This is a genomic window from Planococcus sp. MSAK28401 (genome assembly GCF_018283455.1).
Lineage (GTDB): Bacteria > Bacillota > Bacilli > Bacillales_A > Planococcaceae > Planococcus > Planococcus alpniumensis.
This window is the reverse complement of the sequence record NZ_JAAMTH010000010.1, coordinates 1-84,722: the sequence shown is the minus strand read 5'-3', so window position 1 is coordinate 84,722 and position 84,722 is coordinate 1. Positions and strand designations below refer to the sequence as shown.

The window sequence follows — 84,722 nt, the reverse complement described above, 5'->3', positions numbered from 1 at the left end:
ACAGCGTAACCTCCTTTATAACGGGATTTTATGGCCCTTGGCAAAGCAACAACGACTACTAATGTGTTTACCATCCAATAAATAGCCGGATACCATGCAGCCCACAAATAGTACTTCATCACACCGTTGTGTCTAGAATCAATTACGAGCGAAATGAATAGTTGAATCATGCTGATAAATACAAGGAAAAAAGAAGTTAATGTCAACCAAAATAAGAGATCCTGGAAGGTATTAGCCGAAAAAATAAGAACTAATGTAATAAATAACCAACTAAAAGCCCAAATGGTACTGACACATTGTTCTAAAAAGATAAGCCACAGTCGTCTTTGTTTCCAGCTGAAAAGAATGCGCCAGTGGCGTAAGACGACTTCCTGTCCTCCTTGCGCCCAACGAATCCGTTGTTGCCAGATACCAGAAAGTGTTTCTGGTACAAGCATCCAACAAATTGCACGAGGTTCATAGCGAACATCCCAAAATCGTTTTTGCAATTTCCAGCTGACCGCAATATCCTCTGTAATCATATCGCGGTCCCACAATCCAACATCTACTAATGCTTTTTTACGAAATGTCACCACGACTCCCGATACCGTCATTACTTTTCCTAATAGTCTTTGTGTGCGCTTAATCGCGCCAATAATTGAAGCGTATTCAACCAATTGCATTCGGCTCAGCAGCGTATTTCGATTCCGAATGGATGGACTTCCTGTAACGGCGCCCACTCGTTCTCCACTTACAAAAAACTGATGAACCATATAGTAAGGGGCTGTATCTGCTAGGAGGGCATCTGCATCAACGCAGACTAAATACTCGGCTTTAGAAGCAAATAAGCCAACTTGTAAAGCATTTGCTTTCCCTTGGTTTTGTTCAAGTTGAATCACTCTTACTTCATCGTATTTTTTTGATAGTTCCTCTAAAAGGTAAGTGGTTTGATCGGTTGAACCATCATTTATTAAGATAATTTCCTTTTTGGGGTAAGATAGCCCAGTTAGGTTTTCTACGGTCTCCATGATCGTATCTTCTTCGTTATAACAAGGAACGAGGATACTGATCATCGGCCAATCAAATCCATCTATATCGATATCACTTTGTTTATTTTCTTTTGTTCTTAAAAACAGAATAGATCCTGCCATCCAAAAAAGTGCCATTAGAAATGGATACCAGAAAACAAAACTTGCAACCACACCATATGGTTCTGAAAAGAAATTCATTTCAATGTTCCTTCTTTCGTATGTTTCTATTTAAAATAAGCAGTTTCCAGCTTAATTTCCGAGATTTCTTTGCATCCAGAATTGTTGTTGGAAAAAAATAAGTGTATCCACTTTAGTAACTTCTTTATTGAAAGGTCACTATGTAGAAAGGAGGTTTTTATATTGCCGAACCGCATCAAAAAAGAGCTCTTCCATTTACCGAAGCACCTCCACGAAGAAGCCACTCGTTCTCGGTTGATCAGCGGTGTCATATTAGATACTTCGAGACGTCACGTTTCATTGATGTTCTTAATGCGCATAATTGATGAGATTCAATCAAGTGGTGGAGATTATCTTCAATTGCATTTCTCAGATGCAGAGGGATACCGGGTATTCTCTGAAATTCTAGGTCAGACTTCGACGAAAACGAATGATCAATACCTCACTAAAGGCGAAATTTTGGAACTCATCACTTACGCAAACGATAGAGATGTGATGATCATTCCGGATTTTGATGTTCCAAGCCATTCAAAAGGGTGGTTGAATCTGGTGAAAGAAAGGTTCGATAAAAAATTTTATAAATCGATTGTGTCAGACTTCGATGACAATCTAGTTGACTACTTTGATAATCCCAGTGCAGCAACACATGTCAAATACTTGATTGAGGAAATAGCCTCGTTGTTTAAGCAAGATAAATATAAAGGACAGCTCATATTCTCAATAGGCGGTGACGAAGTACCAGGAACAATTAGCTTTCAAGATGAATATATAAGGTTTATGAACATAGTTTCTAACTATGTCGAACAATGCGGTTACAAGCCGAGGATGTGGAACGATTCTTTAACTGAAGTCGGGTTGCATGCTTTAAATTCAAATGTAGAGATTGTCTATTGGCAAGAAAGCATGTTGCCCCCCGAGGTTTTCATTTCAAACAATAGAACACTTCACAATTCGAATTTTTATACTCTAGTTTACAGTCCAAGTAACGACAATATAAATACAGAAGCTATCACTGAACAAATTAACTACGTAAAGGCGTTTCATAACTCATCTGTATTTTGTTGCAAAGATAACCCTTACCGTGAAGTTAATACACTAGATGCCCTTAAAGGTACTGCATACACGTTCTGGACTGAGCGCGGAATTGAACTAACTGATGAAGAATTATTAGCTCAAATTTTGCCTTTAATAAAAAACTATTTGAACATAAGCCAAAACTAATCATGCCTTGAGATACGTCGAACTGAAGATTTTGTAGACGATGACAGTTGACTAAATGGTCTCGATATTGCCTATAGGAAGGGTAGCAACTGCAAATGGTTTACACTGCAAGAGTCGACTAATGATGTAGAATCAAAAACGCATCATTGGGCATAATATGAGTTCGAAGCTCTTGTTCTTTTTGGGGAATCTAAAAACTTAGCCATATAAATTTCATTGTGCAGTTTATTATTGGTTATTATTGAGTTTTTACGAATACCTTCTGGTTCATATCCATTTTTCTCAAAAAGCTTTTGAGCTGGAGTATTTTCGTCTGAAACAATCAACTCGAGACGAGTGATGGTATTTGTAGCAGCCCATTCTTCAGCTTTTTGAAGAAGGGAGGAAGCAATTCCTTTCCCTTGTGCATCAGCTTGAATCCCAAGAAGCAAAGCAGCACGGTGACTAGCTCGCTTGGCCTCATTTCCTACGACCATTAAATAACCGACGTGTTCCCCGTTTAAAATAGCAAGAAAGGCGATTGAATGACCGCTTTGATTCCACTCAATAATCTGCTTTTTCATTTTTTGTGTAGACAGTGCTCGTTCCTCTTTTCCATACAATAGAAAGTCCGATTCTCCTTCAATTTGCTTCTGCAACTCTGCTAGAAAGCGAGCGTCACTATGTTTAGCTTGGCGAATAAGCAAAATATCTTTCTTTTCATAATCATTATTTCCGCCGTTTTTATCCAGAAGATCCATTCTTTCAAAACTGACAAAACGATTTGGTTTAAATTCCTTGACTCTGTAGCCATGGTCGATCCAAGCATGAAAATACTTAGAGGGCGCTTTAGTCTTTTCCCACCAACTTTGATTTAAATAGGCACTGTTAGGTAGGTTCTGGCCAATGATCTTTTCAACTTCAGAAAGGTGTAGCGTCAGGAGTGGTTCTGTTGCCATGGAAAAATAGTTTGCTAAGGGAATATATTTTTTTTCAAGCGCTATAGTCATTGGTTTAAATTCCTTTCAATCTCAATCGTTTTTATTAGTTGAAGTACGGCGTTCGTTAACGCTTTTTGCTTCCACACTCGAAACGTTGTCTTATTTTTTTAGTCGGTTGTCCCTCAAACAAATAATCGTTGTCTTTTTCACATCGATGGAAATGCCTCCAGGCAACAAACGCTTCTTACGCCATGCTCCATTTTTTCAAACCTTCGACCACATAAATTCTGTGCAGGCTTTTTCTTTAAAATATCCTGTGTTGATTCTCCATTCCACTTTCTAAAATGCTTGTATTTCTATAGAAAACCTCCTGAATGATAGCGAAAGATAGAATCAATGGCTGAGGTATTTCTAGCTCGATCACTTCGACTTTGCATCATTTTAAATTTTTTTGTAAAAACTAACGGACGGCAGATCACTTTACCCGGGTTCTGGTGTTCGATCATGAAGGGAAAAGTTTCCAAAAGAGGATTCGTCTGAAGTAATGTCTTGTCGTTCTGTGGTGTTGGAACATTACGTTCGGTCCAATGAATGCAAAAGGAATTTATTATTGCATTACCGAAAGAAATATACCGCTGAAGCTCGAAATGCCTGCTTTCTTACATTTTCAATATCAGCAGAACAACGAACCTTTTACTTAAAAAGATCTCTTTTCAATAAAATATGAGTCTTAATACCCTTTATAAAGTGAGCGACACACAACTTATATACCCACTAATGCGAGTTATATTTATTTTTTTTGAAATTAAATACATATATATGAACTATATGTTTAAAGATAAAAATTAATTTTAATAAAGAAAGGTAAAAAGGGATCTTATTTATGGGATATTAAGGAATATTTAAGGCGGTTATATCGGTATTTTCTGAAATAAAGCATATTTGAGAAAAAATTGGGTGAGGAAATTTATTTTATCTCGAAGCCTAGAAATATCGATAAAATAGTTGGAGTTTCTATTTTTTATAAGAAGTATAGGGAGAATCTCAAGCGATTTAGCTTATTGCGCCTCAAAATCGCATTTATCTGAGGCAATGTTTACTTACAGCAAAACGTAGGTTGGGTTGGATGAATGGGAGGTTTCAAGTGACGGAGTAGCTGAATAAAAGGAAGTAACTAACAAGCAATTTTCTTCATATATTGCATGAGATTTTTAGGTAGTTTTGATAAAGCTTAAGATTCATATTGAATTAATCTAGATACAGTAGTAAGTAAGCAAAAAGTCTCTTTATGGAAAAAGTTTTTATGGGGTAAAAGGTACATTTCGAGGAATATTCTGTTATCATAAGTAAATATATGGAGAAATAACGTTTGTCAAAAAGCATTGTAGGGGGCTTATGTATGATTCAGCATCAAGCATCATTGTCAATCGATCGAGCGTTAATGAACGGAATACAAGAAATGGTATTTATCGTCCGGGTCGATGAGGATGGGCTTTTTTATGAATTTATCAATCAAGCCGCGATGGATAAGACGGACTTAACACCAGATTCACTTGGCAAAACCTTTATGGAAACGCAAGCGGCCGAGTTAGCCGAAATGATTCATTCCCAATATGTGAAGGTATTAACGAGTGGTGAATCGATCTCCTATGAAGACACTTATATAGATCCTCATAGAAAGCTTCGCTATTCCAAAACTCGCCTTACTCCTATGTTTAATGAAGAAGGGCGATGTACACATGTTGTGAGCATTGTGCAGGACATCACTGGAGAAGTCGAAGCCAAGCAAGTAAGCGTAGAAGCGTTAATGAATCTCGAAACCAGCCGTTCTTATTATCAATCGCTATTTGCACATCATGCAGATGCTATTTTTACGATAGATTTAAAGGGACGAATAACAGGGGCTAATCCAATGGGACTCGTTGTTGGGCAATTACCTGAAGACGAATTATATAAACGAAGAGTCTTAAACTTTATTGCTCCTCAAGATCAACGAGAAGCGCTGATAAATTTTCGACATGCAATTGGGGGCATATACAAAGATTTCCGCGTCAGTGTTCTCCAGAAAGAAAATAAGCAGTTAAGCGTCTTGGCGAAGTGTATTCCGATTAAGGTAAAAGACCAAACAACGGGATTTTATGTCATTTTAAAAGATATGCGCGAACTGGATCATTTGGTTGAATTGTATATGGAAAGTGAAAAGAACCTTCGAGTGATTGCGGAGAATTCTCATGACGTTATTATTTTAATTAATCGCCAGAATGAGAATTTGTATATTTCTCCTTCCGTAGAAACGCTTTACGGTATTAAACCTGAGGATTATACGATTCATGATGCGCTACTTAGAGTCCATATAGAAGATCAGGAGGCACTGAACACCTCAATAGATGAAGCCATACTCACAAAACAGATTTGTAAAAAACGCATCCGCATTAAGCACAAAAATGGTCACTGGATTTGGTCAGAATTACTCGCGAAGCCAGTTTTTGATGCATCCGAGTCTTACAGCCATATGGTAATTATCATTCGAGACATCGATTTGCAAAAAAAATATGAAGCCAAGTTAGAACTACTGGCCTTTCGTGACCCGTTGACTAACCTGCCTAATCGTCGCTACTTTCAGGAGTCACTTGAACAAGCATTGATTGATTTTCGCGTGAAAGAGAAGCATTTTGCCGTAATGCTGCTAGATGTAGACGAGTTCAAGCAAATAAATGATCAATGGGGACATGAGACAGGTGATGCCATCATACAGGAGTTTGGCAGACGTTTAGAAACAACTGTATTTGAAAGCGATGTCGTGGCGCGTTTAGGAGGAGATGAGTTTATTATTCTCTTAGCCAATATAGACTCCGTAAATTGTGCGTTGACTGTCATCGAGAAAATTAGAAATATAATGAAAAAAACATGGACAATTGAAGGGATGTCGCTGTCTGTATCGACTAGTATTGGTCTAGCTATGCCTCATCCTGAAGCTACAGTGTCCTCCATGTTGAAGGAAGCCGATCAAGCCATGTATAAAGAAAAAAGAGCAAGACAAGGCACCAACATAAATCATCGCTTTTAATTCCAGAAGTAGAAGCGCTACACGTGACTCATTTTCATACGAGGTGGACGTATCGGTATATATACGTAAGAGGACAACGAGCACAACGCTTATTTTGACCAGTTTACTTGTTTTGTAAAGTGGGTATTTAAATTTATTGAAGGACACAAACGAACTGTTTTCATAGACTTTTTTGAGGAAATTATCTCATAAATGCAGATAAAATATCATTAGACAGTCAGATCGTTGCTTGTCCCGTTTGTTTTTTACCGTATAGATGAAATCAACAACTATAAATGTTTATTCTTAATCGTATCTAATTGAATGACGTAAATAGGTGATGTGCTTTAGACTATGGCGCTACTAGCAACGCCGCAAGGAATCCCACGATTCTTTGCGGCGTTTTTTTCTAAGTAGCATAAATGGACGTTACAAAATGACAAAATAACTTTTTTAGTAGGAGGGATTGAGTGGTGACAGCATTGGAAAAGAAATATCGCTCGTTAGCTATGTACTTTTCAGAATCGACGAATCAAATCATTACATTAAAATTCACAGAGATCGAGAAAATTATGGGATATAGTCTCCCGAGCAGTGCATATTTGAATCACAGTTGGTGGAAAAAAGAGAAATCATATATAAGGCACTATCAGGCATGGGTCGCTGCAGGGTATGTGGTAAAGTATGTGAAGCCAAATCAATACATCGTTTTTGAAAGAGAAGATCCACTTTTCAAAAATGAGAGTGATAAAGATACTTTAATTATCCGTCCTGCTTTGCATGGAGATGCGCCTTCCCTTTCCAAATTATACAAAAAAGAGAATGCAAAATTAACGTTTTTTATCGAGGGGCAGGAACACCAGGAAACTTCAGAAAAAGGCTTCAGACAGCAAATTACTGCATGCAATCAAATAGGGCACTCGGTCATCTTGTTGGCTATTCTGAACGGTGAACATGTTGGATATATGAAAATTACAGGGAATGAATTGAAGCGAGCTGCTCATCGGGCAGTGGTTGAGCTTTTTATTCAAGACATCGAGTACGATTTAGACGTTTTTCTAGTCTTATGCGAAAATCAGAAGAATGGGCAGAAGAAAAAGGCATCAAACGTTTTGAACTTACGATGTTAGAAGAAAACGTGCAGGCGCGTATGCGTTTTGAACAAAGTGGATATGAAGTAGAGGGAATCCGGAAAAGCTCAGTTGTTCTTCTCAACAAACTGCACAACGAAGTCTATATGGGCAAGGTTTTAGCACCCAAGAAAGACAGCGCCTGATAAAACAGGAACATCCGCCTATAAAATGAAGGCGCATTTCATTCTTCATCATGTCGTTAAACGAAAGGGAGAGGAAAATAGATGGAAATTAAACGTAAGTATTCGGATGTCTCAAAAACTGCCACCTATTTTTTTACACGTTCAAAGCATATACATGAAGAAAATGGCATAGTATTCCTGACACTATTCGCGCGTTTAACAAGAGAGTTCGTCCATCAAGGAACCCCGTATAGTACGAAGAAAATAGAACCAATATGGGTAAATGTAGAAGAGCTGAAGCTAGAACATGCGACGGAAAAAATGAAGTTATTACCTAACTATGTTCAACATTATGAAGTGTCAAAAGAAATCTTCTTAACACTATACAAAGTATCGTTGGTTTGTCCTCATGAACTTTACTACGTGACACCTTTTAAGCCTATTCATAAGGTCCAAGCGACCTATCGTTTGTAGGCGAAATACCATTTCTGCGGCTTCAAGGTTGTGTTCGTTCGACGTTATCTAGTGACTCATTACCTGTATCGAAAAAGACTGCACCAGTTAAAGAAGAGTACGCAAACAATAAGGTAACCAAGATTGAGAAGAGCTATCTGTCAGGCTTTTGTTTGAGACCGTCAATAATTATGTGTAAATAAGTAAATCCTTTTCTTGTATGTATATCGATTAGGTTTGCTTGAACATCTCAGTCAGCTCTGCACGAGCTTGATCGAATCCGATATGGCAACGGGTGGAGAAGTTCTGGTTATAGATTTCGAACTGGGAAACCAGGAAGCGATCCAAGGAATCTTCGTTCGGAAATTGTTCCTTGCGCTTGCTGTATTTCTTTACGTTCTTGTTGAACGATTCGATCAGGTTCGTTGAATAGATGCTTCGCCAAATGGATTTTGGGAAGCTGTAGAAAGTGAAAATATAGGGATTCGCTTCCAACGATTTCGCCACTTTGGGATAGGCCGTTTTCCATTTATCGACAAAGGCTTTCAACGCTTTTTCACCCAGTTCTTGGTTCTCTGACCGGTAGACCGATTTGAAATCATCCAGAATCTCCTTGCGATCGGTAACGCGAACTTTGTGGCGGATCCCGCGCGACAGGTGAACGCAGCACGCCTGATATTGAGCATCGGGAAAGACCGCGAAGATGCGATCGGTGATGCCTTTCAAGCCGTCGGAGATAAACAAAAGCACCTCTTCGACACCGCGCTCTTTCAAGTCCAACAGGACTTCTTCCCAAACGAATGCGGATTCCGTAGGTGCCACTGTATAGGCCAACACTTCTTTTGAGCCGTCCTCTCGGATGCCAATCGTAATATAGACGGCTTCCTTCGAGACCGTGTCGCGCTTGAGGGCAATGTAAGTTGCATCCAGATAGACACACGCGTAACGCTGTTCTAACGGACGAGATTTAAACGCCTCGACCTGTTCGCTCATGACTTTCGTCATATTGGAAATGATTTGCGGCGTGTAATGATGGCCGTACATTTTCTCGATCAGGTCCGATATCTCGGACATGGTCACGCCTTTTTGGAACATATGAATAACGAAGGTTTCCAGCGTATCGTTTGAGCGCTTGTACGGAGCGACCGTCTGTTGGTCGAATTCGCCGTTCCGGTCCCGTGGCATCGAAAGCTCTAAATCCCCATACTCCGTACGGAGTGTCCGCGTGTAGACACCATTGCGTGAGTTGCCGGAATTAAACCCGATGCGGTCGTATTTTTCGTAATCCAGGAACGCTGTTAGTTCCGTTTGAAGAAGTGTATTCACCGCCGTCTCCAAATGTTTGCGAAAAACTTCGGAGATGTCTTCTTTTTTTACTAGAGCTTGCATAAGTTCTGTTGTAAACTGAGTCATAGGGAAGGCCTCTTTTCTGTGAATTGGTTGTGGTGACTTAATTCTACAAGAAAAGGTCTTCCTTTTTCTATTTATTCATTTACACAAGATATTTTACGCTCTCAGTAAATTCATGTTCTGACATAGAAAAAGCATTGGAGAAGGAATTCTTCTCCAATGCTTTTAATTTAGCGATCTAATATAGATTTCTTGAAACTTCTCTCAGTTATTTAAATCCATATGATTGTTCAATCGATTCGTGCGGTTTTTCTCCATTCTAGATAGGACTTGCTGATTATCTTTATTCGATAGATTCGTATAGAGGGAGGTTGTTTCGATGTTGCTGTGTCCTAATTGGTCTCGCAAGAGCACGATATTGCCGCCATTCCGAATAAAGTCCGCTGCAAAACTATGCCGAAGCTTGTGAGGACTCATGCCTTCCCCTTGTGCAAAGGCCGCTGTATATTTGTTCACCAGGTTTTCAATCGACCGACGAGAGAGAGGACGCGCAGCGCCACCATACAGAGTAACAAAAAGAAAAGGGACTTCATTGCTCGCTTTATAGCGATTTTCTCGAATGCTGAGATAAGATTTCAAGTGACCCATCGCTTGATCCATGACGCCGATCGTGTCTTCTTTAGCTCCCTTACGTTTAATGTCAATTAGCTGTTTCTTCAAATTGACTTTCTTCGTCAGAATCCGTGCAGTTTCTCCGAGGCGAATGCCACTACCGAGGAATAGGGAGAGGATGGCAAGGTCCCGTTCTTTGTCACGAGAAAATCGCTGTTTTGAAATGCCATTCGTTAAGGTTGTTTCATAGTCATGCTCGACAAAATGAAGAAATTCATGAATCTCCTGTTCATTCAAGATGACCGAGCTGATTTTTTGAGCCCGGCGACTTGCCGTTTCTTTTTTCGTATGCAGCACGATTTTGCTCATCACGTTCCGGTAGAAATAAGATTCTCCATCTTCAGTTTCGGTTTCCTTCGTCAAGTAGTTGAAAAGAGACTTCAGCGCATGAATAGATAAATTCACAACCGCATCGCCGCGTTTTTTTGTCGTATCTTTTTCGTAAGGGATGGTTTCCTCTCGTAAATACTCAATGTAGAGTTCCATATCTTGTTTTTTCATTTCTGCCAATAGTGTATAGGGAATCGAAGCCAGGTCAGAAGACGTCGCTAGACCTTCCCGCTGCAGCCATTGAAAGAAGTGTTGATAGCGATATAAGTACTGCAACAAAGTATCAGGGGAAAGTCCCGCCCGTTTTTTGGATCGAACGTATTCGACCACGTAAAAGGGCATGGTAGTGAGCTGTGTTTCAATGCGTTGGAGGACTTGAAGCTCTTCGGGTGTCATGGCCATATCATCTGTACCTCCTTTAGTATAAGAATATAACTTCGCAAAATGTAATTTAAGCGAACATATTGAAGTGAAAAGACTTGTTTCTAGAAAATCAGCGAGTTAATGAAAGACGCCTTATAAAATCGCTTTTAGGTAAATCGTTAAACTTTCTTCTACGCATTGAGTAATCAACTCAATGAAGGGTTGCGTATTACCCTGTACACTTGCTGTTTCGAGCACTTCGTAATAGGTTAAGCGCTGTGAATTTTCAGCTTTGACGATAGCTGGGGGATAGCCGTGGCTCATTAGAATCAAATTCATCAGCAGCCTAGCTGTTCGCCCATTGCCATCTGCAAATGGGTGAATATAGACGAATTTAAAGTGGAATAGCGCAGCCAACTCTACAGGATGGAGTCGGTCTTTTTCTTGGTTATACCAGTCGAAAAGCTCCTGCATTGCATTTTCTACCTGGAGAAAATGCGGTGGCTCATGCTGGCTACCGGAGATCCTCACATTGATCGAACGGTATCTCCCTGCATTTTCATCATCAATGTTCTTTAATATCAAATGGTGGATAGTTTTTAACGTTCGCTCATCCAACTCTGCTGTCTGAGTAACCTGGTCCTCAATATAGCTGATAGCTTCAGAGTGATTAATTACCTCAAAGTGTTCTTGCAATCGTTTACCACCAATGGTTAAGCCATCTTCCATGACTACTTTGGTTTCAATCAGCGATAACGTGTTCCCTTCGATAGCATTTGAGTTATAAGTCCATTCCACACGATAGACATCGCGTAAGTTCTTTACTGCAGCTACTGGAAGTGGTCTATGTTGGTCTAATTGACTTTTTAATTCATCCACTCGATTAAAGCTGGTCATCATATAACACCTGCTTTTTGTAAGATTTAGTTGATTTCATTATAACTTAGGGGACCTTTAAGAATATCTTTATTTTATCATATAACTTATTTGTTCGTTAAATTAATATTTTGCGAACATGTAAAATCAAAGAAAGGAAGCTAACTCATGCTGATGAGTTAACTCCCTCTTAGATATGCTTCCATCTAAATATACTTACTCTCGATAAAAATCAAGCAGTTGTAATTGCGTTTACTGCTAAAATGGCATCTGCAATTTGTTCCGGTGTAAGTTCCGGATTCATGTTATGCGATGTTTCTCCTGCCACGGTGGCCAGTTCTCCAATTTTAAGTAAATCTTCATAGGGCGCATTTTCTAAATGAAGATCTTTCAGAGTTGTTGGCAACTCAATTTCTTTAAAGAAGTCTGCATAACGTAAGATATCAGATTCTGCGTATCCTTCTAGTACTAACTGAGTCAAGACACCATAGGCTACTTTTTGGCCATGAGTCAACTTGTGGATTTCTCCTTCAAGTGCAGTAAAGCCATTATGGATAGCATGTGCTGACGCTAATCCGCCATTCTCGAATCCTAGTCCTGATAATAAGGTGTTCGCTTCGATAATTGCTTCGACTTGCGGTGTGACAAGCCCTTGTTTCGCAGCTCTGTATGCAGCAATACCTTGATCGAACAGCACTTCTTCAGCCTTTTCCGCAATAGCCTGTCCAGCAAGAGTTGCCTTCCCGCCAGCCATGGTATTTGAATTTCGTTTCAATGAAGCTCGGGTTTCAACAAACGTGGCCATCGCATCTCCCATACCTGAAGCCAAAAGAAACACCGGCGCATTGACGATTACTTTTGAGTCGACCAAAACCAAATCCGGATTTTTGGTATAGAATTTATATCCTTCAAATACTCCATCGTCAGAATAAATTACGGATAGCGCACTGGTTGGTGCATCTGTAGATGCAGTTGTAGGAGCAACCACGACAGCAATTCCAAGCGCATCCCCAACGGCTTTTGCCGTATCTATCGTTTTTCCACCGCCTAACCCGATGACAACATCAGCTTTTTTGTCTTTCCCTATCTTAGTCAGACGCTCAATTTCTGTATTGGAAGCTTCTCCGGTAAATTCTTCATAAATATAAGAAGTATTGGATGCTTGGAAGCTTTCCTCAACTGTACTTCCAGTTATTCCCCAAACCGTACTATCGGATAAAACAAAGGGCGTTACTCCAATTTTAGCAACTTCTTCACCAAGCAGACTTAGAACACCAGCACCTTGAATATATTTTTTTGGTGAAATAAAAATTTTCTTTTGCATTAATAATTGCTCCCTTCTCTTGAAAAAATCGTTTTTACTTTAAATAGTGACGTATTGGATTCTTTTCCTGCAACTTCTAAATTCCAGGTGTCTTCCAGTTAAACTTAACGCTTTCCACGACTTGTTGTCAACGAAGCCGGCTTTTGCCATTTTGATAAAATCTATCGAAAAGTATCTCTTATTCAACAAAACGCCGATTGTAAAATTAAGCTAGACAACTGAAAAAGCCATTCGTGGTACACTCTAAATGTATTTTCCGACCAAAGAAAAACATAGGAGTGATCACGAATGACCTACACCCATCTTACCACGGATGAACTGGTGATGATAGAAGCCTATTTCCACCTAAACACACCTGTGGCGTGGATTGCTGCGCGCCTGAATCGTTCCCGGCAGCCGATCTACAATGTCATCAATTTCTTGAAAGCAGGGCGTACAGCCCTGGACTTCTACACCCAATACAAGCAAAACAAGAAACGCTGCGGCCGACGAAAAATCGTCTTACCAAAGAAACAGGCGGCCTATATTCAAGAAAAGGTGGCTCAGGGCTGGACCCCAGATGTCATTGTCGGCCGTGCAGAAACGGCCATCGACTGTTCCGCACGCACGCTCTATCGCATGTTCAAAAATCGGGTCTTTGATGCAGCTACACTGCCGATGAAAGGAAAACGGAAACCCAATGGCCACCAAGAACGACGTGGAAAGCAGACGTTCAAACGGCACATCACCGAACGGGATGCTGATTATCCTTCTTTTCAAAAAGAGTTCGGGCATCTCGAAGGCGACACCATTGTGGGCGCCCGCCACAAAAGTGCCGTGATTACGCTGGTCGAACGGCTGACGAAAGTCATCATCGCCCTAAAGCCTAAAGGACGCAAGGCCTGCGACATTGAATCCGCACTGAACCACTGGTTTCAAGGGGTCCCGCGGAATCTGTTCAAGTCCATCACGTTTGATTGCGGAAAGGAATTCTCCAATTAAAAACCGTTGTGCAACCGGCACGACGTCTCCATTTACTTTGCGGATCCGGGTACCCCTTCTCAGCGCGCCTTGAATGAAAACTCTAATGGATTGCTTCGAAAAGATGGCCTGCCAAAAGAAATGGACTTCAACGAAGTGGATCAGCCGTTTATCACAACGGTCGCCGACAAGCGGAATAACATTCCACGAAAGTCATTGGATTACCAAACCCCTTTGGAAGCATTTATGAGTCAGCTGAATGGTATAGATCTGTCTAGCTTAAATTGACAAACGGAATAGTATAAAGAAAGAGATTGCTACACCTAAGATGACTCCTCTAGTAATTGAAATTCCCCCTTGTATTACATTCCTTTATTTAATTAATTTCCAAAAGTCACTATACGAATTTCTTCTTTTGTCTCTTATAAATAACTGGATGTGAAAGCCTTCTGTTACAAGTTATTTGCTCTTAATTGTTTTTTCTGAATTTGAAAGAAGGTGCATATATTATATTTTTAAAATACTTTAAATCTACAAATCTACAAATCTACAAGTAGATTTGTAGATAGTCTTACAAATAACTAAATATAGTGAATTCATTGTTGTATCATAGTTTTAATAATGTTAAATTTAATTTATCAGTTTTATTGATTAGTCTACAAATCTACATTTTGGTAAAACAATATTTTCTAAATTTAAGTATGGGAGGAAAAATGATGAACGATTCTTGCACAGTGGTTACATTCGGCAACTTCAAAGGTGGTACAGGGAAAACTACAAACAGCACTATGATTGCATATTGTTTAGCTAAAATGGGATATAAGGTTTTGCTAAGTGATCAAGATCCACAGGCAAATGCTACTAGTCTTTATCTACGGACCAAAACACATTTAGAAGATGAGATAACTAGTTTTGAAAAAACGTTAATGTCAGCAATACAAAGTGAAGATTTAAAAAGTATTATTACACCAATAAAAGAAAACTTATTTCTGCTTCCTAGTTTCAGCGACTTTGCATTGTATCCAAAGTTTTTAGAAAAAAAGTTTCCTTCTGAGGTTGATCGGGTACAATTCTTTTCATCATTGCTTCAACCGTTAAAGAAAGACTTTGATTTTATATTTATTGACGTCCCTCCTACTTTCTCTATAATTACTGATTCAGCATTATACGCTTCACAATATGTTGTCGTTGTTCTTCAAACACAAGAACGCAGTCTACAAGGCGCAGAAGCTTTTACACAATACCTTCAAACTCTAATAGATGATTATGATGCGGACTTAGATATTTTAGGCATCTTGCCAGTTTTATTAAAAAACCAAGCAGCCGTGGATACGTTAACCTTAGAAAATGCTAAAGAGATGTTTGGAGAGCACAACTTATTTAGAGGAATTGTAAAAAACATGGAAAGATTAAAACGTTTTGATATGACTGGAATTACTGAAGACGACATGCATGATCGGAATGTAATTTCAAATTATACAGTTATTGCAAACGAATTTTTGGAAAGGTTGCAAGCTGTCACAGATCCATCTGATTTTCCGCTCCCTAAGGAGGCGAATCTAGATGTCTGATTTGTTGAAACGAAAGCCAAAAAGAATTGAGAGAAGTCAAACGGTTGTTCCAAAAACCACATTCTCCTTAAAAGATCTTCCAGAACAGATTAAAGAAGAAGTCGTTGAAAAAAAGGTACCTAAAGTAAAATCTTCAACAGTTGAAAAAACAACTACGGTTCGAGTAAGCGTAGGAATGAAGAACAAGTTAAATGCTTTAGTTACTATGGGCATTGCAGATACGGTGGACCAATTAACTGATGTTCTATTTGACGAGTATGTAAATAATATTTTGTCAAAAGATGAAAAGAAGCAGCTGGAAATCATTTTAGATTTGTATAAAAGTAAAATGCATAACAAGTAGAGAGAAAATGTTACTTATTTTCTCTCTTTTTTAGTTGGATTCTATAGGGCCAGGAAAATCGTCTACAAGTAGATTTGTAGATTTGTAGATTTATCTACAAGTAGATTTGTAAATTTATATTAAATGAAAGAATAAAGAAAGTAGATTTGTAGATTCATCTACAAATCTACTTGTAGATTTAATAGTTTATTATCTAATCTACAAGTAGACTAATCTACAAATAGATTAGTCTACTTGTAGATTAGTTTATATTAAATTATTTTGAAGGCTAATATATAGGCGTTTAAAGAGAAATTTATGATTTTTATAATCTACAAATCTACAAATCTACAAGTAGATTTGTAGATTTTTCTCTTAAATTTTTAACTTTAAAATCTACAAATCTACAAGTAGATTTGTTAATTAGTAGATTAGTAGATTAGTAGACAGATAGATTAGTAGATTAGTAGATTAGTAGATTAGTAGATTAATCTACTAATCTACAGTAAAGAAATATGATGTAAATCCCTATTGTATAAGGGGTTTAGCTCTTCTATAATTTGGTACTAATTAAGTATTCTTATTTAGTTAGGAAGTAAGAAGGAGCTGGAAGAACAGTGAATACCACGAAAAACGTCGCTTTGAAGATTCTTCAAAATGGTATAGAGACATTTAAAATGATAGGTTCCTCTGCTGCACTTCCAGAACAAGTACTAGCTAAAAAAAGCTTTTTAACACGTAAAAGAGGAGCAATTGGTGTAGTACGCTCTAAAGAGGATCTCCAAACACCTGCAGGCGTCAAAGGTTATGTAGTGACATCTTTGGAGACCCTCTTAGAGGATATTCTTGGTCTTTCTCATTGGACTCCCAATGTATATAATTACTTAGGGTATTCCGATGATGAAAGAAAGCACCTAAAGGGACACGAAGAGCGGAATCTCCAACAAATTAACACCTTTGTTGTTGACATCGATACAAAAAAACAGCCGTACACCGAAATCCTCACTGCAGCCCTCGATCACAGCGTGGGTATCCCGACGATGATTCTGGAGACGCCGAAGGGCTTTCAGGTATATTTCGTGCTCGAGAAACCGCTCTTCATCAGCAATCAACACGACTACCGCGGCTTGAAAGTGGCCAAGCGGATTTCCGAAAACATCAAACGCAGCCTCGCCAAGGTCCTGCAGGGAGTAGATCTGTCCTGCAATGATTTTGGTTTTTTCCGTGTACCCAAACCAGACAATATCCGCTGGTTCTCAGAGGAGATGCTGTTTTCCCTGGGTTCCCTCATCGCTTGGTCCAAACGGCAAGACGACGACCAAGGGAGAGGGTTATTTGTCATAGAGACGAAACAACCTATGTTGGATCCGACACAATCTGAATGGTTCCAAGCCTTGATGGCTACGCGTCACGTAAAAGGCAGCTCCGGCCAGATTGGGCGTGACAACTTGATGTTCACCCTCGCGCTCGCTTGCTACAGCGCAGGGAAGGGGCTTCAGGAGACTTTGAACCTGCTGGATGAATACAACACAGCGCTATCGGTCCCGCTCCGGCACAGCGAGGTCCAGAAGATTGTGCGAAGTGCCTATAAAGGCAAATTCAAAGGGGCACACCAAACGTATATCCGCGAACTGTTGGACGAATGGCTCCCAGGACAAGACATCGCTATTTCCAATTATGTCGGGGGCTGGTGGAAGTTCAAGAAAGAGCGGAAGGATCGTGTACGCAGCCACTACACCGAATGGGAAGAAGACTTGCTGCTGTATATTCAAGCGGAAACCAGTGTGGCGCAGCCGATCAAGTGGACGACCCAAAAAGAGCTATGCGAAGCCGTCGGCATACCCCGCAGCACGTTTAACGAACTCATCCGCAACTCCAAGAAGGTGCTCATCAAACGAACAGGAAAAGGACGCAGCGCGCAGACCGGCTTAACCTCTGTCGCTGTGCTGCTTCAGTGTGCCCTGGCATTTAACCAAACACACCGAGCCACCTACTATAAAGCTGTTGCTCTGCTCCAAACGACTGTTGAAAACCGATTGGCCCTGCGTGAACTGGAAGACCAACTGGAGATGCTGACGCCGCAACCAAACGCGCTGTTAAATGGAAAAAAATTCAATTCTTCTTAATAGTCCAGTCTGCCAATACATATCTGTATACGTGGTCGTTTTTCAGGATTATCTTTTTTAGCTAGATGGATATATTTATTAGGAATGGGGCTTTCTGAAGTTGGGGAGTTTTGTTCGACCTGTTAAACTGAATGAAATGGAAGGTAGGTGTAGGCTATGTTGCAGGGATATGAAGAGTATCGGATTGAGAAGGGGATCTCTTCTGAGACCTTGGGAATTGAGCTGGAGTTGATCAAGACGTTTCTTCAGTTTGTGAATCAGCGGTATGACAAGTTGGTGGAGTCACATGAACTTAGACCTGCAGATGTTCGGGCTTTCTTGGATCAGGAGAAAGCTAAAGGCTTAAAGGCCAGTACGCTTCGGCGGAAACTATCGCATCTCCGCCAGTATTTCCATTACCTTTGGAAAATAGGCAAGCTGCCGGTGGATTTTATGCCGAAATTTGAATATGAGCTCGTATTGGAGAAGTCGAATGCGACGTTGGTGTATCAGGAGTTTGTGGATGAAAAGGAGCGGGTTCTTCAAGACTCAGGTTTGTCGTTGAATGCAAAATTGTATTTCTTGTTTGCGATGGCGGGTTTCCGCATGAAGGAGATCGAGCGTTTGCGTGTTCGGCATTTCCATGAGGTAGGGGATCGGACAGAGATGAACTTTGTCACTTCACAGGATGTGTTTTGGCAGCTGGATTTTGTGAATGAACTGGAAAGGTCTTTACTTGTTCAGGCCCAGGAGCGGGCGGTCTTTCGGGAGCATGATTACCTGATCTCTTCGAACAATAAATATGGTGCGGATTATGTTCGAAACAACATGAAAGAGATTTATCATCGCTTATCCGTGGTGTTGCCGAAACCATTCAAGACGGATGAGGTCCGGATGGCGTATATTTACCACCTCTACAAGGTCGAGGAGAAGCCGTTTGATGAAATGGTGGAGTTGTTAGGGGTAACGCCCGAATCGCTCACATCGACTTTAAAACTCGTTTTCGAGCGTTATAAAGGCCAGGGAGAACAGAAGGCTGGAAAAGCACAACCCATCGATTAAACCTGTAGCAAGCACTAGTGAAGTGCTTGCTTTTTATATAGACATCATCTCGTAAGGAACACGTCTCGCTTGATGGTAATCGACGCGGATCATGGCCATGAGAATGTTATCTGAGTATTGATGATTTAAGTAAACGAATTGTCTTAACACACCTTCTTGCTTGAAGCCTGTTTGGGCAAATAGGTGAATTCCCTGGGAGTTATGAGACAGGACTTCGACTTCTAAGCGGTTCAGTTTTAACTCTTTAAAGACGAAATCTTGTACGAGCGTCACCACTTCCGTGCCATAGCCCTTGTTTTGGTAGTTTTTATCATGCAGCGTAAGGCGAAATCGCGCTTTTTTACTTTCTAGATCGATCGCAAAGAGGGTTAAGTCCCTAATGAGTTGATTACTTTCGGTTACACAAATCGAAAAATCCTCACGTGTCACATCCTTCCTTAACTGTTTGTACCGTTTGGTCATTTCTTTCAGTGTGTAGGATTCTTTTGTATGTGTCAGATAACGCAGTTCTTCATCCTCATGTGCTTGATGAATCTGTGGCATATCGCCCTGGTGAATCTGTCGTAGATAGATCTTAGTTCCTTTTAACTCCATCATTATTGTCCTTTCTGTAGGAAAACCCGCTGTCAGTAACATCTAACAGCGGGCTTTATTATTCTTTTAGAGGGTGAGATAAGTTTTTTTCTTCTTAATTCGGCAGCATTCTTTCAGATCTGTCTCGGTGATCTTGTACTTTTGGAGAATGGATTGCATGGATTGTTTTCCCTCTCTTGAGGAAATGTCGTATAGGTAAGTATATAGCGGGTAAACCGTATTGCTATGAAACTGACCTTGGCGGAGATGCATGATGGTTGGGGTCAATTGGAGTCCTTCTTGATCAAAAAATTGGACAATCTCCTCAAGTAGGACTTCTCCATACTTCGTTAAGTAATTCGTTCGAAAGGTTTTCATAAAAGCAGCTGTATCTTTTTCCATTTCCAGTAATTCATCTTTTCCCATGGAAAAGAATTCAGTGAGGGCATCTTTAAACAGATAATTGCCTGCTTCATTGCCTAATTGATGTAACTCTTTTTCAATTTTAAGTAACCGTTCGGTAGGGGAAGGTTTTAGCCATTTGAATTCTTCGAATTCCTCTCGACTGGAAGAAAGCGGCATATCAAGTCCAAAAGCCTCCTGAAGCATGAGGCTGGCCTGGCGGCGTACTTCTCTTCTTTCTTTTGGGCTTATCCCTTTTTGTTTACTTGCTGAAATCATCTCAGCACTCTTGGTTAGAATATCAACGTCTTTTGAACTTAATGGCATCCTTTTCTCCCCTTATATGTTTAACTGTTTCTTTCTCATTTTTCATATCCATTCTATTTGCCTAATGTTGAATGAACATGCAGTGCCAAACAGATGGGCGAAAAAGGAAGAGAGAAATCATTAAAAATATATCACGTTTATTTCAGAACGTCACTTATAGTCTGTAGTCTTATAGTATGCAAGTGACTACGCTTTTTCTATGGACAACTTACAACTTCGACAGGCTTTTGGCCGTGTGATCAAACGTATTCGATTGGAAAAGGGAATTTCTCAGGAGCGGCTGGCTGAATTGGTGGAGCTGCACCGAACGTATATCAGTGACATTGAAAGAGGAGGCCGAAACGTATCGCTCGTAAACATCTACCGAATCGCGGAAGGGCTGGAGGTTCGAGTATTTGAAATTTTTCAGGAGTTGGAGAAAGAATTGACTAAATAGTTTTCTATAGTGCGTCAGTTCAAGCTTTTATTCACATTACATTACCTAATTTATTTTTGAAATACCTTGCCGACACCAACTATTTATGCTATTTTTTAACTAATCTATTATGAATGACCCAGCTAGAGAATCTATTTTCCGAAATGCAAACCGCGTATAAACAACAACATACACAGAGCAACAGGAGCACCCTGATCTGACCCAAGACTTTATCTTCTGACAAGATAAAGCTGGTTAAGATTGGGGTGCTTTTTTTGAGGTTTTTCATACATAGAGATCATAATCAAATGAGTGGGGGCGTTACACAGATGGTAGAAAAAACGACATTCAGTATAGAGGAGATGGAGGAAACGTTTTACAATGACCCTGTCTATGAAAAAATCAATTCGATGGGGTTAACATCAACATTACTCGAGACTCTTTCGCGATTTGAATCCATGGAATTGTCTAAAACGTATTCCACAAAAGAAGCAGCAACTTTTCTACATGCGAAAGAACATCGATTGATTAATACATTGAATAGAGAACTGCTATTTCCCTACTTTCAAGTGAAAAGAAAAGGGAGTGCAAATCGGTACGTATACGACTGGCAGGTTATTTGGCGGTTCAAGATGGTTTTTATCTTGATGGACGAAGGAGGGCTGAAGTTGGTAGATATTGAAGACCTTCTCCATTCTTTTGGTGTCATTAAGAAAGAAAGCGAGTCGGTTATCGGAAATTCAACTAACTCTTTGAAAGAAGGGCAAAAAGTTGAAGTGATTATTGTTTCTGAAACCCTTGATTCGCTGAAACAAGAAATTGCCATGGTCAAACGTTCTTTTCAGGAAGAGATTGAAGAGATCAAAAATTCGATAGTGGAGAAAGAAAGTGCTACAGTCGCTTCAGTGAAAGAAGTACTGATTCAAGAACATAAGCACCAATGTGATTTTTTAGAGAAACTGGAAAGTCAATTAAAAAAAGGATTCACAGTATCTAAAGGAAGGAGACATTTATTCAGTTGGGGGAGATGGAGGAAAGAGGATTCGGCTGAGAAAATGGTAGAAAATCTGTTTACTGAGATGAAAAATAATAAAAGTTTTATAAAAGAGAAAATTAAATCATTGGAAAACAAACAAAATGATTCTTTATTATATATTAATAGGCACCAACTGTTACAAAAACAAAGGGCAGAAATTAGGGAGACGGCGAAACAACCTAATTAAAATCGCTAAAGATTTTTCCATGATTCCCTTTTGTAAAAAGAGTTATTATGAAAAAAAGAATAGAATTAAACAAAATTCTAAATAATTTTGACACTCTTTTTTTATCTTGGGTCATAATCCATTATACAAATTAAATTTAACCTAAAGAGAGCACCTCTTCATTTCGCAGACTTGCGTAGTCTGTGATGGAGAGGTGTTCCCTTTTTTTGTTAGAGATAGTAAACGGGGGATCAAGATTGAGACATAAAAACACTACAGAATACATTCAGCTATATAAACCCTTTAGCAATTTCAATAGTTTGGAGGAATTCAATAACCATATAGAACAGTTTTTAGCTGTACATAAATCAGACTTCACGCAATCCGAATTCATCGCCTTTCGAAGATTGACGAAGTATTGCGCCAAAGCCTATGGAGTTGCGACAGCCTCAATTGGCACCATTCTAAGAGCCATTGAGAAAATGGACTGTGCAGGAGGCATTAGCAAAAGCACGTTTCATCGCATGAGACGCAAGGCGATCAAGAATGGCATTCTCAAAGTCATTGAACGGAAACAACGCGGAGGGAATAATTCAACAAATATTTGGATTTTTCAACAGTATGACGAAAAGAACGTGAAAATTGGCACCCCCGCTTCACCCGAGAAAAAGAGCAAATGTGAGACTGAAGCTAGAGCTATCAAGGGTGAGGGAATTAAAGGACAAAATAAACAATTGGCACCCTATAAAGCTAATAACCATATTAAAACTACTAATATTAATAAACGTAAAGCGAACCGTTCTTCAAACAGCATTTCAAAAAAACTAAGAAAATCTCAAAAACAAAATCAAATGTTCCAGAAGCCATGCGCGCTATCTTAGCTGCTTTTTTTGACGATGCCAAATACATCGGTGAATTTTGGCGAATGACACAATATTACGTACGCAAGATGAATCCTGTCATCACTGATGCGTCACTCCTCACGCTAGCGGTCTCTTCGTTTACATCGGTTAAACGGTACATGAAAGACGGAACGGCCAAGAAACCCATCGCTATCTACTGTTCTATCTTTCAAGCGAACCTACAAAAGTATATTGCTGAGAACGATGAGTCCGTTTGTCTAGCCGCTTCAGATGGAGCAGAGGACGTGAGTTTTGATGCGCTCAAGAAAAAGCTCGAAGCACGAATACAAGAAAATGATCAACAACTAAAGCTACAAGAAATGGGAATGAATACTTCCTGAAAGTTCGATAACAACTGGGAGATTTTGTGAAATAACGAGTAATACGTTAAGTGAGAACTTTTTCAAACGGTAACAGGTTTTCACTAGCTACCTTTGAAAAGTGAATAGACACAGCTGTTTCCTATAGTCGTTTTATGCGGCCAAAACTCTTTGGAAAAGAGACATATGTGTGGGAACACAAACCAACTAGGGGTGTGTAAGAGGCTGCGTAAGCGATATGTGTGGGGAAATGCAGTTAAACGCAAAGGAGGTAAGGGTCAAAGAAGAATATTAGCCGAGCACTTACTTAGTTTAAAAAGCTTTTAAGAAGTCGTTTTTATACTGCGGCGTTCCGTTTAGTTTACGAAATCAAATCAATCCACAAGATAGAGGAGTGAGAAGTTTATGGAGAAAAGTCGATTGAAAATCCAGACGAAAAATGAGGAGGTGATCTGGCTAAGGGCAGAAGAAGTTGAGATGTTAGAGCAGGTTTGGACCCACCGGACAATGCAGGCCAAGTCGATTCATGCCATCTATCAAGCCACTTCACATACACTGCGAAATTCAAACGCCATCAGCAATCGATTGACTCGATTAGTAGAGCTAGAGTTCTTAATTCGCTTTACCAAGGATGTCAGTGTGACGAGAGCCCGAGTGCCGCGATATTATTACCGGCTTGGGAAGAAAGGTCTTTGGCTATTGGCTGAACAGAAAAGACTGGTCTTAAATAATCGGACGCGTAAAGATTATCACTTATTTAAAAATAGTCCAATCCCCTCTAAACACACCGATGCAATGTCCATTTTAGCGAATCAAATATACTTGAGTTGCTGGAATGAAATACCTGGCCTGACGCATCGTAAAGGCGTTGCCGGCAAACTCATTTCTTCAACTAGGGATAAAAAGTTAATTCGGGAAAACGGAGTGGAACCTGACTGGATTTTTCAAGTGGATAACCGTCTTTTATGTATTGAACTGGATACAGGTTCTCAAGAGCATGTCGCTATCAGAAAGAAATTCGGTAGATATTACAGGCTTCAAAAGGTATTACAGAAAGAGGGGTATCAACTCGCCATCCTATTTGCTGTTCCAGATGACAGCATCGATGTGGTCCAAAAGAATAAACGGAAGGATCGGAGCGTTCGAGTCGAAGGACTTAATCAACTCTATGTAGACTATATAACGACTCCCGTTCCCTTTCTGCAAGGAAAAGTTGAATATCGAGAATTGAAAAAGGTTTATGCCCTTCCTACCCGAGAAGCTGTTTCATTCGCTCACCAACTACTGAAATTACCTGAATGGACAGATGATTTGTTGCTAAATGACCTCAAATCCATCAGTGAAACCCAAACCAAAGGAGAGGAACGATAAGTGAACCCCCAATTACAACCACATAAATTTCAACTAATGGGACGTCGAAGTATCACGATTAAAGTAAGTGAGTTCGTTATGCTGAAGCATTTTCTAGCCCATGGAATCATAAAAAGCAATATGGTACATGATTTGTATCGTCACTTTGCTCACCGGACCGTGAGTTCTTCTGTCATAAGTAACCGGTTGAGCAAAATGTTGGAGGCAGAAATACTGGGAAGGATTGAGGTTCCTTACACGTATAATGAAAAGGTTTTGTATCAATACTTTTATTTCGTAAAAGAGCGGGCCTTGACTCATCTTCATTCATTTAATCGGATTTCAGATGACGAGTTTCGGAGAGGTATGGACATTCAAGTGAATCCTCAGCTGCCAAATCCTAAAAGTCAGACGATGTCCCAGATGGTACATGATCTGTTTTTAGCGGTTGAGGAAGTGGATGAAATGGATCTTTTTTATACTCACTCCGAAGTGCATCCCATTTTCCAGAAAGATTACCGATATAAAGCGCCTTTAAGGAAGATGGAGCTTTGGCCAGAATGGATCTTAGAAACAGATTTAATGGTTGTCTGTCTAATTTCCGTTAATTCGAAGTTGTACAATCATTGGGGACTGGTTTTTCAAACCGACTTTGTTAAAATTGTCGAGGAAGTGAAGCAGCAAGGGAAGGAGTTTATCCTATTCTTTTCTGTCTATGATGGAAGTGATAAAGAAATCGTCTTGAGACAGGACAAGGCTGTATATAAAAGCCTTATAGATATGCTAGAAAAGTTACCCGCTCCCCGTACCTGGTTCCCTCATTTCGATGTATATGTACTGCCATTGAATCAAACGGTTCAGAAGTTGAATGCATTGTTTCATTTCGAAAATCTTATTGGGAAATCCCCTGACTCCATCCATTCTCTCCAGCATGTTTTTAAACACCTGAATTACAGTAAACTACGATATGATTTCTTAGGCGAACAGCAAGAGGACGACAAAGTCGTTATCCATGAACGTCATCAGTTTGAGATTGACGGAGAGAAACGATTGATTTGGATGTACTATGCGAATACGGGGTCCGCAGAAGCGTTCTTTCACATCAGGCAGCTGAACGACTATTTTTCTCATCAAAAAAGATTGAAGCTGCAAGAAGGGGTCGAAAAGCCTGATGAGTTGTGGATTATCTATGAGACGGAAGAAAAAGCAAAAAAAGAAGGGATTTTTTTGAAAAACTCAAGTGATGTATGGTTAACGAGCTTAGAAGCCTGGTGCGAAATCTCCCTTCATAATTATAGATTTCCTGCCATGTACCGTATGGCCGATTGGAGTTATTACCGTCGAAGAAGGACTATGTACTTGAAAGAGGAAATGGAGTGGAAAGAAGATTTTTCTCACTTGTATATGCCTGCAGTAGATTGGAAAGATGATTTCTTCTTTGAAGAAGAGTTTCTCAGTACACTGAGAAATCAGTTGAATCAAAAAAGTAACGAAGGTCTTCGGTGGATATGGAGACCCAGAATCCAAGAAAACGCTTTATTGGCAGATGCATTGGGTGAAATTCGCTTAGGAAACCATAGGCAGCTGATTTTTATTATCCAGGAATGTTCAGTCGAGGATGTAATTGAGCACACCCTAGAACTCATGAGGAATTGGAGCATAAATCCGAAGCGGTTCGATTTTTTAGGCGTTGATAGTGGTTCCACTACGAAAGAGCCGCTCCTCGTTCTTCGGTTAGAGAACTCGATAAAAGTTAACGAATTGCTAAACCGTATATCGTTCTACTCCTCGACAATGCCCTTATTGATTGATGCGCCGACAGAACTCCACTTTGATCCGATAGGGAATCCAACTATTCCTTTTCTTTACTGGTCACAAGGTGGAAAAATAGAAAAATGGAAAAAGGAGCAATTGGCAGATTTGATTCTGTATAAAATGGCTGTAAACGAGAAAAGCAAATAGAATCTGCCATCTTTATTTTTATACGCGACAGGAGTTTTTAAAGGGAGAATCAAGTAGGTTGTCGGGTATACTAAAGGTATAGAAGAACTTGGAGTAAAGGAGTGATGAAGAGGTGAGCCAAGAAGTGAAAGACATTAGGGAGCAACTAACCCGTGATCTAGAGAAAAGTCTGATTTACTTTGCCAATCGGCAGAATAAAATGCTCAGCGCTGCGGCGGCTACTGCCATCGCAAAGCGGGTGATGGAGAAGATAGATTTGGATAACGCTGCATTTCAGCATAAAGGCACTTCCTGGCTTGCGGGTCTCATCATTGATAATTTCCCCGTTCCCACGGCTGAAGTGAAGCCTTGATAGAATAGGAAAAGTTAGACTGAAAAACCGAAACGTCGATTGTTACTTTATGAATCGACGTTTCGGTTTTTAATTCGTTCTTTTGCCAATGAATAGAGTTCTGCCAGTCTGTCTTCATCTTTAACTTTAGCTAACAGAATCCAAATGTTTTTAGACACGTCGTCTGCTCGATCAGTATCCAACTGATATTTTTCAAGTACTAGTTTTCTGATTTCCTCTCTTGATAACGTAAGAGGTTTATTATTTTGCACAGTCTCGGTAAAAAAGTGTAAAACGTATTGAGCAGTTTTCTGTCTATAAGTAGTTCCTCGGGAACGCATTTCGCTTTCCTCTACTATCGCTAAATCCAGCGCCTTTTTTTCGTACTTCATCTGTAACCATCCTCCTCTAAAGACTTTAATCATTAAGCAAACGCTTGAATACGTGAGTCACGAATAAAACGCAGCGTATATAAGGACAGCTAGATACTTTTTGAAAATGGGAGCGGACTAGACTTATCTAGAATCATAGGTTGCTAATATCTCGGACATAAGTGGTGTTAAATTCTTTAATAGTAACGTTTTCCATCTGATCTTGAGTGCTTAGACCTTCTGCATAGTTAATAGCCTGTTCAAAACTCGTTTTGATTTCAGTGAACAATTGATTTCCATTCATTGATTTGATCTTCCACCCTTTCAAAAGCGGACAATGCTATAAAGCTTGTCCATTGATTATTACTTCTTCGTAACGTTCTGTAATTCTTCAAGGAGAATGGCTGCGCCTTTTGGACTCAGATGCAATCCTTTCGCGTATTCAAAGTTATCGTCTAAGATTTCTCCTGTAATCGCACACGTTTTCTCCGTCTTATATTTTCGCAAAATGATTCGGTCATCTTCCATAAAGATTTCCATCGGATCCCCAACAGAGACACCAAGTGCTCTTCTTAATTCAATAGGCGTGACGATGCGCCCTAATTGGTCTACTTTTCGTACGATTCCTGTACTTTTCATATTCTATCTCCTTTAACTCAAACTACCATTATTGTATCGAATTTAAACTAGGGATGGAAATAACTTCACAGCATAAAGAGGTTGGTTCTTTCTGCCTCAAGTGGTTCTATTTTTGTCCGAAGTGATTCTAAAATTGGCACAGGTAATTCTATTAGATGACTGTTTAAATAGGGTTAAGGTTTCGGCTAAATGGTAGTATGTTAGTTATAGCAAGAGATGATGGGAATAATCATTTACATCAGGTAAAGGGCCTTACACCGCATCTACAAAGCCGTTCGAGTAGGTTTGAGTGAGTAGCTAATGGATTATAGAATTCTCTCCAGGTTAAGTAAAAGTGCGTACCTAGTAGGATTCGGCCATAACAAGATACTACAGAGAGAAAGGAGTATGAAATGACCTCATTTGTTAGACAATTTAAGTCATTTTAGTTATAATACATATGACAGAAATCTATTTTTCCAAAACAATCGATAAACAGCAGCAAGTATTTCCTTTCATTGAGAAGCTGGCAAACAAGGATTCAGAACTTGGTATATTGATCTATCAAGGATTCGAGGATCTCAAAGAAGCGCCAGAAGCCATGTATCCACTGGGCGAAACAAAGCCTTATCGGGTAAAACGAACGTTTCGTGGTCGCGAGGTAGATATGGAGTTGGTCAAGCGTCTTTCAGAGCCGAGAATCTTTGAAATGAAGGCCGATGATGGGGCTGAATTTCATCGCTTTATTTACTTTCCGTATTATTACAAGGATGAGCCGTGTTATGTGTTTGTTTACGGATTTACGAAAGTCCATGGAAAACCTGACATGACGAACTTTTATATGGCAAGAGCCAAACAACTATATGAGTATGTAAGACGGACAAAGCGAGAAAAAGACTTTTTTGAGGGGTGAGAGTAGTGGCAACTTTAAATGACTTGAGAAACCGCCTGATGCAGAATGAGGAGATAAAAGAAGCGTTCGAAAGCGTCGAATATAACCGGAGTCGGAACATTTTCAAAAGACGGATGGAGCTAGGGCTTTCCCAAAGAGATCTTGCTGATAAAGCTAGCGTTACACAAAAAACGATCAGCCGGATTGAAGGTGGAGACCCAGGGATACGCCAAACCACGCTTATTAAGGTGTACACAGCATTGGATTTAAAAGAGGATGGTACTCCTCCTGCTAAAGAATATGTCGTACATCAGTAAGTATGAAATCCCTTATTAACCTCTTTTCCATAAACTATTTTTTTGGACCTTTAATCAAGTCGTAATTCAGATGATGACCGGCTTCTCGAATTTCTGGGTTTGTCTCGCTCTTTTTTTGTTGGAATACGATAAGGTATGATATGGAAAAAGGTATGAAGGGGATTAAATTATGCCACAGCATTTGGGTTTATATCTTCGAGAAAAATCCGGCGGATTAAAACTGACAAGAGAAAATTATATAAGAGTCAATAGTAAAAGCTCATTTGGTGATGATGTCATCTACCCTGAAAAATTTATAGAGTCTCATACAAAGAACTGCTTTGATAACTTTGACCTGAATATGGAGTATTATCGTTCATTGTCTAAACAAGAATTTAACGAAGAGCTTACGAGTTTCCTCAGTAAAACTAAAGTGTTTGAAGAATTTACCGACCTTTCTCTTTTAAAGGGTGTTTCTGGATACTACGTTATGGTCCTAGATGGATATTCCCAAGTGTATATCGGTATAAGTGGAGACATAACGAAACGTCTTCGAGTACATTGGAGTGCCCAAAAGCAATTCGACCGTTTACTATTCGGAGAAGTAGACAACTCCATTTTATCAATAGACAGTTTTAGGGCTTATGATACTACTAGATTATTTGCATATGTATGTGACGAATTTCAAAGTTACGAAAATGAGTTCATCAACCATTTTGATGCTAAGTATGTCTTGAACAGGACTGTCGGAGGAACCTTAAATGGTTTAACCGAAGCTATACTTCATGGCAAAACAAGAAAACTCCTGTAAGTAGTTTCTGACTTACAGGAGTTTTCTTGTGGGTTTATATCGTATCAGTTTCCAGAATTAAATACTTCTCTTTCTTTCTTAATTCACTAATATTTATGCTATGCAGCTTTCTTTCCCATCACTGTAAGTGATATTTTACAAATTATTAAAGAGTTATTTAGCATGTAAGATAGAAAACATCATCATGATCCTTATCACTATCAGTATTAGAGGATTGCCGTTACTTTCGTCATTTTAGCGTGTAAACTTTCGTTCGATGTCGCTTGCTTCATATGAATTTACATAATGAAATTCGCCTTCACCTCAACTCTGAAACTAAGGAAAAAAACAAAAAAAAGAGGAGCCGTAGCCACTCTTTTCTGAAACGGTTACTCTACAATCGCTATCCGATTTTAAAGCCGTTTTTTTGTATGCATTTATTCACTAATGGTTTTTATACCATATCTATTTTCTACAGTAAAAAAAACAAACATCGTTATGAGAATCACAAATGGAGTTCTACTATGCGATATTAAACCAAAGTAAGGCAATATTAAAGACAAGAGAACAATTATAGTCGCTACTATTCGAATGGTAATAAGGTTTTTAGGATGTCTTTTATCATGCAAAATATTACCCCTCCTTGGTATATCCTCCAATAATTGGATTCGTTTATTGAAGATCAATCTTTCCTGATTATATAATTGTTTAAGCTCGCATTCCAGTAAGCTATAACATTAATAGCCCCATTTGTAGTTGCTATTCTTAAATATACCCCTTAGTTATAAAAATAGAAGATTGTAGATATTAACGTCTTTTTGCTTCCAACGTGCATTTGATTTCACTAAGTTCATGTAAATGTAGAGCGATGTTTTAGAGAATCAAACAGCATACAGTTCTGTTATTTTTTCTTTGGATACGTTATCTGGAGTACTTAGATCAACAAAGTAAGGCAACTGCCATTCTTGTGTTTTCACTGCTTGCTTGCTGGTCGGAATATCCCAACTTGGATATACTCTTATTGCCATTTTCCCCTTTGTTAAGGTGGATTTAAGAATGTTTTGAGTGAGAAGAACTTCTTTTGGGAAAACAAATTGCCCAAACTCACTATCACTTTTAAACGTAGTTATAACTAATAAATCCGGGGCTTCCGCATAGGAATAGGGCTGATTATTGGTGTTTTCATCTTTCTCCCAAAATGCAACAAACTGTCCTGTTTTCGTAGGTGTAATGTTCGCCACTCTGAATCGAACTGTTGTAGAAGATAATTGAAATCTACCTGCACCATACTTAGCGTTTTGTTTTTCTTCTTGAACCGATTTTAAAATTAAATTAGTTGGTTTGTAGATTAATTCATTCACATAGCTCAATGCTCTATAAAAATCGTTCACTGTTCCACTCCTTAATTCGAAGGCTTTTTATAAGTGTACAACTTAATTATGGGAATAGAGGATTATCTATAAATATAGATTGAATGTAAGAAGAGGGACGGGGTAAGAAAGTAGTCTTGCATCTTTGCGCACTATAGTCGATGCTTTCAGATGAAATACATCAATTTATTCTTCTCTATTATAATCTTGTAATTCTTTTAAAAGAATTGCAGCGCCTGCAGAACTTAGTGAAATACTATTTGAATAGTTTAGGTCGGTTTCTTTATCTATCAGTGCCCCTGTGATTACACAAGATTCTTTATTTAGGTGCTTTTTCATTATAATCTTTTCGTTTTCAATAAAAATTTCTAATTCATCTCCGACCGAAATATTTAACGTTTTTCTTTGGGATATGGGGATCATGATATGGCCGAGGTGACTCACTTTTCTAGTGACTAGCGTGCTTTTCATAAGATAGCTCCTTTAGATAGTTGTTTTTAGAATATTGATTACATAAAATATTCCGAAGAAAAATCACTGGTTTCATGGAGTAGAGTGAAAAACTACCCTCTGAAAATAGTGTAAGTCTGACATTATATATCTCGCAATATATAACGTCGTTTGCCCACAATAGTCAACTGTCTACAAAGGACTTTTAGGAAAGTTAGGTAGATAAGCAAACCAGTCTCTAATTGTAATAAGGTAGATAGAAAATAGAAGTTGCGTCACATTCTACAACGTTTAGCTTTTTTTAATGAATATCTCAATCCTATTAATATACGAAGTAACCAGACGAAGTTAATAAGTTACTGAAATGAACGAATAAATTCTCATTATCACTGGTCTACTCGCAAGTTAACAGCAATATTTTACGGCGAAATATCGATAGTTATTAAAAAGAAGGGGATAGAAATATTTAACATACTGTTTTAAAAAAAGGTAGTATCTGATAAGCTATAAATTGTGCTAAAAAATAACTGGAGGTACAGTGTGAATAAGAATAATAAGTGGATTGGATTTAAGTTGTTTCTCGTATTTATATTGGTGAGTTCGTTATTCTTGCCTTCTTTGAATGTAGCGTTTGCTATGCCGAATGTCTTAGAAGAAGAAAATGAAGATCAATCCGGCGCAGTAAGAAACGCCGCAGAAGATTTGGAGTTCGATGATTCAATTATATCGAAAAAAGCTACTTATACCGGAAATACGGGTGAGTACTTTATCGATTTGACAGTAGAAGGAAAATCACGACAAGAGCTTGAAACTACTGACATTGTTATCGTTTATGATAACTCCAGTAGTATGAATACAAATGATCGTGATCAAATATCAGCTGCGGAAACGGCTGACTTTGTTAGAGGCTTATTGAATGAAGAGGTCAATGCCGCAAACAATATTCGAATGGCCCTGGTGACATACGGGACGATGGTTTTTGATGGAAGAAACAACGAGGTTTATTCCGGCACTAGTGCACCACCGGAAAATTATTCCTTTAAAACATTTACCAGTAATCCAAACGACATCATCAATCAAATTCCGACGAATGTTCCATCGGAGAGAGGAAACAATCTTAATGGGGGGACATTCACTCAACAGGCTCTCGAAGAAGCCGCATCACTTTTAGAAAATAGCGAGGCAGACAACCGAGTCATTGTCACTCTTACGGACGGTGTGCCGACAATCAGTTATGATCCGAATCGGCAGATTGTAGGAAACGGAACTACTTTTAATTATAATGCTAACGGACAGTCACGCACGCATGGTCAGGATACTATTTCAGCTGCGGATTCAATTAAAAGCCAAGGAATTACAATGGCTTCTATTGGACTCGAGCTGACAGCTGGTCAGGGAGCAACAGCCGAACAAATCACTGAGGTTATGCAAGGAATTGCCTCGACTCAATATGATTATTATCCTGTAGGACAAATTTCAGAGTTAGTCGATTCTTTAGCGGAATTATCCAAGTATTTTACGAATACTGTGCATAGAGCGACAGTTACTGATCCCATGGGGGAGTATGTCAACTTGAAGTTGGGAGAAACAGCTGGTTTTGAATTGGCTACCTCAGCAGATTTATCAGATGGAGATTACTTTTTGTCTGCATCAGACAACACGTTGCTGCAGTCTGTGATTTTAAATGAAGAGGGAGAAACGATCACACTCGACAATCTAAGTCTTGGTGAAAATGAAGTTATTTCTCTTCGTTATAAAGTACAACTAGACACAGATAAAGCTGGGTTTAATCCAGCTACATTTTATGCTACAAACGCGCCTACACTGCTAAACCCTAGAATTGAAGAACCGGATTTGGTTCATGAATTCCCAATTCCTGAAGTGAGAGGTGCTCAAGCTGTTATTACAGGTGAGAAAACCTGGAGCGATTACGACCAAGAAAATCTGCGACCACAAGAAATTGTCGTAGAACTTTTTAGAGGAAATGATCAAAAAATTGATGAACAGACGGTCTCCCAAAGTGAGGATGGGTCATGGGTGTTTACGTTTGAAGGGTATTCAGTATATGACTCAAACGGTGCACCGATTGATTACACTGTTCGTGAACAGACAGTGGATGGTTATGCGTCTACTGTAAATGATGAAACCAATGTCATCACGAATACCTTGGTGGAAGAGCCAGAAATTTCACTAGTGAAAACAAGTGAAGAAGAGGCTTTTACTCAAGCTGGCGATATTGTCACGTACTTGTTTGATGTGACAAATACAGGGAACGTGCCCCTATCTAACATTCAGGTTATAGACCCGAAAATTGGAGAAGAAGTTGAACTGGACACTACAACATTAAATCCAGGCGAGGTGGCATCGGGTTCCGTTCAATATACGGTTACGGCAGAAGATGTTGAAGCTGGAACAATTGTGAATACTGCTTCGGTTTCAGGTGAAGACCCAGCTGGTGAGCCTGTAGAGAATGATGGGCAGGATACTATTCCATATGAACCAATCCCATCTACTGTAGTTGTCGAACATGTCGATGAAGAAGGAAATACATTGATTCCTTCCATCGTACTTGAAGGAAACGTTGGAAACCCATATGAGTCAGTTGCTGAAGAAATCGAAGGCTACGTACTAATCGAGACGCCTACGAATGCAACTGGTAAATTTATAGAAGAAGAACAAACGGTCACGTATGTATATGCAAAAGTGGCTGAAGACGTGACAGTAGTATACGTTGACCAGGATGGCAATGAGCTAGCTACGTCAACAATACAAACAGGAACAGTAGGCGAAGAGTATGCCACTGAGCCTGTCGAAATTGAAGGATACGTCGTCATCGAAATACCGGAGAACGCATCTGGTGAGTTTGGCGAAGAAGCCCAAACAGTCACTTATGTGTACGCAAAAGTGGCTGGTGATATCACGGTAGAACATGTAGATCAAGAGGGTAACGCATTAGCTGAATCTTCTATACAGTCAGGAGTTGTTGGTGAGGAGTATCAGACTGTTGGAAAAGCAATCGAAGGATATACATTAGTCGAAATACCAGCAAATGCTGCTGGTGAATTCAAAGAAGATCCACAAACAGTTACGTATGTATACGGTCAAACAGCTGCGGATGTGACGGTTGAGTATGTAGATGGAAATGGTGATCCTTTACTTGATTCAACATTTGAATCAGGGATCGTCGGGGATTCTTATACTACATCACCACCTGAAATTGAAGGCTATGTTGTCATCGAAACGCCAGAGAACGCAACAGGCGAATTCGGAGAAGAAGCTCAGACGGTCACGTATGTCTACGCGAAAGTAGCAGAAGATCTCACGGTCGAGTACGTGGACGAGGATGGCAATGAGCTAGCTGCGTCAACGACGCAAACCGGGACAGTGGGCGAAGAGTATGCCACTGAACCAGTCGAAATTGAAGGCTATGTTGTCATCGAAACGCCAGAGAACGCAACAGGCGAATTCGGAGAAGAAGCTCAGACGGTCACGTATGTCTACGCGAAAGTAGCAGAAGATCTCACGGTCGAGTACGTGGACGAGGATGGCAATGAGCTAGCTGCGTCAACGACGCAAACCGGGACAGTGGGCGAAGAGTATGCCACTGAACCAGTCGAAATTGAAGGCTATGTTGTCATCGAAACGCCAGAGAACGCAACAGGCGAATTCGGAGAAGAAGCTCAGACGGTCACGTATGTCTACGCGAAAGTAGCAGAAGACCTCACGGTCGAGTACGTGGACGAGGATGGCAATGAGCTAGCTGCGTCAACGACGCAAACCGGGACAGTGGGCGAAGAGTATGCCACTGAACCAGTCGAAATTGAAGGCTATGTCGTTATCGAAACACCAGCGAACGCAACAGGCGAATTCGGAGAAGAAGCTCAGACGGTCACGTATGTCTACGCGAAAGTAGCAGAAGACCTCACGGTCGAGTACGTGGACGAGGATGGCAATGAGCTAGCCGAGTCTACGACGCAAACGGGGACAGTGGGCGAAGAGTATGCCACTGAACCAGTCGAAATTGAAGGCTATGTCGTCATCGAAACACCAGCGAACGCAACAGGCGAATTCGGAGAAGAAGCTCAGACGGTCACGTATGTCTACGCGAAAGTAGCAGAAGACCTCACGGTCGAGTACGTGGACGAGGATGGCAATGAGCTAGCTGCGTCTACGACGCAAACGGGGACAGTGGGCGAAGAGTATGCCACTGAACCAGTCGAAATTGAAGGCTATGTCGTCATCGAAACACCAGCGAACGCAACAGGCGAATTCGGAGAAGAAGCTCAGACGGTCACGTATGTCTACGCGAAAGTAGCAGAAGACCTCACGGTCGAGTACGTGGATGAGGATGGCAATGAGCTAGCTGCGTCAACGACGCAAACCGGAACGGTGGGCGAAGAGTATGCCACTGAACCAGTCGAAATTGAAGGGTATGTCGTTATCGAAACGCCAGAGAACGCAACAGGCGAATTCGGAGAAGAAGCTCAGACGGTCACGTATGTCTACGCCAAAGTAGCAGAAGACCTCACGGTCGAGTACGTGGATGAGGATGGCAATGAGCTAGCCGAGTCAACGACGCAAACCGGAACAGTGGGCGAAGAGTATGCCACTGAACCAGTCGAAATTGAAGGGTATGTCGTTATCGAAACGCCAGAGAACGCAACAGGCGAATTCGGAGAAGAAGCTCAGACGGTCACGTATGTCTACGCCAAAGTAGCAGAAGACCTCACGGTCGAGTACGTGGACGAGGATGGCAATGAGCTAGCTGCGTCTACGACGCAAACGGGGACAGTGGGCGAAGAGTATGCCACTGAACCAGTCGAAATTGAAGGCTATGTCGTCATCGAAACACCAGCGAACGCAACAGGCGAATTCGGAGAAGAAGCTCAGACGGTCACGTATGTCTACGCGAAAGTAGCAGAAGACCTCACGGTCGAGTACGTGGATGAGGATGGCAATGAGCTAGCTGCGTCAACGACGCAAACCGGAACGGTGGGCGAAGAGTATGCCACTGAACCAGTCGAAATTGAAGGGTATGTCGTTATCGAAACGCCAGAGAACGCAACAGGCGAATTCGGAGAAGAAGCTCAGACGGTCACGTATGTCTACGCCAAAGTAGCAGAAGACCTCACGGTCGAGTACGTGGATGAGGATGGCAATGAGCTAGCCGAGTCAACGACGCAAACCGGAACAGTGGGCGAAGAGTATGCCACTGAACCAGTCGAAATTGAAGGGTATGTCGTTATCGAAACGCCAGAGAATGCAACAGGCGAATTCGGAGAAGAAGCTCAGACGGTCACGTATGTCTACGCCAAAGTAGCAGAAGATCTCACGGTCGAGTACGTGGACGAGGATGGCAATGAGCTAGCTGCGTCAACGACGCAAACCGGGACAGTGGGCGAAGAGTATGCCACTGAACCAGTCGAAATTGAAGGGTATGTCGTCATCGAAACGCCAGAGAACGCAACAGGCGAATTCGGAGAAGAAGCTCAGACGGTCACGTATGTCTACGCCAAAGTAGCAGAAGATCTCACGGTCGAGTACGTGGACGAGGATGGCAATGAGCTAGCTGCGTCAACGACGCAAACCGGGACAGTGGGCGAAGAGTATGCCACTGAACCAGTCGAAATTGAAGGCTATGTCGTCATCGAAACACCAGCGAACGCAACAGGCGAATTCGGAGAAGAAGCTCAGACGGTCACGTATGTCTACGCGAAAGTAGCAGAAGACCTCACGGTCGAGTACGTGGATGAGGATGGCAATGAGCTAGCTGCGTCTACGACGCAAACGGGGACAGTGGGCGAAGAGTATGCCACTGAACCAGTCGAAATTGAAGGCTATGTCGTCATCGAAACACCAGCGAACGCAACAGGCGAATTCGGAGAAGAAGCTCAGACGGTCACGTATGTCTACGCCAAAGTAGCAGAAGACCTCACGGTCGAGTACGTGGATGAGGATGGCAATGAGCTAGCTGCGTCAACGACGCAAACCGGAACGGTGGGCGAAGAGTATGCCACTGAACCAGTCGAAATTGAAGGCTATGTTGTCATCGAAACGCCAGAGAACGCAACAGGCGAATTCGGAGAAGAAGCTCAGACGGTCACGTATGTCTACGCCAAAGTAGCAGAAGACCTCACGGTCGAGTACGTGGACGAGGATGGCAATGAGCTAGCCGAGTCAACGACGCAAACCGGAACAGTGGGCGAAGAGTATGCCACTGAACCAGTCGAAATTGAAGGGTATGTCGTTATCGAAACGCCAGAGAACGCAACAGGCGAATTCGGAGAAGAAGCTCAGACGGTCACGTATGTGTATGCAAAAATTGCTGGCGATATCACGGTCGAGTACGTAGACCAAGAAGGCAATGAGTTAGCCGAGTCAACGACGCAAACCGGGACAGTAGGCGCAGAGTATGCCACTGAACCGGTAGAAATTGATGGATTCGAACTGGTTGAAGTTCCATCCAACGCAACAGGCGAATTTACAGAGGATCCTCAAACCGTAACTTACGTTTATCAACCGGTGCAGACACCTGTTGAACCCGGTACAGTAACGGTCAATCATGTAGATGAAGAAGGAAATGCCTTGACTGAACCCGAGTTGCTATCCGGAGAGATCGGGACAGATTACACTACAGAAGCGAAAGAATTCGAAGGATATGTGCTAACAACTACCCCGGACAATGCATCTGGTCAATTTACAGATGAAGACCAGACGGTCACGTATGTGTATGCAAAAATTGCTAGTAGTAACTCAAGTATCACAGTGAAATATGTAGACCAAGAGGGCAATGAATTAGCAGCGCCAACAACGCAAGTCGGTGCAGTAGGCGAAGCTTACAGCACCGAGCCGATAGAAGTCGATGGATTCGAACTGGTCGAAGTGCCATCCAACGCAACAGGCGAATTCACAGAGGCCCCTCAAACCGTAACTTACGTCTATCAGCCGGTGCAGACACCTATCGAAACTGGGACAGTAGTGGTCAATCATGTAGATGAAAAAGGAAATGCCTTAACTGAACCGGAGCTACTATCCGGAGAGGTTGGGATAGACTACACTACAGAGATGAAAGAATTCGAGGGGTATGTGTTAATAACTACCCCGGATAATGCATCTGGTCAATTTACAAATGAGACCCAGACAGTAACATACGTTTATGGTCCTGCAGAAGTTCCAGAAGTAGAAGGCGTTATTGTCGTTGAATATGTGGATACAGAGGGAACTCCGCTTGCAGATCCGATGACGGATTCAGGTCTAATTGGTTCCGGTTATACAACAGCACCACTAGAAATTGAAGGATATGATTTAGTTGAAGTACCTTCCAATGCAGAGGGCGTGTTTGGGGATGAGCCTCAAACCGTAACATATGTATACGTCAAGAAGCTGACCCGATGGGTACAATTGTTGTCGTACATGTAGATGAAGAAGGCAATGAGTTGTTAGCAGCTGAGACTGTGACAGGAGCAATTGGTTCACCGTACACTACGGAGGCAGCAACAATCGCTGGTTACGAATTAGTTCAAACACCAGGAAATGCAGCTGGTTCGTTTACAGGTGAACAACAGATTGTTACGTATGTCTATGCACCTGTTGAAACAGAAGTACCTACTGGAACCGTACTTGTTGAATATGTTAATGAACAGGGAGAGTCGCTGGTAACACGCGATTCGTTAACAGGTGAAGTCAATTCGCCATATTCAACTCAACCAGTTCAAATTGAAGGATACGAATTAATTGCAACACCAGAAAATGCAACAGGGGTATTTACAGAAGGAACACAGGTTGTTACTTATGTTTATGCACTAATTCCGGAAGAGCCGGTTGAGACACAAGGAGCGATTGTGGTTCAATTTGTCGATGAGGCCGGTAATGCTTTGACAGATTCACAGGCATATACAGGAGTGGTAGGTGCAGCTTATAGTACTGATCCTGCTGCAATTGAAGGATATGAGCTGATTGTGACTCCTGAAAATGCCTCAGGAATCTATACTACAGATACTCAAACAATCACTTACGTATATTCGAAGATCGCTGTAGAACCACAGAGTGGCATCGTAAACGTTATATTTGTTGATGAGGATGGTAATCCATTAGCTGGCCCACAAATGATGTCAGGCGTGATTGGCGAGGCTTACAGTACATCTCCTGCCACGATCGATGGCTACGAGCTTGTTATTACACCTGACAATGCAAATGGAACGTTTAAAGAAGCACCGCAGACAGTGGTTTATGTTTACAGTTCGACAGAAGTACCTGTGGAAATGGGAGAAGTAACAATTCAACATGTCGATCAAGATGGAAACCCGATCGCAGACTCTGAAAAGCTAACAGGTGAAGTAGGAAGTGACTACACATCCAACCCGAAAGAAATTGAAGGATACAAACTTGTCGAGCAGCCAGAGAACGCAGACGGTACATTCACAGAGGACTCACAAACCGTGACCTATGTGTATGAAAAAATCAAAGATACGCCAATGTCAGGCGAAGTGAAAATCATTCACGTTGACCAAGACGGAAACCCGATCGCAGATTCTGAAAAGCTAACAGGTGAAGTAGGAAGTGACTACACATCCAACCCGAAAGAAATTGAAGGATACAAACTTGTCGAGCAGCCAGAGAACGCAGACGGTACATTCACAGAAGACTCACAAACCGTGACCTATGTGTATGAAAAAATCAAAGATACGCCAATGTCAGGCGAAGTGAAAATCATTCACGTTGACCAAGACGGAAACCCGATCGCAGATTCTGAAAAGCTAACAGGTGAAGTAGGAAGTGACTATACATCCAACCCGAAAGAGATTGAAGGGTACAAGCTTGTCGAGCAGCCAGAGAACGCAGACGGTACATTCACAGAAGACTCACAAACCGTGACCTATGTGTATGAAAAAATCAAAGATACGCCAACGTCAGGCGAAGTGAAAATCATTCACGTTGACCAAGACGGGAACCCGATCGCAGATTCTGAAAAGCTAACAGGTGAAGTAGGAAGTGGACTATACATCCAACCCGAAAGAGATTGAAGGGTACAAGCTTGTCGAGCAGCCAGAGAACGCAGACGGTACATTCACAGAAGACTCACAAACTGTGACCTATGTGTATGAAAAAATTATGTCTAATCCAGTACCAACAGAGCCACAACCACAACCCGACCACCCTGAGCCAGATCAACCGGTTCAAGATAAATTGCCACAAACAGCAACGAATACGTTCAATATAATGATTATTGGCGGACTCATGATGATTATCGGAGTGATCATGTTGCTAGTGTGGAACAAACGTCGTAAGACACTGGAAATAATGTAATAAGGAGGCCCTCTTTTTTCTCTTGATTAAAGAGGGCCTTTATTTTAGGAGTGAGGGCAATGAAGCGAGCAGGTATTGGCTTTTATTAATGGGCTTCTTAGTTGTTAGTTATGCCGTGTATGAATTAGTTCAAGGCAGTGCGGAGGTCGACAAAGAACTCATCGCTGCAAAGCAGATGATTGAAGAAAATAAAGAATTAACTGCTGGAAAGCAGAAGTCCGTAGAAGGCTCAGAAAAAGGAGAAGAGGAAGCCGATCTTCTTCCAGATTTTCAGATGGAGGTAGGGGACAATGCTGGTGTAATTGAAATTGACTCCGTTAAGATTGAGGCACCAATCATTTCTGGAACAGATGAAGGGTCACTACGTAAGGGGGTAGGTCATATGCCGTCTACCAAGCTTCCTGGACAGAACGATCAAATTTTATTAGCCGGGCATCGAGACACCGTTTTTGAGCCTTTGGAGGGCATTGAAGAAGATGATTTGATTAAAATTACTATGCCATATGGAACGTACGAATATAGAGTGATTGGAACAGATGTAGTGAAAGGTACTGATACATCCATTATCCAATCAAGAAATAAGGAAGAGCTGGTTTTGGTAACCTGTTATCCGTTTCAACTATTCGGTGCTGCATCTGACCGTTTTATTGTCTATGCAGTGCCTATTATCTAAGGTTTCAGCAAACAGAACGAATTTAAAGAAATTAGATATAACAACACAAAATTATCAACTAACTGGATGTGACATAACTTTAGTGATTCTAGGGTTAGACTCAGCTATAAGAAAATCAGCTAATAACATGAAAAATGACCATCGCTCAATATTGATCGATGGTCATTTTTCATATAGCATTTCCGGTGTTTTGAACGTAGTATATAGATTTTCAAATCATGAGTTTATACAATTTGTTTAGTTCGCCATTATGAATGAGTATTCTGCTCAATTTCCAACTGGCTCTATTTACGCTTAAGGTACAATAATAGAGGATTGTCGATATTAACGTCATTTTTGCTTCCAACATGCATTTGATTTCACTAAATTCATGTAAACGTTAGAGCAATGTTTTAGAGAATCAAAAAGCATACAGTTCTGTTATTTTTTCTTTGGATACGTTATCCGGAGTACTTAGATCAACAAAGTAAGGGCAACTGCCATTCTTGTGTTTTCACTGCTTGCTTGCTGGTCGGAATATCCCAACTTGGATATACTCTTATTGCCATTTTGGAGTACTTAGATCAACAAAGTAAGGCAACTGCCATTCTTGTGTTTTCACTGCTTGCTTGCTGGTCGGAATATCCCAACTTGGATATCTCTTATTGCCATTTTCCCCTTTGTTAAGGTGGATTTAAGAATGTTTTGAGTGAGAAGAACTTCTTTTGGGAAAACAAATTGGCCCAAACTCACTATCACTTTTAAACGTAGTTATAACTAATAAATCCGGGGCTTCCGCATAGGAATAGGGCTGATTATTGGTGTTTTCATCTTTCTCCCAAAATGCAACAAACTGTCCTGTTTTCGTAGGTGTAATGTTCGCCACTCTGAATCGAACTGTTGTAGAAGATAATTGAAATCTACCTGCACCATACTTAGCGTTTTGTTTTTCTTCTTGAACCGATTTTAAAATTAAATTAGTTGGTTTGTAGATTAATTCATTCACATAGCTCAATGCTCTATAAAAATCGTTCACTGTTCCACTCCTTAATTCGAAGGCTTTTTATAAGTGTACAACTTAATTATGGGAATAGAGGATTATCTATAAATATAGATTGAATGTAAGAAGAGGGACGGGGTAGAAAGTAGTCTTGCATCTTTGCGCACTATAGTCGATGCTTTCAGATGAAATACATCAATTTATTCTTCTCTATTATAATCTTGTAATTCTTTTAAAAGAATTGCAGCGCCTGCAGAACTTAGTGAAATACTATTTGAATAGTTTAGGTCGGTTTCTTTATCTATCAGTGCCCCTGTGATTACACAAGATTCTTTATTTAGGTGCTTTTTCATTATAATCTTTTCGTTTTCAATAAAATTTCTAATTCATCTCCGACCGAAATATTTAACGTTTTTCTTTGGGATATGGGGATCATGATATGGCCGAGGTGACTCACTTTTCTAGTGACTAGCGTGCTTTTCATAAGATAGCTCCTTTAGATAGTTGTTTTTAGAATATTGATTACATAAAATATTCCGAAGAAAAATCACTGGTTTCATGGAGTAGAGTGAAAAACTACCCTCTGAAAATAGTGTAAGTCTGACATTATATATCTCGCAATATATAACGTCGTTTGCCCACAATAGTCAACTGTCTACAAAGGACTTTTAGGAAAGTTAGGTAGATAAGCAAACCAGTCTCTAATTGTAATAAGGTAGATAGAAAATAGAAGTTGCGTCACATTCTACAACGTTTAGCTTTTTTTAATGAATATCTCAATCCTATTAATATACGAAGTAACCAGACGAAGTTAATAAGTTACTGAAATGAACGAATAATTCTCATTATCACTGGTCTACTCGCAAGTTAACAGCAATATTTTACGGCGAAATATCGATAGTTATTAAAAAGAAGGGATAGAAATATTTAACATACTGTTTTAAAAAAAGGTAGTATCTGATAAGCTATAAATTGTGCTAAAAAATAACTGGAGGTACAGTGTGAATAAGAATAATAAGTGGATTGGATTTAAGTTGTTTCTCGTATTTATATTGGTGAGTTCGTTATTCTTGCCTTCTTTGAATGTAGCGTTTGCTATGCCGAATGTCTTAGAAGAAGAAAATGAAGATCAATCCGGCGCAGTAAGAAACGCCGCAGAAGATTTGGAGTTCGATGATTCAATTATATCGAAAAAAGCTACTTATACCGGAAATACGGGTGAGTACTTTATCGATTTGACAGTAGAAGGAAAATCACGACAAGAGCTTGAAACTACTGACATTGTTATCGTTTATGATAACTCCAGTAGTATGAATACAAATGATCGTGATCAAATATCAGCTGCGGAAACGGCTGACTTTGTTAGAGGCTTATTGAATGAAGAGGTCAATGCCGCAAACAATATTCGAATGGCCCTGGTGACATACGGGACGATGGTTTTTGATGGAAGAAACAACGAGGTTTATTCCGGCACTAGTGCACCACCGGAAAATTATTCCTTTAAAACATTTACCAGTAATCCAAACGACATCATCAATCAAATTCCGACGAATGTTCCATCGGAGAGAGGAAACAATCTTAATGGGGGGACATTCACTCAACAGGCTCTCGAAGAAGCCGCATCACTTTTAGAAAATAGCGAGGCAGACAACCGAGTCATTGTCACTCTTACGGACGGTGTGCCGACAATCAGTTATGATCCGAATCGGCAGATTGTAGGAAACGGAACTACTTTTAATTATAATGCTAACGGACAGTCACGCACGCATGGTCAGGATACTATTTCAGCTGCGGATTCAATTAAAAGCCAAGGAATTACAATGGCTTCTATTGGACTCGAGCTGACAGCTGGTCAGGGAGCAACAGCCGAACAAATCACTGAGGTTATGCAAGGAATTGCCTCGACTCAATATGATTATTATCCTGTAGGACAAATTTCAGAGTTAGTCGATTCTTTAGCGGAATTATCCAAGTATTTTACGAATACTGTGCATAGAGCGACAGTTACTGATCCCATGGGGGAGTATGTCAACTTGAAGTTGGGAGAAACAGCTGGTTTTGAATTGGCTACCTCAGCAGATTTATCAGATGGAGATTACTTTTTGTCTGCATCAGACAACACGTTGCTGCAGTCTGTGATTTTAAATGAAGAGGGAGAAACGATCACACTCGACAATCTAAGTCTTGGTGAAAATGAAGTTATTTCTCTTCGTTATAAAGTACAACTAGACACAGATAAAGCTGGGTTTAATCCAGCTACATTTTATGCTACAAACGCGCCTACACTGCTAAACCCTAGAATTGAAGAACCGGATTTGGTTCATGAATTCCCAATTCCTGAAGTGAGAGGTGCTCAAGCTGTTATTACAGGTGAGAAAACCTGGAGCGATTACGACCAAGAAAATCTGCGACCACAAGAAATTGTCGTAGAACTTTTTAGAGGAATGATCAAAAAATTGATGAACAGACGGTCTCCCAAAGTGAGGATGGGTCATGGGTGTTTACGTTTGAAGGGTATTCAGTATATGACTCAAACGGTGCACCGATTGATTACACTGTTCGTGAACAGACAGTGGATGGTTATGCGTCTACTGTAAATGATGAAACCAATGTCATCACGAATACCTTGGTGGAAGAGCCAGAAATTTCACTAGTGAAAACAAGTGAAGAAGAGGCTTTTACTCAAGCTGGCGATATTGTCACGTACTTGTTTGATGTGACAAATACAGGGAACGTGCCCCTATCTAACATTCAGGTTATAGACCCGAAAATTGGAGAAGAAGTTGAACTGGACACTACAACATTAAATCCAGGCGAGGTGGCATCGGGTTCCGTTCAATATACGGTTACGGCAGAAGATGTTGAAGCTGGAACAATTGTGAATACTGCTTCGGTTTCAGGTGAAGACCCAGCTGGTGAGCCTGTAGAGAATGATGGGCAGGATACTATTCCATATGAACCAATCCCATCTACTGTAGTTGTCGAACATGTCGATGAAGAAGGAAATACATTGATTCCTTCCATCGTACTTGAAGGAAACGTTGGAAACCCATATGAGTCAGTTGCTGAAGAAATCGAAGGCTACGTACTAATCGAGGACGCCTACGAATGCAACTGGTAAATTTATAGAAGAAGAACAAACGGTCACGTATGTATATGCAAAAGTGGCTGAAGACGTGACAGTAGTATACGTTGACCAGGATGGCAATGAGCTAGCTACGTCAACAATACAAACAGGAACAGTAGGCGAAGAGTATGCCACTGAGCCTGTCGAAATTGAAGGATACGTCGTCATCGAAATACCGGAGAACGCATCTGGTGAGTTTGGCGAAGAAGCCCAAACAGTCACTTATGTGTACGCAAAAGTGGCTGGTGATATCACGGTAGAACATGTAGATCAAGAGGGTAACGCATTAGCTGAATCTTCTATACAGTCAGGAGTTGTTGGTGAGGAGTATCAGACTGTTGGAAAAGCAATCGAAGGATATACATTAGTCGAAATACCAGCAAATGCTGCTGGTGAATTCAAAGAAGATCCACAAACAGTTACGTATGTATACGGTCAAACAGCTGCGGATGTGACGGTTGAGTATGTAGATGGAAATGGTGATCCTTACTTGATTCAACATTTGAATCAGGGATCGTCGGGGATTCTTATACTACATCACCACCTGAAATTGAAGGCTATGTTGTCATCGAAACGCCAGAGAACGCAACAGGCGAATTCGGAGAAGAAGCTCAGACGGTCACGTATGTCTACGCGAAAGTAGCAGAAGATCTCACGGTCGAGTACGTGGACGAGGATGGCAATGAGCTAGCTGCGTCAACGACGCAAACCGGGACAGTGGGCGAAGAGTATGCCACTGAACCAGTCGAAATTGAAGGCTATGTTGTCATCGAAACGCCAGAGAACGCAACAGGCGAATTCGGAGAAGAAGCTCAGACGGTCACGTATGTCTACGCGAAAGTAGCAGAAGATCTCACGGTCGAGTACGTGGACGAGGATGGCAATGAGCTAGCTGCGTCAACGACGCAAACCGGGACAGTGGGCGAAGAGTATGCCACTGAACCAGTCGAAATTGAAGGCTATGTTGTCATCGAAACGCCAGAGAACGCAACAGGCGAATTCGGAGAAGAAGCTCAGACGGTCACGTATGTCTACGCGAAAGTAGCAGAAGACCTCACGGTCGAGTACGTGGACGAGGATGGCAATGAGCTAGCTGCGTCAACGACGCAAACCGGGACAGTGGGCGAAGAGTATGCCACTGAACCAGTCGAAATTGAAGGCTATGTCGTTATCGAAACACCAGCGAACGCAACAGGCGAATTCGGAGAAGAAGCTCAGACGGTCACGTATGTCTACGCGAAAGTAGCAGAAGACCTCACGGTCGAGTACGTGGACGAGGATGGCAATGAGCTAGCCGAGTCTACGACGCAAACGGGGACAGTGGGCGAAGAGTATGCCACTGAACCAGTCGAAATTGAAGGCTATGTCGTCATCGAAACACCAGCGAACGCAACAGGCGAATTCGGAGAAGAAGCTCAGACGGTCACGTATGTCTACGCGAAAGTAGCAGAAGACCTCACGGTCGAGTACGTGGACGAGGATGGCAATGAGCTAGCTGCGTCTACGACGCAAACGGGGACAGTGGGCGAAGAGTATGCCACTGAACCAGTCGAAATTGAAGGCTATGTCGTCATCGAAACACCAGCGAACGCAACAGGCGAATTCGGAGAAGAAGCTCAGACGGTCACGTATGTCTACGCGAAAGTAGCAGAAGACCTCACGGTCGAGTACGTGGATGAGGATGGCAATGAGCTAGCTGCGTCAACGACGCAAACCGGAACGGTGGGCGAAGAGTATGCCACTGAACCAGTCGAAATTGAAGGGTATGTCGTTATCGAAACGCCAGAGAACGCAACAGGCGAATTCGGAGAAGAAGCTCAGACGGTCACGTATGTCTACGCCAAAGTAGCAGAAGACCTCACGGTCGAGTACGTGGATGAGGATGGCAATGAGCTAGCCGAGTCAACGACGCAAACCGGAACAGTGGGCGAAGAGTATGCCACTGAACCAGTCGAAATTGAAGGGTATGTCGTTATCGAAACGCCAGAGAACGCAACAGGCGAATTCGGAGAAGAAGCTCAGACGGTCACGTATGTCTACGCCAAAGTAGCAGAAGACCTCACGGTCGAGTACGTGGACGAGGATGGCAATGAGCTAGCTGCGTCTACGACGCAAACGGGGACAGTGGGCGAAGAGTATGCCACTGAACCAGTCGAAATTGAAGGCTATGTCGTCATCGAAACACCAGCGAACGCAACAGGCGAATTCGGAGAAGAAGCTCAGACGGTCACGTATGTCTACGCGAAAGTAGCAGAAGACCTCACGGTCGAGTACGTGGATGAGGATGGCAATGAGCTAGCTGCGTCAACGACGCAAACCGGAACGGTGGGCGAAGAGTATGCCACTGAACCAGTCGAAATTGAAGGGTATGTCGTTATCGAAACGCCAGAGAACGCAACAGGCGAATTCGGAGAAGAAGCTCAGACGGTCACGTATGTCTACGCCAAAGTAGCAGAAGACCTCACGGTCGAGTACGTGGATGAGGATGGCAATGAGCTAGCCGAGTCAACGACGCAAACCGGAACAGTGGGCGAAGAGTATGCCACTGAACCAGTCGAAATTGAAGGGTATGTCGTTATCGAAACGCCAGAGAATGCAACAGGCGAATTCGGAGAAGAAGCTCAGACGGTCACGTATGTCTACGCCAAAGTAGCAGAAGATCTCACGGTCGAGTACGTGGACGAGGATGGCAATGAGCTAGCTGCGTCAACGACGCAAACCGGGACAGTGGGCGAAGAGTATGCCACTGAACCAGTCGAAATTGAAGGGTATGTCGTCATCGAAACGCCAGAGAACGCAACAGGCGAATTCGGAGAAGAAGCTCAGACGGTCACGTATGTCTACGCCAAAGTAGCAGAAGATCTCACGGTCGAGTACGTGGACGAGGATGGCAATGAGCTAGCTGCGTCAACGACGCAAACCGGGACAGTGGGCGAAGAGTATGCCACTGAACCAGTCGAAATTGAAGGCTATGTCGTCATCGAAACACCAGCGAACGCAACAGGCGAATTCGGAGAAGAAGCTCAGACGGTCACGTATGTCTACGCGAAAGTAGCAGAAGACCTCACGGTCGAGTACGTGGATGAGGATGGCAATGAGCTAGCTGCGTCTACGACGCAAACGGGGACAGTGGGCGAAGAGTATGCCACTGAACCAGTCGAAATTGAAGGCTATGTCGTCATCGAAACACCAGCGAACGCAACAGGCGAATTCGGAGAAGAAGCTCAGACGGTCACGTATGTCTACGCCAAAGTAGCAGAAGACCTCACGGTCGAGTACGTGGATGAGGATGGCAATGAGCTAGCTGCGTCAACGACGCAAACCGGAACGGTGGGCGAAGAGTATGCCACTGAACCAGTCGAAATTGAAGGCTATGTTGTCATCGAAACGCCAGAGAACGCAACAGGCGAATTCGGAGAAGAAGCTCAGACGGTCACGTATGTCTACGCCAAAGTAGCAGAAGACCTCACGGTCGAGTACGTGGACGAGGATGGCAATGAGCTAGCCGAGTCAACGACGCAAACCGGAACAGTGGGCGAAGAGTATGCCACTGAACCAGTCGAAATTGAAGGGTATGTCGTTATCGAAACGCCAGAGAACGCAACAGGCGAATTCGGAGAAGAAGCTCAGACGGTCACGTATGTGTATGCAAAAATTGCTGGCGATATCACGGTCGAGTACGTAGACCAAGAAGGCAATGAGTTAGCCGAGTCAACGACGCAAACCGGGACAGTAGGCGCAGAGTATGCCACTGAACCGGTAGAAATTGATGGATTCGAACTGGTTGAAGTTCCATCCAACGCAACAGGCGAATTTACAGAGGATCCTCAAACCGTAACTTACGTTTATCAACCGGTGCAGACACCTGTTGAACCCGGTACAGTAACGGTCAATCATGTAGATGAAGAAGGAAATGCCTTGACTGAACCCGAGTTGCTATCCGGAGAGATCGGGACAGATTACACTACAGAAGCGAAAGAATTCGAAGGATATGTGCTAACAACTACCCCGGACAATGCATCTGGTCAATTTACAGATGAAGACCAGACGGTCACGTATGTGTATGCAAAAATTGCTAGTAGTAACTCAAGTATCACAGTGAAATATGTAGACCAAGAGGGCAATGAATTAGCAGCGCCAACAACGCAAGTCGGTGCAGTAGGCGAAGCTTACAGCACCGAGCCGATAGAAGTCGATGGATTCGAACTGGTCGAAGTGCCATCCAACGCAACAGGCGAATTCACAGAGGCCCCTCAAACCGTAACTTACGTCTATCAGCCGGTGCAGACACCTATCGAAACTGGGACAGTAGTGGTCAATCATGTAGATGAAAAAGGAAATGCCTTAACTGAACCGGAGCTACTATCCGGAGAGGTTGGGATAGACTACACTACAGAGATGAAAGAATTCGAGGGGTATGTGTTAATAACTACCCCGGATAATGCATCTGGTCAATTTACAAATGAGACCCAGACAGTAACATACGTTTATGGTCCTGCAGAAGTTCCAGAAGTAGAAGGCGTTATTGTCGTTGAATATGTGGATACAGAGGGAACTCCGCTTGCAGATCCGATGACGGATTCAGGTCTAATTGGTTCCGGTTATACAACAGCACCACTAGAAATTGAAGGATATGATTTAGTTGAAGTACCTTCCAATGCAGAGGGCGTGTTTGGGGATGAGCCTCAAACCGTAACATATGTATACGTCAAGAAAGCTGACCCGATGGGTACAATTGTTGTCGTACATGTAGATGAAGAAGGCAATGAGTTGTTAGCAGCTGAGACTGTGACAGGAGCAATTGGTTCACCGTACACTACGGAGGCAGCAACAATCGCTGGTTACGAATTAGTTCAAACACCAGGAAATGCAGCTGGTTCGTTTACAGGTGAACAACAGATTGTTACGTATGTCTATGCACCTGTTGAAACAGAAGTACCTACTGGAACCGTACTTGTTGAATATGTTAATGAACAGGGAGAGTCGCTGGTAACACGCGATTCGTTAACAGGTGAAGTCAATTCGCCATATTCAACTCAACCAGTTCAAATTGAAGGATACGAATTAATTGCAACACCAGAAAATGCAACAGGGGTATTTACAGAAGGAACACAGGTTGTTACTTATGTTTATGCACTAATTCCGGAAGAGCCGGTTGAGACACAAGGAGCGATTGTGGTTCAATTTGTCGATGAGGCCGGTAATGCTTTGACAGATTCACAGGCATATACAGGAGTGGTAGGTGCAGCTTATAGTACTGATCCTGCTGCAATTGAAGGATATGAGCTGATTGTGACTCCTGAAAATGCCTCAGGAATCTATACTACAGATACTCAAACAATCACTTACGTATATTCGAAGATCGCTGTAGAACCACAGAGTGGCATCGTAAACGTTATATTTGTTGATGAGGATGGTAATCCATTAGCTGGCCCACAAATGATGTCAGGCGTGATTGGCGAGGCTTACAGTACATCTCCTGCCACGATCGATGGCTACGAGCTTGTTATTACACCTGACAATGCAAATGGAACGTTTAAAGAAGCACCGCAGACAGTGGTTTATGTTTACAGTTCGACAGAAGTACCTGTGGAAATGGGAGAAGTAACAATTCAACATGTCGATCAAGATGGAAACCCGATCGCAGACTCTGAAAAGCTAACAGGTGAAGTAGGAAGTGACTACACATCCAACCCGAAAGAAATTGAAGGATACAAACTTGTCGAGCAGCCAGAGAACGCAGACGGTACATTCACAGAGGACTCACAAACCGTGACCTATGTGTATGAAAAAATCAAAGATACGCCAATGTCAGGCGAAGTGAAAATCATTCACGTTGACCAAGACGGAAACCCGATCGCAGATTCTGAAAAGCTAACAGGTGAAGTAGGAAGTGACTACACATCCAACCCGAAAGAAATTGAAGGATACAAACTTGTCGAGCAGCCAGAGAACGCAGACGGTACATTCACAGAAGACTCACAAACCGTGACCTATGTGTATGAAAAAATCAAAGATACGCCAATGTCAGGCGAAGTGAAAATCATTCACGTTGACCAAGACGGAAACCCGATCGCAGATTCTGAAAAGCTAACAGGTGAAGTAGGAAGTGACTATACATCCAACCCGAAAGAGATTGAAGGGTACAAGCTTGTCGAGCAGCCAGAGAACGCAGACGGTACATTCACAGAAGACTCACAAACCGTGACCTATGTGTATGAAAAAATCAAAGATACGCCAACGTCAGGCGAAGTGAAAATCATTCACGTTGACCAAGACGGGAACCCGATCGCAGATTCTGAAAAGCTAACAGGTGAAGTAGGAAGTGACTATACATCCAACCCGAAAGAGATTGAAGGGTACAAGCTTGTCGAGCAGCCAGAGAACGCAGACGGTACATTCACAGAAGACTCACAAACTGTGACCTATGTGTATGAAAAAATTATGTCTAATCCAGTACCAACAGAGCCACAACCACAACCCGACCACCCTGAGCCAGATCAACCGGTTCAAGATAAATTGCCACAAACAGCAACGAATACGTTCAATATAATGATTATTGGCGGACTCATGATGATTATCGGAGTGATCATGTTGCTAGTGTGGAACAAACGTCGTAAGACACTGGAAATAATGTAATAAGGAGGCCCTCTTTTTTCTCTTGATTAAAGAGGGCCTTTATTTTAGGAGTGAGGGCAATGAAGCGAGCAGGTATTGGCTTTTTATTAATGGGCTTCTTAGTTGTTAGTTATGCCGTGTATGAATTAGTTCAAGGCAGTGCGGAGGTCGACAAAGAACTCATCGCTGCAAAGCAGATGATTGAAGAAAATAAAGAATTAACTGCTGGAAAGCAGAAGTCCGTAGAAGGCTCAGAAAAAGGAGAAGAGGAAGCCGATCTTCTTCCAGATTTTCAGATGGAGGTAGGGGACAATGCTGGTGTAATTGAAATTGACTCCGTTAAGATTGAGGCACCAATCATTTCTGGAACAGATGAAGGGTCACTACGTAAGGGGGTAGGTCATATGCCGTCTACCAAGCTTCCTGGACAGAACGATCAAATTTTATTAGCCGGGCATCGAGACACCGTTTTTGAGCCTTTGGAGGGCATTGAAGAAGATGATTTGATTAAAATTACTATGCCATATGGAACGTACGAATATAGAGTGATTGGAACAGATGTAGTGAAAGGTACTGATACATCCATTATCCAATCAAGAAATAAGGAAGAGCTGGTTTTGGTAACCTGTTATCCGTTTCAACTATTCGGTGCTGCATCTGACCGTTTTATTGTCTATGCAGTGCCTATTATCTAAGGTTTCAGCAAACAGAACGAATTTAAAGAAATTAGATATAACAAACAAAATTATCAACTAACTGGATGTGACATAACTTTAGTGATTCTAGGGTTAGACTCAGCTATAAGAAAATCAGCTAATAACATGAAAAATGACCATCGCTCAATATTGATCGATGGTCATTTTTCATATAGCATTTCCGGTGTTTTGAACGTAGTATATAGATTTTCAAATCATGAGTTTATACAATTTGTTTAGTTCGCCATTATGAATGAGTATTCTGCTCAATTTCCAACTGGCTCTATTTACGCTTAAGGTACAATAATAGAGGATTGTCGATATTAACGTCATTTTTGCTTCCAACATGCATTTGATTTCACTAAATTCATGTAAACGTAGAGCAATGTTTTAGAGAATCAAAAAGCATACAGTTCTGTTATTTTTTCTTTGGATACGTTATCCGGAGTACTTAGATCAACAAAGTAAGGCAACTGCCATTCTTGTGTTTTCACTGCTTGCTTGCTGGTCGGAATATCCCAACTTGGATATACTCTTATTGCCATTTTTCCTTTTGTTGAATTGGATTTAAGAATATTTTGAGTGAAAAGAACTTCTTTTGGGAAAACAAATTGCCCAAACTCACTATCACTTTTAAATGTAGTTATAACTAATAAATCTGGTGCTTCCGCATATGAATAGGGCTGATTATTAGTGTCTTCATCTTTCTCCCAAAATGCAACAAATTGTCCTGTTTTCGTAGGTGTAATATTCGCTACTCTGAATCGAACTGTTTTAGAAGATAATTGAAATATACCTGCACCATACTTAGCGTTTTGTTTTTCTTCTTGAACCGATTTCAAAATTAAATTAGTTGGTTTGTAAATTAGTTCATTCACATAGCTTAATGCTCTATAAAAATCGTTCACTGTTCCACTCCTTAATTCGAAGGCTTATTATAAGTGTACAATTTAATTATGGGAAACAGAGGAGTATCTAAACTCATATAATATGTGCATTTATTTCACCTTGAATACTAGTCGGTTCTCTGTATGGTAGAAGGATTTAAAGTCATTGCAAGACGATTCGGACTTTGAAAGGAATGCAGCGTGATAAATACACGCTGCACGCTTTTAAGTATGCTTACTATTTAGCTAAAATTTCTAATAACTTAGTAGAAAGCTGATTTCATAAAAAGTTGCTTGCAAGCAATATACTATAAACGAATATTTTCAAGTAATATAGGATAATCATTTTTTTCATTCCCTAAAGTAAAATCTACTCCAAATCTATTTTTTAAAAATGTAGGAGCAACTATCTCGTTATATTCATTTTTTTCAAAAAATACAGGTATAATTTTATTTTGAAGAGGTTTGCTATAAACTTCAGGAATAATTATTTCCGTTTCCGTTCCTACTCCACTTCTTCTAAGATTGGCTTTTTGTGTGTAGCTTTCATCACAAATTACTAAAACTTTTTTATAGTAGGGTCATTCGATAGCTTTTCCATAAAGAAAGTTATATCGTTTCCAAGATGTAATGATTTTTTGTCATAAATTACATCAATATCATCTGATTCAAGTTGTTCAACTAAGTTTTGTACTTTTTCTCGAGTTTCAATAGAACCCCAGCTATAAGAGATAAACACTTTAATTTTGGGTGAGGCAGGCACTAAATCATTGTTATATTCCTCTAATTCTTGAAGTAAATTTACCTCTTTTATTGCCCAATGGGTACGATTTAATTCCGTTATATATTTTGAATTTGAATCAATATCAAGTTCAAATGCTAATTTAATTACATCATCTATTGGAATACTTGTAATCTTTTCAAATTTAAATCCAATCTTTTTTGTTCTTTCTTTTATTTTAGTAATATATCCAATATACCCATAATTTTTTCTATCTAGCTCGTACAAAAATAAGCAAGGAAATTTTGAAATGTCTTCTAAAGCTTTATCATTTAAATGAATATACTTAGCTCTAATATCAGGATTTGTATATTCTAAAAATCTACTTTTATCCATTTCATATTTATCAACTTCCCATGCTGTATCATCGGAAGTTACAATAAGATTATAGAATTTTATGTTCCTTAATTCTCTTAAGTGCATATATGACATCTCCTAATGTATTTATTAGTCTAGAACAATGGTCGTGTAGATCGAGTATACCTTAAATAATAAAGGTATTAATATAGGCGAAATATGAGTTACCCATAATACGCAGAACCTTACCAGGTTTTATGCTCTCTATGTTTTATTAATTTTTCTTGTTTTATAAGTAGTTTGCGTAGCTTTAATTTGTCGGCAGTGTCTGTCAGTGAAATTTATATTTCTAAAAACCAGGGCCTTTTCAAAGGTTACTGGTTTATTTAGATTCAATGTTAAATTAAGTTCCTCCTTATTTTGCTTATTTCTATAATGCAAATTCGACTACTGGTAGTTCAATTTTGCATTCAATGTTTATGGCATTCTAAAAATGTAGTCTTTGGCAGTTAATTTATGTAGCCTCACTGGAGGCTATTTGAACAAAAAAAGTCACTTGTCAACAGCATCCCATACATTTAAACTCTCTGTGATTGGGCTAACAATTACAGGGAGGTATAAGGAGTGTTAACAGTGACTGACGTAAATTATATCAGACAAGAAGTAAATCTGAAAAGGCGCACATATTCGGAAGTGGCGAATCAGATGGGACTAGATTTCCGAACGATTAAGAAATATGCAGATAAAGAAGACTGGAACGAACCAAAGCAAATACAGCGTCGCAAAGCTAGAGTGATGGGGGCTGCGAAACCGATTATCGATCAGTGGCTGTTGGACGACTCAAAGAAAAAGAAGAAATTCCAACGCACTGCCAAGCGAATGTTTGATCAACTGGTCAAGGAACATAATTTTCAAGGATCGTACCGTGCGGTACGTGATTATGTAAGCCGGCGTAAAAAAGAGCTAGGGGAAGCTGCCGAATCGGCGTTGCCGTTGGAGGCTAAGCCAGGAACAGCACAAGTGGACTTTGGGGAAGCGCCCTTCATACATAATGGCGAGGTCATCGATCTTCCCTATCTCGTTCTTTCATTTCCCTATAGCAATACCTTTTATTTTCAAGTGTTCCGATCCCAGAATCGAGAGTGTTTCCTGGAAGGGCTGAAAAGAATCTTCCATTACATAGGCGGTGTCCCGAAGGCCATCCGTTTTGATAATTTGACGCCAGCGGTAAAGAAAATCTTGCCTCATGGTGAAAGAGTCTTAACGGATGAATTTCAGCGCTTTGTCTTCCATTATGGATTCACCCCAGAATTCTGTAATCCAGCGAGTGGCAATGAAAAGGGACATGTAGAAGCTATGGTCAAGTACGTGCGGAACAATTTCTTATTGCCAGAATTGCCATTTAGCGATTTGGAAAGCCTGAATCGTACGTTTTGGCAATTAGCCGAAGAAGATCGCGACCGAAAGCATTACGTGAAGGAAGAACAGCTTTCGGCACTTTATCTGAAAGACCAAGAAGCGCTGTTCCAACTGCCGGAAAAAGTCTTTGAATGTGTGCGGTATGAGTCAGGAAAGCCCGATAAGTACGGCTACCTAAAAGTGGATAATCGCCTTTATTCCACTTCCCCGCGCTTTGCGAAAGGCAAGGTGTTGGCCAAGATTTCCTACAACCGCATCGACATCATGACGCCGGAGAAAGAATTAATCATTAGCCATGTACGCATTTACGGAGACCAGAAAAAATCAATGGAATGGCAGCCTTACTTAAACTTAATGGCCAAACGGCCAATGGCAATCAAGTATACCGACTTCTATGAACAGCTCCCGCAAAATTGGCAACAATACTTGGAAGCTTGTACAGTCCCTGAAAAGCAACAAGCCTTGCGGCTTCTATCGGTGTTGTTAAAAGAGCATGATTTCTCCATTGCGACAGAAGCACTTTCCCTCGCATCTGAATATGGCCATCCTTCGGTTGACTCAATTAAGCAGGTCTTTTATCAACTGATCAATGGGCGAGGCGTGCGGAAAGAAATTGAGATTCGTAAAGGTTCAGTTCCTGTCATGCCGGCAATTGTAAGAGGCGCAAGTAATTACGATCAGCTCTTTGACAAAGGAGGTGCTTCTTAATGGGACCACTGATTGAGGAATATGCGAAGAGATTAAAGTTGAGCTGGATTCGCCAGCATTACCATGAGGTAGAAGCTACTTCGAATGAAGAGTTCTTACTCAAGCTGATGGAACAAGAAATTCAGCAGCGAGAGGAACGAAAAACGAATCTCCTACTTAGTCAATCACAGCTTCCAGAAGTCCCATCGGTACCTTTCATATGGGATGAAATTGATTATACCCAGGGACTAACGAGAAACTATTTTTTAGAGGGAGAATTCCTATCGAAGAAAGAAAATCTGATATTTTACGGAGGCGTGGGCACTGGGAAGACCTTTCTTTCTACAGTGATTGGACTGAATGCCATTCAGTCATCCGCTAAAAATATCAAGTTCTTTACGGTAGCAAACTTGGTCAATCGGCTCCTAGATGCCCACGAAAAAGGGACAATTGGTCGATTCCATAAGCAGCTTGAAAAACTGGATTTACTGATCTTAGACGAACTGGGCTTCATCCCTTTGCATAAACAAGGAGCCGAACTTCTCTTCCAAGTTATCAGTCTGTGTTATGAAAGAAATAGCCTGATTATCACTACAAACCTACGGTTTGGGGAGTGGAACCATGTTTTCGGTGACCCCATTCTTACTGAAGCTGTGATTGATCGATTGATTCACCATTCCCATCTGGTCGTATTTAAAGGACCGAGTCATCGGATGAAAGAGTCTTTACTGCAAAATTGAACAAGTAGAAAAAGGTGCATTGGCAAGCGACATTTTTAACTGCCATTCACTGCATTTTTTACTTGCCAAAAACAGCATTCAACCACATTTAATCGATCATGAAGAAAATTTATCATCCTTCTTCCGGAATTCGTCCATTCCTGTACAAACAATACTGTTTACTTTTAGACAGTATGAATGGTATTAACAATTAATATTAAAAAATTCAAATAAAGTCCCAAAAACACAATTTTTGTCCCATTTCGTGGTACAATAAATACGCCAGAAATGGGAGGTAGATATTTTTGAAAAAGCAAAATGTAATAAACTTGATTAAATATCACGTGGAAAGAAATGAAAATAGCTTTAGGAATGAAGCTATAGAAATTGCGAGAAGTTTCGATAGTATCGGAGACTATCAATTAGCAGAGTATATAATGGGGTTGATTACAGAATCTAATTTGTATTCTCCACAAGCTAGTGATTTTGAGAGCGAATTCTTAAAATCACTGGATGTAAAAAATGTTGCTCCATTAAATCTGCCTTTCGAGATAACCGATGATATAAAAGGTATTATCAATGCTGTTAATCATAATATTGGGATTAACAAATTTTTATTTGAAGGTTTACCGGGGAGTGGTAAGACAGAGGCTGCTAAACATGTTGCTAGATTACTTAATAGATCTTTATATTATATAGATTTTGATAATTTGATTGATAGTAAGCTAGGCCAGACAAATAAGAATATTGCCAGTGTGTTTAGTGAAATAAATAAAATACCTTACCCAGAAAAAGCTGTTATTTTGTTTGATGAAATAGACGTTATTGCATTAGATAGGGTTAACAGTAATGATGTACGCGAAATGGGGCGCGTTACGTCATCAATATTGAGAGAATTAGACAGATTAACAGATTTAAATAAAGAGATTGTATTAATTGCCACAACAAATTTATACAAAAACTTTGATAAAGCTCTGTCCAGACGTTTTGATGCTGTGATTAATTTTAACAGATATGATAAAGAGGACTTAATTGAAGTTGCTGAATTTTACTTTTCAGCGTTCGTGAAAAATTTTAAGGGTATCTCAAAAGATGTAAGATTGTTCAAAAAAATATTAAGAATTTCAGATGAATTACCATATCCAGGAGAGCTGAAAAACGTAATTAAGACATCTCTGGCCTTTAGTGATGTGAATGACAGTTATGATTATTTGAAAAGGTTGTACAATAACCTTATTGGAAATCTTGAACAAAAAAGCATCAAAGAACTATATGCGCAGGGAATCACAATAAGAGAAATAGAGAAACTAACAGGAGAATCAAAGAGTACAGTGTCAAGAAAATTAAACGAAGGAGATAACTAATGCCTAATAATGTATTGGAGCTGAGAGGTAAAAGATTTGTCCAGGCCGCTAAGAAAGGTAATGGTGGCGGGGCTAGTATGAACAGCAAGGAATTAGTTACTAGTGAAAAACTATTTGAATTACAAGCAAAAATAGCGAAAATCATTAAATTTTGGTCGGATGAAAAAAGACCTTTTGATGGAGTATTAATCAGTGTTCACTACAATAAAATTGTAGCAAAAAGTAATAGAATCGCGGGGCTCTTTGAGGGAAAAAAATCTAACCTTGCAATCGTTGGTGCAAAATTTAATGAGAGCAAAACTAAACATATTATAACCTACTTCATTAAAGAGGATGATTTAGAAAAGAGCATTAGTTTTCTTCAAGATGCAAGCACTATTCTAGACGCTGTATTTAAAGGAAGTATAGACAAAGTTGCCTTTGAGAATAATAAAAAAATGAATAGTATTTCCCTTGGTAATTATAAGCTGAGTAAATCGTTATTTAAACAGATAATAGCAGATGTTTCCTATATTGATAATTTTGAAATAGATATATCTTCAGATCAGATTAAAGAAGGTATAGTTACACTGTATGATACTAATGTTGATACTAAAGAATTGTTAAGTAGGTTAGGAATTGATATTTTATCAGCTAGAGTCTTGAACGATCAAACTGTCTTTTTGAATGAAGATGAGTTAAAACTTTTATATAAGAAAGCACCTTATCTTGTATCAATGGCAACAGAAGATCTGTCAGAATTGTCTCCTGATGATTTTATTGAAGACTATCAGCTAGATACAGTGGATATTCCAGATCCTGATATAGAACCAACAATAGGAGTAATTGATACTTTATTTGATAAACGAGTCTATTTCAGTAAATGGGTAGAATATCATGATATGGTTGATGATAATATTCGGAAAGAAAAGAAAGATTATAACCATGGTACGGCTGTATCTTCTATTATTGTAGATGGTCCACGATTAAATCCTTGGCTAGATGATGGTTGCGGCAGATTTAAAGTACGACATTTTGGGGTTGCTGCAGGGAGAAATTTCTCCTCGTTCACAATTACAAAACAGATAAAAGAAATTGTAATGAGTAATAAGGACATTAAAGTTTGGAATATTTCGCTAGGTAGTAATCAAGAAATTAATGATAATTTTATTTCGGCAGAGGCAGCAGCTTTAGATCAAATTCAATATAATTATGATGTTATTTTTGTTATAGCTGGCACGAACAAACCAAATGCAGATATAGAGAGAATAGGTTCTCCCGCAGATTCAATTAACAGTATGGTAGTAAATTCTGTATCTAAAAATGGTCTATCTACAAAATATGCAAGAAGAGGTATAGCTTTATCATTCTTTGCAAAGCCAGATATTAGCTATTATGGTGGAAGCAGTGAAAAGTATATTAAAGTTTGCGAACCTTTAGGTGAAGCAAATGTTGCAGGTACTTCTTTTGCGGCTCCTTGGATTGCTCGAAAATTATCTTATCTTATTGACGTTCTGGCGTTAAATAGAGAAATTGCTAAAGCAATGATTATTGACGCTGCAAAAGGTTGGAGAGATAAACCTACTCCAGAAGAAATTTCCTTGTATGGGCATGGGATTGCGCCCATCAGTATAAATGACATTATTAGAACAAAAGACGATGAGATTAAGTTTTTAGTAACTGACATAAGTGAAAAATGGAACACATACAGCTATAGTTTTCCAGTTCCCTTACAAGATGATAAATATCCATATATTGCAAGGGCAACTATGTGCTATTTTCCTGTATGTGATAGGTCTCAAGGGGTTGATTATACAAATACTGAGTTGAACATTCATTTTGGGAGAATCAAAAATGATGGAAAAATATATGACATTAAAGGCGATAAGCAGAATCAAGAGGAAGACTTAAACAGAGAAAATTATTTTCTATTAGAATCTGAAGCTAGATCAAATTTCAGAAAATGGGATAACGTGAAATACATTGCTGAAAAACCTAAAGATCGTATGGGGGCTAAAAAATCTTATGATACTAAAAACTGGGGTATGGAAGTTAAAACAAGCAATAGATTGGATCCTGAGGATGGGGTAGGCCTCCGTTTTGGTGTGGTAGTAACTATCAAAGAAATTAATGGTGTAAATAGAATTGACGAATTTATAAAAAATTGTTATTTAAATGGGTGGATCGTCAACGAAATTGATATTCAAGTTAAACTTGATATTAACCAAAAAGTAAATGAAGATATAGAGTTTGAGTAAAGTTTAAATATAAATAACTATAATTAGAAATATAGAGGTTATTTAGAATCGTACTGAACTGAACCCCAAATGGTAGACACTTTAATAAAGTGACCCATTCGGGGTTCAGTTCACGATTTACTGAAAGCCTCTTTTTTTTTGAGTTCCTTCTATATAATATACACTTAATTGAAAAGCATTATTTTACTTCAGATTCAAAATTCCTCACCAATTTATAGAAAGTCGTTTTCTTAATTTTTAATTCTTTCATCGCTTCAACTGCAGTTAGTTCTCCAGCTTTCCATTTTCTATATACCACTTTAAATTCCTCTGAAGCAAGAACTGGGGACCTACCAAAACGAATACCATTTTGCAGCGCCAAATCGATTCCTTCTCGCTGCCGTTTCCGGATGCGTTCCCGTTCCTCTTCTGCCATCCATGAAAGAATCTGCAAAACCAAATCCGCAATAAATGTCCCCATGCTGTCTTTGTATTGCGTCGTATCGAGTAACGGCATATCCAGCACTACAATATCCGCTTCAATATTTTTCGTCAGGTCATTCCACTCCTGGAGAATCTCTTCTTTGTTCCGGCCAAACCGATCTAGCGAGTGGATATATAAAATATCTCCTTTTCGAATAACCCGTTTCAGTAATTGATAGTTTACGCGTTCAAAATTCTTCCCACTTTGCTTGTCCAAATAAATGTCCCGTTCATTGATGCCCATTTTCCGCATGGCTTCCAATTGACGGCCTTCGTTTTGATCTTTGCTGCTGACGCGTATGTAACCAAATTTTCGATGTTCCATAATTCACCTCTAAAAACGATTCTTTCTTCTCATTATACCTGAAAAGTGTTCGTAAAAGTGTATGCAAATACGCGAACGTTCGTAAAGTATTTTGATACGTTTACGAACGCTATTTTCGACCTTTTTTAGCTGTTTTCAAAGCGTTCGTAAAAGTGTACTTTTACGAACGGTTTTACTTCGAGATAACCTCAGTCAAGCCTCTTTTGAAATAGTGGAAATTAATGTTAATATTAATTCAATAGCTACTGAAGTTAAGTATTCCTTCATCAGTTAGAGTTTTTTGGATTTATGCTAATACGACTTTATTTGAGCATGGCTGCAAAATGATAACTCTTAAATTTGTAAACGTGCAATATTCGAGAGAGACGAAGAATTTCGATAAAGCAAGTTACTAAGTAATTGGTGAAAATTTATAAAATCAGTAATTCAACGTTGGGGGATTTAAAGTGAGGTCTTATACCTATCAAGGACCATATATGAAATCTAGTACTGCTCGGATTAACATTTCTGATGTAGAAAACGTTAACTTTGGATATATAGAAAGACATTTTAAAACTATATTTCACAGGCTATTCGATATGTGGGTTGGCGAAAATAAATTCCTTTCCAATCATCGAGCATTTAATGAAAATGGCGAGAAGATTATAGAGGCACATAAAAAAAACTACATAATGAAGCGTTCGGACTACCAATTTTCATTTTGGGTGGTCAATATAATGAAGTAAAACTAATTGCCAGACAAAAAGGAATCGATATTATTAGTCCCATTTACGAAATAAACGGAAATGATATACATATAACAACAAAAAAAGAAATCCTTGATTGTGTAAAGTTTTATGAGAATGATAAGGAAATAGCTAGTTGGAAAATTTCGGTCAAAGAAAAATTTAAGGTTCATATTTTAATTGAGTATGAAGCGACAATACAAGATCCACTTTTTTATGCTATTTCTGGTCAAATGTTATATTTTGTTGGTGATTAAGAAGATAACGCGTTGGAATCGTTAGAATTGTCCTCACAGAAGCAAGAAAGCGAGCCTGATACGGTGTTCACTCTAGAAAAGATGTTCGAAGCTTTTAGAAACGAATTTGGAAGAGATAAAAAGCTGTATTTAGAAAAACAGGAGGAATTTTTTGTCAAAGTTCAAAAGTAAAAACAGGGATAAGATAGGGATACTAGCTGTAACTACTGTTGTAGTTGTAATTTTACTTATAACAGCAGGCTTTGTAGTGTTGCCCTTTTTTGCCATCTACGGTTTATATGAGGTGTTGGAGGAATTAAATTTAATTAATGTCACCACTGGCGATAGCTTCATGGGAAATATAACGTATTTCACTTTTTTAATTTTCGTCATGTACGTTATTACACTTATTTTAGATTTAGTATCTAAAGTAATAATTTATAAAAAGAAGAAGAAATTAGCTATATCAAGAGGTAATATGCTTTTAAATTATGGAATCCAAACAGTTATTGCTGCATATCTATTTAAAATATTACTCGATAATTTTTTCTCAAGAATTGACTTATCACTGGTTGGATCACTTATCTCTTTTGTAATCATGTATTTAATTTACTTTTCGTTACTAGATGATTATGAAGTAGAACAGTGATTTCATGGTAAAATTAGGGAAAAGAAAAAGATCATCTGCATTGATGATCTTTTTTCGCTCGTACACATCGATTTTCACCTTTGAGATTAACGGAACCGAATGTAACTTAAGTGCAGTTAAGTTACATTCACTTCCCCTAAAGGTTTTTATTTCTCGAAATAAAAATTCCAAATATTTGAATAAAATTTATGTTAAATTTAAAAAGTAATAGAAGAGACGGAATATTCGAATGGGGCGATGAAATGAAAGGTTTATTTTTAGCAATATTAGGGGCACTGGCAGCTTGGTTTGTAATTAGTTTCTTTACAAATGATTGGGATACCACTGGACTAATTTATTTGATCCTTGGGATTGTAGTAGGATATCAAGTTCGAAAGCAAAATACAGAGAAATCAGCTAATGATGCTCTCTAATTACGGTGTTTGATAACTAAATTAATAAAGGATTTAGAATTTTGTTCTTAGAGATTTGAATGTAACTTAATGTGAATTAAGCTGCATTCAAACTTGGTTAAAGTATTAAAAAATATTATTTAGTTAAGAATGAAATATAGGGAGTTTGTGATGAAAAAAAATATAAGTTCTATCATCGTGATTTTGGCATTAATCGGCTTTTTAGTTGCAACGTTTTTTCTTCAGTATGAATTTTTATTTTTAACTCGCATTGCTTCACTTATCTTCGCACTCGTTTATTTAGTAAGTGAAGTAAAGCAAGAATATTTCTCAACAAACAAGCCGTTATTTATTCTCTTTAGTATCATCAGCATGCTAGCTATAACGGTATGCATTATACTTGATGAAACTTCCGCGACTGATGGATTCAATGCTAGAAGTTTCATGATTCTGGTATTTGTTTTCATTCTTCTGGTCGTTAGCTATAAAGATTTATATACCAAAAAAAATGTTGCAAAGTAATTTCAGATCAAGCAGAAAGGCACGCGGTAAAATAAATTTTCATACTGGAGATGAAAATGCGATGAGTCGATGCAAAGAAGAGGAAATCATATTCGATACGATGCGTGAAGCTGATGTATGGGCTGATTCAATTGCAAATGAAATGTACGGAAGGCTTTATGATAGTTATAGTACTCCTGACTATAAAATAGCTTATGCTCTAGCTTTTAGATTAGCTACCATCGAAAACTGCAGAGTATATACCAACGATGAAAATGCGGAAAATAAATATAAAGTATATGCTGTATTTGATGATTCAAACTCATAAATTCCTTGAAATACAATTTTTTAATATTCTTCAAACTATATAAAAATAACGAATTTGAATGTAACTTAATAGCAATTATGTTACATTCATATAATTGCTATTGCTAGGTTTTAGAAAAAAGTAATTTTCTAAACCTCTCAATATAGTATTTAGATTCAAATCAATGATTTAAAGGTGCTGTAAGAAGGGTTCTAACGAAAAATTTGGTGGCAAGAAGTGGTAGGGAAACAAAGCAGAAAAGACTCACTTCACTGAGTACTCATTCTCTTTGATTATTAAAAATAAGGGGTCCTTCGAATGTCAAATTCCTTTAAAATAGTTGTCGCATTAAAAGGTGTAATTGTGAATGATGGGGAAGTTCTGATCGTCCAAAGAATAAAAGACGATGAAGTCGGGGGTGGAACTTGGGAATGTGCGGGAGGCAAGCTGGAATTTGGAGAAGCTTTAGAAGGCTCGCTTTTACGGGAGATTAAAGAAGAGGTAGATTTAGATGTCGTAGTTGAGAAACTATTATATGCCACAACATTCAAAACTGATCTTACAAGACAAGTTGTTATTCTAACCTATTTATGTAGCAGCAGTAATCGAGAGGTTCTTTTATCTGAGGAACACGTTGACTATGAATGGGCAAATAAAGACCAATTGAAACTACGTTTACCTCAAGAAATAGTAGTCGATTTTGAGAAAAATAACGTTTTCTCTTTAGACGTATTACACTGATTTTTTATTTTTAAAGACTGTATATTTAATAAATCTTATATAGAAATACTAAGTAATAGTTAGAAAAATGGAAGAAAAATTAAAAAGTTTAAAAAGTGATGAGGTTATTGAAAAAAAGTTACTGCAGTTATTACTTTGGAACGCCTCAAGGTACTTTTCAGGTTGTGAATGTAACTTAATACTAATTAAGTTACATTCACTTCCTTGATTCTACTGGCTTCCCTAGAGAATCATTCCGAACTAATTTCATTAGAAAAAATGATACATTCAGAATGCTGTTCTGTAAGGTTTTAGAACTTGAATCTCAAAAAATGTAGGTTTACATATCGCAGCTTTATCGGAAGTATGTTCATGAAAAAGTGACAAGTTAAAAAGAAGGAGATATTCGGAATATAGCCGAATGTCTCCTTCTTCTACTAAAAGATTATACTGTTCGCCATAGTAAGAATCTGCCTTTATAAGCAATCAAACTGACGATGCTCAATAAGATTCCAGACAAGATGAATACCCCGCGAATGCCAAATGCGTCTGCCAGAACACCCATCAAAAGGGAAGCAATCCCAAAGGTTCCGGTACCAATTGCGCCGAGTGTAGTAAATACGGTTGGCAATTGTGCTTTGGGAACACTTGTCTGAACCACCGTCTGTTGCGGAATATTTTTAATCTGACCAAAAACCCCAACCAAAAAGGAAAAAAACAGCGCGAGCATCGGAAGGCTGGTCAATCCAAAGAAGATGGTGACCAAGCTGCTGGAGATGGCACCAAGAAAAATAAACTGGCTGAGCTTCTGTTCGATCCAATTCGAAAACCGTAGACAGAACAAGCTGCCAGCGATCAATCCTAGGAAAAATGCGCCATTGATGAACCCCCACCATTTTTCATCTGCCAATAAAGCATCACTGACAAAAACATAGAGAATTGCCGCAATCCACACCGTTCCAGCTATCGTCTCCATGACATCCATCCAGACAATTCGCTTGAGTACAGGTGAAGTGGAGACCGTTTGCCAGCCTTGGCTGATTTGTTTCCACTTTTCTTGCTCCTTCGATGGCGTAAAGTCGATCGTCTCCAAAAAGCTCAATAGTAGACTCGAGCCCAAAAACAAGCCAGCTGTTAACCAGACCAATTCAGTTGCAGAGAGCCAAATCAACAAGGAACTACCAACAAACCACATGGCAGTCTGGATCAGTTGGGTAACAGTTTCCGTAAGGCCATTCGCTTTTAGCAGCTGTTCACTCTTCACATAATTCGGAATGAGCGATTGGGTTACGGGATTAGCACAGCCATCCAGTAAGGCGACTAAGCTGATAACCAGAAACAGTCCGTAAAAATTGGCCAGCGAGAGTTGCGGTAGAAAGAATGCCAGAACGATTAGCAACACCGTTTTGCCCATCTGCGAACCTGCCAACAGCCATTTCAGGTTGAAGCGTTGCATCAACAAAGGTGTTAAGGTGTTCGAGATGAACATCGAACTGGTGATGGTAAACGGTACGAAAGCAGCCGCGGTGGCTGATCCGGTCAATTCAAAAATCATGTAAATGATGCTGACAATGTACAAGACATCGCCGATATTGGCAAGCGATTGCCCAGTCAGCAATAAGTTGAAATTTCGATTCAGTTTCATTATTCAGTTCCCCCAAGAAGTCAATTAGTAAATGATTTCTACTAAAGGGGATTTATCAAATTGGACTAGTTGTCATGTCAGCAGTTCCTTTCCGATTGAAGATAAATCTTTGGGGGACTTAGATTTATCGAGAAGTTTGATTATTCCTATTATACGTGAAGTTCTTGGAAAATAAATGGCGACTAAAGAAGAATTTGGATATAGTAAAAGAAAGTATCATTTTGCTAACGTTACACGATAAATAATTTAATTCAATATAGTAGGGAGTGTATATATGTTTACTACTAAGGGAGCAAAAATCCTTGACGGTACACCAAATTACTTGGTGATTGAAGAAGTAGGAGAAATAGATTCTGTAAAACATTTTGAAGAGGTCTTATACGAAATGAAAGAATATATTGAAGAGAAGGAAATTCATTCTGTTTCGATCGTTCTTAATGAAAAAGAAGCTGGATATACTCAATATACGAGTCTACTTGAAGAGTTCAGTTATCAAAAACAAGAAACTCAATACTTTTACAAACGTGAACTTGCTTCTTTCGAAGTTCTGAAAATAAAAGCATCTCTTGAAATAAAATCACTGGAAGAAACAACGAGTGATGTATTTATAAAGGCTTGGACAGGGGCTAGTGTCGGTTCGCTGAATGCTTCAACTCCTTTTTCGTCTCTTTCTGTCGAAAAAGAATTTGAAGGGATGAAATCTGAACTTGGCTCGGATTATAGAAAAAATTGTCTGGTTATTTTTTATGAAAATCAGCCAATAGGCGTGACAATGCCTCAAATTGAACAGGGAACTATTGATGAGGGCAGACTGTTTTATTTTGGACTCATACCATCTTTCCGTAACAAAGGTTGGGGTCAATATCTACATAAACTTTCACTGCATCTTCTCAAAAAAATGGGCGCCACTTACTATATTGGCGCAACCGGACAAAATAACGTTCCCATGCAGCGAATATTTCAAGCTAATGAATGTGAACTGATTGAAAGAAAGGTTTATTTATAAATTGATTGCTTAGATGAACTGTTTAACTAGTTTACATATCATTAGATTATCGGCAGACAAGAAACTTTCGAGTTTCTTGTCTTTTTAGTTTGTACAGCACATCTTCACGAACGTTAAAAAAATTTGAATTTATAGATGTATATTATTTGAATTTTTAAATGTTAAAATATGTATATGTAAATCGAATGAGAGGTGTTTTGCTATGTACAAGAAAAGAGTATCAATAATAGATCGTGGAAATAAACTAAGCTTTACAGTTGATAACAAAGGCAATAAATTTCATAACCAAGAGATTATTCAAAGTTGGAAAATGTTTTATAGTGAAAAGGTTAAGAGAAATGATGATGAAGTTGGTCTAAGATTACCACAATTCGGAGCATTATCAGCTATTAGAGCGCACTGGGCTACTTCGAATTCTCCAGCCACTATTGTTTTACCAACTGGTACAGGTAAAACGGAAACCATGTATGCAACAATTATTTCAGAGCGAATTGAATCAACTTTGATCATAGTGCCATCCAATCTTTTAAGGGAACAAGTATTTGATGGGGCAAGTAAATTCGGGATTTTAGATAAATTAGAAATGATTAATGATAAAGTCATTTTTCCAACTACTTTTATGTATAAATCAAAAGTAAAAGAAAAAAAAGAAGACGTATTACTGAAAGCTATAATAGAAGCAAATATTATTGTGTCTACGCCTAAAATGATTAACAATATGCCACCAGATATCTTGGAAAAATTAATTCAAAAAGTAGATGTCGTAATTTTCGATGAAGCTCATCATATTGCGGCTCCTGAGTGGAGTGTTGTCAGAGAGTATTTCAAGGAAAAGAAACTTCTTCAATTTACTGCAACACCATTTAGAAATGATGGGAAAAAGATTGATGGTAAGATAATTTTCAATTACGGATTAGGATTAGCACAAAGTGCAGGTTATTTTAAAGCTATTGATTTTTATCCTATACAAGAGTTTGATGAAAAAAAATCAGACGAAGAAATTGCTAAAATTGCAGTTAGTCTTTTAGAAGATGATTTTAAAAAAGGATTTGAACATGTAATTTTAGCTAGAACTAAAACACGTAAGCGAGCCGATGAGCTATTTGAACAAATATATTCTAAATATATAAACCTTAATCCTGTAATAGTTCATGCAGGTATTCCGAAAGCTGAACGTGAACTCTCTATGAAAAAGATAAAGGAGGGCATAGCAAAAATTGTAGTTTGTGTAGATATGTTTGGAGAAGGTATTGATATACCGACACTCAAAATTGCAGCTATACATGATAAATACAAATCATTACCGATTACTCTTCAGTTTATTGGAAGATTTGCACGAACTGGCAGTAAAAATTTAGGGAATGCAAAGCTTGTCACAAATGTGGCGATGGATGATTTAAAAGAATCAATTGAAGAGTTGTATAGACAAGATTCTGATTGGAATAGATTGCTTACTTTACATTCATCTAATGCTATTAATGAAGAAGTAAAGTTAGGGGAGTTTATTAGTAATTTTGATAAAGGGCATGCACAAGAAATTGATTTGTCTCAGATAAAAATGAAAATTAGTACTCGAATGTTTAGATATAGGAATAAAAAAATATATTTAGATAATTGGAAAGAAGTGTTAGATTCTACTAGGACTCAAGCATTTATTAATAAAGTAGACGATATTTATATTTTTATTGAAGAAGTTGAAAATAACGTTGTTTGGTCGGATCAAAAAGACATTATTCAGTATGATTATGAATTTTATGTAATATATTTTGATAAAGAAAGCGGTTTAATTCATCTTAATGATTCTGATGTCAGCAAAGGGAATAAACTTATCGAAAAAGTATTTCCAGATGCTTGGGCTGTTAAGGGGGATTCAATTTATCGAAGTTTAGATGGAATCAATAGATTAATGTTAGGCACTTTGGGACTGAAACAACAACCTAGTGGACGAATAAGCTTCAGAATGTTTGCAGGCACGGACATAAAGACTGGAATAAGTGAAGCCACCTCATCAGGATCTGTTAAATCCAATCTGTTTGGTTATGGTTTTAAGGATGGAAATAAAATTAGTATTGGCTGTTCCTATAAAGGAAAAGTGTGGATGAGATGGGTAGAAAGAGTAAATTTTTGGACTAAATGGTGTAAAAATATTGGAGAAAAAGTTTTAGATGACACTATTAGTACAAATAATATTTTAGACAATTCTTTGACTTTAGAAGAGATAAAAGAGTTTCCGTTAGGAGTACCATATAAAATCATTTTACCTGAAACCATTGAGACGGATAATTCTTTAAATAAAAGAATAGTATTATCAAAAGAAAATAGAGAATATCATTTCTTCGAGATGGAACTTAGAAGTCCCGAATTAGTAAACGGTAATCTTAAATTTGAAATGGCTTTAAATGAACGTATTTTTATTTTTGAACAGCAGATACATGCTAGTGGATATAACTTCAAGCAAATTGAAGGCGATGAATTAAAAGTAGTTGTAGGTAAAAAAACAATTGTAATGACGGATTACTTGTATGAAAATTCACCTGAAATATCTTTTGTGCAGGATGATGGAACTGTAGTAGTGATTCAAGAAAATCTTATGACAGTTATTAAGCCTAAAAGGAATATTGATTTATCAAGGGATAAATTATGTGTTATAGATTGGAGGAAGTATGGCGTAAATATCAAATCGGAATCTCAAGGTAGGGATAGAAAACAAGATTCTATCCAATACGCTACAATTCATAATATCGTAGACTCCTCATCAGATATAATATTTGATGACGATGGAGCTGGGGAAATTGCGGATATAGTAACTATAAAAGTGAATCAAGAAAATCGGAAAATCCAGTTCCATTTTTATCATTGTAAATATTCTAGTGAACTACAGCCAGGAGGACGCGTTTCAGATTTATATGAAGTGTGTGGACAAACAGAGAAATCCATTATGTGGAGTGATAATGCGATTGTACTAGTTCAAAGGATGATTGAAAGGGAGAAAGCAAGAGTAAAAGATTATGATGATACAAGGTTCGAAAAAGGAAATTTAGAAACATTATTTACGTTAAAAAAGATGATTAAATCTGGCTTTGAAACAAGTTTAGAGATTTCAATAGTGCAACCAGGTGTTTCTATCTCCAAAATGACGGATTCGATGAAGCAATTGATCTTGGCGACAGATACCTACTTAAAAGAGACGTATGGAATTCCATTGTCGTGTTATTTTAGTAACTAATAATAAAGATTTCTACGAAAGGTGTGTAGCATTGTTTAATCCGTATGAAACTAAATCCTACGATATTGATTCATTCTTTGAAAAAATAGAGCAGAAGAAGTATGAAAGCATTACTCAAGCAGAATTTGAAGAGATTGTAATGGCTATAAATAATATATATAATGGCGGCGACGATTTAATTGAGCAGTTCAGTAAAGCGGAACTAATCCAACGATTGGATTATTTATCAAGAGCTATGACGCATTGCCATTTAGATAAGAGGAATAAACATTATATCTTTAGCAATTTGTATAAATTAAAAGAAGGCATTAGTTCAGAATCGAGGCGACGCCTATTTAGCGAAAAGTCTATGGTAATTGAAGACGAATTAAGCATTAAAAATATATATGTTACATTTCGTTTTGGCATTTTAAATGAACAACCTTATTTATTAATGAAGCATTCTTATGGCAATAATAGCATCATGAATCTAACTGAGCAGGTAATAGCTATAATCGAATCTGAATACTTGAAACGATATGGATTTGATTTAATTGAACACGTTGCACATATCTATTTCATTGACGTTTCATTCGGGGTTGGACGTGTGCCATGTGAGAAGGTATTGATTGAAAAAGGATTTAAAAATCCTAAATGGGAATCATTTGATAAGGAGCAATTTGATAAATTATGGAATAAGTTAAATCCCGACATGGGTTTGCAACCGATTTTTTGGGAGTCTAATAATTCGTTTAAAGCGTATAGTCTTATTAAAGAAATACTGTTACAAGCAAAGAAGAAAATTCAAATCATTGATCCATACTTTGATAAAACTATCTACCATCTAATTGGTGAGTTAAACGCTGATATACAAGTACAGTTAATCACGGAAAGAGTTTTAGGAGACGCAGGTATTGTTTATTCTAAAATTAAAAAAGAACGTGGCAAAATTGAGGTGAAAGCTAGTAAGAAAAATCATGACCGCTTTATTATCATAGACGAGAAAATGGTATTTCTACTAGGTGGCTCTATCAATTCAATTGGAGATAAGGCTTCTATGATTATTCCGATAGAATTAAATACTTTAAAACAGGAAATTAAAAATCATTTTAAAGCACAATGGAGTGCAACAAAAGAGATAAATGAAGGTTAAGCTTCTGGAACTGTCTAAGACTAGGAATACATAGTCGATATAAAAAATTATAATAAGCAGAAATGGCAACCTAGAGATTTTTTAATATGTACCCGCATGAAGAAGTGTCAACAGACTTTTTTGTCTTTATTAAGTCACTAGAAACAAAGGTTACATCTTTTAAAGGCAATAACACTTATTTTAGAGAGCGTAAAATATCTTGTGTAAATGGAAGAGAAGAGAGTTCTGATTAGGTACCCAAGTTACATATTGCCGGATTATCGGAAGCAGAACCACCTATTAATGAAACCGAATGATTCACTGAAGATTGTAAAGAAGAAGCAACTCCAGTTTTTTCGATAATTTTAAAAAAACAGAGCTTTTATGGTTTCTACAAAAACGCCCAACCAGTTAGCTGGTTAGGCGTTTATATTTTGATGACATTTGGTAAAAAGCTACTGTCACTAATTTTTTTCAAGCTATCGATAGTTTCTTCATAAGACACGTCTTCTGCCAGGAACGTTTTTGTGTTTCGGTTATAGTCCTGCTTATAAAAATCCGTCTGAATGATTTCCTTCAATGTCTTTTTTAGTTCATAGCCTAGCTGACAGGAAGCCGTGTCCCGACCATCCCTCCGAATCTCGATCACTTCAGGAATCAGCATTTTCAATCCTTCTGGATCGACAAACCCACTTCTCTCAATCATATGAAGATCATACAGGTGTCTCGAATAGCGAGTACTTTCTTTTTTTTCATAATAATCACAGATGGCAAAGATTTTATCAAGAAACGTCCGGTCAATTGTCTGCACATTAGCCTCAAAAGGTCTCATTTCATATTCGTCCATAAACTGTTCTTTTTCTGCTTCGTCTCCTTCTGCAGCTATGACAAACTTTGTGATGTAATTACTTACCTCAAGCTGTTCGAAGGGGAATGGCCTGTAAGCGACGTTCGTTTCCACCAGGATGTGAGGGGACATCTCGCTATCACCTTCAAATTCTTTTCGATATCCAATTTCATACTCATTGAACTCTCGGCCTGATCGAATTTTTTCCGGATTGAGTAATGCAAAGCCGAGGTCCTCAATCACTGATTCAATCGCTGTCTTCAATTTCTTTTTTTCGCTTCTTGGCAGCTTGTTGCTTTCCCCAAGAGGAACGCTGAGATCCAAGTCCTCTGAAAAGCGCTTGATGACATCGTAGCATTTTGAGAGGGAAGTCCCACCCTTAAATACAATGCCAGGGAAGTTAGAGACCAGCTGCTTCAGAAGCAGCGATACGTAATAATCCTTTTCGATCTGGAAATTTTGCAGCCCATACGCTGCAGCTGCCGACCGGACTAACTCATTAAACAACTCGTTCTCTTCGTGCAATCGCATCTAATAACCCCAATTCATATACTCTCAGTTTTGTTTTTATCGGGTACGCATCGAGATATCCCTTCACTTCCTGTTCATTCAACGACACGCCCTCTAGATAGGACAGGATTTTCTCTTTTGCCACTTCAAGCGGTTTTTCACTGTACTGCTCATAATTATTCAACAGGTCGAGCACTTGAAGAAGCTTGTAGTTGGATTTATTCACGTTTGCTCTTGATTTTCGGATAATGAATCTTTTTTTGTAGACGCTCACTTCCCGCTTGGCTGCGGATGCATTATTCGTCACGATGGTCGCAACCGCTGCTGTTTGGGAAGTCAGACCCAAAGCATTGGCAAAATTGGTACCTGACTTGTAACCGATAATACGATCTCGATCCTCTATAAATTTCTTTCGCACAATCTGGTCTGTATCAAGCACAGCCGAGCCAAACATCGGTTTCTTTTTTGGGATGAAATAGATGCCGTTCTGGACTTTCGCAAGCAGCCCTTTGTCAGAAAGGCGCTTGATATACTGCCTGAGTGTACTTGGATTCAGCTGGAGCTTCTCTTTTAGTTGCTCAGTAAGAATAGGTTCATCGTATCCGTATTCATCTAATAGATATTGATAAAGTTCCATCGGTACTCACCTCTTCCCTATGTTGTAACATATTTATATTATAAATTTCAAAAACCGTTACAATTCATGCTGTCGAAACCAAAAGGAGAACTTCTCTTTTTTTAGCGACGATATAGTGTGTTAATAAAGTAGAGGAGGGAGAAATATATCCGCTTAGAGATGCATTTTTCCTGATATGTTCGCAAAAGTGTACTTTTACGAACGGTTTTTAATTTTAATACATCATAATAAAAAGTCAGGAGATATTGGGATATTTTGGTACAATATATATAGGACACTGGCTTGAAGGTTCATGTGAAGTGGGCTTATAAAACAAATTAGAGGGGGAATAGAATGAACAAGTTTGGTTTGTTATCTCTATTGATGTTTGTTATTAGTATCACTGCATTCTTTATAATGAGAGGACCAGATGGAGATATATATATAACCATAATAATATTGAGTGCCCTTTCGGTTATTGGTCTATTATTTGCAGCATTATCTAAACAAATGCTTTGGACGATTTTAGGTGTTGGTGTGAATTTGATTCCATTAATATTCGCCTTTCTGCTGTTACTTGCAATGGGGATAAGCGAGCCTTAAAAAATTCAAATGGAACAAATCAAAAACTACCTTTACACAACTAAAAATCAAAGAATACCAAGGGCACTGTACATCAGTATTAGTAGGTATTCGAATGTAACTTAAGTGCAGTTAAGTTACATTCATTTCCTGGATTTTGAGTTTCATTTGATTAAAATGTAAAGAGGAAGGAGTGGTTTCATGCCACAAACAATATGGGGAAAGTTATCTTTTGTAATTTTAGTTCTGCTTACAATTGAAGCAGGTTGGGCATTAATTATGATGTTTGAAAATTTCCTGGGAGCGCTGACTCTAATCCTAAAATACACTCCGTTTTTAGCTCCATTGGGAGTAATAATTGGGATTGTGGGAACTCTTAAAGAGAGTAAAAAAGAAAAACTCATACCACTCTCAACGTTAATCTTGAGCATTGTTTTAATCGCCTTATTTCTATTAATCTTATTTGGTTTTCAATTCGGCGGATAAAATAAAATGAATGTAACTTATTGTGAATTAAGTTACATTCGGATCCGCAAAAAGTATAGGAAGAGGGAATTGAGATGAAATATATCTTAAACGGTTTAATTACTGTCTTATTATCTATTATCGGATTTTATGCGATTTTGACTCTTTTTATTTTCACGGTGAGCGATAGTGATGAAGTGGTGCTCTATGCATTTGCAATTGTCATAGCAATTTTGCTTATTGTCATTATCAATCAACTAGTTAGATTGAATGACAAGTTGAATAAAACAAAACGCGAACTCAGCTAATTTTGAATGTAACTTAATAGCAATTAAGTTACATTCGCATTCCAGTAGAAGGGCTAGTTATATTGATTATAAAAAACCAAAAAAATCAGTTGTAAATAATGAAATGAGAAATACAAGTAGAAAAACCAGTTGGCTGATTGTATAAAGATAGGCATTAGGATTCTTCGCATATTTGCGCTCCATGATTGCTCTTACGATTTCGGTGGCAAAGAGGAATACCAACAACAAAAACCATGGTTCTAGGAGCAAATAAGGTTCTTGAGGAAGCCTCGTCACATTAATAAAAAATCCTACTACCATCATAGTGATACCGAAAATTCGGATGCTCCAATCGATTTTCTTGTGCTTATCATTTACATGGTTATTGGAGAATGCTTTTGGTTTTTCGACTCTTAACCACTTTCGCATGATGGCATTAAATAAGGCTAACATAATGAGGAAAATAGCAACTATGAGAAGTAAAGCTAATGAAAAAGAAGATTCAACACCATACATGAAGTCGCCTCCCTTACTGTTCAATTAGTTATACTAACTATACTAATCTACTTTCTTTAAAGTTTCATTTTTTCAAAAAAGAGGAATTCAGTGAAAGTTTCTTCTTTATTTTGAATGTAACTTAATCCTAATTAAGTTACATTCAGTTTCTTCATTTCATTGACTTAATCAGAAGACGAAGCGAAATTAAACTCAATAAAACAAATGATACATTCAAAAGACAATTCTATAAGGTTTTAGAGACGGAATCGTGAAGTGTATATTTTACATTTTAAGACTCATCAAGAGAAGGAGCTTTAAATGAAGTTGGTGCTGCGCTTCTTCTTTTTTATGGAAACATAGGTGAAAAAGTAGGTTCATAAAGTCGTACGAATTCGGTCCCTCAGGCAGGCTAGGGCTTTGATATAGTAGGGAAGAGAGGAGAGATTATATGAGAGTGCCATTCATAGTATTGATGGTGGCTTTATTGGGCTTCTTAGCCGGATGTACAGACGACTCCACGTTGAATGAAACAGAAGTAAAAGAGTTGGTAGCTGATTTGAGCGGAAGTGATGAAGTCAGTGCAGCTTCGATTGACGATCGAGAACTGAAGGTGGAAGACGAGGGAAAAACAACGATTTATCCATTGCCGGAAGAAGAGTTCTTTGTCTCGATTGCCCCGTATGAAACGTATACGCATCCATGCGAAATCCATAGCTTAACGGGATGCCAAGGGGAGCTAGCGGAAAAAGAAATGAAAATCACCGTGACGGATGAACAAGGAGAAGTCCATGTAGACAAGCTGATGACAACACCAGCGAATGGATTCATCGATTTGTGGCTACCGCGGGATCAAACCTATACGGTTGAAATCGAAGCAGACGATAAAATCGGAGAACTTCAATTCTCTACATTCAGTGGTGAGCCAACGTGTTTGACCACCATAGCGTTAAGCTAAAGATGTTTTAATGGAGTAAACAAGGAGTGGTGATAATGACGAACATCCGCATGCACGTCGGATATGATGAAGAGGAAGCCGGATTTATCCGATACAATTTGGTCAGGCACAACAAATCGAAAGTCGCGTATACCGAAGAAGAGAAAATGAGCTTTGTGTTGAAGGATGAACAAGGTGATATCCTTGGAGGGCTCGTCGGCCATACAGACTGGGAATGCTTTTTCGTGGATCTCCTGTGGGTGGATGATTCCCTGCGTGGTATGGGAAAAGGTCAGGAATTACTGGAGACGGCTGAAGCGTATGCACGCGGTCAACAATGCCGGTTGATGAGACTGGAAACCTTCAGCTTCCAAGCGCCTGATTTTTATAAGAAATTAGGATTTAAGGTTTTTGGAGAATTGAAAGATTTTCCGAAAGGTTTCACGCATTACTATTTGTACAAAAATCTCTGAAATAAAGTAATGTTGTTTTACCCGTTCTTAATCTAGTTTATGTGTCCTGATTACACTAAAAATTACATAATAGAAAGAGCAAGAAAAGTTAAGTTTCAACCAATTTTCTTGCTTTTTCTATTTATTGCTTTTAGAGAAAAAGTATATTTGGAGAGCGTAAAATATCTTGTGTAAATGGGGTAGAAAGAAAAGACTTTTCTAATATTTAGTTTACATATCATCAATTTATCGGAAGCTGCAAAAATATAAAGGGATAGAAGATGCTAATCGAGAAACATCTTTTATCCCTTTCCGTTTGTGAGTTTCCATTAAAAAGATAAAAAGTTTTTTTCTAACCTAGTAGGAATCCATTCCTATATTCAACGGCCTTTATTTTAATTAATCGTGTTGTGGATTTCATTTAGTATATCTTCGAATTCTTTATAGTGAATTTGCTTTTCTTCATCTGTAAGTCTTCCGAAATCACCGCTAATGATGCCAGCTACTTCTTGAAGTTCAGAAAATTCTGTGGACACTCCTAAATCCTTCATTTCACTAACATCAATCGAATTGAGTGCAATAAAAGTAGTTTCCTTTTCAATATTCTCTTCATCAAGTGCACTACCATTCCAATGATTCTGAGCGATTGCTATATATTCTTTTGCATTTCCTTCAGTAGTTACTTCCTCCGTCGTTTTCTCTGTCGAAACATTGTCTTCCGGTACTAGATTAATCCAAGTGATGAACAGTACTAAGGCAGAGAATATAGCAATAAAAATACCAACCATAATTTTCTTCATTAAATACCTCCTATTTATCCCCATTATTGTAGCACAGGATATTCCATTTCTTGTCCAAATAATCTACTTTCATGAATTTGTATTTCATGAAATTATTAGTAGTGTTGTAAAAAAGAAAGAAGAACGATACAGATAAAAAAACAGCTACGAGTCCCTAATACCGAGAGCTTGTAGCTGATGAATTATGTACTTAGTTAATATTGGAGAAATGTTGCTTTAGCAACTCACGCAGTTTCTCCTGCTGCTCAGTGGTGATCGTCTCAGCTTTTTGGGGAATGATGAGGGCTTCTCTTTTTTGTATATAGAGGAAGTACAAATCTCCATAATCTCTTACTTTTTGAACGGATTCCCACGAAACATCAATGTCTTCTTTGATACCATTGTGAACAGACTTTACATTCAGTCCTTTAGATTTCAAGATGATTGCAATCGGTCTTGGCCATCTTCTGTCTTTTGTTTTTTTAAAGAGTTGCTTATATTGCCATAGAATCACCGGTACATAGATTTTCTTTAGAAATGGAGCTGAAATCAAAGCGATCAATGCAGCCGAACCAAAGGTCAAAATATAGTAAGTAGACCGATTTTCAAACTGAAAAAGGACGGGCGTTAGTTGAATCATTAGCCAAACAACTAACAGAAAGACAAACAAAACGATTAAAAAGTGAAACAGCCTTCCTCTTATTTTGTGACGAGTAGAATAGCGTGTTTCGTATTCTTGAAAAGTTAACACATCGTCATATGTCAATTGATATTGAATCTGCATCGTTCCACTCCTTTAGTATCCTTATCTCTTTTTAGATCCGCACATGGCCGACTTTGTGATCGAGTAATTTTTCAATCTCTGCACAAGAATATCGGTCGTAAGAGTATAAACCATTTTTTATGGATGTTCATTTCTTTTACCATATTTTATTGTATCACGTCATTGAGATCAGCTAACTGTTCTTCAAATTCATGGAAGGCTACTCGTAGTTCTTCATCAGTTAGTTCGCCATAGTGCATGCTAATGTCAAGCGCATTCCGCTGGAGTTCGTCAGCTATCGCTGTTGCCTCAAACTCCTGGAGTTCCTTTTCGTAATAATTGAGGTAACTGATTGTAGTAAAGGCAATCGAAATTTTTCGGTCTATTTCTGGATCTCCGCTATCATCGCCATTATGCCAATGTTCCGTCGTAACAGTTAAGTACTCTGCTACATTAGCAAACTCGGAAACTTCCATTTGGTACATACCACTCTTGGGGTTTGCTGCGTCCTCTTTGGTCCATTCTCGCTCTTCGGGCAATGCACTCTCGGGTTTTTTAGGAACCACTGCAGAAGTAGTTTGTTTCTCTTCTTCATCAGCAGCTATGGCAGGAAAATTGGTAGTGGGGGCAGGTGAGCGATCACCCATATAGATAAGTCCAAACACCATCATAAGCCCAACAGCTGAAACGAGAACTGTCCAATAAATAGGATTAAAGGAAAGCTTTTTGTTTCTATGTTCACGAATACGTCGCTGAATTTTGATTCGTTCAGCCGATGAGAAATGAACTTCTTTTTCTAAATCTCGATTGATTTTGCTTCGTATCTCACGATCAAATTTGTCCATGATCAATCATCCTTTCTAGTTGCGTTTGAAGCGTGCGTTTGCCTCTCAATAGTCGAGATTTAACAGTATTAATACCAATAGACAATACATCGCTGATTTCCTGCATGGTCATTTCTTGGTAATAGTACAGAATCAACACTTCTTTATACTTAGGCGATAACATGGAAATTTTTGAAAGAATTTCAGAGGAGGTTTCTTCTTCAAGATAATGCTCCTCAGCTGAAGCATCGTTCTTCTCCGAGGAGGAGAATGGGCTATAAATCAGTTTCTTAACCCGCCATAACCTGTGGTAGTCTTTGCATTTATTAATAGTGATTCGAATTAGCCAAGTTTTGATGTTGGATTCAAATCGAAAATTTTCCAACTGGTGATAGCAGCTAATGAAGACTTCTTGGATGATATCATCACATTCAGTTAAATCGTTTATGTATAGGTAAGCAATTCGCTTTAATTCTAGTCCATAATCCTCCATCAATTGGGCGATTACTTTTTCATGATCGTAAGGTTCGCCATTTGTATCAGCGTTATCCGGCCAAGGCATCAAGACTCAACTCCTTTCTATAGTAATTAGACGGTTGTCACTTCTCTTTTGACCCGTAGTATTCGGAGTATTTCACATATGCTATTTCAAGATTATAGAGATACGCGATACAAAGTTCCGATTTTGAAACCATAGAGCAGTGAGACTCGTCTTAGGGACAGCTCATTTCACCTTGGATTAAAATACTATGTAAAGATAGAAGGGGGGCAGCACATTGACCGACGAAAACAATATGCCTTTAAAAATTCAAAAAGAAGCCTGGTTAGAAAATCTAATGGATCAATATGGCGATCGTCTAACAAAGCTAGCCTATAGTTATTTGAAGGATTGGGGAAGGTCACAGGAAGTTGTCCAAGATGTATTTCTGACCTGTTACCAACAATACGATACATACGAAGAAATCAACTCCTATAAGGCATGGATTTATAGAATCACCATTAATCGCAGTAAAGATGTCCTCAAAAGTTCTTGGGTCAAGCGAGTTGTCCTGAATACTCAGTTGTTCCAGTACATGCACACGAAGGAACCTGCACCAGACCTGGCGTCACTTCAAAGAGAAGGAGATGAGGAACTGGCAAATTCCGTATTGTCTCTTCCGATTAAATATCGTGAAACCATTCATCTTCATTACTACGAAGATTTGTCGATACCTGAGATGGAAGCTCTGTTAAAAATTAATCAGAACACCTTGAAAACTCGTTTGCGAAGAGGCCGGAAGCTACTGGGAGAGACTATCAAAAGAGGTGATGTATATGAAGGATAGATTGACTGAGTATCGCGAGGCGATGGATAGAAGTGTCTTCAAAGATCAACAATTCACTGGGAAACAAAAACAAGATATTTTAAAAAAGATTAATGAGCCACCTCAACGAAAAGAGAAAGCTGAGTGGATTCCTCGGAGTCTAAGCGTCGCTTTTCTAGCCATCCTTTTGTTAATTGGAGGCTATCTATTAAAAGCACAAATTGAAGATAAGGTTCCGCATACGACAGAAAGTACAGTGGAGCAACCGTTACCCGAAGCCAGTAATCCAGAAGTAGCTGCAGGTGATGATAGTCAAAAGGAAGAAGAAACTCTAGAGTCGCCATATAGAGAGATTAAAACGTACTTTGAGGACTATGAACTTCCCCAGGAAGGTCGATTACCTAAAAGTGATGCAATAAATGGGATTAGTTACGAGAATGGATATACATTTGACCGAGACACAAAGGCGATGGTTTCTCGAGTGTGGAATAACGGAGAAGTAAATGAACCATCTGAAGGACAGAAAATAGGCGTCATTATGGGGTGGTTAAATGACGCTTCGGGGATTCCTGACTTGGAAAGTATGACCATAACAAACGATCCCAATCAATTTCAGCAGCCCATTTCTAGGCTCGAACAAGTAAAAGAAGCGACGGAGTTTGAACCGTTGAAGAAGTGGACTTCAGAAACGATCGAAGTTCTTGCGTCAGCTCAAAAAACAGAAGATATGGATGCAAGGCAGGAATTAATAGAAGAGGGGTATACCAGGCTACAAAAAATGACTTCCTTAATCACAGAGGAAGACAAGTAATAGAAGAAAAAATGTGTAGAGATATGTCGTAGAAATATGTTGGTATTCCAGGTACAGACAATTGGAACATTTACTTTTAAAAACTATAATGAGGTGCATCTTTTGATTTTAAACTATCAGTTAACAGTCGATGATTTATTCGCGCTCCAGAAAAATTATTTTCGTACTAATGAGTACCATATTAATAGAGGCAAACTAGCTTTTGTTGTCTTAATGTTGTTTTCCTATTTTGCTTTTAGCTCCTTCTTGCTGAATATCTTGCCGGGAAATGTCTCTCCTGATTTAATTGTTCCAGTCTCTATAGGAGGAGGCATCCTTTTGGCTTTGATTCTCCTGCCATTCGTCCGAGACTTATACTTTAAAATACAGGTTTGGCGATTTAAGATAGCTTTTAATCGATTAAAAAACAACGGGTGGCCAAAGGAGTGCCTCACAAAACTGACTCCTGAAGGCATCGAGCTGCATGTTCACAACAGCCAACTTGAAGGAAAGACTCAATTGAACTGGAGTGCATTTCAGAAGGTAGGAGAAGACGAGCACCGATTTTTCCTGTATCACACGGATACGGATGCTGTGGTTCTTCCAAAGCAAACAGATTCACTGAATGAAGAAAGTCATAAAGAACTGAGAGATTTGCTCACAGGGAATTTAGGTCATTTGTTTAATACAAACTCGAAGAAAACAGCCAATGTATTATAGATGTGAATATCGCTACTTACGTTCTTGTTAAAGATAAGCAAGAACTGAGTTTCACTATATTTTATTGATAACAGCTCATATAAAAGAGCTGATAAATGCGTCACATATTAGTTAACATATGACCCCTTATCGGAAGTCACCATGAATTTAATAGTAGAAAGGATCAATTCAAGTCAAACCAAGTAAAAAATTTCGAGTCTAATGGCCAGATTTTCTTTGATCAGGATGTTTTCTTGTGTAGTACAAGGGTGAAAAAGAACAAGAACGCCAAGAGGGTAGTGCACCTTCAAAGTTAGTATTTAAACTTAACTTTTAAATGCACTACCCTCTGATGATCTTTTCTGAATCTTACTGACTTTCAATGAAAGGAAGGATGACTTTGCGATGTGTGGCATCGTTAACAAGTACACGATTGATGTAAAAATTATCATCTGTCGGCACTATTGTTTGCGGTGCTAATATATATCCTGCTTCTAGCCCTTGATCCCGTAGTGCCTGAGCCGTAAAGTCATCAGTATTCCCGTATGGATAAGCAAAGCTGCGCACGGTTATTTCAAGCTCTTTTTCAATAACTTCAATACTTTTTTTCAAATCGCTTTTAAATTCCCCTCTATTTTCTGGGACCAGAAATATGGGGGTTTCGTTTTCAAATCGATGCATTTTATATGTGTGAGATCCAACGCTGGCAAGTCCACTGCTTTCCATTTCTCTTATTTGATCCCATGTAGCCATTTTTAAGTTACTGAAATCTTCATCTCCCACACGTCCTGCGATAACAAACATGGTAAATGGAACCTCTGCTTTTTTCAAAATTGGAAAGGCATTTTGGTAAACCGAGTAATCAATGTCGTCAAAAGAAACCCACACACATTTTGACGGGAAGTTTCCTGATTCCTTCGCTTGCAGTAATTCGTCTTCTGACAAGAAAACAGCTCCTGCATCAGCTAATGATGTCAATTGTTCTTCAAACTCTGTAGTTAATACACTGTACTTAACCAATTCATCAGAGTTTAATAGCCACCTGCTGATTCGATTGGGAACAGTATCTTCTAATACACGGTGATAGTTTAACCCCAAGCAACTCTCTTTTTTAAGCTCTTCTGGAAAAGACATTGCGGACTCATCTACTGTAAATACTTCTTCTCGAATATCATCCTTAAACAGAAAAAATGTATATATCAAAGCTAGAACAACGATTAGTTTAATGGCTTTCTTCATGCTGCTTTTCCTCTTCTAATGAAATTATTGGATTTCTTTCAAAAACCATATAGTTACTCTGGAGTTTTTCAATATTTTCGACACTCATTAATTGCAATGAGAGTAGATCACGTTCAGTTACCATTTTGGGGTAAGTTCGACGAGTCAATTGGCCAAACCGTTTCTTATTGTAGAGATGATTGGTAAATAGCAGTAAATAAATGACAATAAACATGGTGAATCCAAACCCAATGACTGCTTGAACTTCGCTATTTGTTGTTTTGAATGTCGTGTTCAGTGTTCTTGTTACACCATTACTAATTCCAGTAGTAGCTGATAAAATGAAAATCATCACGATAATCGTATATCCCCAAAAAAATAACGTAATGAGCAGATCGCTAACAAATCTAAGGTTTGAGCGATTTCCACTTATGATCATGGTTTCTTTAGACCTCGATCTGGACTTGACCAT

The 84,722-nt window shown here is 39.2% G+C and carries 78 protein-coding genes and 2 pseudogenes; 50 read left to right on the top strand and 30 right to left on the bottom strand.

Annotated features, from left to right (window positions below; all coding sequences use genetic code 11):
* Positions 1 to 1,208 (bottom strand): poly-beta-1,6-N-acetyl-D-glucosamine synthase (pgaC, locus tag G3255_RS20010; protein WP_211656349.1); only part of this gene is annotated, 1,208 nt, incomplete at its 3' end.
* A 162-nt stretch (positions 1,209 to 1,370) separates the two neighbouring features.
* On the opposite strand from pgaC, the gene G3255_RS20005 reads away from it, so the two are divergent.
* Entirely contained in the window at positions 1,371 to 2,408 is a 1,038-nt protein-coding gene (locus G3255_RS20005) for a family 20 glycosylhydrolase (RefSeq protein WP_211656348.1), read from the top strand.
* Between the two features lie 143 nt (positions 2,409 to 2,551).
* Here the strand turns inward: G3255_RS20005 and G3255_RS20000 are convergent, their stop codons facing one another.
* Positions 2,552 to 3,397: a GNAT family N-acetyltransferase gene (locus G3255_RS20000; protein ID WP_211656347.1), complete on the bottom strand. Its 846-nt coding sequence runs from the start codon at positions 3,395 to 3,397 to the stop codon at positions 2,552 to 2,554.
* A gap of 1,330 nt (positions 3,398 to 4,727) precedes the next feature.
* Between G3255_RS20000 and G3255_RS19995 the strand changes: the two genes are divergently transcribed.
* From G3255_RS19995 to G3255_RS19985, 3 genes are all read left to right on the top strand, one after another.
* Positions 4,728 to 6,395 carry a sensor domain-containing protein gene (locus G3255_RS19995; RefSeq protein ID WP_211656346.1) on the top strand — a complete coding sequence of 556 codons (1,668 nt, stop codon included), beginning with the start codon at positions 4,728 to 4,730 and terminating at the stop codon, positions 6,393 to 6,395.
* 452 nt (positions 6,396 to 6,847) lie between these two features.
* Entirely contained in the window at positions 6,848 to 7,504 is a 657-nt protein-coding gene (locus G3255_RS19990; RefSeq protein WP_211656345.1) for a DUF7662 domain-containing protein, read from the top strand.
* Positions 7,505 to 7,731: 227 nt separating this feature from the next.
* The gene (locus G3255_RS19985) at positions 7,732 to 8,103 is read left to right on the top strand and encodes a hypothetical protein (protein WP_211656344.1); all 372 of its coding nucleotides are present in this window, start codon (positions 7,732 to 7,734) and stop codon (positions 8,101 to 8,103) included.
* A 210-nt stretch (positions 8,104 to 8,313) separates the two neighbouring features.
* On the opposite strand, the gene G3255_RS19980 is transcribed toward G3255_RS19985, so the two are convergent.
* From G3255_RS19980 to G3255_RS19965, 4 genes are all read right to left on the bottom strand, one after another.
* On the bottom strand, positions 8,314 to 9,495 hold the full coding sequence (locus tag G3255_RS19980) for an IS256 family transposase (RefSeq protein WP_211656343.1): 1,182 nt from the start codon (positions 9,493 to 9,495) through the stop codon (positions 8,314 to 8,316).
* Between the two features lie 201 nt (positions 9,496 to 9,696).
* Positions 9,697 to 10,830, bottom strand: a complete 1,134-nt coding sequence (gene xerS / locus G3255_RS19975; protein WP_249222425.1) for a tyrosine recombinase XerS — start codon at positions 10,828 to 10,830, stop codon at positions 9,697 to 9,699.
* A gap of 120 nt (positions 10,831 to 10,950) precedes the next feature.
* The gene (locus G3255_RS19970; protein ID WP_211656352.1) at positions 10,951 to 11,694 is read right to left on the bottom strand and encodes a Fic family protein; all 744 of its coding nucleotides are present in this window, start codon (positions 11,692 to 11,694) and stop codon (positions 10,951 to 10,953) included.
* A gap of 211 nt (positions 11,695 to 11,905) precedes the next feature.
* Positions 11,906 to 12,997, bottom strand: a complete 1,092-nt coding sequence (locus tag G3255_RS19965; protein WP_101801507.1) for a glycerol dehydrogenase — start codon at positions 12,995 to 12,997, stop codon at positions 11,906 to 11,908.
* Positions 12,998 to 13,285: 288 nt separating this feature from the next.
* On the opposite strand from G3255_RS19965, the pseudogene G3255_RS19960 reads away from it, so the two are divergent.
* The 5 genes and pseudogenes from G3255_RS19960 to G3255_RS19940 all read left to right on the top strand — a co-directional run bounded on the left by G3255_RS19960 (position 13,286) and on the right by G3255_RS19940 (position 19,017).
* A pseudogene (locus tag G3255_RS19960) lies at positions 13,286 to 14,245 on the top strand (IS30 family transposase).
* A gap of 428 nt (positions 14,246 to 14,673) precedes the next feature.
* Positions 14,674 to 15,528 carry a ParA family protein gene (locus G3255_RS19955; RefSeq protein ID WP_211656351.1) on the top strand — a complete coding sequence of 285 codons (855 nt, stop codon included), beginning with the start codon at positions 14,674 to 14,676 and terminating at the stop codon, positions 15,526 to 15,528.
* A complete protein-coding gene (locus G3255_RS19950; RefSeq protein ID WP_211656341.1) occupies positions 15,521 to 15,871 on the top strand; it encodes a DUF5388 domain-containing protein in 351 nt (116 codons plus the stop codon). The genes G3255_RS19955 and G3255_RS19950 overlap by 8 nt, the downstream gene beginning before the upstream one ends.
* A 596-nt stretch (positions 15,872 to 16,467) precedes the next feature.
* Entirely contained in the window at positions 16,468 to 17,976 is a 1,509-nt protein-coding gene (locus G3255_RS20360; RefSeq protein ID WP_211656340.1) for a primase C-terminal domain-containing protein, read from the top strand.
* Positions 17,977 to 18,132: 156 nt separating this feature from the next.
* Positions 18,133 to 19,017, top strand: coding sequence for a site-specific integrase (locus G3255_RS19940; RefSeq protein WP_211656339.1), 885 nt, complete (start codon positions 18,133 to 18,135; stop codon positions 19,015 to 19,017).
* Positions 19,018 to 19,050: 33 nt separating this feature from the next.
* Here the strand turns inward: G3255_RS19940 and G3255_RS19935 are convergent, their stop codons facing one another.
* Complete coding sequence (locus G3255_RS19935; RefSeq protein ID WP_211656338.1) at positions 19,051 to 19,614, bottom strand: GNAT family N-acetyltransferase; 564 nt, start codon at positions 19,612 to 19,614, stop codon at positions 19,051 to 19,053.
* Between the two features lie 63 nt (positions 19,615 to 19,677).
* Entirely contained in the window at positions 19,678 to 20,319 is a 642-nt protein-coding gene (locus tag G3255_RS19930; RefSeq protein ID WP_211656337.1) for a hypothetical protein, read from the bottom strand.
* A gap of 235 nt (positions 20,320 to 20,554) precedes the next feature.
* Between G3255_RS19930 and G3255_RS19925 the strand changes: the two genes are divergently transcribed.
* The 7 genes from G3255_RS19925 (at position 20,555) to G3255_RS19895 (ending at position 26,822) form a co-directional block, all read left to right on the top strand.
* The gene (locus G3255_RS19925; protein ID WP_341963460.1) at positions 20,555 to 20,755 is read left to right on the top strand and encodes a helix-turn-helix domain-containing protein; all 201 of its coding nucleotides are present in this window, start codon (positions 20,555 to 20,557) and stop codon (positions 20,753 to 20,755) included.
* Between the two features lie 308 nt (positions 20,756 to 21,063).
* Positions 21,064 to 21,957 carry a hypothetical protein gene (locus G3255_RS19920; RefSeq protein WP_211656335.1) on the top strand — a complete coding sequence of 298 codons (894 nt, stop codon included), beginning with the start codon at positions 21,064 to 21,066 and terminating at the stop codon, positions 21,955 to 21,957.
* A 236-nt stretch (positions 21,958 to 22,193) separates the two neighbouring features.
* The gene (locus tag G3255_RS19915) at positions 22,194 to 22,817 is read left to right on the top strand and encodes a hypothetical protein (RefSeq protein WP_211656334.1); all 624 of its coding nucleotides are present in this window, start codon (positions 22,194 to 22,196) and stop codon (positions 22,815 to 22,817) included.
* Positions 22,818 to 22,957: 140 nt separating this feature from the next.
* Positions 22,958 to 23,179: a hypothetical protein gene (locus tag G3255_RS19910; protein WP_211656333.1), complete on the top strand. Its 222-nt coding sequence runs from the start codon at positions 22,958 to 22,960 to the stop codon at positions 23,177 to 23,179.
* Between the two features lie 384 nt (positions 23,180 to 23,563).
* Positions 23,564 to 24,529 carry a replication-relaxation family protein gene (locus G3255_RS19905; RefSeq protein WP_211656332.1) on the top strand — a complete coding sequence of 322 codons (966 nt, stop codon included), beginning with the start codon at positions 23,564 to 23,566 and terminating at the stop codon, positions 24,527 to 24,529.
* Entirely contained in the window at positions 24,530 to 26,470 is a 1,941-nt protein-coding gene (locus G3255_RS19900) for a hypothetical protein (protein WP_211656331.1), read from the top strand.
* Positions 26,471 to 26,582: 112 nt separating this feature from the next.
* A complete protein-coding gene (locus G3255_RS19895; protein WP_211656330.1) occupies positions 26,583 to 26,822 on the top strand; it encodes a hypothetical protein in 240 nt (79 codons plus the stop codon).
* A 47-nt stretch (positions 26,823 to 26,869) separates the two neighbouring features.
* Here G3255_RS19895 and G3255_RS19890 read toward each other — a convergent pair whose 3' ends face one another.
* The 3 genes from G3255_RS19890 to G3255_RS19880 form a co-directional block, all read right to left on the bottom strand.
* Positions 26,870 to 27,193 (bottom strand): hypothetical protein, encoded by a 324-nt coding sequence (locus tag G3255_RS19890; protein WP_211656329.1) that lies wholly within the window; start codon positions 27,191 to 27,193, stop codon positions 26,870 to 26,872.
* Positions 27,194 to 27,326: 133 nt separating this feature from the next.
* Positions 27,327 to 27,476: a hypothetical protein gene (locus G3255_RS19885; RefSeq protein WP_211656328.1), complete on the bottom strand. Its 150-nt coding sequence runs from the start codon at positions 27,474 to 27,476 to the stop codon at positions 27,327 to 27,329.
* A gap of 59 nt (positions 27,477 to 27,535) precedes the next feature.
* On the bottom strand, positions 27,536 to 27,811 hold the full coding sequence (locus G3255_RS19880; protein WP_101189088.1) for an AbrB/MazE/SpoVT family DNA-binding domain-containing protein: 276 nt from the start codon (positions 27,809 to 27,811) through the stop codon (positions 27,536 to 27,538).
* A gap of 439 nt (positions 27,812 to 28,250) precedes the next feature.
* Here G3255_RS19880 and G3255_RS19875 point away from each other — a divergent pair, with 439 nt between their 5' ends.
* The 3 genes from G3255_RS19875 to G3255_RS19865 all read left to right on the top strand — a co-directional run bounded on the left by G3255_RS19875 (position 28,251) and on the right by G3255_RS19865 (position 29,789).
* On the top strand, positions 28,251 to 28,703 hold the full coding sequence (locus tag G3255_RS19875; protein ID WP_211656327.1) for a hypothetical protein: 453 nt from the start codon (positions 28,251 to 28,253) through the stop codon (positions 28,701 to 28,703).
* 5 nt (positions 28,704 to 28,708) lie between these two features.
* Entirely contained in the window at positions 28,709 to 28,999 is a 291-nt protein-coding gene (locus G3255_RS19870; RefSeq protein WP_211656326.1) for a helix-turn-helix domain-containing protein, read from the top strand.
* 169 nt (positions 29,000 to 29,168) lie between these two features.
* The gene (locus tag G3255_RS19865) at positions 29,169 to 29,789 is read left to right on the top strand and encodes a hypothetical protein (protein ID WP_101805618.1); all 621 of its coding nucleotides are present in this window, start codon (positions 29,169 to 29,171) and stop codon (positions 29,787 to 29,789) included.
* An 860-nt stretch (positions 29,790 to 30,649) separates the two neighbouring features.
* Here the strand turns inward: G3255_RS19865 and G3255_RS19860 are convergent.
* Both G3255_RS19860 and G3255_RS19855 read right to left on the bottom strand, forming a co-directional pair.
* Positions 30,650 to 31,159, bottom strand: a complete 510-nt coding sequence (locus G3255_RS19860) for a MepB family protein (RefSeq protein WP_211656325.1) — start codon at positions 31,157 to 31,159, stop codon at positions 30,650 to 30,652.
* 165 nt (positions 31,160 to 31,324) lie between these two features.
* Positions 31,325 to 31,609 (bottom strand): AbrB/MazE/SpoVT family DNA-binding domain-containing protein, encoded by a 285-nt coding sequence (locus G3255_RS19855; RefSeq protein WP_211656324.1) that lies wholly within the window; start codon positions 31,607 to 31,609, stop codon positions 31,325 to 31,327.
* A 519-nt stretch (positions 31,610 to 32,128) separates the two neighbouring features.
* Here G3255_RS19855 and G3255_RS19850 point away from each other — a divergent pair.
* Genes G3255_RS19850 through srtD (G3255_RS19835) form a run of 4 tightly spaced genes read left to right on the top strand, consistent with a single transcriptional unit; the run spans position 32,129 to position 41,567 of the window.
* A complete protein-coding gene (locus G3255_RS19850; RefSeq protein ID WP_211656323.1) occupies positions 32,129 to 39,007 on the top strand; it encodes a MucBP domain-containing protein in 6,879 nt (2,292 codons plus the stop codon).
* Positions 38,980 to 40,611, top strand: coding sequence for a MucBP domain-containing protein (locus tag G3255_RS19845; RefSeq protein ID WP_211656322.1), 1,632 nt, complete (start codon positions 38,980 to 38,982; stop codon positions 40,609 to 40,611). The genes G3255_RS19850 and G3255_RS19845 overlap by 28 nt, the downstream gene beginning before the upstream one ends.
* The gene (locus tag G3255_RS20355; protein WP_211656321.1) at positions 40,580 to 40,894 is read left to right on the top strand and encodes a MucBP domain-containing protein; all 315 of its coding nucleotides are present in this window, start codon (positions 40,580 to 40,582) and stop codon (positions 40,892 to 40,894) included. Before G3255_RS19845 ends, G3255_RS20355 begins: the two co-directional genes overlap by 32 nt.
* A 22-nt stretch (positions 40,895 to 40,916) precedes the next feature.
* On the top strand, positions 40,917 to 41,567 hold the full coding sequence (srtD, locus tag G3255_RS19835) for a class D sortase, LPxTATN-specific (protein WP_211656320.1): 651 nt from the start codon (positions 40,917 to 40,919) through the stop codon (positions 41,565 to 41,567).
* A gap of 458 nt (positions 41,568 to 42,025) precedes the next feature.
* Here the strand turns inward: srtD (G3255_RS19835) and G3255_RS20180 are convergent, their stop codons facing one another.
* From G3255_RS20180 to G3255_RS20465, 4 genes and pseudogenes are all read right to left on the bottom strand, one after another.
* Positions 42,026 to 42,115, bottom strand: a complete 90-nt coding sequence (locus tag G3255_RS20180; RefSeq protein WP_249222424.1) for a MepB family protein — start codon at positions 42,113 to 42,115, stop codon at positions 42,026 to 42,028.
* Positions 42,106 to 42,299: pseudogene (locus tag G3255_RS20455) on the bottom strand (MepB family protein). The gene G3255_RS20180 and the pseudogene G3255_RS20455 overlap by 10 nt, the downstream one beginning before the upstream one ends.
* On the bottom strand, positions 42,241 to 42,582 hold the full coding sequence (locus G3255_RS19825; protein WP_442757099.1) for a MepB family protein: 342 nt from the start codon (positions 42,580 to 42,582) through the stop codon (positions 42,241 to 42,243). Before G3255_RS19825 ends, G3255_RS20455 begins: the two are co-directional and overlap by 59 nt.
* 164 nt (positions 42,583 to 42,746) lie before the next feature.
* Positions 42,747 to 42,899 (bottom strand): hypothetical protein, encoded by a 153-nt coding sequence (locus G3255_RS20465; protein WP_503423059.1) that lies wholly within the window; start codon positions 42,897 to 42,899, stop codon positions 42,747 to 42,749.
* 648 nt (positions 42,900 to 43,547) lie between these two features.
* On the opposite strand from G3255_RS20465, the gene G3255_RS19820 reads away from it, so the two are divergent.
* The 5 genes from G3255_RS19820 to srtD (G3255_RS19800) are packed head-to-tail and all read left to right on the top strand — an operon-like array spanning position 43,548 to position 52,986.
* The gene (locus G3255_RS19820; RefSeq protein ID WP_211656319.1) at positions 43,548 to 45,143 is read left to right on the top strand and encodes a VWA domain-containing protein; all 1,596 of its coding nucleotides are present in this window, start codon (positions 43,548 to 43,550) and stop codon (positions 45,141 to 45,143) included.
* Complete coding sequence (locus G3255_RS19815; RefSeq protein ID WP_442757098.1) at positions 45,044 to 45,667, top strand: CLIPPER-2 domain-containing protein; 624 nt, start codon at positions 45,044 to 45,046, stop codon at positions 45,665 to 45,667. Before G3255_RS19820 ends, G3255_RS19815 begins: the two co-directional genes overlap by 100 nt.
* A 55-nt stretch (positions 45,668 to 45,722) precedes the next feature.
* Complete coding sequence (locus G3255_RS19810) at positions 45,723 to 46,316, top strand: MucBP domain-containing protein (RefSeq protein WP_211656317.1); 594 nt, start codon at positions 45,723 to 45,725, stop codon at positions 46,314 to 46,316.
* Positions 46,223 to 52,312 carry a MucBP domain-containing protein gene (locus tag G3255_RS20350; protein WP_349291475.1) on the top strand — a complete coding sequence of 2,030 codons (6,090 nt, stop codon included), beginning with the start codon at positions 46,223 to 46,225 and terminating at the stop codon, positions 52,310 to 52,312. The genes G3255_RS19810 and G3255_RS20350 overlap by 94 nt, the downstream gene beginning before the upstream one ends.
* A 59-nt stretch (positions 52,313 to 52,371) precedes the next feature.
* The gene (gene srtD, locus G3255_RS19800) at positions 52,372 to 52,986 is read left to right on the top strand and encodes a class D sortase, LPxTATN-specific (RefSeq protein WP_211656315.1); all 615 of its coding nucleotides are present in this window, start codon (positions 52,372 to 52,374) and stop codon (positions 52,984 to 52,986) included.
* 398 nt (positions 52,987 to 53,384) lie between these two features.
* Here srtD (G3255_RS19800) and G3255_RS19795 read toward each other — a convergent pair whose 3' ends face one another.
* The gene (locus G3255_RS19795; protein WP_211656314.1) at positions 53,385 to 53,894 is read right to left on the bottom strand and encodes a MepB family protein; all 510 of its coding nucleotides are present in this window, start codon (positions 53,892 to 53,894) and stop codon (positions 53,385 to 53,387) included.
* Positions 53,895 to 54,432: 538 nt separating this feature from the next.
* Positions 54,433 to 55,077, bottom strand: a complete 645-nt coding sequence (locus G3255_RS19790; protein ID WP_211656313.1) for a toll/interleukin-1 receptor domain-containing protein — start codon at positions 55,075 to 55,077, stop codon at positions 54,433 to 54,435.
* Positions 55,078 to 55,575: 498 nt separating this feature from the next.
* Here G3255_RS19790 and istA point away from each other — a divergent pair, with 498 nt between their 5' ends.
* The 4 genes from istA (at position 55,576) to G3255_RS19770 (ending at position 61,377) form a co-directional block, all read left to right on the top strand.
* Complete coding sequence (istA, locus tag G3255_RS19785; RefSeq protein ID WP_182091930.1) at positions 55,576 to 57,078, top strand: IS21 family transposase; 1,503 nt, start codon at positions 55,576 to 55,578, stop codon at positions 57,076 to 57,078.
* The gene (gene istB / locus G3255_RS19780; RefSeq protein WP_211656156.1) at positions 57,078 to 57,797 is read left to right on the top strand and encodes an IS21-like element helper ATPase IstB; all 720 of its coding nucleotides are present in this window, start codon (positions 57,078 to 57,080) and stop codon (positions 57,795 to 57,797) included. The genes istA and istB overlap by 1 nt, the downstream gene beginning before the upstream one ends.
* A gap of 284 nt (positions 57,798 to 58,081) precedes the next feature.
* Positions 58,082 to 59,140 carry an ATP-binding protein gene (locus G3255_RS19775; RefSeq protein ID WP_211656312.1) on the top strand — a complete coding sequence of 353 codons (1,059 nt, stop codon included), beginning with the start codon at positions 58,082 to 58,084 and terminating at the stop codon, positions 59,138 to 59,140.
* On the top strand, positions 59,140 to 61,377 hold the full coding sequence (locus G3255_RS19770) for a S8 family peptidase (protein ID WP_211656311.1): 2,238 nt from the start codon (positions 59,140 to 59,142) through the stop codon (positions 61,375 to 61,377). The genes G3255_RS19775 and G3255_RS19770 overlap by 1 nt, the downstream gene beginning before the upstream one ends.
* Before the next feature lie 178 nt (positions 61,378 to 61,555).
* Here G3255_RS19770 and G3255_RS19765 read toward each other — a convergent pair whose 3' ends face one another.
* Entirely contained in the window at positions 61,556 to 62,164 is a 609-nt protein-coding gene (locus tag G3255_RS19765) for a recombinase family protein (protein WP_211656310.1), read from the bottom strand.
* 446 nt (positions 62,165 to 62,610) lie between these two features.
* Here G3255_RS19765 and G3255_RS20450 point away from each other — a divergent pair, with 446 nt between their 5' ends.
* From G3255_RS20450 to G3255_RS19735, 7 genes are all read left to right on the top strand, one after another.
* Entirely contained in the window at positions 62,611 to 62,889 is a 279-nt protein-coding gene (locus G3255_RS20450; RefSeq protein WP_442757097.1) for a tubby C-terminal domain-like protein, read from the top strand.
* Positions 62,865 to 63,146 carry a tubby C-terminal domain-like protein gene (locus G3255_RS19760; protein WP_211656309.1) on the top strand — a complete coding sequence of 94 codons (282 nt, stop codon included), beginning with the start codon at positions 62,865 to 62,867 and terminating at the stop codon, positions 63,144 to 63,146. The genes G3255_RS20450 and G3255_RS19760 overlap by 25 nt, the downstream gene beginning before the upstream one ends.
* A 151-nt stretch (positions 63,147 to 63,297) precedes the next feature.
* Positions 63,298 to 63,774: a hypothetical protein gene (locus G3255_RS19755; protein ID WP_211656308.1), complete on the top strand. Its 477-nt coding sequence runs from the start codon at positions 63,298 to 63,300 to the stop codon at positions 63,772 to 63,774.
* Positions 63,775 to 64,016: 242 nt separating this feature from the next.
* The gene (locus tag G3255_RS19750; protein WP_211656307.1) at positions 64,017 to 64,187 is read left to right on the top strand and encodes a hypothetical protein; all 171 of its coding nucleotides are present in this window, start codon (positions 64,017 to 64,019) and stop codon (positions 64,185 to 64,187) included.
* Positions 64,188 to 64,337: 150 nt separating this feature from the next.
* A complete protein-coding gene (locus tag G3255_RS19745) occupies positions 64,338 to 64,688 on the top strand; it encodes a hypothetical protein (RefSeq protein ID WP_182091652.1) in 351 nt (116 codons plus the stop codon).
* Between the two features lie 61 nt (positions 64,689 to 64,749).
* Entirely contained in the window at positions 64,750 to 64,995 is a 246-nt protein-coding gene (locus G3255_RS19740; protein WP_182091651.1) for a hypothetical protein, read from the top strand.
* A gap of 297 nt (positions 64,996 to 65,292) precedes the next feature.
* The gene (locus tag G3255_RS19735) at positions 65,293 to 65,715 is read left to right on the top strand and encodes an NUDIX hydrolase (RefSeq protein WP_211656306.1); all 423 of its coding nucleotides are present in this window, start codon (positions 65,293 to 65,295) and stop codon (positions 65,713 to 65,715) included.
* A gap of 424 nt (positions 65,716 to 66,139) precedes the next feature.
* Here the strand turns inward: G3255_RS19735 and G3255_RS19730 are convergent, their stop codons facing one another.
* Positions 66,140 to 67,339, bottom strand: coding sequence for an MFS transporter (locus G3255_RS19730; RefSeq protein ID WP_211656305.1), 1,200 nt, complete (start codon positions 67,337 to 67,339; stop codon positions 66,140 to 66,142).
* A 274-nt stretch (positions 67,340 to 67,613) separates the two neighbouring features.
* Here G3255_RS19730 and G3255_RS19725 point away from each other — a divergent pair, with 274 nt between their 5' ends.
* The 3 genes from G3255_RS19725 (at position 67,614) to G3255_RS19715 (ending at position 72,703) form a co-directional block, all read left to right on the top strand.
* Positions 67,614 to 68,345: a GNAT family N-acetyltransferase gene (locus tag G3255_RS19725; protein WP_211656304.1), complete on the top strand. Its 732-nt coding sequence runs from the start codon at positions 67,614 to 67,616 to the stop codon at positions 68,343 to 68,345.
* A gap of 202 nt (positions 68,346 to 68,547) precedes the next feature.
* Positions 68,548 to 71,571: a DEAD/DEAH box helicase gene (locus G3255_RS19720; protein ID WP_211656303.1), complete on the top strand. Its 3,024-nt coding sequence runs from the start codon at positions 68,548 to 68,550 to the stop codon at positions 71,569 to 71,571.
* Positions 71,572 to 71,602: 31 nt separating this feature from the next.
* A complete protein-coding gene (locus G3255_RS19715; RefSeq protein ID WP_211656302.1) occupies positions 71,603 to 72,703 on the top strand; it encodes a phospholipase D-like domain-containing protein in 1,101 nt (366 codons plus the stop codon).
* A gap of 406 nt (positions 72,704 to 73,109) precedes the next feature.
* On the opposite strand, the gene G3255_RS19710 is transcribed toward G3255_RS19715, so the two are convergent.
* A complete protein-coding gene (locus G3255_RS19710) occupies positions 73,110 to 74,060 on the bottom strand; it encodes a nucleotidyl transferase AbiEii/AbiGii toxin family protein (RefSeq protein ID WP_211656301.1) in 951 nt (316 codons plus the stop codon).
* Entirely contained in the window at positions 74,029 to 74,676 is a 648-nt protein-coding gene (locus G3255_RS19705) for a DUF6088 family protein (RefSeq protein WP_211656300.1), read from the bottom strand. Before G3255_RS19705 ends, G3255_RS19710 begins: the two co-directional genes overlap by 32 nt.
* A 333-nt stretch (positions 74,677 to 75,009) precedes the next feature.
* On the opposite strand from G3255_RS19705, the gene G3255_RS19700 reads away from it, so the two are divergent.
* The 3 genes from G3255_RS19700 to G3255_RS19690 all read left to right on the top strand — a co-directional run bounded on the left by G3255_RS19700 (position 75,010) and on the right by G3255_RS19690 (position 76,010).
* Positions 75,010 to 75,258: a hypothetical protein gene (locus tag G3255_RS19700; RefSeq protein WP_211656299.1), complete on the top strand. Its 249-nt coding sequence runs from the start codon at positions 75,010 to 75,012 to the stop codon at positions 75,256 to 75,258.
* Between the two features lie 180 nt (positions 75,259 to 75,438).
* A complete protein-coding gene (locus G3255_RS19695; protein ID WP_211656298.1) occupies positions 75,439 to 75,723 on the top strand; it encodes a hypothetical protein in 285 nt (94 codons plus the stop codon).
* A 74-nt stretch (positions 75,724 to 75,797) separates the two neighbouring features.
* Complete coding sequence (locus G3255_RS19690; RefSeq protein WP_211656297.1) at positions 75,798 to 76,010, top strand: hypothetical protein; 213 nt, start codon at positions 75,798 to 75,800, stop codon at positions 76,008 to 76,010.
* 66 nt (positions 76,011 to 76,076) lie between these two features.
* Here the strand turns inward: G3255_RS19690 and G3255_RS19685 are convergent, their stop codons facing one another.
* The gene (locus G3255_RS19685; protein WP_211656296.1) at positions 76,077 to 76,505 is read right to left on the bottom strand and encodes a DUF4181 domain-containing protein; all 429 of its coding nucleotides are present in this window, start codon (positions 76,503 to 76,505) and stop codon (positions 76,077 to 76,079) included.
* Positions 76,506 to 76,935: 430 nt separating this feature from the next.
* On the opposite strand from G3255_RS19685, the gene G3255_RS19680 reads away from it, so the two are divergent.
* Both G3255_RS19680 and G3255_RS19675 read left to right on the top strand, forming a co-directional pair.
* Positions 76,936 to 77,442 (top strand): CueP family metal-binding protein, encoded by a 507-nt coding sequence (locus G3255_RS19680; protein WP_211656295.1) that lies wholly within the window; start codon positions 76,936 to 76,938, stop codon positions 77,440 to 77,442.
* Between the two features lie 35 nt (positions 77,443 to 77,477).
* Positions 77,478 to 77,894, top strand: a complete 417-nt coding sequence (locus G3255_RS19675; protein WP_211656294.1) for a GNAT family N-acetyltransferase — start codon at positions 77,478 to 77,480, stop codon at positions 77,892 to 77,894.
* A gap of 374 nt (positions 77,895 to 78,268) precedes the next feature.
* Here the strand turns inward: G3255_RS19675 and G3255_RS19670 are convergent, their stop codons facing one another.
* The 4 genes from G3255_RS19670 to G3255_RS19655 all read right to left on the bottom strand — a co-directional run bounded on the left by G3255_RS19670 (position 78,269) and on the right by G3255_RS19655 (position 80,801).
* Positions 78,269 to 78,673 (bottom strand): hypothetical protein, encoded by a 405-nt coding sequence (locus tag G3255_RS19670; protein ID WP_211656293.1) that lies wholly within the window; start codon positions 78,671 to 78,673, stop codon positions 78,269 to 78,271.
* A gap of 190 nt (positions 78,674 to 78,863) precedes the next feature.
* Positions 78,864 to 79,436: a YcxB family protein gene (locus G3255_RS19665; protein WP_211656292.1), complete on the bottom strand. Its 573-nt coding sequence runs from the start codon at positions 79,434 to 79,436 to the stop codon at positions 78,864 to 78,866.
* A gap of 146 nt (positions 79,437 to 79,582) precedes the next feature.
* A complete protein-coding gene (locus G3255_RS19660) occupies positions 79,583 to 80,260 on the bottom strand; it encodes a hypothetical protein (RefSeq protein ID WP_211656291.1) in 678 nt (225 codons plus the stop codon).
* Positions 80,247 to 80,801, bottom strand: a complete 555-nt coding sequence (locus G3255_RS19655) for a sigma-70 family RNA polymerase sigma factor (protein WP_211656290.1) — start codon at positions 80,799 to 80,801, stop codon at positions 80,247 to 80,249. Before G3255_RS19655 ends, G3255_RS19660 begins: the two co-directional genes overlap by 14 nt.
* A 214-nt stretch (positions 80,802 to 81,015) precedes the next feature.
* Between G3255_RS19655 and G3255_RS19650 the strand changes: the two genes are divergently transcribed.
* The 3 genes from G3255_RS19650 to G3255_RS19640 all read left to right on the top strand — a co-directional run bounded on the left by G3255_RS19650 (position 81,016) and on the right by G3255_RS19640 (position 83,053).
* On the top strand, positions 81,016 to 81,564 hold the full coding sequence (locus tag G3255_RS19650) for a sigma-70 family RNA polymerase sigma factor (protein ID WP_249222423.1): 549 nt from the start codon (positions 81,016 to 81,018) through the stop codon (positions 81,562 to 81,564).
* Positions 81,554 to 82,354 carry a hypothetical protein gene (locus tag G3255_RS19645; RefSeq protein ID WP_211656289.1) on the top strand — a complete coding sequence of 267 codons (801 nt, stop codon included), beginning with the start codon at positions 81,554 to 81,556 and terminating at the stop codon, positions 82,352 to 82,354. Before G3255_RS19650 ends, G3255_RS19645 begins: the two co-directional genes overlap by 11 nt.
* 102 nt (positions 82,355 to 82,456) lie before the next feature.
* Entirely contained in the window at positions 82,457 to 83,053 is a 597-nt protein-coding gene (locus tag G3255_RS19640) for a YcxB family protein (protein WP_211656288.1), read from the top strand.
* Between the two features lie 348 nt (positions 83,054 to 83,401).
* Here G3255_RS19640 and G3255_RS19635 read toward each other — a convergent pair whose 3' ends face one another.
* Both G3255_RS19635 and G3255_RS19630 read right to left on the bottom strand, forming a co-directional pair.
* Positions 83,402 to 84,271 carry a polysaccharide deacetylase family protein gene (locus G3255_RS19635; RefSeq protein ID WP_211656287.1) on the bottom strand — a complete coding sequence of 290 codons (870 nt, stop codon included), beginning with the start codon at positions 84,269 to 84,271 and terminating at the stop codon, positions 83,402 to 83,404.
* A partial coding sequence (locus G3255_RS19630) for a hypothetical protein (RefSeq protein ID WP_211656286.1) occupies positions 84,255 to 84,722 on the bottom strand: 468 nt, incomplete at its 5' end. The genes G3255_RS19630 and G3255_RS19635, both read right to left, overlap by 17 nt.

What these genes read in the sequence shown, in the direction of transcription:
- G3255_RS19875 (WP_211656327.1), top strand. Translation starts at nt 28,251, where the DNA reads ATGACAGAAATCTATTTTTCCAAAACAATCGATAAACAGCAGCAAGTA.
- G3255_RS19645 (WP_211656289.1), top strand. Translation starts at nt 81,554, where the DNA reads ATGAAGGATAGATTGACTGAGTATCGCGAGGCGATGGATAGAAGTGTC.
- G3255_RS19740 (WP_182091651.1), top strand. Translation starts at nt 64,750, where the DNA reads ATGAGTCGATGCAAAGAAGAGGAAATCATATTCGATACGATGCGTGAA.
- G3255_RS19855 (WP_211656324.1), bottom strand. Translation starts at nt 31,609, where the DNA reads ATGAAAAGCACGCTAGTCACTAGAAAAGTGAGTCACCTCGGCCATATC.
- G3255_RS19720 (WP_211656303.1), top strand. Translation starts at nt 68,548, where the DNA reads ATGTACAAGAAAAGAGTATCAATAATAGATCGTGGAAATAAACTAAGC.
- G3255_RS19985 (WP_211656344.1), top strand. Translation starts at nt 7,732, where the DNA reads ATGGAAATTAAACGTAAGTATTCGGATGTCTCAAAAACTGCCACCTAT.
- G3255_RS19995 (WP_211656346.1), top strand. Translation starts at nt 4,728, where the DNA reads ATGATTCAGCATCAAGCATCATTGTCAATCGATCGAGCGTTAATGAAC.
- xerS (WP_249222425.1), bottom strand. Translation starts at nt 10,830, where the DNA reads ATGACACCCGAAGAGCTTCAAGTCCTCCAACGCATTGAAACACAGCTC.
- G3255_RS19865 (WP_101805618.1), top strand. Translation starts at nt 29,169, where the DNA reads ATGCCACAGCATTTGGGTTTATATCTTCGAGAAAAATCCGGCGGATTA.
- G3255_RS19790 (WP_211656313.1), bottom strand. Translation starts at nt 55,077, where the DNA reads ATGCACTTAAGAGAATTAAGGAACATAAAATTCTATAATCTTATTGTA.
- G3255_RS19685 (WP_211656296.1), bottom strand. Translation starts at nt 76,505, where the DNA reads ATGTATGGTGTTGAATCTTCTTTTTCATTAGCTTTACTTCTCATAGTT.
- G3255_RS19680 (WP_211656295.1), top strand. Translation starts at nt 76,936, where the DNA reads ATGAGAGTGCCATTCATAGTATTGATGGTGGCTTTATTGGGCTTCTTA.
- G3255_RS19980 (WP_211656343.1), bottom strand. Translation starts at nt 9,495, where the DNA reads ATGACTCAGTTTACAACAGAACTTATGCAAGCTCTAGTAAAAAAAGAA.
- istB (WP_211656156.1), top strand. Translation starts at nt 57,078, where the DNA reads ATGGGACCACTGATTGAGGAATATGCGAAGAGATTAAAGTTGAGCTGG.
- G3255_RS19890 (WP_211656329.1), bottom strand. Translation starts at nt 27,193, where the DNA reads ATGAAGTACGAAAAAAAGGCGCTGGATTTAGCGATAGTAGAGGAAAGC.
- G3255_RS19935 (WP_211656338.1), bottom strand. Translation starts at nt 19,614, where the DNA reads ATGATGGAGTTAAAAGGAACTAAGATCTATCTACGACAGATTCACCAG.
- G3255_RS19750 (WP_211656307.1), top strand. Translation starts at nt 64,017, where the DNA reads ATGAAAGGTTTATTTTTAGCAATATTAGGGGCACTGGCAGCTTGGTTT.
- G3255_RS19940 (WP_211656339.1), top strand. Translation starts at nt 18,133, where the DNA reads ATGTTGCAGGGATATGAAGAGTATCGGATTGAGAAGGGGATCTCTTCT.
- G3255_RS20180 (WP_249222424.1), bottom strand. Translation starts at nt 42,115, where the DNA reads ATGGCAATAAGAGTATATCCAAGTTGGGATATTCCGACCAGCAAGCAA.
- G3255_RS19970 (WP_211656352.1), bottom strand. Translation starts at nt 11,694, where the DNA reads ATGACCAGCTTTAATCGAGTGGATGAATTAAAAAGTCAATTAGACCAA.
- G3255_RS19735 (WP_211656306.1), top strand. Translation starts at nt 65,293, where the DNA reads ATGTCAAATTCCTTTAAAATAGTTGTCGCATTAAAAGGTGTAATTGTG.
- G3255_RS19690 (WP_211656297.1), top strand. Translation starts at nt 75,798, where the DNA reads ATGAAATATATCTTAAACGGTTTAATTACTGTCTTATTATCTATTATC.
- G3255_RS19880 (WP_101189088.1), bottom strand. Translation starts at nt 27,811, where the DNA reads ATGAAAAGTACAGGAATCGTACGAAAAGTAGACCAATTAGGGCGCATC.
- G3255_RS19885 (WP_211656328.1), bottom strand. Translation starts at nt 27,476, where the DNA reads ATGAATGGAAATCAATTGTTCACTGAAATCAAAACGAGTTTTGAACAG.
- G3255_RS19660 (WP_211656291.1), bottom strand. Translation starts at nt 80,260, where the DNA reads ATGGACAAATTTGATCGTGAGATACGAAGCAAAATCAATCGAGATTTA.
- G3255_RS19910 (WP_211656333.1), top strand. Translation starts at nt 22,958, where the DNA reads ATGAAAGACGGAACGGCCAAGAAACCCATCGCTATCTACTGTTCTATC.
- G3255_RS19920 (WP_211656335.1), top strand. Translation starts at nt 21,064, where the DNA reads ATGGTAGAAAAAACGACATTCAGTATAGAGGAGATGGAGGAAACGTTT.
- G3255_RS19655 (WP_211656290.1), bottom strand. Translation starts at nt 80,801, where the DNA reads ATGCCTTGGCCGGATAACGCTGATACAAATGGCGAACCTTACGATCAT.
- G3255_RS19765 (WP_211656310.1), bottom strand. Translation starts at nt 62,164, where the DNA reads ATGGAACATCGAAAATTTGGTTACATACGCGTCAGCAGCAAAGATCAA.
- G3255_RS19635 (WP_211656287.1), bottom strand. Translation starts at nt 84,271, where the DNA reads ATGAAGAAAGCCATTAAACTAATCGTTGTTCTAGCTTTGATATATACA.
- G3255_RS19705 (WP_211656300.1), bottom strand. Translation starts at nt 74,676, where the DNA reads ATGGAACTTTATCAATATCTATTAGATGAATACGGATACGATGAACCT.
- G3255_RS19730 (WP_211656305.1), bottom strand. Translation starts at nt 67,339, where the DNA reads ATGAAACTGAATCGAAATTTCAACTTATTGCTGACTGGGCAATCGCTT.
- G3255_RS19695 (WP_211656298.1), top strand. Translation starts at nt 75,439, where the DNA reads ATGCCACAAACAATATGGGGAAAGTTATCTTTTGTAATTTTAGTTCTG.
- G3255_RS19710 (WP_211656301.1), bottom strand. Translation starts at nt 74,060, where the DNA reads ATGCGATTGCACGAAGAGAACGAGTTGTTTAATGAGTTAGTCCGGTCG.
- G3255_RS19725 (WP_211656304.1), top strand. Translation starts at nt 67,614, where the DNA reads ATGTTTACTACTAAGGGAGCAAAAATCCTTGACGGTACACCAAATTAC.
- G3255_RS19745 (WP_182091652.1), top strand. Translation starts at nt 64,338, where the DNA reads ATGAAAAAAAATATAAGTTCTATCATCGTGATTTTGGCATTAATCGGC.
- G3255_RS20000 (WP_211656347.1), bottom strand. Translation starts at nt 3,397, where the DNA reads ATGACTATAGCGCTTGAAAAAAAATATATTCCCTTAGCAAACTATTTT.
- G3255_RS20465 (WP_503423059.1), bottom strand. Translation starts at nt 42,899, where the DNA reads ATGAAAAAGCACCTAAATAAAGAATCTTGTGTAATCACAGGGGCACTG.
- G3255_RS19770 (WP_211656311.1), top strand. Translation starts at nt 59,140, where the DNA reads ATGCCTAATAATGTATTGGAGCTGAGAGGTAAAAGATTTGTCCAGGCC.
- G3255_RS19930 (WP_211656337.1), bottom strand. Translation starts at nt 20,319, where the DNA reads ATGCCATTAAGTTCAAAAGACGTTGATATTCTAACCAAGAGTGCTGAG.
- G3255_RS19905 (WP_211656332.1), top strand. Translation starts at nt 23,564, where the DNA reads ATGGAGAAAAGTCGATTGAAAATCCAGACGAAAAATGAGGAGGTGATC.
- G3255_RS19955 (WP_211656351.1), top strand. Translation starts at nt 14,674, where the DNA reads ATGAACGATTCTTGCACAGTGGTTACATTCGGCAACTTCAAAGGTGGT.
- G3255_RS19845 (WP_211656322.1), top strand. Translation starts at nt 38,980, where the DNA reads ATGGGTACAATTGTTGTCGTACATGTAGATGAAGAAGGCAATGAGTTG.
- G3255_RS19965 (WP_101801507.1), bottom strand. Translation starts at nt 12,997, where the DNA reads ATGCAAAAGAAAATTTTTATTTCACCAAAAAAATATATTCAAGGTGCT.
- G3255_RS19665 (WP_211656292.1), bottom strand. Translation starts at nt 79,436, where the DNA reads ATGCAGATTCAATATCAATTGACATATGACGATGTGTTAACTTTTCAA.
- srtD (WP_211656315.1), top strand. Translation starts at nt 52,372, where the DNA reads ATGAAGCGAGCAGGTATTGGCTTTTTATTAATGGGCTTCTTAGTTGTT.
- G3255_RS19950 (WP_211656341.1), top strand. Translation starts at nt 15,521, where the DNA reads ATGTCTGATTTGTTGAAACGAAAGCCAAAAAGAATTGAGAGAAGTCAA.
- G3255_RS19675 (WP_211656294.1), top strand. Translation starts at nt 77,478, where the DNA reads ATGACGAACATCCGCATGCACGTCGGATATGATGAAGAGGAAGCCGGA.
- G3255_RS19700 (WP_211656299.1), top strand. Translation starts at nt 75,010, where the DNA reads ATGAACAAGTTTGGTTTGTTATCTCTATTGATGTTTGTTATTAGTATC.
- G3255_RS19670 (WP_211656293.1), bottom strand. Translation starts at nt 78,673, where the DNA reads ATGAAGAAAATTATGGTTGGTATTTTTATTGCTATATTCTCTGCCTTA.